This window comes from Cohnella endophytica (assembly GCF_003628305.1).
Taxonomy (GTDB): Bacteria; Bacillota; Bacilli; order Paenibacillales; family Paenibacillaceae; genus Cohnella; species Cohnella endophytica.
Window position 1 is genome coordinate 1 of the sequence record NZ_RBZM01000008.1, and the last position, 115,343, is coordinate 115,343.

The 115,343-nt window shown below is 51.4% G+C and carries 93 protein-coding genes, 7 tRNA genes, 1 rRNA gene, 1 other RNA gene and 1 pseudogene; 81 read left to right on the top strand and 22 right to left on the bottom strand.

The features are described 5' to 3' along the window. The 33 genes from D7Z26_RS18215 to D7Z26_RS18375 form a co-directional block, all read left to right on the top strand. A 23S ribosomal RNA gene (locus D7Z26_RS18215) occupies nucleotides 1-126 on the top strand; the annotation flags it as partial. A gap of 98 nt (nucleotides 127-224) precedes the next feature. Further along, nucleotides 225-301, top strand: a tRNA-Met gene (locus D7Z26_RS18220). A 19-nt stretch (nucleotides 302-320) separates the two neighbouring features. Next, nucleotides 321-396 (top strand) — tRNA-Val (locus D7Z26_RS18225). A gap of 9 nt (nucleotides 397-405) precedes the next feature. Further along, nucleotides 406-482, top strand: a tRNA-Asp gene (locus D7Z26_RS18230). 20 nt (nucleotides 483-502) lie between these two features. Further along, nucleotides 503-578 (top strand) — tRNA-Phe (locus D7Z26_RS18235). A 36-nt stretch (nucleotides 579-614) separates the two neighbouring features. Continuing rightward, nucleotides 615-698, top strand: a tRNA-Tyr gene (locus D7Z26_RS18240). A gap of 72 nt (nucleotides 699-770) precedes the next feature. Then, a tRNA-Lys gene (locus D7Z26_RS18245) sits at nucleotides 771-846 on the top strand. Between the two features lie 740 nt (nucleotides 847-1,586). After that, nucleotides 1,587-2,534, top strand: coding sequence for an MraY family glycosyltransferase (locus D7Z26_RS18250; protein ID WP_120978470.1), 948 nt, complete (start codon nucleotides 1,587-1,589; stop codon nucleotides 2,532-2,534). Between the two features lie 93 nt (nucleotides 2,535-2,627). After that, nucleotides 2,628-3,719, top strand: a complete 1,092-nt coding sequence (locus tag D7Z26_RS18255; RefSeq protein ID WP_120978471.1) for a PucR family transcriptional regulator — start codon at nucleotides 2,628-2,630, stop codon at nucleotides 3,717-3,719. Nucleotides 3,720-3,809: 90 nt separating this feature from the next. Beyond that, complete coding sequence (locus D7Z26_RS18260) at nucleotides 3,810-4,931, top strand: ABC transporter ATP-binding protein (RefSeq protein WP_120978472.1); 1,122 nt, start codon at nucleotides 3,810-3,812, stop codon at nucleotides 4,929-4,931. 292 nt (nucleotides 4,932-5,223) lie between these two features. After that, entirely contained in the window at nucleotides 5,224-6,156 is a 933-nt protein-coding gene (gene hprK / locus D7Z26_RS18265) for an HPr(Ser) kinase/phosphatase (protein ID WP_120978473.1), read from the top strand. Between the two features lie 25 nt (nucleotides 6,157-6,181). Continuing rightward, on the top strand, nucleotides 6,182-7,201 hold the full coding sequence (lgt, locus tag D7Z26_RS18270; RefSeq protein WP_120978474.1) for a prolipoprotein diacylglyceryl transferase: 1,020 nt from the start codon (nucleotides 6,182-6,184) through the stop codon (nucleotides 7,199-7,201). Continuing rightward, entirely contained in the window at nucleotides 7,164-7,832 is a 669-nt protein-coding gene (gene ppaX / locus D7Z26_RS18275; protein WP_120978475.1) for a pyrophosphatase PpaX, read from the top strand. The genes lgt and ppaX overlap by 38 nt, the downstream gene beginning before the upstream one ends. Nucleotides 7,833-7,879: 47 nt before the next feature. After that, nucleotides 7,880-8,311, top strand: a complete 432-nt coding sequence (locus D7Z26_RS18280; RefSeq protein ID WP_407643536.1) for an acyltransferase — start codon at nucleotides 7,880-7,882, stop codon at nucleotides 8,309-8,311. 35 nt (nucleotides 8,312-8,346) lie between these two features. Continuing rightward, nucleotides 8,347-10,239 (top strand): FAD-dependent oxidoreductase, encoded by a 1,893-nt coding sequence (locus D7Z26_RS18285; protein ID WP_120978477.1) that lies wholly within the window; start codon nucleotides 8,347-8,349, stop codon nucleotides 10,237-10,239. A gap of 252 nt (nucleotides 10,240-10,491) precedes the next feature. Further along, complete coding sequence (locus tag D7Z26_RS18290; protein WP_120978478.1) at nucleotides 10,492-11,718, top strand: ATP phosphoribosyltransferase regulatory subunit; 1,227 nt, start codon at nucleotides 10,492-10,494, stop codon at nucleotides 11,716-11,718. A 26-nt stretch (nucleotides 11,719-11,744) separates the two neighbouring features. Then, entirely contained in the window at nucleotides 11,745-12,353 is a 609-nt protein-coding gene (gene hisG / locus D7Z26_RS18295) for an ATP phosphoribosyltransferase (RefSeq protein WP_120978824.1), read from the top strand. Nucleotides 12,354-12,429: 76 nt separating this feature from the next. Then, nucleotides 12,430-13,719, top strand: a complete 1,290-nt coding sequence (hisD, locus tag D7Z26_RS18300; RefSeq protein WP_120978479.1) for a histidinol dehydrogenase — start codon at nucleotides 12,430-12,432, stop codon at nucleotides 13,717-13,719. After that, the gene (hisB, locus tag D7Z26_RS18305; RefSeq protein WP_120978480.1) at nucleotides 13,716-14,321 is read left to right on the top strand and encodes an imidazoleglycerol-phosphate dehydratase HisB; all 606 of its coding nucleotides are present in this window, start codon (nucleotides 13,716-13,718) and stop codon (nucleotides 14,319-14,321) included. Before hisD ends, hisB begins: the two co-directional genes overlap by 4 nt. Next, nucleotides 14,322-14,933: an imidazole glycerol phosphate synthase subunit HisH gene (gene hisH, locus D7Z26_RS18310; protein WP_120978481.1), complete on the top strand. Its 612-nt coding sequence runs from the start codon at nucleotides 14,322-14,324 to the stop codon at nucleotides 14,931-14,933. Between the two features lie 210 nt (nucleotides 14,934-15,143). Further along, complete coding sequence (gene hisA, locus D7Z26_RS18315) at nucleotides 15,144-15,911, top strand: phosphoribosylformimino-5-aminoimidazole carboxamide ribotide isomerase (RefSeq protein WP_120978482.1); 768 nt, start codon at nucleotides 15,144-15,146, stop codon at nucleotides 15,909-15,911. A gap of 15 nt (nucleotides 15,912-15,926) precedes the next feature. Continuing rightward, nucleotides 15,927-16,685, top strand: a complete 759-nt coding sequence (gene hisF / locus D7Z26_RS18320; RefSeq protein WP_120978483.1) for an imidazole glycerol phosphate synthase subunit HisF — start codon at nucleotides 15,927-15,929, stop codon at nucleotides 16,683-16,685. Next, on the top strand, nucleotides 16,682-17,362 hold the full coding sequence (gene hisIE / locus D7Z26_RS18325; RefSeq protein ID WP_120978484.1) for a bifunctional phosphoribosyl-AMP cyclohydrolase/phosphoribosyl-ATP diphosphatase HisIE: 681 nt from the start codon (nucleotides 16,682-16,684) through the stop codon (nucleotides 17,360-17,362). The genes hisF and hisIE overlap by 4 nt, the downstream gene beginning before the upstream one ends. Nucleotides 17,363-17,425: 63 nt before the next feature. Next, complete coding sequence (gene hisJ, locus D7Z26_RS18330; RefSeq protein ID WP_120978825.1) at nucleotides 17,426-18,232, top strand: histidinol-phosphatase HisJ; 807 nt, start codon at nucleotides 17,426-17,428, stop codon at nucleotides 18,230-18,232. Between the two features lie 104 nt (nucleotides 18,233-18,336). Next, entirely contained in the window at nucleotides 18,337-19,287 is a 951-nt protein-coding gene (locus D7Z26_RS18335; protein ID WP_120978485.1) for a ribose-phosphate diphosphokinase, read from the top strand. 604 nt (nucleotides 19,288-19,891) lie between these two features. Next, nucleotides 19,892-21,622: a tetratricopeptide repeat protein gene (locus D7Z26_RS18340; protein ID WP_120978486.1), complete on the top strand. Its 1,731-nt coding sequence runs from the start codon at nucleotides 19,892-19,894 to the stop codon at nucleotides 21,620-21,622. A 43-nt stretch (nucleotides 21,623-21,665) separates the two neighbouring features. After that, the gene (gene trxB / locus D7Z26_RS18345; RefSeq protein ID WP_120978487.1) at nucleotides 21,666-22,613 is read left to right on the top strand and encodes a thioredoxin-disulfide reductase; all 948 of its coding nucleotides are present in this window, start codon (nucleotides 21,666-21,668) and stop codon (nucleotides 22,611-22,613) included. Nucleotides 22,614-22,660: 47 nt separating this feature from the next. Further along, on the top strand, nucleotides 22,661-23,614 hold the full coding sequence (locus D7Z26_RS18350) for an ROK family glucokinase (RefSeq protein ID WP_120978488.1): 954 nt from the start codon (nucleotides 22,661-22,663) through the stop codon (nucleotides 23,612-23,614). A gap of 82 nt (nucleotides 23,615-23,696) precedes the next feature. Continuing rightward, a complete protein-coding gene (gene rapZ / locus D7Z26_RS18355) occupies nucleotides 23,697-24,587 on the top strand; it encodes an RNase adapter RapZ (protein ID WP_120978489.1) in 891 nt (296 codons plus the stop codon). 9 nt (nucleotides 24,588-24,596) lie between these two features. Further along, nucleotides 24,597-25,583 carry a gluconeogenesis factor YvcK family protein gene (locus D7Z26_RS18360; RefSeq protein ID WP_120978490.1) on the top strand — a complete coding sequence of 329 codons (987 nt, stop codon included), beginning with the start codon at nucleotides 24,597-24,599 and terminating at the stop codon, nucleotides 25,581-25,583. Nucleotides 25,584-25,590: 7 nt separating this feature from the next. Continuing rightward, nucleotides 25,591-26,526, top strand: coding sequence for a DNA-binding protein WhiA (gene whiA / locus D7Z26_RS18365; RefSeq protein WP_120978491.1), 936 nt, complete (start codon nucleotides 25,591-25,593; stop codon nucleotides 26,524-26,526). Between the two features lie 102 nt (nucleotides 26,527-26,628). Beyond that, nucleotides 26,629-26,898 (top strand): HPr family phosphocarrier protein, encoded by a 270-nt coding sequence (locus D7Z26_RS18370; protein WP_027086334.1) that lies wholly within the window; start codon nucleotides 26,629-26,631, stop codon nucleotides 26,896-26,898. Nucleotides 26,899-27,015: 117 nt separating this feature from the next. Continuing rightward, nucleotides 27,016-27,780, top strand: a complete 765-nt coding sequence (locus D7Z26_RS18375) for an SIMPL domain-containing protein (RefSeq protein WP_120978492.1) — start codon at nucleotides 27,016-27,018, stop codon at nucleotides 27,778-27,780. 97 nt (nucleotides 27,781-27,877) lie between these two features. Here the strand turns inward: D7Z26_RS18375 and D7Z26_RS18380 are convergent, their stop codons facing one another. The 8 genes from D7Z26_RS18380 to D7Z26_RS18415 all read right to left on the bottom strand — a co-directional run bounded on the left by D7Z26_RS18380 (nucleotide 27,878) and on the right by D7Z26_RS18415 (nucleotide 36,506). Next, entirely contained in the window at nucleotides 27,878-29,455 is a 1,578-nt protein-coding gene (locus D7Z26_RS18380) for an ABC transporter substrate-binding protein (RefSeq protein ID WP_120978493.1), read from the bottom strand. A 96-nt stretch (nucleotides 29,456-29,551) separates the two neighbouring features. Continuing rightward, on the bottom strand, nucleotides 29,552-30,490 hold the full coding sequence (locus D7Z26_RS18385) for a carbohydrate ABC transporter permease (RefSeq protein ID WP_325050462.1): 939 nt from the start codon (nucleotides 30,488-30,490) through the stop codon (nucleotides 29,552-29,554). 10 nt (nucleotides 30,491-30,500) lie between these two features. Then, nucleotides 30,501-31,487 carry an ABC transporter permease gene (locus D7Z26_RS18390; RefSeq protein ID WP_120978494.1) on the bottom strand — a complete coding sequence of 329 codons (987 nt, stop codon included), beginning with the start codon at nucleotides 31,485-31,487 and terminating at the stop codon, nucleotides 30,501-30,503. A gap of 170 nt (nucleotides 31,488-31,657) precedes the next feature. After that, nucleotides 31,658-33,280 carry a response regulator gene (locus tag D7Z26_RS18395; RefSeq protein WP_158602368.1) on the bottom strand — a complete coding sequence of 541 codons (1,623 nt, stop codon included), beginning with the start codon at nucleotides 33,278-33,280 and terminating at the stop codon, nucleotides 31,658-31,660. Continuing rightward, entirely contained in the window at nucleotides 33,261-35,054 is a 1,794-nt protein-coding gene (locus D7Z26_RS18400) for a sensor histidine kinase (protein ID WP_120978496.1), read from the bottom strand. The genes D7Z26_RS18395 and D7Z26_RS18400 overlap by 20 nt, the downstream gene beginning before the upstream one ends. A gap of 149 nt (nucleotides 35,055-35,203) precedes the next feature. Further along, nucleotides 35,204-35,461 (bottom strand): sporulation histidine kinase inhibitor Sda, encoded by a 258-nt coding sequence (gene sda, locus D7Z26_RS18405; RefSeq protein WP_233567034.1) that lies wholly within the window; start codon nucleotides 35,459-35,461, stop codon nucleotides 35,204-35,206. A 231-nt stretch (nucleotides 35,462-35,692) separates the two neighbouring features. Next, nucleotides 35,693-36,295 carry an ATP-dependent Clp endopeptidase proteolytic subunit ClpP gene (clpP, locus tag D7Z26_RS18410; protein ID WP_120978497.1) on the bottom strand — a complete coding sequence of 201 codons (603 nt, stop codon included), beginning with the start codon at nucleotides 36,293-36,295 and terminating at the stop codon, nucleotides 35,693-35,695. A 136-nt stretch (nucleotides 36,296-36,431) separates the two neighbouring features. Continuing rightward, a tRNA-Arg gene (locus D7Z26_RS18415) sits at nucleotides 36,432-36,506 on the bottom strand. A gap of 232 nt (nucleotides 36,507-36,738) precedes the next feature. On the opposite strand from D7Z26_RS18415, the gene D7Z26_RS18420 reads away from it, so the two are divergent. The 6 genes from D7Z26_RS18420 to eno all read left to right on the top strand — a co-directional run bounded on the left by D7Z26_RS18420 (nucleotide 36,739) and on the right by eno (nucleotide 43,860). Continuing rightward, on the top strand, nucleotides 36,739-37,761 hold the full coding sequence (locus tag D7Z26_RS18420; protein WP_120978498.1) for a sugar-binding transcriptional regulator: 1,023 nt from the start codon (nucleotides 36,739-36,741) through the stop codon (nucleotides 37,759-37,761). Nucleotides 37,762-37,873: 112 nt separating this feature from the next. Beyond that, nucleotides 37,874-38,884, top strand: a complete 1,011-nt coding sequence (gene gap / locus D7Z26_RS18425) for a type I glyceraldehyde-3-phosphate dehydrogenase (RefSeq protein ID WP_120978499.1) — start codon at nucleotides 37,874-37,876, stop codon at nucleotides 38,882-38,884. A 161-nt stretch (nucleotides 38,885-39,045) separates the two neighbouring features. Beyond that, the gene (locus tag D7Z26_RS18430; RefSeq protein ID WP_120978500.1) at nucleotides 39,046-40,227 is read left to right on the top strand and encodes a phosphoglycerate kinase; all 1,182 of its coding nucleotides are present in this window, start codon (nucleotides 39,046-39,048) and stop codon (nucleotides 40,225-40,227) included. Between the two features lie 10 nt (nucleotides 40,228-40,237). Beyond that, entirely contained in the window at nucleotides 40,238-40,993 is a 756-nt protein-coding gene (gene tpiA / locus D7Z26_RS18435; RefSeq protein WP_120978501.1) for a triose-phosphate isomerase, read from the top strand. Between the two features lies 1 nt (nucleotide 40,994). Then, on the top strand, nucleotides 40,995-42,530 hold the full coding sequence (gene gpmI, locus D7Z26_RS18440) for a 2,3-bisphosphoglycerate-independent phosphoglycerate mutase (RefSeq protein WP_120978502.1): 1,536 nt from the start codon (nucleotides 40,995-40,997) through the stop codon (nucleotides 42,528-42,530). Between the two features lie 37 nt (nucleotides 42,531-42,567). Beyond that, nucleotides 42,568-43,860, top strand: coding sequence for a phosphopyruvate hydratase (gene eno / locus D7Z26_RS18445; RefSeq protein WP_120978503.1), 1,293 nt, complete (start codon nucleotides 42,568-42,570; stop codon nucleotides 43,858-43,860). 98 nt (nucleotides 43,861-43,958) lie between these two features. Here eno and D7Z26_RS18450 read toward each other — a convergent pair whose 3' ends face one another. Together D7Z26_RS18450 and D7Z26_RS18455 are read right to left on the bottom strand one after the other, a co-directional pair. Further along, nucleotides 43,959-45,068, bottom strand: coding sequence for an LCP family protein (locus D7Z26_RS18450; RefSeq protein WP_120978504.1), 1,110 nt, complete (start codon nucleotides 45,066-45,068; stop codon nucleotides 43,959-43,961). A gap of 145 nt (nucleotides 45,069-45,213) precedes the next feature. After that, nucleotides 45,214-45,954, bottom strand: a complete 741-nt coding sequence (locus tag D7Z26_RS18455; protein WP_120978505.1) for a Bax inhibitor-1/YccA family protein — start codon at nucleotides 45,952-45,954, stop codon at nucleotides 45,214-45,216. A 193-nt stretch (nucleotides 45,955-46,147) separates the two neighbouring features. Between D7Z26_RS18455 and D7Z26_RS18460 the strand changes: the two genes are divergently transcribed. The 8 genes from D7Z26_RS18460 to D7Z26_RS18495 all read left to right on the top strand — a co-directional run bounded on the left by D7Z26_RS18460 (nucleotide 46,148) and on the right by D7Z26_RS18495 (nucleotide 55,574). Beyond that, a complete protein-coding gene (locus tag D7Z26_RS18460; RefSeq protein WP_233567038.1) occupies nucleotides 46,148-46,942 on the top strand; it encodes a sugar phosphate isomerase/epimerase family protein in 795 nt (264 codons plus the stop codon). A gap of 201 nt (nucleotides 46,943-47,143) precedes the next feature. Then, complete coding sequence (locus D7Z26_RS18465; RefSeq protein ID WP_120978506.1) at nucleotides 47,144-48,343, top strand: GNAT family N-acetyltransferase; 1,200 nt, start codon at nucleotides 47,144-47,146, stop codon at nucleotides 48,341-48,343. A 113-nt stretch (nucleotides 48,344-48,456) separates the two neighbouring features. Then, complete coding sequence (secG, locus tag D7Z26_RS18470; RefSeq protein WP_120978507.1) at nucleotides 48,457-48,693, top strand: preprotein translocase subunit SecG; 237 nt, start codon at nucleotides 48,457-48,459, stop codon at nucleotides 48,691-48,693. Nucleotides 48,694-48,864: 171 nt separating this feature from the next. Continuing rightward, a complete protein-coding gene (gene rnr / locus D7Z26_RS18475; RefSeq protein WP_120978829.1) occupies nucleotides 48,865-51,762 on the top strand; it encodes a ribonuclease R in 2,898 nt (965 codons plus the stop codon). Nucleotides 51,763-51,913: 151 nt separating this feature from the next. Further along, entirely contained in the window at nucleotides 51,914-52,849 is a 936-nt protein-coding gene (gene pyrB / locus D7Z26_RS18480) for an aspartate carbamoyltransferase (RefSeq protein WP_120978508.1), read from the top strand. A 139-nt stretch (nucleotides 52,850-52,988) separates the two neighbouring features. Next, complete coding sequence (smpB, locus tag D7Z26_RS18485) at nucleotides 52,989-53,477, top strand: SsrA-binding protein SmpB (RefSeq protein ID WP_120978509.1); 489 nt, start codon at nucleotides 52,989-52,991, stop codon at nucleotides 53,475-53,477. A gap of 146 nt (nucleotides 53,478-53,623) precedes the next feature. Continuing rightward, nucleotides 53,624-53,985: a transfer-messenger RNA gene (gene ssrA / locus D7Z26_RS18490) on the top strand. 1,058 nt (nucleotides 53,986-55,043) lie between these two features. After that, entirely contained in the window at nucleotides 55,044-55,574 is a 531-nt protein-coding gene (locus D7Z26_RS18495) for a hypothetical protein (protein WP_120978510.1), read from the top strand. A gap of 604 nt (nucleotides 55,575-56,178) precedes the next feature. Here the strand turns inward: D7Z26_RS18495 and D7Z26_RS27965 are convergent. The 3 genes from D7Z26_RS27965 to D7Z26_RS28125 form a co-directional block, all read right to left on the bottom strand. Next, nucleotides 56,179-56,301 (bottom strand): hypothetical protein, encoded by a 123-nt coding sequence (locus D7Z26_RS27965; protein ID WP_267901013.1) that lies wholly within the window; start codon nucleotides 56,299-56,301, stop codon nucleotides 56,179-56,181. Further along, entirely contained in the window at nucleotides 56,298-57,254 is a 957-nt protein-coding gene (locus tag D7Z26_RS18500) for a hypothetical protein (RefSeq protein WP_120978511.1), read from the bottom strand. The genes D7Z26_RS27965 and D7Z26_RS18500 overlap by 4 nt, the downstream gene beginning before the upstream one ends. 79 nt (nucleotides 57,255-57,333) lie before the next feature. Next, nucleotides 57,334-57,426: a hypothetical protein gene (locus D7Z26_RS28125; RefSeq protein ID WP_120978830.1), complete on the bottom strand. Its 93-nt coding sequence runs from the start codon at nucleotides 57,424-57,426 to the stop codon at nucleotides 57,334-57,336. Between the two features lie 316 nt (nucleotides 57,427-57,742). Between D7Z26_RS28125 and D7Z26_RS18510 the strand changes: the two genes are divergently transcribed. From D7Z26_RS18510 to D7Z26_RS18545, 7 genes are all read left to right on the top strand, one after another. Beyond that, nucleotides 57,743-58,825 (top strand): DUF5677 domain-containing protein, encoded by a 1,083-nt coding sequence (locus D7Z26_RS18510; RefSeq protein WP_120978512.1) that lies wholly within the window; start codon nucleotides 57,743-57,745, stop codon nucleotides 58,823-58,825. 27 nt (nucleotides 58,826-58,852) lie between these two features. Further along, a complete protein-coding gene (locus D7Z26_RS18515) occupies nucleotides 58,853-59,524 on the top strand; it encodes a vWA domain-containing protein (protein ID WP_120978513.1) in 672 nt (223 codons plus the stop codon). Further along, nucleotides 59,525-60,325, top strand: coding sequence for a PP2C family serine/threonine-protein phosphatase (locus D7Z26_RS18520; protein WP_120978514.1), 801 nt, complete (start codon nucleotides 59,525-59,527; stop codon nucleotides 60,323-60,325). It begins immediately after the preceding gene. Beyond that, complete coding sequence (locus tag D7Z26_RS18525; protein WP_120978515.1) at nucleotides 60,322-62,265, top strand: helix-hairpin-helix domain-containing protein; 1,944 nt, start codon at nucleotides 60,322-60,324, stop codon at nucleotides 62,263-62,265. The genes D7Z26_RS18520 and D7Z26_RS18525 overlap by 4 nt, the downstream gene beginning before the upstream one ends. Nucleotides 62,266-63,049: 784 nt before the next feature. Next, nucleotides 63,050-63,628, top strand: coding sequence for a hypothetical protein (locus tag D7Z26_RS18530; RefSeq protein ID WP_120978516.1), 579 nt, complete (start codon nucleotides 63,050-63,052; stop codon nucleotides 63,626-63,628). 49 nt (nucleotides 63,629-63,677) lie between these two features. After that, nucleotides 63,678-64,289, top strand: coding sequence for a hypothetical protein (locus tag D7Z26_RS18535; RefSeq protein ID WP_120978517.1), 612 nt, complete (start codon nucleotides 63,678-63,680; stop codon nucleotides 64,287-64,289). Nucleotides 64,290-66,865: 2,576 nt separating this feature from the next. Continuing rightward, nucleotides 66,866-69,742 carry a DUF3427 domain-containing protein gene (locus D7Z26_RS18545; RefSeq protein ID WP_120978831.1) on the top strand — a complete coding sequence of 959 codons (2,877 nt, stop codon included), beginning with the start codon at nucleotides 66,866-66,868 and terminating at the stop codon, nucleotides 69,740-69,742. Between the two features lie 39 nt (nucleotides 69,743-69,781). Here D7Z26_RS18545 and mutT read toward each other — a convergent pair whose 3' ends face one another. Together mutT and D7Z26_RS18555 are read right to left on the bottom strand one after the other, a co-directional pair. Next, nucleotides 69,782-70,180, bottom strand: a complete 399-nt coding sequence (gene mutT, locus D7Z26_RS18550) for an 8-oxo-dGTP diphosphatase MutT (RefSeq protein ID WP_120978518.1) — start codon at nucleotides 70,178-70,180, stop codon at nucleotides 69,782-69,784. Between the two features lie 144 nt (nucleotides 70,181-70,324). Beyond that, entirely contained in the window at nucleotides 70,325-70,657 is a 333-nt protein-coding gene (locus D7Z26_RS18555) for a helix-turn-helix domain-containing protein (protein WP_158602369.1), read from the bottom strand. Between the two features lie 529 nt (nucleotides 70,658-71,186). Between D7Z26_RS18555 and D7Z26_RS18565 the strand changes: the two genes are divergently transcribed. The 12 genes from D7Z26_RS18565 (at nucleotide 71,187) to D7Z26_RS18620 (ending at nucleotide 85,247) form a co-directional block, all read left to right on the top strand. Next, on the top strand, nucleotides 71,187-71,816 hold the full coding sequence (locus tag D7Z26_RS18565; RefSeq protein WP_120978521.1) for a hypothetical protein: 630 nt from the start codon (nucleotides 71,187-71,189) through the stop codon (nucleotides 71,814-71,816). Then, nucleotides 71,810-72,337 (top strand): accessory gene regulator ArgB-like protein, encoded by a 528-nt coding sequence (locus tag D7Z26_RS18570; RefSeq protein ID WP_120978522.1) that lies wholly within the window; start codon nucleotides 71,810-71,812, stop codon nucleotides 72,335-72,337. Before D7Z26_RS18565 ends, D7Z26_RS18570 begins: the two co-directional genes overlap by 7 nt. Then, nucleotides 72,334-72,456 (top strand): AgrD family cyclic lactone autoinducer peptide, encoded by a 123-nt coding sequence (locus D7Z26_RS18575; RefSeq protein WP_120978523.1) that lies wholly within the window; start codon nucleotides 72,334-72,336, stop codon nucleotides 72,454-72,456. Before D7Z26_RS18570 ends, D7Z26_RS18575 begins: the two co-directional genes overlap by 4 nt. Before the next feature lie 18 nt (nucleotides 72,457-72,474). Further along, nucleotides 72,475-72,849, top strand: a complete 375-nt coding sequence (locus D7Z26_RS18580) for a LytTR family transcriptional regulator DNA-binding domain-containing protein (protein WP_120978524.1) — start codon at nucleotides 72,475-72,477, stop codon at nucleotides 72,847-72,849. Nucleotides 72,850-73,053: 204 nt separating this feature from the next. Next, the gene (locus tag D7Z26_RS18585; RefSeq protein ID WP_120978525.1) at nucleotides 73,054-74,046 is read left to right on the top strand and encodes an HD-GYP domain-containing protein; all 993 of its coding nucleotides are present in this window, start codon (nucleotides 73,054-73,056) and stop codon (nucleotides 74,044-74,046) included. A 291-nt stretch (nucleotides 74,047-74,337) separates the two neighbouring features. After that, on the top strand, nucleotides 74,338-75,402 hold the full coding sequence (locus tag D7Z26_RS18590) for an AAA family ATPase (protein WP_120978526.1): 1,065 nt from the start codon (nucleotides 74,338-74,340) through the stop codon (nucleotides 75,400-75,402). Beyond that, complete coding sequence (locus tag D7Z26_RS18595; protein WP_120978527.1) at nucleotides 75,402-77,195, top strand: vWA domain-containing protein; 1,794 nt, start codon at nucleotides 75,402-75,404, stop codon at nucleotides 77,193-77,195. Before D7Z26_RS18590 ends, D7Z26_RS18595 begins: the two co-directional genes overlap by 1 nt. Before the next feature lie 63 nt (nucleotides 77,196-77,258). Next, entirely contained in the window at nucleotides 77,259-78,374 is a 1,116-nt protein-coding gene (locus tag D7Z26_RS18600; protein ID WP_158602370.1) for an acyltransferase family protein, read from the top strand. A gap of 65 nt (nucleotides 78,375-78,439) precedes the next feature. Continuing rightward, complete coding sequence (locus D7Z26_RS18605; RefSeq protein WP_120978529.1) at nucleotides 78,440-79,402, top strand: sigma-70 family RNA polymerase sigma factor; 963 nt, start codon at nucleotides 78,440-78,442, stop codon at nucleotides 79,400-79,402. Between the two features lie 82 nt (nucleotides 79,403-79,484). Then, complete coding sequence (locus tag D7Z26_RS18610; protein ID WP_199731736.1) at nucleotides 79,485-80,267, top strand: SDR family NAD(P)-dependent oxidoreductase; 783 nt, start codon at nucleotides 79,485-79,487, stop codon at nucleotides 80,265-80,267. Between the two features lie 108 nt (nucleotides 80,268-80,375). After that, complete coding sequence (locus D7Z26_RS18615; RefSeq protein WP_120978530.1) at nucleotides 80,376-80,771, top strand: VOC family protein; 396 nt, start codon at nucleotides 80,376-80,378, stop codon at nucleotides 80,769-80,771. A 258-nt stretch (nucleotides 80,772-81,029) separates the two neighbouring features. Next, a complete protein-coding gene (locus D7Z26_RS18620; protein ID WP_120978531.1) occupies nucleotides 81,030-85,247 on the top strand; it encodes a GGDEF domain-containing protein in 4,218 nt (1,405 codons plus the stop codon). A gap of 97 nt (nucleotides 85,248-85,344) precedes the next feature. Here the strand turns inward: D7Z26_RS18620 and D7Z26_RS18625 are convergent, their stop codons facing one another. From D7Z26_RS18625 to D7Z26_RS18645, 5 genes are all read right to left on the bottom strand, one after another. Beyond that, nucleotides 85,345-86,508 carry a trans-sulfuration enzyme family protein gene (locus tag D7Z26_RS18625; RefSeq protein ID WP_120978532.1) on the bottom strand — a complete coding sequence of 388 codons (1,164 nt, stop codon included), beginning with the start codon at nucleotides 86,506-86,508 and terminating at the stop codon, nucleotides 85,345-85,347. Nucleotides 86,509-86,560: 52 nt separating this feature from the next. Continuing rightward, the gene (locus tag D7Z26_RS18630) at nucleotides 86,561-87,397 is read right to left on the bottom strand and encodes a carbohydrate ABC transporter permease (RefSeq protein ID WP_120978533.1); all 837 of its coding nucleotides are present in this window, start codon (nucleotides 87,395-87,397) and stop codon (nucleotides 86,561-86,563) included. After that, nucleotides 87,397-88,317: a carbohydrate ABC transporter permease gene (locus D7Z26_RS18635; RefSeq protein WP_233567040.1), complete on the bottom strand. Its 921-nt coding sequence runs from the start codon at nucleotides 88,315-88,317 to the stop codon at nucleotides 87,397-87,399. Before D7Z26_RS18635 ends, D7Z26_RS18630 begins: the two co-directional genes overlap by 1 nt. A gap of 143 nt (nucleotides 88,318-88,460) precedes the next feature. Next, nucleotides 88,461-89,792: an ABC transporter substrate-binding protein gene (locus D7Z26_RS18640; protein WP_120978534.1), complete on the bottom strand. Its 1,332-nt coding sequence runs from the start codon at nucleotides 89,790-89,792 to the stop codon at nucleotides 88,461-88,463. Between the two features lie 188 nt (nucleotides 89,793-89,980). Further along, the gene (locus D7Z26_RS18645) at nucleotides 89,981-90,673 is read right to left on the bottom strand and encodes a FadR/GntR family transcriptional regulator (RefSeq protein WP_120978535.1); all 693 of its coding nucleotides are present in this window, start codon (nucleotides 90,671-90,673) and stop codon (nucleotides 89,981-89,983) included. 211 nt (nucleotides 90,674-90,884) lie between these two features. On the opposite strand from D7Z26_RS18645, the gene D7Z26_RS18650 reads away from it, so the two are divergent. The 10 genes from D7Z26_RS18650 to D7Z26_RS18695 all read left to right on the top strand — a co-directional run bounded on the left by D7Z26_RS18650 (nucleotide 90,885) and on the right by D7Z26_RS18695 (nucleotide 105,713). Next, nucleotides 90,885-91,283 carry a hypothetical protein gene (locus tag D7Z26_RS18650; RefSeq protein ID WP_120978536.1) on the top strand — a complete coding sequence of 133 codons (399 nt, stop codon included), beginning with the start codon at nucleotides 90,885-90,887 and terminating at the stop codon, nucleotides 91,281-91,283. Nucleotides 91,284-91,450: 167 nt separating this feature from the next. Then, nucleotides 91,451-92,839 (top strand): DJ-1/PfpI family protein, encoded by a 1,389-nt coding sequence (locus D7Z26_RS18655; RefSeq protein ID WP_120978537.1) that lies wholly within the window; start codon nucleotides 91,451-91,453, stop codon nucleotides 92,837-92,839. Nucleotides 92,840-93,012: 173 nt separating this feature from the next. Beyond that, nucleotides 93,013-93,705: an ABC transporter ATP-binding protein gene (locus tag D7Z26_RS18660; RefSeq protein WP_120978538.1), complete on the top strand. Its 693-nt coding sequence runs from the start codon at nucleotides 93,013-93,015 to the stop codon at nucleotides 93,703-93,705. After that, the gene (locus tag D7Z26_RS18665; RefSeq protein ID WP_120978539.1) at nucleotides 93,702-96,182 is read left to right on the top strand and encodes an FtsX-like permease family protein; all 2,481 of its coding nucleotides are present in this window, start codon (nucleotides 93,702-93,704) and stop codon (nucleotides 96,180-96,182) included. Before D7Z26_RS18660 ends, D7Z26_RS18665 begins: the two co-directional genes overlap by 4 nt. Beyond that, the gene (locus D7Z26_RS18670) at nucleotides 96,175-96,975 is read left to right on the top strand and encodes a hypothetical protein (RefSeq protein ID WP_120978540.1); all 801 of its coding nucleotides are present in this window, start codon (nucleotides 96,175-96,177) and stop codon (nucleotides 96,973-96,975) included. The genes D7Z26_RS18665 and D7Z26_RS18670 overlap by 8 nt, the downstream gene beginning before the upstream one ends. A 302-nt stretch (nucleotides 96,976-97,277) precedes the next feature. Beyond that, nucleotides 97,278-99,470: a sensor histidine kinase gene (locus D7Z26_RS18675; protein WP_120978541.1), complete on the top strand. Its 2,193-nt coding sequence runs from the start codon at nucleotides 97,278-97,280 to the stop codon at nucleotides 99,468-99,470. Between the two features lie 5 nt (nucleotides 99,471-99,475). After that, on the top strand, nucleotides 99,476-100,123 hold the full coding sequence (locus tag D7Z26_RS18680; RefSeq protein WP_120978542.1) for a response regulator: 648 nt from the start codon (nucleotides 99,476-99,478) through the stop codon (nucleotides 100,121-100,123). Nucleotides 100,124-100,296: 173 nt separating this feature from the next. Next, nucleotides 100,297-102,054, top strand: coding sequence for an ABC transporter ATP-binding protein (locus tag D7Z26_RS18685; protein ID WP_120978543.1), 1,758 nt, complete (start codon nucleotides 100,297-100,299; stop codon nucleotides 102,052-102,054). Nucleotides 102,055-102,249: 195 nt separating this feature from the next. Continuing rightward, nucleotides 102,250-103,350, top strand: coding sequence for a M14 family zinc carboxypeptidase (locus D7Z26_RS18690; RefSeq protein WP_120978544.1), 1,101 nt, complete (start codon nucleotides 102,250-102,252; stop codon nucleotides 103,348-103,350). A 53-nt stretch (nucleotides 103,351-103,403) separates the two neighbouring features. Continuing rightward, on the top strand, nucleotides 103,404-105,713 hold the full coding sequence (locus D7Z26_RS18695; protein ID WP_120978545.1) for an FAD-dependent oxidoreductase: 2,310 nt from the start codon (nucleotides 103,404-103,406) through the stop codon (nucleotides 105,711-105,713). Between the two features lie 88 nt (nucleotides 105,714-105,801). Here the strand turns inward: D7Z26_RS18695 and D7Z26_RS18700 are convergent, their stop codons facing one another. Together D7Z26_RS18700 and D7Z26_RS18705 are read right to left on the bottom strand one after the other, a co-directional pair. Further along, a complete protein-coding gene (locus tag D7Z26_RS18700) occupies nucleotides 105,802-107,400 on the bottom strand; it encodes a helix-turn-helix domain-containing protein (protein WP_120978546.1) in 1,599 nt (532 codons plus the stop codon). Continuing rightward, complete coding sequence (locus tag D7Z26_RS18705) at nucleotides 107,375-109,153, bottom strand: cache domain-containing sensor histidine kinase (protein WP_120978547.1); 1,779 nt, start codon at nucleotides 109,151-109,153, stop codon at nucleotides 107,375-107,377. Before D7Z26_RS18705 ends, D7Z26_RS18700 begins: the two co-directional genes overlap by 26 nt. 231 nt (nucleotides 109,154-109,384) lie before the next feature. Here D7Z26_RS18705 and D7Z26_RS18710 point away from each other — a divergent pair, with 231 nt between their 5' ends. From D7Z26_RS18710 to D7Z26_RS18730, 5 genes and pseudogenes are all read left to right on the top strand, one after another. Continuing rightward, entirely contained in the window at nucleotides 109,385-110,347 is a 963-nt protein-coding gene (locus tag D7Z26_RS18710) for an ABC transporter permease (RefSeq protein ID WP_233567042.1), read from the top strand. 14 nt (nucleotides 110,348-110,361) lie between these two features. Continuing rightward, entirely contained in the window at nucleotides 110,362-111,252 is an 891-nt protein-coding gene (locus D7Z26_RS18715) for a carbohydrate ABC transporter permease (RefSeq protein ID WP_120978548.1), read from the top strand. A 41-nt stretch (nucleotides 111,253-111,293) separates the two neighbouring features. Continuing rightward, on the top strand, nucleotides 111,294-112,940 hold the full coding sequence (locus D7Z26_RS18720; RefSeq protein WP_120978549.1) for an extracellular solute-binding protein: 1,647 nt from the start codon (nucleotides 111,294-111,296) through the stop codon (nucleotides 112,938-112,940). Nucleotides 112,941-112,955: 15 nt separating this feature from the next. After that, nucleotides 112,956-115,232, top strand: coding sequence for a glycoside hydrolase family 2 TIM barrel-domain containing protein (locus D7Z26_RS18725; RefSeq protein WP_120978550.1), 2,277 nt, complete (start codon nucleotides 112,956-112,958; stop codon nucleotides 115,230-115,232). A 36-nt stretch (nucleotides 115,233-115,268) separates the two neighbouring features. Further along, nucleotides 115,269-115,340 (top strand): annotated as a pseudogene (locus D7Z26_RS18730) (SEC-C metal-binding domain-containing protein); the annotation flags it as partial. Between the last annotated feature and the right edge of the window lie 3 nt (nucleotides 115,341-115,343).

A 115,343-nucleotide genomic window follows, 5' to 3' on the forward strand; every position in this document is an offset into this window, starting at 1 on the left:
GCCTGCCTCAAGATGAGATTTCCCAATTCGTAAGACCCCTTGAAGAACACGAGGTTGATAGGCTCGGGGTGGAAGCGCGGTAACGTGTGGAGCTGACGAGTACTAATCGGTCGAGGGCTTATCCTAACGAATGACAATAGTAAGACAATGATACATTCACCTTCTTCTAAGCTTTGTTTCGCATCCAGTTTTCAAGGCGCAAGTCGTCTTGACGTATTTAGTGTGGCGGTGTAGCTCAGCTGGCTAGAGCATTCGGTTCATACCCGGAGGGTCGGGGGTTCGAGTCCCTTCGCCGCTACCAAGAATTTCTTATATCCCATGGAGGCTTAGCTCAGCTGGGAGAGCATCTGCCTTACAAGCAGAGGGTCGGCGGTTCGATCCCGTCAGCCTCCACCATATAATCGCGGAGCTGTGGTGTAGTGGCCTAACATGCCTGCCTGTCACGCAGGAGACCGCGGGTTCGAATCCCGTCAGCTCCGCCATTATTTTTCCAAACAAGTCAGGCTCGATAGCTCAGCTGGTAGAGCAGAGGACTGAAAATCCTCGTGTCGGCGGTTCGATTCCGTCTCGAGCCACCATTTTTCATTCCGGTTCACCAGACCGGCTCATATTGTGGAGGATTAGCGAAGTGGCCAAACGCGGGAGACTGTAAATCTCTTCCTCACGGTTCGGTGGTTCGAATCCATCATCCTCCACCATTTTTTCACCCCAAAAAGTGAAGCAAAGCTTTGGAGCGTAATCCTGGTACTTTTCGGGGACCCCAGCAATGCGAGCCATTAGCTCAGTTGGTAGAGCACCTGACTTTTAATCAGGGTGTCGTAGGTTCGAGTCCTACATGGCTCACCATTATCCAACAACCAAGCAGACGCGCAAGCGTCTGTTTTTTTGCGTATTCAGAGTTTTGCGTATTCAAAGAAATGCTCTGGATATGTTCAGACAGTATGGAATTCGGAAATACCACCGTGAGGTGATAAATTAAGCGGAAAAAGTACAGTTGTTTTTCCTTATTCGCTCAATAGATCACAAGTAATTGGAAAATAAGTATGTAATTGTTCCGAAATGATCGACGGATGTATTTGAAAATGTAATTAGATGTACTTTCTCCAACTCTTGTTCGAATATTGACCTATTGTCCCCGATTAGCTGTGTTTTTTCCAACTAATTGGCTATAGCGCGAAGTCTATGCGAGCTGCCAACTGCACGCCTTGTCGAAACCCGTCTGAGGGACATTCATCGCCATATTTGTTGAAGCCGCTAGTTGCTTGGGACTTTATCAGAAGGCAAAAGTGTAAGGGGCGGTTGGGATAAGCATCAGAGAGCATCTTCGGTGGTGGAGTGTGCGGGATCTGAGAGGAATAAGCATCGGAGAGCATCTTCGGTGGGGGAGTGTGCGGGATCTGAGAGGAATAAGCATCAGAGAGCATCTTCGGTGGGGGGAGTGTGCGGAATCTAAAAGGAATAAGCATCAGAGAGCATCTTCGGTGGGTTTAAACCGCGTTCTAGCAGGCCGGAAGGAATATATAGGAATAGAAGCATTCCGGTCGGGGGAAAGTTAAGTACAAATCGCATCGCGGAGGACTTGAACGATGATTTATTTGTACGCGTTAGCATTCGCCTTTACGGTCGTCATCCTTCTTGTTCCCGTCGTGCGGAATATCGCGATCCGAATCGGGTTCGTAGACCGTCCATCCAAGCGCAAAATTCACGCCGAAGCGATCCCTCTATCTGGAGGAGTTGCCATCTTCGCCGGAGTGATGGTGACTTCGTTTCTATTCATGGGACATCCGCCCTTGTTTCGCGCTTTGCTTATCGGAGGAGCGATCCTTGTCATCGTCGGACTCGTGGACGACAGCTTCAAAGCCAAAGGCCGGGAATTCCCGGTATGGCCGCGGTTAATTGCCTATATCGGTACGGCGCTCGTACCGGTCTGGCAAGGAATAGCGATCCAGGGCGTTTCTTCGCCCGCTTCCTCCGCTATGATCTTGTTTTCTCCGCTCGTATCCGCCTTATTCACCCTTGTATGGGTGTTTTCCCTCATTAACATGCTTAATTTCATCGATGGAATCGACGGCTTAGCTTCGGGAGTTACCGCGATATCCTCCATGACGTTATTCGCCGCATCGCTAATCTTCTCCCATAAGGATACCGCTTTAGTTACGATTGCCCTTGCCGGCGCTTGCCTCGCGTTCCTTGCTTATAACTTTCACCCCGCGCGCATTTTCATGGGAGACGCCGGAGCGACCTTCCTCGGTTACGTTCTGGCGGTGACGGCCATTGACGGTACGTTGAAGGGGGCAACCCTTTTATCTTTGTCGGTTCCGATGCTGGCTCTAGGCGTACCGATCCTCGATACGGTCATCGTCTTTTCGCGAAGATTATGGGAAGGGAAGGGCCTGCATCGGGCTGACAATCTGCATACCCATCATAGCTTGATGAAATGGGGGCTTACCCAAGTCCAGACGGTGTCGTTCCTGTATCTCATCGCTGCCGTATTTTCCTTGCTCTCCATCGTGATCTTGCTCGCGCTGCGCTAACGTTACTTGTCCTCGATCCCCCAGGATGCGCCAAATATGTTACAATGACGCATATATCCTATCGCTTATTATCGCAGACAAGGGGCTTCCTGGATGAATAAAACCAAGCTGCAGCAATTGGAACAACTGTTGAATGCTCCGGTCGTGCCTAAAGTCATGTCGAATTCGGAATGGGAACGGGAAGGCGGCAAGAAGCACCCTGAAGCCGGCGACGCCATTCAATCGAAGAATGCTTATTTGATCGTCACGCGCGCGAACGGAGCCGAGCTACAGTGCTGGGAGATCGCCGCGACGTTAACTCCGCTCGAGAAGCAATTGATAGGTTGGGCAATACAGCAAGGCGGAGTCCGTTCCTCGTCCGGCGCTTCGGATCTGGAACGGCAGACGAGAAGGCTCGGAGAGTGGATTCAGCAATCTGTGACGAACGGAGAATGGCGGGCGGAAGTGCCCGACCGCATGGAACTCAGAAACCGGTTGTTCGACGGAATGGTACCGTTCCTGCTTCTATGCGAACAGCTTGAGGACAAGGAACCTTCTTATAGCGAATTGGAAAAAACGATCCGAACGTTCATCTCCGACGAGACGCTGCTTATTCCTCTAAGGGAACACGAATGGCTCATTCTCAGCAGCGATCGCCTGTTGACGGAAGCGGATACGGATGGCGACGAAGTGCTTGGACACGAGGAAACGAAGGAAATCCTGTCCACGCTAGCGGAAGGACTTCACCAGCTCGTGACGGGAGAATGGGGAGGAGAATGCCACATTGCGGTCGGAGAACCGATCGTGCCCGCGGAAAGCGTAATCCGAATCGTCGGTACGCTTAGGGAAACGATTTTTCTCGGTCGTAAGTTCCATGTAGGCATGCAAATCCATCTGCCGTGGCTCGTTCATCTGGAACGCTTGCTCAGCGGGATCCCCGAGCAGGTCAGATCGCGTTTCGTAGAAGAAATGATGGGTAGACCGGATTTGTTCACGGACTCGGAGACGGTGTCGACTCTCGATGCTTTTTTCTCCATGGACTGTAACGTGAGCGAGACGGCCAAAAAACTGTTCATCCACCGCAATACGCTCTTATACCGATTGGATAAAATAAAGAACGAGGCGGGCTTGGACGTTCGCTCCTTTAACGACGCCGTATTGGTACGGATATTATTGCTATTGTACAAAGTCACGAAAAGGAAATGAATTTTTTGTACGCTTTGTGCATAGTCATTTGGCCTAGGTGTGAGTTAAGATATTCCTGTACCTTCAAACGAAGTTTAGGGGGAAATGTACATGGCAGGCGTTCGTTTAGAAAAAGTGTTCAAAAAATATGCAGGTACCGATAAGGCTTCGGTAACCGACTTTAACCTGGACATCCAGGACAAAGAATTCCTAGTACTCGTTGGTCCTTCCGGTTGCGGTAAATCGACCACGCTGCGTATGATCGCAGGTCTTGAAGAAATTTCCGAAGGCAAACTGTACATCGGCGACCGCGTCGTTAATGACGTAGCACCGAAAGATCGCGACATCGCGATGGTGTTCCAATCGTACGCATTGTACCCACATATGAACGTATACCAAAACATGGCATTCGGTCTGAAATTGCGTAAATTCCGCAAAGACGAAATCGACCGCCGCGTACGCGAAGCAGCTCGCACGCTCGAAATCGAGCACTTGCTGGATCGCAAGCCTAAAGCTCTTTCCGGGGGCCAACGCCAACGTGTCGCCCTGGGTCGCGCAATCGTTCGCGAACCTCAAGTCTTCTTGATGGATGAGCCTCTTTCCAACTTGGATGCTAAACTGCGTACGCAAATGCGCGCTAACATCTCCAAATTGATGAAACGCCTTGAAACGACTTGCATCTACGTAACGCATGACCAAACGGAAGCCATGACGATGGGCGATCGCATCGTTGTCATGAAAGACGGCTTCATTCAACAAGCCGCTACTCCTGACGTTCTTTACAATCACCCGGTTAACCTGTTCGTTGCAGGCTTCATCGGAGCTCCTGCGATGAACTTCATCACGGGACAATTGGTTGAAGAAGGCGGAGCAGTTCGCTTCCGCGCTACCGGCTTCAACGTTGAAGTACCGGAAGGCAAAGCCAAAGCGCTTCGCGGTAAAGGCTATATCGGCCGCGAAATCATTCTCGGAATTCGTCCGGAAGATTTCCACGAAGAGCCTGTATTCATCGAAGCTTCTCCGAACAGCATCGTTAACGCAACGATCGAAGTTTCCGAGAACTTGGGTCACGAGATGTTCCTTTACCTGAACGGCCTGGGCAAAGAAAACGTCATCGCTCGCGTAGACGGACGTTCCGGCCTTCGCGAGAACCAAAACGTGAAGCTTGCCGTCGACATGAACAAAATTCATTGCTTCGACAAAGACACGGAACTTAACATTTTCGAAAACTAATATACGTACGAATAACCGCTTGGCCAGTGGCCGGGCGGTTTTTTATTATCCATTTCTTTTAGGTGCATTTCCAACTTGACCGGACGGATACGGACAACAGGAATTGATGTATTTTCCAGTTCGTAAGAATTATAATGGATAAGTCTAGATAAGATTTGCGACAGTTGTTCCTATATCGCCTAATTCGCATGCTTGTTTGCGTTTAGTCTGCTCCGTTCAAAGCTCTCATTGCTTTGTGGGTGTATTTTCGATACGATTACGAAATAGAGGGAATCAGGAAAGGAGCTGTACGATGGCTAAAAAAGTGAAAGTATCGGAGCTCGTGCAGCAATTTCACCTCGAAATTGTCGCAGGCGAAGAGGGATTGCGACGTACGATCATTACGGACGACTTGAATCGTCCGGGCTTGGAAATGGCGGGCTATTTCAATTACTATCCCGTAGAACGGGCCCAAATGTTGGGTCGCACGGAGTTGGCGTTCCTGGATACGTTAACGACGGAGGAGCGACGGGACCGCATGGAAAGGTTATGCCATGAGGAAACGCCTTGCATCATCGTCACCCGCGGATTGGAAGTGCCTGCGGAATTGATCGAGATCGCCGAAGAGCGTCATTTTCCCGTGCTAAGAAGCTCGGTAGCGACGACGATTCTTCTCAGCCGCATCACGAACTTCCTGGAGAAAAAACTCGCGCCTTCCGCGACGATTCATGGCGTACTCGTCGACGTGTACGGCGTAGGGATGCTGATTACGGGCGGTAGCGGTATCGGGAAAAGCGAAACCGCGCTGGAGTTAGTCAAGCGCGGGCATAGGCTGATCGCCGACGACGCGGTAGAGATTAGACAGACGTCCGACAACAACTTGTTCGGAACGGCGCCGGAATTGATTCGGCACCTTCTAGAAATACGCGGGTTAGGCATTCTGAACGTAATGACTTTGTTCGGTGCTGGCGCGGTGCGCAATCAAGTGAGCATCAGTCTAGTAGTGAAGCTCGAGAACTGGCAACAGGACAAGCAGTACGACCGGCTTGGACTGGATGAAGAGACGACGAAGATCATCGAGACCGAGGTTCCTCTCTTAACGGTTCCCGTGCGTCCGGGCCGGAACTTGGCGGTTATCCTGGAAGTCGCGGCCATGAACTTCCGCTTGAAGCGCATGGGATACAATGCGGCTCAGCAATTCACGAACAAATTGACCGAAGCGATATCAGAAGAAGATTACGAATAGAATAGACCATTATTGGAGGACGACCATGTTTACGATGCTCTTGGATCCGATCGCGTTTAAGCTCGGACCTCTAACGGTACATTGGTATGGCATCATCTTGGGACTGGCGGCGCTCTCGGGCTTGCTTATCGCCGTTCAGGAAGGCAAACGCTTCGGACTAAGCCCGGATTTCTTCCTGGATCTCATGCTCTACGGCGTGCCTTCCTCGATTATCGTGGCCCGTTTGTACTACGTGGCCTTTAAGTGGGGGTACTATAAGAATCATCCCGGCGAGATCGTTCAGATCTGGGGCGGAGGCATCGCCATCTACGGCGCGCTGATCGGAGCGTTGCTGTGCGGATTTTTCTATATTCGTCATAAAGGCTTCAGCTTCTGGAGAATCGTCGATATTTGCGCGCCGTCTTTGTTGATCGGGCAAATGTTCGGACGTTGGGGCAACTACGTCAACCAAGAAGCTTACGGCGGAGAGGTCAGCAAGTCCTTCCTTAGCGATACCTTGCACATTCCGTCATTCATCGTTAACCAGATGAACGTTCAAGGGGTGTACCATCATCCGACATTCCTGTACGAATCGATCTGGAGCTTAGTCGGATTAATTATTTTGTTCATCATCCGCCGTCGGAATTTCCTGCGGGCCGGAGAATTGTTCTTCTCTTACTTCATCTGGTATTCGATCGGGCGCTTCTTTATCGAGGTTCTTCGTACGGATAGCTTGTTGTTCAAAGGACCGGCTTGGCTGGAATCTTTCCTTAACGCCCTGTGGACGCCGATGACCGCAATATTCGGCCAAGATCAAGGGTACATGAATCCGGAGGAAGGCAACATTCGCATATCCCAGTTGCTTGCCTTGCTGATTATCGTCGCGGGCATCGTCTTGATCGTCACTCGCCGCCAGTTGGGCTTAGCGAAAGAGCGTTACAATGATCCGCTGATTAATCTTAAAACGGGTAAGCCCGCGAATGAAACCACACAAGAAACGGCACCGAAGGAAACGGAGATCAACGAGAATGACGCAAAAGACGAAGATCACAACCGTTCTATTTGATCTGGACGGAACGATTATCGATACGAACGAGTTAATTATTCAATCCTTCTTCCACGCTCTTAAGGGCGTTGTTCCGGAAGGGTTCAGCCGAGAACATATTATCCCTAGCATGGGTCAGCCGCTGAGCATGCAATTGCAGCAATTCTCGGGGCGTGAAGACGTGGCTTCCCTGACAGAGGCCTATCGGGAGTACAATCATCTTCGTCATGACGAGATGGTCGCCCTGTTCCCGGGAGTCGCCGAGGTCGTAGCCCGATTGCACGATGCGGGATTCAAGCTCGGAATCGTCACGACGAAAATGCGCGCGACGACGATTCGCGCGCTCGAACTGCTTGGATTGATGAAGTACATGGGAACAATCGTTTCCCTGGATGACGTGGAGCATGCGAAGCCGCATCCGGAACCGGTCGCCAAGGCGATCCAAGCACTGGGGGCAGAGCCTGCGGAAACTCTGATGGTCGGAGACAGCTCCGTCGACATCAAGTCGGCCATCGCCGCCGGGGCCGTTCCCGTAGGCGTGGCCTGGTCGCTTAAAGGAGCGGACAATCTATTCGAAGCCGGGGCCGAGCATATGTTGCATGAGATGAGCGATCTGCTGGCCCTGTGCGGAATCGAGGGTGTCGACGGTTGAGAAACGTGGAGCGGTATCCGGTTGAAGGACCGAACGCGCTGTGGCAAATGTACCGGACCGTCTCGAGGTTCAAGGCGGTTCGCAATTTCGTGTTCATCCAGATCTCGCGGTACTGTCCAAGCCTGCCGGTGAAAAATTGGATTTATAGGCGCGTCCTCGGCATGAAGGTAGGACGCCATACGGCGTTCGCGCTTATGGTGATGGTGGATGTCTTCTTCCCCGAGCGCATCTCGGTCGGGGAAAATTCGATCATCGGATATAACACGACGATGCTCACGCACGAGTATTTAATCAAGGAGTACCGACTGGGAGATATTCGCATCGGCTCGAACGTTATGATAGGTGCGAACGTTACGATTCTTCCCGGAGTCGCGATCGGGGACGGCGCCGTCGTGGCTGCCGGTTCCGTCGTGCACAAAGACGTCGCTCCGGGGGCTCGCGTAGGAGGGAATCCCCTGAGGGAACTGAATTCCAACTAGAGTCGCCGGATGCGTTTGGAGGGAAGCCGCGTCGGATGTTCAGACGAATTCGCAAAACGATTTTATGCCTGTGCCTCATTCCTATTTTTCTAAGCATGACCTTTTCTTATCGGATTACCGAATCCTTGTATCGAACGATTCCCGAGAAGCTTGTTTTGCCCGTGGAGACCGGAATTACGCAAGCATCTTACGATGTTATCGTAGCCGGAACCGATCCGGAGGGAATCATGGCGGCCATATCGGCAGCTCGCAACGGACTTAAAGTGCTCCTCGTAGACGGCAGAAACCGTACGATTCTTGGCGGCTTGATGACGTTAGGGTGGTTAAATTCCTTAGACCTCAACAAAGCCCCGGTCAACTATCGCTTATGGGACAAAGCGGTGTTCTTGGACAAAGGACTGTTCCAAGAATGGTATGAAGGAATAAGAGGCACTTCCTTCGACGTGAACCATGCCGCGAATCTGTTCCACCGGATGGTCGCCGCGGAACCGAATATCGATCTCGTGATGAACACGAGAGAGATGGCGCCCATTATGGAGGGTCATAACGCCGTTGGGATGCGTATCGTCAAAGCCGATGGAACCGAGGAGCGAGTGAACTCGAAGGCGATTATCGACGCCACGCAGGATGCGGATATCGCGGCTGCGGCAGGAGCCGAGTATACGATGGGCAGGGAGGATCTCGGAGATCCGAACAGCGAAATGGCCGTGACGCTCGTCTTCAAATTAAGCGGGGTTACGAGCGAGGTATGGGATGAGCTAAAGCATCACAAGAATACGGGTTACGACGATAGAAGCATTTGGGGCTATCAAGAAGCTAGGGAGTACGTGTCTTCCAAACCGAAAAGGGTAAAAATCCGCAGCTTAAACATCGGCCGCCAGGACGGGGATACGATTCTGATCAACACGATGCAAATCTACGGTATACATCCGTTAGAGCCTGCATCGGTGCAAGAAGGGCTGCGAATCGGAGAAGAAGAAGCTCCGCTAATCGTCGATTATCTAAAGAAAAATTTCAAGGAGTTCAGCTCGCTTGAATTTGCCGGCACGGCTCCCGAGCTGTATGTTCGGGAAACGAGGCATATTCGGGGAGAATACCGGCTTACGATGGCGGATCTCATGCAGAATCGCGATCAATGGGACGCGATCGCTTACGGATCGTATCAAGTGGACATTCAAAGCCCGAACTCAAGCAATACGGGAGCCATTCTTATGTCTCCTAAGCAGTATGGCGTGCCTTTCCGTTGTCTGGTTCCGCTTAAAGTGGATGGCTTGCTCGTTGTCGGAAGGTCGGCGAGCTTCGATACGCTTCCGCACGGCAGCGCACGTGTCATCCCGTTGGGGATGGCGACCGGGCAAGCCGCGGGAGCGGCGGTGAAACTTGCTCTGGAGCGGGGGGTATCGCTGAGGGACATGTCCCGGTCGAAAGACGATATCTCCGAACTGCGCAAGCGTCTTATGCAGCAAGGCATGGACCTTCGCATGCGGCACTTCGCTACTCCCGAGTACGCGAAGCATAAGGATTATCCGGGTTTGCTCGCAGCGGTAAGCCTTGGGCTAACGATCGGCGGCTACGATAACAAAGGCTGGGCGCTGGACGAAGCCTCGGATCCGAAACGGTTTGCCTATCAGCTTCGGGTCGTGCAGAAAAAGTATCCCGAGTTTTTATCTCGCGAGTTAGAGCCCGCGGCGCTTGCCGCCGAATCCGTAAAAAGGCCGTTAACGTTAAAGCAAGCGGCTTCCATGCTCGCGATGGTTGCGAATGCGCAAGTAGTCGGTAAAAACGCGGAAGAGGCGCTTTTGGCAAAAGGATGGTTGAAGCAAGATACCCTCAACCTGATTAGCCGTAAAGATAAGCTCACGAACGGCGACACGTTCATGCTTATACGCGATGTTTTGCAGTATGGATTAGGCGTCACGTTCATCTGATAGGCGAGCCGCCTGATTGCCGATAATGGCAGTTAGGCGGCTTTAGCATACCTGGCGAATTGGTGGAGAGGGTTCGCGTGCAAACGGGATTGACTGAGCCTGTCGAGCGTGGTAATATACGACTAATCTCTTTATTTTGGCAGTATGGTAAATTGGTAGAACTTTAACGCATTAAAGCGATAAGTGAGCTACAATAAGTCGAGTTAATCATGAATCGCAAGATTCGTTAGATAGAGACGAGGGTGCGAAACGATGACGAAACCAAAAGTATTCGAGAAACCGACCGGCGTGAAGGATTATTTGCCGCACGCGGTCGCCAAGCTGCGCCGCATCGAGCGCGACGTGCTGGAATGCATGCGCCAGTGGGGTTATGAGCAGATTATGACGCCGACAATCGAATATTACGATACGGTCGGGGTGGCGAGCGCCACTTCGGACCAGAAGCTATTCAAGCTGTTGAACCAACGCGGGACGACGATCGTGCTGCGTTCGGACATGACGGCTCCGATCGCGCGGGTGGTCGGTTCGTTGCTTAAGGATGAACCTTTTCCGATTCGGCTGAGCTATCACGGCAACGTGTTCCGGGCTTTCGAAGAAGAAGGCGGACGCGAAGCGGAGTTCTACCAGACCGGAGTTGAGCTTGTCGGAGACGCGTCTCCCGAGGCGGATGCGGAGGTGATCGCTCTGGCGATCGCTTCGTTGCAGGCGGCCGGAGTGCCCTCGTTCAAGATCGCGATGGGGCACGTAGGGTTCCTGAACGGATTGTTCCAAGAAACGTTGCCGGGGCTCGAGAGCGAGCAAGAAGCTTTGAAGGCTTGTTTGCTGCAACGCGATCATGTCGGCTACCGCGATGTGATACGCAAGCTATCGATAGATCCGGCCTGGCAGCGGGAGCTTGAGGATATTTTGCGGCTGCGGGGCGGTCAAGAAGTATGCGCTCAGGCGCTCGAGCTTAGCGGCAACGCGGGAGCTCGGGCAGCGATCCGTCATCTGTGCGAGGTGTGGGACGTACTCGAGGCGTACGGACTGCAGGAGCACGTGCTCATCGATCTGACGATGATCGGGGATTTCTCCTATTATACGGGCATGACTTTCGAAGGGTATGCTTCCCAGCTCGGCTTCCCGGTGGTCAGCGGAGGCAGGTACGACAACCTGCTTGCGCAATTCGGCCGACCGGCGGCAGCTACGGGCTTTGGGCTTAAAACAACGCGGATTCTCGATGTGGTGGAGGATGAAGCGGAGGCCATGGGAGCGGCACTCGTCGTTTATGAGAGCTCGGAGAGGGCGGCGGCAATGGCCGCGGCAGCCGATATGAGGGCGCAAGGACGCGCCGTCGTGACAGCGCTCGTGGCCGCGGAAGACAAGGGGCAATTGCAGTCGAGAGCTCAAGCGGGCTTGATCGAGGACGGAAGCTTCATCTATAACGGACGGGAATATAAAGCGTTGAATGCGTTCTTCGGGAAGGGGGAGCAAGAGTGACGGATAACGGCGTACTTAAAGTCGCGATGCCCAAAGGGCGTATCTATAAGCAAGCCAGCAAGCTGTTCAGGCAAGCGGGACTCGAGATCCCCGAGGAATTCGACGATTCGCGGCGGTTGATCATTCCGGTTCCGGAAGCGAACATGGAATTCATCATGGCGAAGCCGGTCGACGTTCCGACCTATGTCGAGTACGGCGTCGCCGATATCGGAATCGTAGGCAAGGACGTGCTGATGGAGGAAAACAAAGACGTCTACGAGCTGCTCGACTTGGCGATCGCGAAGTGCAGGATGTCGGTCATCGGCCTGCCGGATTGGAAGCCGACGATTCATCCCAGGGTGGCGACTAAATATCCTCGCGTAGCTTCGCAATATTTCCGCGAGTTGGGTCAGCAGGTCGAAGTGATCAAGCTGAACGGTTCGATAGAACTGGCGCCGCTGATCGGCCTTGCGGACCGGATCGTCGACATGGTGGAAACAGGCCAGACGTTGAAGGAGAACGGACTCGTCGAACGGGAAACGTTGTTCCAAGTGACGAGCAGGCTGATCGCGAACCGCGTGAGCTACCGATTGAAAAACGTGGCGATCCAGGAGCTGTGCGACCGGTTGAGCGTGACGATCGCGGCTCGGGCGTAAGAGCGGAAAGCGGAACTGCTCGAAGTGGATGGTTTCGGACGAAGCGATGATAAATGCAAAGATTGGAGGGGTATGCATGTATAGAGGCAAAGCGGCCGATTTCCGGTTGGAGCGGGAAAGCGAATACGGCTCGCCGGAACAGAACGCGGCGGTGAAGGAAATCGTGGAAGCCGTTAGGCTCGAAGGAGACGCGGCGTTGCTGCGGTATACGGCGGCATTCGATAAGACGGAGCTGACGCCGGATCGCCTGCGGGTTACCGCGGAAGAGATCCAGGGCGCCTATTCGCACGTGGAGCCCGATTTTCTGGACGCGCTGCGCCAGGCGGCGGCGAACATCAAGGCGTTTCACGAGAAGCAGAAACGCGGAACGTGGGTCGACGTGCAGCCGGACGGCACGATGCTCGGCATGGTGCTGCGCCCGCTGAAACGGGTGGGGCTGTATGTTCCCGGCGGCAAGGCGGCGTATCCGTCGTCGGTGCTGATGAACGTGATTCCGGCCAAGGTGGCCGGGGTGCCGGAGATCGTCATGGTTACGCCGCCGTCTACCGGCGGGAAGGAAGGCATTGATCCGTACATCCTGGTCGCGGCCGCGGAAGCGGGAGTGACGGAGATGTACCGGGTCGGAGGAGCGCAGGCGGTAGCGGCGCTCGCTTACGGGACGGCGAGCATTCCCGCCGTCGATAAGATTTGCGGGCCTGGCAACATCTACGTGGCGCTCGCGAAACGCGCCGTGTACGGCGCGGTAGACATCGACAGCATCGCCGGGCCGAGCGAGATCGTCGTGCTGGCGGACGACAGCGCGGATCCGCGGTACATAGCCGCGGATATGCTGTCGCAAGCGGAGCACGACGAGATGGCGTCGGCGGTGCTCGTCACGCCGTCGCAGGCGCTTGCCGACGCGGTAGCGGCGGAGCTGGAGCGGCAGGTGGCGACGCTGCCGCGCGTAGAGATCGCGCGCAGCTCGCTGGAGCAGCATGGGGCGATCATCGTCGTGGATAGTCTCGATGAAGGACTCGACGTCGTGAACAAGCTGGCTCCCGAGCATCTGGAAGTGATGACGGAGGATCCGCTGGAGCTGCTCGGACGCATCGAGACGGCCGGCGCGATCTTCCTTGGGCCTTACAGCTCGGAGCCGGTAGGCGATTACTTCGCCGGACCGAACCACATCCTGCCGACGAACGGAACCGCAAGATTCTCGTCCCCGCTTAACGTGGACGATTTCCTGAAGAAATCCAGCTTGATCCGATACAGCAAGAACGCATTGTTCAGAGACGCCGCGGGAATCGCGACGCTCGCCCGCCACGAGGGGCTGGAAGCCCATGCCCGCGCGGTGGAAATCCGATTGGAAGGCAGGGAAACCCAATGACCGAACAAGTGAAAGCAGGCCGCAGCTCGGCCGTATCCCGCAAGACGAACGAAACGGACATTCAACTCGCCCTTGGCGTAGACGGAACGGGAGAGGTGTCGCTCGAGACCGACGTTCCTTTCTTGAACCACATGCTCGACCTTTTCGCCAAACACGGCCAGTTCGACCTGAAGGTCGAAGCCCGCGGGGACGTCGATATCGACGATCACCACACGGTCGAAGACATCGGAATTTGCCTCGGTCAAGTGCTGCGCGAAGCGCTCGGCGACAAAGCCGGTATCAAACGCTACGCCAGCGTGTTCGTGCCGATGGACGAAGCGCTCGCGCAAGTCGTCGTCGACATCAGCAACCGGCCGCATTTCGAGCTTCGAGCGGACTTCCCTTCGGCTAACGTGGGCAGCTTCTCCGTCGAACTCGTACATGAATTCCTGTGGAAGCTGGCGCTCGAAGCTCGCATTACGCTTCACGTCATCGTCCATTACGGACGCAATACGCACCACATGGTCGAAGCGGTGTTCAAGGCTCTCGGACGCGCGTTGGACGAAGCGACTTCGATCGACCCACGCGTGAAGGGCGTGCCTTCCACCAAAGGAGTGTTGTAAGTGATCGCCATTATCGACTACGGCATGGGGAACCTGCATAGCGTCAGCAAAGCCGTAGAGCGACTCGGTTGCGAGGTTGTCGTGACTTCGGATCCGGCAATGATCGCCGCGGCGGACGGAGCGATTCTGCCGGGTGTAGGCGCTTTCGGCGACGCGATGGCTAACTTGCGCGATACGGGACTAATAGACGTCGTGAAGCAGTATGCCGCATCCGGCAAGCCCTTATTAGGCATCTGCCTCGGCATGCAGCTGTTGTTCACCGAGAGCGAAGAGCACGGCGTTCACCAAGGCTTGGATCTGTTGCCGGGCCGCGTCGTGCGGTTCCAAGGCGATTACAAAGTGCCGCACATGGGCTGGAACGAGCTGACTTTCAAGCAGGAGAGTCCGCTGTTCGAAGGCGTGGAACCGGGGCACGTTTACTTCGTGCACTCTTATCATGTCTTGCCGGAACAAAGCTCGGACTTGCTCGCCGTCACGGACTATCATCAGCCGGTGACCGCGATCGTGGGCAGAGGTTCGGTATACGGCATGCAGTTTCACCCGGAGAAAAGCAGCGCGCTCGGCATGGCGTTGCTTCGCAGGTTCGTTGACTTGACCGGACGACAGAATTAAGAAGTTAAAACTAAAATGAGAGTTCAAAAATTCGGTTTTCAGCACTGAGAAGGTTGGATGAAGCTAGGGAGTGAGGATCGGAGCGTAGGCAAACCTACGTGAGAACCGGAAGTCCCGGCTGAATTCAAGATTCGATTTCGAATTAGCATCCTGAAAATCATCGTGATCAAAAGCGAATTATTGAATTTACTCTAGAAGGACTGAGATGCGGTGCGGTTCAGACCTTGTATCGATATCCACCAAGGCAAAGTAAAGCAGATCGTCGGGGAGACGCTGCAAGCGGACGCCTCGAAGGTCGTGGAAAATTTCGTCTCCGAACGGGGGGCGGACTATTATGCTTCGATGTACCGCGAGGACGGCTTAACCGGCGGCCATATTATCATGCTCGGCGGAGGTAACCGCGAAGCGGCGATGTCCGCGCTTCGGGCGTATCCCGGCGGCATGCAGATCGGGGGCGGCATCACGGCGGACAACGCGGCGGAGTATTTGAACGCCGGGGCATCCCACGTGATCGTCACTTCGTACGTTTTCCGCGACGGGCGACTGCAGATGGACAATTTGCGGAAAATCGTATCGGAGGTCGGCCGGGATAAGCTCGTGCTCGACCTCAGCTGCAAGGAGCGGGACGGCAAGTGGTACGTGGTGACCAACCAGTGGACGACGTTCAGCGACCTGGAAGTGAACGAGGCGAACGTCCGGGAGCTGGAAAGCTATTGTGACGAGTTCCTGATCCATGCGGTCGACGTGGAAGGGAAGCGGGAAGGCGTTCAGGAGAAGCTGGCGAACAGGCTGGCCGAATGGGCGACGATTCCGTCCACGTACGCGGGAGGAGCCCGATCGCTAGAAGATTTGGCGCGGTTCCGCGAAATTACCGGGGGCAAGCTGGACATTACGATCGGCAGCGCTTTGGATATTTTCGGAGGAACGCTGCCTTATAGGGAAGTCGTCGATTATTGCGATTCGTCGCGGTCGCGATAGAAGGAGGAACGCAGCATGTTAGCCAAAAGAATCATCCCCTGCCTCGATGTGAAAGACGGCCGGGTCGTTAAGGGCGTTAACTTCGTCAATCTGCGCGATGCCGGAGATCCGGTGGAGCTGGCGGCCATCTACGACCGCGAAGGCGCCGACGAACTCGTATTCCTCGACATCTCCGCATCGGTTGAAGGAAGGGCCACGATGGTCGACGTCGTGCGCCGGACCGCCGGCGAAATTACGATTCCCTTCACCGTCGGCGGAGGGATTTCCGCGGTCGAGGACATGAAACGCCTGCTTCGCGCGGGCGCGGACAAGATCGGCATCAACACGGCGGCGATTCGTAATCCGGATCTCATTACGGACGGTTCGAGAACGTTCGGCGCGCAATGTATCGTCGTCGCGATCGACGCGAAGTTCAACGCGGAGTGGGGCGATTGGGAAGTGTTCACCCACGGAGGACGTAACGCGACGGGCATCCGCGCGGTCGCTTGGGCTCAAGAGGCGGAGCAACGCGGAGCGGGAGAATTGCTGCTGACGAGCATGGACGCGGACGGGACGAAGGACGGGTTCGACGTCGCGCTGACGAAGGCGGTATCGGGAAGCGTAGGCATTCCGGTTATCGCGTCGGGCGGTGCAGGAACGGCGAAGCATTTCGCCGACGTGTTCGAGCAAGGGCTCGCGGACGCGGCGCTTGCGGCCAGTATTTTCCACTATAAAGAATTATCCGTGCAAGAGGTCAAGGATGCTTTGCGCGGCAAAGGAGTGAACGTACGATGACCCAGGATCAACAACTGCCAATACTCGAGCAGATCGCTTGGAATGCCGACGGACTCGTTCCCGCGATCGTCCAGGACGCCCTCAGCAAAGAGGTGCTCATGATGGCCTATATGAACGAAGAGTCTCTGAAGCTCTCGCTGGAAAGCGGTCAGACGTGGTTCTGGAGCCGCTCGCGCAACGAACTGTGGAACAAAGGGGCGACTAGCGGCAATACGCAGCAGATCGTTTCCCTTCACTATGATTGCGACGGAGATACGTTGCTCGTAAAGGTTCGCCAGAACGGCCCCGCGTGCCATACCGGCGCCTACAGCTGCTTCTATCGCGAAGGCTCCGTGTCCGGAGAAGCGACCGGTTCCTCGGCATCCGCCGCGGAAGACCGCTTCGCCCCGCTAAGCCGCTTAGAGGCAACGATTGCCCAGCGAGACGCGGAACGCACGGAAGGCGCGTACACGACCTATTTGTTCGAGAAGGGCGTCGAGAAAATCGTCAAGAAGATCGGGGAAGAATCCGCCGAGGTGATCATCGCCGCGATGAAGCGGGACACGGTCGAGCTTCGCAGTGAGTCAGCGGATCTTATTTTCCACCTGATGGTGTTGTTACGGGAGCAAGGGGTTCCGTTCGACGACGTGCTGCAAGAGCTCGAATTCCGGCATCGGAAGCCGGTCAAGAAGGACTAGGTGAAGGCCATGACTACGAATTCGCTAACGAACTCGCAATTGCAGCAATCCGATCCGCAGGGAATGCCGATCGACTATCATACTCATAACTACCGTTGCGGCCATGCGGTCGGCGAATTGGAAGAGTACGTTCTCAGCGCGATCGGCAAGGGCATGGTCCAGATCGGTTTGTCCGACCACATGCCTCTCGTCAACCTCACGCAGGAGGAGCACCCCGATATCGCCATGCCGATGGAGGAGCTTCCCCGCTACGTGGAAGAATGCTTCAGACTCAAGGAGAAGTACAAGGGCACGATCGACGTCCGAGTAGGGCTCGAGGGAGATTATATCGAGGGCTACGAGGAACAGATCGAGCGGATCGCGAACGGGTTCCCTTGGGATTACGTGATCGGTTCGGTTCATTTTCTCGGGACGTGGGACGTAACGGATTTCCGTCAAGCGGGCAAATGGGAAGGCCGAAGCGTCGTCGGAGCCTACGAGCAATATTTCGACGCGATTCAGAAAGCTGCCGCGACGGGATTGTATGATTTCATCGGCCATATCGACGCGATCAAGCGATTCGCTCCCAAGCCTCCGGAGGAAGACGTCACCCCGCTCGAGGAAGCCGCGTTGCAAGCCGTCAAGAAGCACGATATCGCGTTCGAGCTGAACGCCGCGGGCTTCTACGCCCCTTGTAAGGAAATGTATCCGTCGGAACGAATTCTTACGCGCGCCAAGGAACTGGAAATCCCCGTCACTTACGGCTCGGATGCCCATCATCCCGACAAAGTCGGGCAAAAAGGGGCAGACGCGCGAACGATGCTGAAAAATGTCGGATTTACGCACTTGGCGACGTTTGATGGGCGCAAACGAGCGTTGAAACCTTTTTGAATTCTAGCCGTACTCATGTATAATGAAGCTTGACTATGTAGGAATGCAGGTTGACTGACGGTATTCGACACTAGGAAGTGTTGAAGCTGAATTTGGAGGGGCACATGTACAGCAGCAAGCTTCGTATTTTTTCGGGATCATCCAATCCGTTATTGGCTAACAAAATCGCCGACCATCTCGGATTGCCGCTAGGGAAGATTAAGCTTTCCCGGTTTAAGAGCGGCGAAGTGTACGTTCACTACGAGGAGACGATCCGCAACTGCGACGTATTCCTGGTTCAATCGTTATCTCATCCGATCAACGACTATTTCGTCGAATTGCTAGTCATGATCGATGCCGCCAAGCGGGCATCCGCCCGTACCATTAATGTCGTGTTGCCTTACTACGGCTACGCTCGGCAAGAACGGAAAGCCGCTCCGCGCGAACCGATCTCCGCGAAGATGGTCGCCGACGTCCTAACGACGGTGGGCGCGCACCGGATCGTAACGATTGATCTGCATGCACCGGCTATCCAAGGCTTCTTCAATATTCCAGTGGATCACTTGACCGCGCTGGATTTGATCAGCGACTATCTCAAATCCAAGAACATTCGCAACCCGGTCGTCGTGTCTCCGGACGCTGGACGAGCTTCGACCGCGGAGAAACTCGCGAATCAATTGGATTGCTCTTTCGCGATCATGATCAAGAAACGCCCGGCGCACAACGAATCGGTCATCACTCACGTTATCGGGGATGTCCAAGGCTGCACGCCGATTATTATCGAAGATATGATCGATACCGGAACGACGATCGTGAACGTCGTGGAAGGTTTGAAGGAACGCGGCGCCGAAGACGGCTTCGTCTGCGCGACGCATCCGTTGTTCTCCGGACCTGCCCTGCAACGGCTCGATCACCCGAACATCAGGGAGGTCGTCGTCACGGACTCCATCCTGCTGCCGGAAGAGCGCTCGGATCGCTTCAAGGTCATTAGCGTCGCTCCGATGCTGGCCGAAGCGACCCGCATCATCATGGAAGGCGGCTCGATCAGCACGCTGTTCAAGAACGCCGGCATTTAATCGTAATATTTTCCAATTCAACGCAAAGCGGCCGCTCGGGATTATCTCTCCCGTCCGGCCGCTTTCTCGTTAAAATTCGTGAGGGGGCCGCGAATTTTCAAGGCTAAACGGCGTCGCTGGGATGGCGGCCGACGTCCGAGCCGTATATGGGTTCTGGTTCCCCTACGGGCGGGGTGAGGCGAAGCGAGATTCGTTTTGTAAAGGTCAAATTGGCTGTTAAAATGCTTGAGGGCTCTCACAAGCGGCCTTTAACGGTCAATATGGCCTTTAAAGTGCCTCAAGGCCCCTTTGCAAGCTTGAAATTTGGTTATTAAAGGTCAAAAGGGCAGTTAATGCTTGACAGTAAGGTGCCACAATTACGAGTTAACGGTCTGAATGGCTCTTAATTGATTTCTTAATTGATTTCTTAATTGATCAATATGACCTCAATGGACTTGAAACCGCATGAGAAACAAGAGAATGACCTGTTTGAGTTGCATCCACTTTATTCCAATTACGCGAGTTACTCCTCTTACCTATAGGGCGTTTTTATTTTATGGAACGCTCAGGCTGTGTTATAATCGTGGTTGATGGAAATCCAGAGCAATTAGGAGGTGCCTTGCCGATGAGTCAGCGGAAACGTGCGGCCCCGAGCCGACGTCCCAAAGTAATCCCGATGCGTCTGGACGCGACCTTCTTCTTCGAACGCGCCGTGCAGTCGTTGGATCGGTATCATTACGACAAGGCACTGAAGTATTTCCGCCGGGCGGTGGAGTACGAACCGGAAAACCCGGTGAACCATTGCAACATGGCAGGCATCCTGTCGGAAATGGGACGTTACGAGGAATCGAACGTGATCTTGCGCTCCGTGCTCGACCGGATCGATCCGGCGATGACGGAATGTTATTATTACTTAGCCAATAACTACGCCAACATGGAGCTATTCGAAGCCGCCGAGGATGCGCTCGTCCGCTATCTGGAGAACGACGCGGAAGGGCAATTCCTGGACGAGTCGGACGAGTTGCTTGATCTCTTGAATTACGAGCTCAACCGGCCGACCAAGCTAGCTACGATCAAGGCGAAAGAAAATATATACGCGCACGACAAAGCCCGCGAGCTGTTGGAAGCGGGACGCTTCGCGGAAGCGGTCAAAATGCTGGAAGAAATTATCGGACGCGAGCCCGATTTTCTCGCGGCGAGGAATAACCTGGGGTTGGCATACTACTATATGGGACTGTTCGAGAAATCGGTCGCGACCATTGCCGAGGTGCTGGACGCGGAGCCGGGGAATTTGCACGCATTGTGCAACTTGGCGATTTTCTATCAGCATTCCAATCAAGACGGGCCGCTTAAGGCGCTCATCGAGAAGCTGAACAAGACCGTTCCGTTTCACCCCGAACATGTCTTCAAGATGGCGACGACGCTCGGCATCGTCGGCGAACATCGCGAAGCCTATGCTCACTTCCGCAGGTTGCTGAAGACGAGCGAATTATCTTCGGAGCCGAGCCTGCACCATTTCGCGGCGGTCGCGGCGACGAACTTGCGACGTTACGAGGACGCGGAGAAGCATTGGAAACAAGCCGAGAAGCTGGATTCGGAATCTCCCGTTCCTTCGTTCTACCTTCGCAGGCTGGAGAAGGTACGTACCGGCGAGGAAAGCCCGCCGACGCATTACCATTACCATCTGCCGTTCGAGGAGCAATTCCGTCAGTGGGAGCATAGCCCCGGTCAAGTCACGGAGGCGCTCAAACGCGATCCTCTCATCCGCTCGTCTTTTTTCTGGGCGCTTCGCCATGGGGATCGACGCACGAAGGTACAGGTCATCCAGGCGCTCGGCCTCGTCGCGGACGAAGAAGTGATCGAGGCGCTGAAGGCGTTCCTGATCGATACTGAGGAAGACGACGAGTTGAAACGCGTCGCCGTTCTCGTGCTTCGTTCCATCGGCGTCCAGGATTCGCTGGTCGTCACGTTCAGCGGCAGAACGCTTACGCTGGAAGCGCGAAGGAAGTCGGCGAAGCTGCCCGTATGGGACAGCGCGTGGCAGACGGTTCTGGAGCATGCGCTCGAAGGGATGTCCGGCCGATACGACGTCGTCCAGCAGCACGATATGATGACGCTGTGGGTCGATTATTTGTCCCGGGTCTATCCGGAGGTGCCGAAGCTTCACAAGTCGACGGGGTGGGCGGCCGCGCTGGAATATTGGACGGCTAAGATGCACCGCAGGACCGTTACTTATGCGGATTTGGTCAATCGTTACGGCGTTTCCCAGGCTAGCATTAGCCGTTACGCGAATCGGATCGACGAAGCGTGCGGCATTCGGGAGAAACTGGATTTAACGACTCCTTCCTTTCACTAACTTTTCTATCCTGCAGACGGTTTGCACACTAGGAGGAACAAAGATGCACAAAACAATCGTAATCGGCACGGGCCCGGCGGGATTGACGGCGGCGATCTATCTGGCGCGCGCGAATCTGTCCCCGCTCGTAATCGAAGGTCCCGAGCCCGGCGGACAATTAACGACGACGACGGAAGTCGAGAACTTCCCGGGTTTCCCCGAGGGCATCATGGGACCGGATTTGATGGCCAACATGCGCAAGCAGGCGGAGCGGTTCGGCGCGGAATTCCGCACGGGCTGGATCAACAACGTCGATATGTCCAAGCGTCCGTTCACGTTGTCCCTGGAAGGCGGGGAAACGCTGCAAGCCGAAACCTTGATTATTTCCACGGGTGCTTCCGCTAAATATATGGGAATTCCGGGAGAACGGGATAACGTAGGACGCGGCGTAAGCACCTGCGCGACTTGCGACGGCTTCTTCTTCCGCGGCAAGAAAATCATCGTCGTCGGCGGCGGGGACTCCGCGATGGAGGAAGCCAACTTCCTCACGAGGTTCGCTTCCGAAGTCACGTTGGTACATCGTCGCGACGAGATGAGAGCGTCCAAGATTATGCAGGATCGCGCCCGCGAGAACAACAAAATTCTGTGGGGCCTGAACAAAACGCCGATCGAGGTCGTAGCGGGCGATAACGGCGTTACCGGACTTAAGGTTCGTAACAACGTTACCGGCGAAGAGGAAATTCTCGATACGCAAGGGTTGTTCGTGGCGATCGGCCATACGCCGAACACGAAATTCCTCGACAATCAGATCGAAACGGACGAACTCGGCTACATCAAGGTGAAGCCGGGCACGACGGAGACGAACGTTCCGGGCGTGTTCGCTTGCGGAGACGTGCAGGATCACAAATATCGTCAAGCGATTACGGCGGCCGGAAGCGGCTGCATGGCCGCGCTCGACTGCGAGAAATTCCTGGAAGGCTCGGCCACGCATGATTGGAGCCAATCTCTTTAATTCTTTTTTACATCATTAACCATTATTTTTTATGAGGTGTCGACTAAATGTCAGAATCGTTGTTCGTAGGCGTAGATTTGGGTGGAACCGCTATTAAAGTCGGCTTGTGCAACGCAACGGGGGATTTGCTCCGTACGTACGAAGGGCCAACGCAGGCTGTTGACGGGGCGGATGCCGTATTGACCAATATTGCAGCCTATGTCAAAGAACTCGTACCTCCGGGAACGCCGGAATGGGATGCCGTAGAAGGAGTCGGAATCGGTATCGCCGGATTCTTGAATATACCGGAGGGGATCATCGATTTCTCGCCGAACCTTCCTTTCAAGAACGTGCCAGTTAAGCAAATCATGGAAGAGAAGATCGGTAAGCCGGTCAAGATCAATAACGACGCCAACGTAGCCGCGCTCGGGGAAGCATGGGGCGGCGCGGGCAAAAACGTTCAACACTGCGTATGCTATACGCTAGGGACGGGAGTCGGCGGCGGCATTATTTTGCACAATCGGCTGATCGAAGGATCAACGGGTATGGCAGGCGAACTTGGCCACATGTCGATCGTGGCCGACCTTGAAGCGATTCAATGCGGCTGCGGCAAGATGGGTTGCTTGGAGACCGTTTCGTCCGCGACCGGAATTATCCGCATGGCGAAGGATGCGGTCGCTCGCGGCGACCGGACGTCTCTGAGCTTCGTCGAAGGCGAGCTAACGGCGAAGGACGTGTTCGATGCGGCTAAGGGCGGGGACGAAGTCGCTCAACGCATCGTCAGTCGCGCGGCGTTCTATCTGGGCAAATCGATGGCGGCCGTCGCCGTCGTCGTGAACCCGCAACGCTTCATCATCGGCGGCGGAGTGAGCAAAGCAGGGGATTTCCTCTTCGCGCAAATTCGCGAAGTGTTCCATAAGCTGACGCCGGACAACGCCCAAGCAGGCGTCGAGATCGTGTCCGCCGAGCTGGGCAACAATGCCGGAGTCGTCGGCGCGGCCGGATTGTTCTTACGAGCATAATTGAAGCAGGCGCCCGGCTCCGCTAGCTAACGATGCGAGTCGGGCGTTGTTACGTTCATCTTTACCGGGGGGAGGGAATAGGATGGATACGATATCGTCGCAATCGACGCTAGTCATTATTACGGGGATGTCCGGCGCGGGCAAGACGATCGCGGTTCAGAGTTTGGAAGACTTGGGCTTTTTCTGCGTCGATAATCTGCCGCCGGTGCTTATTCCCAAGTTCGCGGATCTGATCGAACAGTCGCAAGGGCGCATTGCCAAAGTGGCTTTGGTTATCGATTTGCGCGGACGGGAATTTTTCACGGCGTTATCCGAATCGCTTAACCATATTCGGGAGCACTATACGATTCACTACGAGATTCTATTCTTGGACGCGACGGATTCGGTGCTCGTGCAGCGGTACAAGGAAAGCCGGCGCAGGCATCCGCTTGCCCCGGACGGCTTGCCGTTGGACGGAATCCATCTGGAGCGCAAGCTGCTGGAGGATTTGAAGGGCTGGGCGACTCAGGTGATCGATACGAGCAGCCTGAAGCCGGCGGCGCTTAAGGAGAAGATCATCGGCCGTTTTACCGATATGGACCGGAACAACATCAACATCAATATCACCTCTTTCGGATTTAAGTACGGAGTTCCGATAGACGCCGATCTGATCTTCGATGTACGGTTCCTGCCGAATCCGCACTATGTCGATCAATTGCGCCCGAAGACGGGCGTGGACCCCGAAGTGTACGATTACGTAATGAAGTGGCCCGAAACCCAGACGTTCCTGACGAAGCTTCTGGATATGCTTCAGTATTTGATTCCCCTTTACCACAAAGAAGGCAAGAGCCAAGTCGTTATCGGGATCGGCTGTACCGGCGGAAAACACCGTTCGGTTGCTCTGGCGGAATATCTGGGTCGCAGGCTGGGTTCCGGCGATACGGAACTAGTACGAGTGAGCCATCGGGATTCCGATCGCGATCGGCAGAGCTGAGGTGAGGGAATGAAGGGTCAACCGACGCTCTCCCGTAAACCGCGGATCGTCGTCATTGGCGGCGGGACGGGGTTGTCCGTCATGCTGCGCGGCCTTAAGCAGAAGCCGTTGGACATTACGGCAATCGTAACGGTCGCCGACGATGGCGGGAGCTCCGGAATTCTGCGCGAGGAGCTGCAGATTCCGCCTCCGGGAGATATTCGCAACGTATTGTCCGCGCTTGCGGACATCGAGCCTCTGATGGCCGAGGTAATGAAGTACCGTTTCAATAACGGTACCGGATTGGCGGGCCACAGTTTGGGCAATCTGATTCTGGCGGCGATGACCGATATAACCGGGGATTTCGTTACGGGAATATCGGAGCTTAGCCGTATTTTCGCGGTACGGGGTCGCGTGTTGCCGGCGGCAAATCAGGCGATCGTGCTCAAGGCCGAGATGGAAGACGGCTCGATCGTCGTAGGGGAATCGACGATTCCGAAATCCGGGCTCGCCATTCGCAGGGTCTTCTTGGAGCCGGCCGATGTCGAAGCTCTGCCCGAGGCCGTTCAAGCGCTTAAGGACGCGGATGCGATCTTAATCGGACCGGGGAGCCTCTATACGAGTATCATACCGAATCTGATCGTGCCGAAGCTGGCCGAAGCGATCGTTCAGTCCGACGCGGTCAAGCTGTTCGTCTGCAACGTAATGACCCAGCCCGGGGAGACGGACAATTATTCGGTCAGCGACCATTTGACGGCCGTGCAAGAGCATATCGGACAACAGTTGTTCGATTACGTCATCGTGAACGACGGGGAGATTCCGCCGCAGGTACAAGATTTATATGCCGAACAAGGCTCTACGGCCGTCCATCTGGATTTGGACGAAGTCACGCGACAAGGTTACAAGGTCATTGCGGATACGCTCGTGCTTTTCCGAACCTATCTGCGCCATGACGCGGCGAAGCTTAGCGATCACATTTATCATCTGGTCGAAGATTGGATGTTGCGAAAGGAGTGAATAGGGCATGTCGTTCGCGGCGTTAACGAAAAAAGAACTGACATTGCTAGAATCCGACGGTTGTTGCGAAAAAGCGGAGTTGTCGGCGCTTATCCGGATGAACGGTACGATCTCGCTGTCCAATAAGCGGGTCATACTGGACATCGCGACGGAAAACGCAGCAATCTCGCGCCGGATGTATACACTCTTGAAGCGGCATTTCACGGTCGTGACCGAACTGCTCGTGCGCAAGAAAATGCGGCTGAAGAAAAACAACGTGTACGTCGTGCGCGTGCCGGCGGGCGCGGAAGCGATTCTGAACGATCTGTCGATCGTCTCCGAAGGTTTCTTGTTCCATCCGTCCATCGATAAAGATTTGGTTCGCAAGCCGTGCTGTAAGAAAGCTTATTTGCGCGGGGCGTTCCTGGCCGGGGGTTCGGTCAACAATCCGGAAGGTTCTTCCTACCATCTGGAAATCTCTTCGATGTACGAAGAGCATTGCCAGGCGCTGGTGGAGCTTGCGAACAAGTTTCATCTGAACGCCAGATTCATCGAACGCAAAAAAGGCTTCATCCTCTACATCAAAGAGGGCGAGAAGATCATCGAGTTCCTAAGCATTATCGGCGCGCATCAAGCGCTGTTCAAATTCGAAGACGTTCGCATCATGCGGGATATGCGCAACTCCGTCAACCGGATCGTCAATTGCGAGACGGCCAACCTGAACAAAACGATCGGAGCCGCGGTCAGGCAAATCGACAACATAAAGCTGCTGGTGAAAGAGGTCGGATTGCACAATTTGCCGGATAAACTGCGGGAAGTCGCGGAGATCAGATTGCAACATCCGGACATTAACCTGAAGGAAGTCGGGGATTTGCTGAAGGGGCAAGTAAGCAAATCGGGCGTGAACCACCGTCTCCGGAAGTTGGATGAATTGGCGGAAAAAATCCGGAATGGCGGCGCATAAACCGTATGGCGCATTTGCTGAAATCAATGTTATAATAGGTAAGAAACTGTAGCACGGGGGTCCCGACTAGCGGGACAAACAAAGATAGGGGGTATCCGGTCCATGACGAGACAGCCGGTTGTCGTTCGGCTTAAAACGGGACTTCACGCCAGACCGGCGGCACTATTCGTGCAAGAAGCCAATAAATTCTCTTCGGATGTCTTCGTGGAGAAGGATGACAAGAAAGTAAACGCGAAGAGCATCATGGGTATTATGAGCTTGGCGATCAGCTCGGGTACGGAAGTCGCGATCAGCGCGGAGGGTTCCGACGCAGAGCAAGCTGTAACCGCTTTAGTCCAGCTTGTAAGCAAAGAAGAGCTCGAGAACCAATAATACGAATACCGCAGAAGTCCCTTAGGGGACTTTTTGCTTTTTTATGGGCACGATGAAACATTTAGGTAATGCAGCGCGTCATTAAGTCAGATCGAACAATCGAAAGGGGATTGGTTCATGAATAAGCGCGTATTGTTGCAAGGGGCTCTGGTTGCTTTAACGGTGACGGCGGTCGCATGGATAGGGTATGGGAGAGGGGCGGGGAATGTAGTGGCAGCCGAAGCAGCGCAAACGACGGCCTCGTCGGCGAATACGGTGACGGTCGGGGCTAGCGGTTCGATCAAAGTAGATCCGGACGTGGCCTATCTGAGCTTGGCGGTCGAAACGCGCGGAGCGAAGGCGGCGGACGCGCAGCAAGCGAACGCGGACAAATTCGCGGGCGTGGAGAAGACGTTGTACGAGAAGTTCGCGATCGATAAGAAGGACGTGAAGACAACCGGATTTAACGTGCAGCCGGAATACAATTATACGGAGAAGGATGGGCAGGTATTGAAGGGATACGTCGCCGTTCATTCTATCCAAGTCTCGTACCGTAAGTTGGATGGGATCGGCAAGCTGTTCGACGCGTTGACCGCGTCCGGCGCGAACCGTCTGGACGGGGTGCAATTTTCCACGGAGAAGAGCGAGCAGTACGAACTTGAAGCTTTGAAAAAGGCGATGGCGAACGCGGATGCCAAAGCCGGCGTTCTCGCCGTGTCCGCAAAACGGCAGCTCGGAGCCGTGTTGAACATCGTTCAGGGGGATGCGCAAAGCATTCCGGTCGTCATGAACCAGATGGCTAAGGTTGCGATGGATTCCGCCGCGAGCTTCGCTTCGAGCTCGGTGCAGTCCGGGCAAATCGAGATTTCGGCGAACGTAACGGTCCAATACGCAATGAAGTAATAGGAAAGTCGGCAAAGTCACGCGCGACGGGGCTGTCTCCGAGGGACTTAACCTCGGAGATCGGCCCCGTTTCGCGTTCAAGTATGTCTTTTTTTCGTTATTTCTTGCTTGCGAGGAACTTGTCGAACTGCTCTTGCTTCTCTTTGATGATCTTATCGACTCCCGCGTCTTTAAGCGCGGCGAGGTATTTCGGAATGACCGCTTCCGGATCGACGGAACCGGAGGAAAGAGCCGTGAAGTATTGCGTCGATACCGTCGTTACCGCCCCGATCTCGTTGAGTACATTCGTATTGTCGAACGTAAAGCCGAGGCCGGGCGATTTAATGCCGGCGGCATTAAACTCTTGGAACTTTTTCCACTTGTCCGGATCTTCCGTCTTGTACAGATAGTTCAAATATTGGTTGCCGAGTTCCCATTGGGCGCCGGGCTTGTAACCGATTTTCGCCGGATCCGCTCCGGGCGGCAAGTCGATAATGTTCTCTTTGTCCGTTTTCACGTAATGAGTGCCCTCGATGCCGTAATTAATCAAGTTGTTGAAATATTTATCGGAATGGAGCAGGTTGATGATCTGCATGGCGAGTTCCGGATGTTTGGATGTCTTGGAAATCGCGAGCATGGCTCCCGAAGCGTCGCCCGTCGTGATCGTCGGCTTGGTGAACTCGATTTGCGCGAGCGGAAATCCGACTTGTATGGCTTCCTCTTCGGCTTTGCCCGGCTTCAGGCCGTCCGTCCATAGGAACACTTTGCCCGTCTTCGCTTTCTCGTTCGGCTTCACGTTGGTCGTCGCCGCGTCGCTGTTGATCAAGCCCATCTTAAAGAACTTGCGGACTAATTTGGCCGCATCCATAAACTCGGGAGTTTCTACCGCGTTCAATATTTTCGTGTCGGTACCGATTTTCTTGATGACCCCCGGAACGGAGGCATCGCCAAGATAATCCCAATCCAGGTTGTCGAGAATGCCGTTGCTGCCGCCGTTGCCTTGGTTCGAGATGTACCAAGGGGTAATACCCGGCTCCTTCTCCTTGATCGTCTTCAGGATCGGTTCAAGGTCCGCCCATGTTTTGACGCCGCTAATATCGATGTTATACTTCTCGACCAAATCCTTGCGGAATAGGACGCCGCGGGTGGCGGCCAGCTCCTTGTTCGTCGGAACGCCGTAATTTTTGCCGTTGATCTGCGAGCCTTCCCAGAATGCCGGCTCCAGGTTAATGTCCTTGCCGTATTCGGCCACGAGATCGTTAAGGGGAATGAAAGCGCCTTTGCCTACGTTAACTGCGTATTTCTGCCAAGCCGCCGTAAAAACGATATCCATTTCTTTGCCGGCGGAGATGCTCAGGTTGAGCTTATTGTCCCAATCCCCGAAATCGATGGCGACGATTTTCAAGTGAGCGTTCAGCTTTTCTTCCAAATATTTGTTGGCTTCTTTCTCGACCAAGCCGACATCCTTCTGCGGCGTGCCTGGATAGTAGAGCGATATTTCGACGGGATCGCCTTTCGGCTCCGCGGGGGGAGCGGAATCCGAGGCGCTCGGGGATGCGTTGTTGCCGTCGGTGCTCGGCGAGCTCTCGGCATTGCTTTTGTTGTTGTTTCCCGAACATCCGGCAAGGGCCAAGCTTGCGGCCAATGTCAGAACAAGCGAAACGATCAGCCATTTGTTCTTTTTTCTCGTGAGCATTTCATGCCCTCCTTTTTGATGAAACCTTGCACTAACCTTATGAGAACCGGTGCGCACCGGGGCTAGCCGATAGACGGGATGAGAGCCATGCTCTTCTTAGCCTTTGACTGCGCCGAGAGTCAGCCCTTTGACGAAGAACTTCTGGAAGAACGGATAGGCGAAGATGATCGGACCGATACCGACGACGGCCATCGCCATCTGCAACGTTTTCGAGGGGAGATCGAGAGAGCCTCCACCTTGCGAAATCCCATTGGCGACCGCCGAGTTGGATAGGATGTACTGAATGCTGTTCAGAGTCCGATACATGAGATACTGGACGCTTACGTTCTTGCTTTCGTCGATGTAGAGCAAGCTGAGAAACCAATCGTTCCAATAGTTCAGCGTATTGAATAATCCGATGGTAGCGAGTACGGGGAGCGAGAGCGGAAGTACGATACGCATAAAGGTGTACCATTCGCCCGAACCGTCGATCTTGGCCGATTCCAGCAGTTCGCTTGGAATCGTGGTGGAGAAGAATGTTCGCATGATGATGACATAGAACGGCGTTAGCAGGAGCGGCAGGATCAGTGCCCAGATCGAATCCATGAGGTGCAAGTAGTTGACGTACACCAAGTACCAGGGGACGAGTCCTCCGTTGAAAAGCATTGTGAAGAAGATCAAGAAGGCGAAGAAGCCGCGATATTTAAGATCGCTTCTCGACAACGGATAAGCGAATAACGACACTAGAATGAGGCTGATAATCGTGCCTACGACGGTCACGAAGAGGGAGACCCCGTACGAGCGTATGATTTGCATGTAATCCAGGAATACCAGATCATATGCCCGAAGGCTGAACTTTTCCGGCCAGAATTTGAATCCGTTCGCGATCACGGTCGTCTCGTCGGAAAAGGAGACGGCGACTACGAGAACGAGAGGCAGGATACAGGCCGCGCTTAAGAGCAGGAATAGAACGTGGAGGAGCGACTGGCCTAGCTTAGAAGAGTCGTAATGGAGTTGGGACTTCGAGCGCGATTGCGATTGTGCGATGGAGATCACCTCTTTTGCTCTAGAATAGGGCGTTTTCTTTGCTGATCCGGCGAACGATCGTATTCGTGACGAGCACGAGAACGAAGCCAACGAGTCCTTGGTAGAGTCCGGCGGCTGACGACATGCCGATACTGCCGTTGATCAGGAACGTTCGGTACACGTACGTGTCGATGACGTCGGTAGTCGGAAGCAGCGGACCGGCGTTGAGCGGTACTTGGTAGAACAAGCCGAAGTCCGCGTAGAAGATCCGGCCGATGGCGAGCAGCGTCGTGATGATCATGACCGGGAATAGCAGCGGGATCGTGATATGGACGATTTGTTTCCATTTTGAAGCTCCGTCCAGCTTGGCGGCTTCGTACAGCTCGGGATCGAAACCCGCGAGAGCCGCTAAATAAATGACGGAAGTATAACCGACGTACTTCCAGGCGTTAACGATCGGCAGGATGAATATCCAGTAGGACGGCTCGGCGTACCAGTCGATCCGTTCGAGGCCAAGGGGCTCTAGAATCGACTTGTTGACGAAGCCGGAGTCCATTCCGAGGAACCCGAGCACGATATATCCGACGACGACCATGGACAAGAAGTACGGCAGGAACACGGCCGATTGGTAGAAACGGGACAAAAGCTTGTGGCGGACTTCGTTAAGCAGGATCGCGATCGTAACGCCGGCCGCGAGATTGAACAGGATGAATACCGAGTTATAAGCAAGCGTATTTCGAGTAATGACCCAAGCGTGATTCGTCAGGAATAAGTACTTGAAATTGTAGAACCCGACCCAGGGACTTCCGAAGATGCCGTCCGTGTAGTTGACGTTCTTGAAGGCGATGACGACGCCAAACATCGGAATATAGTTATTGACGATCAAGTAGAGCACCCCGGGCATGAACATAAGATACAGCGCCTTGTGCCGCCATATATAGCTTAAGAAAGATGGCCTTGGAGCGGGCGGCGAAGTTCGGGACGGGACCGAAGCCGGGAGCGCGACATCGGCATGAGTCGCTTTCATGCTAGGCAAACCTCCTTTCCGCATCGTTCTGGATTGGTTTCATTATAGACTCGGAGGAATAACGGCCTCTATCGACGGGGGTGACTTGCTTTCTGTCACTCTGGTGACTTTCGATCGGCTCCGCAACAGGAAAACCGCCCCATCAAGAGGCGGTTTAATTGACGATAGAATTAGCGAGCGGACTGGAGTTTGCGATACTCTTGGGGCGTGACGCCCGTCATTCGTTTGAATTTTCTGCTGAAATACGGGATGTTGTCATAGCCGACCGCCGCCGCGATGTCGCTGATTTTCATCCGGGTGGATTCCAGAAGCATCTTCGATCGGTCGATCCGCGCGGAAAGAATGTAGTCGGTGAGCGATACCCCGGCCTCCTTCTTGAACAAGCGGGACAAATAGGCGGGATTAAAATGGACATGGGCCGCGATTTGTTCCCGGGTAACGTCTTCGTTAAGGCGGTCGTTGATATAATCGGTAATGGCTTGCATGACCGGAGACGCTTCTTTGCCATGTCCGAGCAGACGGTCCATGCCGATCCGGACGACGCGGTAACACCACGATTTGAATTGCGGCAATGAACGGGTGACTGCCCCGCCGTCCGCGAAATCGTACTTGTCGAACGCGTCGTGAAGCGTCAGTCCCCGCCTGTGAAAGGCTTGGAATAGAGTATGGACGAGGGCGTGGAAAAAGGCGAGTAGCGTCTCAACCGACAAGGACGGCTCGGCGTCCAGCGCTCCGAAAATATCGTCAAGCCGTTGTTCGACGCCGGTACGGCTCCCGAGATCGAATAGAACTGCGATTTCGGCGACCCATGGAACGGCGAACTGCTGTCCGGCGAACTCCTTTAACGAACCGTAAGGCAACACCGAGTTCGTTCGCGAGACATTCAAACGTTCTTCCTCCAGCAGGTTGACGCAGGTTTTAAGCAGATCGGAAAATTCCGCGTCTAACCCGACGTAACAGCTGACGTGGCATCTCAAATATTGATTGCACATGGCGATGAAATGAGAGCAAACCCCGAGTAACTCTTCCTGCGAGGGGAGGCTTGCGGACTCCCCGTAGAATAACGTCCAATTGTTGCCGTCCCGGTCTTGCAGAACCGTTCCCGGTCGATTCCCGAGAATGAGCTCGGAAGCTACGTTACGCAGCGCGTACTCCATGATGTCTTCGTCCTTGGCGCCGATGTCCTGCTGCCAGAGCTCGACCGACAGGAGAACCGGAATCACCTGGCACGTCGGATGAAACCCAAGCTCGTAAGAAGCGATCAGCTTCCCGATCGTCTCGGGAGAAGGGGAAATCCGGCGCGACAGCAGGTCATGCCAGAAGCGCTCCTCCAATAGCGGCTTATGCGTTTGGAATAGCTTGTAATAATGTCCGTGCACCTGGTTGAACCGCGCGCTCTCCCGCCGTTCCGCGATCTTGGCGAGCACCTTAACAACGACTTTCGTCAGATCCGCGAAATCGACCGGCTTTAACAAGTAGTCGAAAGATCCGAGCTGAAGAGCGGTACGGGCATAGGAGAAATCCGCATGACCGGTCAAGAAGACGGTTTCGGCTTCCGGAGCGTTCGTTTTCACCCATTGCAACAATTGCAGACCGCTTGTCTTCGGCATCTCTATGTCGCATAGGATCAAGTCGATCGGTTGATGCCGCAAGCAGTCTTTCGCTTCCGCGGCGTCAAGAGCTTCGAATACGCCCTCTACGCCGAGAGCGGGCCAGTCGATCCCGTAGCGGATTCCGTCCAAAGCATATTGTTCATCGTCCACGATCAGGACGTTATACGGCTTCGTGCTCATTTTCATCCTCCTCTATCCTTCGTTCGAGAGGTATCGTGATGATCAAAGCGGCGCCTTGGGGCGCTGCATTTGCGAACTTGACGCCGGCCTTTCCGTCGTAGCGGATGCTTAGCCGTTGAAGCACGTTGCGAATGCCGAGATGACCGGCTTGAGGCCCTTCGTCCGGGAAATCTTGAGCCATCAACCGGGCCAGCACCTCCTCCGGAAATCCTTCGCCGTTGTCTTGGATGCATACCGTCAGCCACTCCTTGACTCGATCTTCGTTCGGAGGCGAGGAAGAATCGGAATTCCCTTGCGCGACAATGTCGATAGTAAGCAGGAAATGTCTGTTCCGGTTCACGAAGCCATGGATAATGGCGTTCTCGACGAACGTTTGAATGGAGAGGGGGAGCACGAGAGCATCGGATAAAGAGGCGTCGATTCCGATTCGGTATTCCAGCTTGTTCGGAAATCGCAGCATCTGGATCTCGAGGTAGTTGCGAATGTGGCGAAGTTCCTCCCCGAGCGTGACGTCCCTGCGTCCGGTGTAAATATTAAACCGGAAATATTCCGCAAGATGCCGGGCCATTCGTTGAATGAGCTCGAATTGTTTCGTAACGGCCAAACTATGGATGATGTTCAGCGAGTTGAGATAGAAGTGCGGCTTGATTTGCGCTTGCAAATGCTTGAATTCGGCCTCTTTCGTACGCAGCTTTTCCTCGTAGACATCGATTTTCAGGCTGCTGATCTGATCGATCATTTGGTTGAACGTCCGATTTACGAACGTAAATTCCGTTGTTTTGGCTTGCCCGAGCCGTGCGCTGAGATCGCCTCGAATGATTTGGTTCATCGCCCGAATCAGCCGCTTCATCGGTTTCATCAGCACCGTCTGGAAAAACAAGAAGTAGAGTAGCAACACGAGCACCCCGGCGATCGGGACGAAATAGAGGGCGATCTGGAAGAAGGGTAGCTTTTGAAATATTACGGACTCCGGGATGAGGACGGCGTAACGAATTCCCGCGGAGTGCGAGCTGCTCGACAGCAGCGTATATCGGGTTCGATCGTCCGTAACCTGTTGGACGTCCGGTTCGTTATCCTCCGTATGCAGACGGATGAGCCGTTGCTGCGATTGGGTCAGATTCGTGCCTAGGATGAGCGCGCCGTTTAGGTCGGTGACCCCGATGCCGCCGCCTTTTTCCATTTCAAAAAAGTGAAGCGGTTCCAAAATAAGCCTTGCATCTATCGTTGCTCCGATGACGGTCAGATTGCTAAACGCAACGACTCGAAGCAGGGAGGGCGAGCCATTGAGCTGAATCGTCCGCCAGCCGGACAAGGAAAACGTTTTACGATTCGCCGATGCTTCTCCCAAGATTTGCTTGAGTTGCGTCGTTTTCGCTTCGTAGTTCGTCCGGGAGTTGATGATAAGATCATCGTCGCGAACGTTATAGACGAAGAGGGTATCCAAAGAACTGAAAAATCCGATGTCGGTTTGCAATTGCTCGAATATGCGGAGCTTCGTCAGCACGTAATCGTCGGAAGCGTATTCGTATCTTTCGAGTTTGCTTAGATCCGGCTCCCGGTTGTTGAACAGCGACAAGTAATTGCCGGTCTCTTCCATGAGCTGATCGATCCTGTTCACGTGCTCGTTAAGCCGATAACTGTTCGTGCCGGTCACTTGTTGTTTGACGATTTCCGTGGCGTACCTATTGTGGAAGTATAGAAAGAGAATGAGAGGGGAGACGATGATGGCAAATCCGACGACGAAACGGAACTTCAGCGTTCGGGTCCAGTCCATGTTGCCCGTTGCTCCCTTCGGAACGGAATTGCCTTTATATTAAATTTTATTTACAGGTTTTGGCAAGATAAAAATGTACTGGAAACAAAAAAGCCGTCACCCGGGAGCGGGGACGGCAATTATTCGGCAGGGTGGAATTCCCGAAGGGTCTAAGCCTCGCGGCGATGTTCCAAATGACGAATGGAAATCGCTTCTTCGAGCAATTCGATGAATTCGTTGGATAGGTTCATTTTCTTCGCTTCCCTGTAAACTTCAAGCAAGTGTTCGTCTTTAAGCGGGCGAAGCAGGGATGCTTTATCGCTAAGCCTACGTGCTGCCACCATATCGATGGAGCTTTCGTTGGCGCTTCGGGAAGGCTTTGCGACTTCCGGTTTGTTGACAAGATATGGATAGGACCGTTCGAGCATGGAGATCCCCCCTCTTCCAGAGTTCCTAGGTGCTGACTAGAATTGGAGGTAAATTACATTACCTCATGCTTCAGCATATCATGGATTGTTTGGCTAGCAGAGAGGGCATTCAAAGTTTTGAATTTTTCTTGACTTATTGAATTGGGTGTGGTATTAGAAAGACCTCCAACAGCGCCGTATTGGCGATGAGGAGGTCTTTTTCGTGAATCGGGGTGAAAGTAGTCGAGAGGATTAGATGACTTTATCGATGACTTTGTCGATCAATCCGTATTCCTTGGCGACTTCCGCTTCCATGAAGTTATCGCGGTCGGTATCTTTCTCGATGCGCTCGAGCGGTTGGCCCGTGCGTTCGGAGAGAATGCCGTTCAGCTTATCGCGCAGCTTGAGGATGCGACGAGCGCGAATCTCGATATCGCTTGCCTGTCCTTCCGCGCCGCCGAGCGGCTGATGGATCATGACTTCGCTGTTCGGCAGGGCGAAGCGCTTGCCTTTGGCGCCGGCCGCGAGCAGGAAAGCTCCCATCGAAGCGGCCATCCCTACGCAGATCGTGGATACGTCGGGTTTGATGAATTGCATCGTATCGTAAATGGCCATGCCGGATGTAATGGAGCCGCCGGGGCTATTAATGTAAAGGTGAATGTCTTTTTCCGGATCTTCGGCCGCCAAGAACAGCAACTGAGCGATGATAGAGTTGGCAACCACGTCATTGACTTGAGTGCCTAGAAATACGATTCGATCTTTGAGCAGACGGGAATAAATGTCGTAGGCCCGTTCTCCTCGATTGGTTTGCTCGACAACCATAGGTACGAAACTCATGCTGGCGTCCCTCCTCATGATTTGGTTTTCTAATCATAGCGAATCCGGAGGCAAAAGTCAAAGAACGTCAAACGCGCGGAAAAGAGTTCATATCAACAAAAAAACCGACCGTATGGATCGGTCGGTTGTGCTGAATGATATAAGGTGGTAGGGTTGGCGCGCCCGTGAGGAATCGAACCTCAATCTCAGCCTTCGGAGGGCTGCGTCATATCCGTTGGACCACGGGCGCTCATTAATTGCAGCAAGAGTTATTATAGGCGATGGAATAGCAAAAAGCAAGTAACAAACGCGCAGTTAAATTTGTAATTTTCGTGTACGACAAGTATTGCAACAAGGAGTAAATTTGGTTAAAATAGAGGTGGGACTTAAAACGTAGTGGTGGGACGTAATACGTCCAACTAACTCATCATTCGCCTCGTAACCGACGAGGGCCATCCGGTCTCAGGAGGTAAGCGGGAAGAATGCGGAAAATCGTAGACATTCAGAAGAAGTTGCTTCCCGATCTATTGCAGGTAATGGAGAAACGTTACGACATCCTGCACCGCATCTATTTGGCGGGAACGATCGGACGCAGAACCTTGGCAACCGCCGTCGACATGACGGAGCGCGTGCTTCGTTCGGAACTGGAAGTGCTTCGAGCGCAAGGGTTGTTGGACACGGCGGTGTCAGGCATGACGCTCAGTCCTAGCGGACGGCAGCTGGTCGAAGAGATGGAGCCGATCATCAAGGAACTGTTCGGTCTGTCGGACTTGGAAGAAGCGGTGCGTGAAGCGTTCGGATTGAAACGCGTCGTGATCGTGCCGGGGGATTCGGATACTTCCGAACATATTAAGGTGGAACTCGGCAGGGCGGGCAGCCGCGTGTTGGGGAACAGCCTGTCGTCGGGCGACGTCGTTGCGGTAATGGGCGGATCGACGATGGCGAGAATGGCCTCGCACTTTACCACTTCGAATCAAATGAAAGACAACTGGTTCGTGCCGGCCCGAGGCGGGTTGGGAGAAAGCGTCGATTATCAAGCCAACACGATCGCGTCTGAGCTGGCCAAACGCGCCGGAGCGAGATATCGCATGCTTCACGTGCCGGATCATCTCAGCGAAGAAGCGTACCAGACCATCATGCAGGAACCCAATGTCAGAGAAGTCGTGGATATGATTCGGGGAGCGCGCATCGTCGTTCACGGAATCGGAGACGCGGCGACCATGGCCAGACGCCGGAAGCTCAAGGAAGAGACGATGGAAGAACTGGTCAAAGACGGAGCTTTGGCGGAAGCCTTCGGATATTATTTCGACCGTGACGGCAAAGTCGTGCATCGCATGGCGACGGTGGGGTTACGCTTGGAGGATATCGAGGCGGCAGGCCTCGTAATCGGTATCGCCGGGGGAAGCAGCAAGGGCGAGGCGATCGCTTCGGTTATGCGGTTCGGTCACGACGACGTGCTGGTAACGGACGAAGCGGCGGCTATCGAGGCATTGAAGCACATCTAAGCTTTTGGTTGCCCGATTATAGGGTAATGATAGTTATCGTGGTCTCGGCGCTTACGGCGCCTGACATATAGATCAAAAAAATCTCATCGTATTTCCAAGGAGGAAACCAATCATGGCAGTAGTAAAAGTGGGTATTAACGGATTTGGTCGTATCGGACGTAACGTATTCCGCGCATCCCTGAACAACCCGAACGTAGAAATCGTAGCGATCAACGACCTTACGGACGTTAACACGCTTGCTCACCTTCTGAGATATGACACGACTCACGGCAAATTGAACGGAACCGTAGAAGTTGGCGAAGGCGCGTTGATCGTTAACGGCAAAACGGTAAAAGTATTCGCGGAACGCGATCCTGGCAACTTGCCTTGGGGCTCCGTAGGCGCTGAAATCGTCGTTGAATCGACGGGTATTTTCACGGCGAAAGAAAAAGCCGAGCTTCACCTTAAAGGCGGCGCTAAAAAAGTAATCATCTCCGCTCCTGCAACGAACGAAGACATCACGATCGTTATGGGCGTTAACAACGATAAATACGATCCATCCGCACATACAATCATCTCCAACGCTTCTTGCACGACGAACTGCTTGGCTCCGTTCGCGAAAGTATTGAACGACCAATTCGGAATCGTTAAAGGCATGATGAACACGATCCACTCTTACACGAACGACCAAAGCGTATTGGATCTTCCGCATAAAGACCTGCGTCGCGCTCGCGCTGCAGCAGAAAACATCATTCCTTCTTCTACTGGCGCAGCGAAAGCCGTTTCCCTCGTATTGCCTGAGCTGAAAGGCAAATTGAACGGTATGTCCATGCGCGTTCCGACTCCAAACGTATCCGTAACGGATCTCGTTGCCGAGTTGAAAGTCAACGTAACGGTCGAAGAAGTTAACGCTGCTCTGAAAGCCGCTTCCGAAGGCCCTCTGAAAGGCATCTTGAACTACTCCGAAGAGCCGCTCGTATCGAGCGACTACAACGGCGACCCTGCTTCCTCCACGATCGACGCGCTGTCCACGATGGTCGTTGAAGGCAACATGGTTAAAGTTATCTCTTGGTACGACAACGAGTGGGGCTATTCCAACCGCGTTGTTGACTTGGCTGCTTTCATCGCAAGCAAAGGCCTGTAAGTTACAATTTCATGTTCATATCGCATTCGTCCCGGATTTGCTCTGCAAACCGGGACACGCTTTTGCAATGAGCTAGATACTTATGACCGACACAGGGCAGGCTCCTCAAGGAGCCTAGCTTTGCGCCCGGAGATATACAGCCACCCGAGGAGGTTTGACTCTTGAACAAGAAAAGCGTAAGAGACGTCGATGTTGCAGGGAAGAAAGTATTTGTTCGGGTTGATTTCAACGTACCGTTGGAGAACGGCGCGATTACGGACGACACGCGGATCCGCGAAACGTTGCCGACGATCAAGTTCTTGATCGAGAAAGGCGCGAAAGTCATTCTGGCGAGCCATCTTGGCCGTCCGAAGGGCGAAGTCGTCGACAGTTTGCGTCTGACGCCGGTAGCGGCGCGTTTGTCCGAGCTTCTCGGCAAACCTGTCGTTAAATCGGATGAAGTCGTCGGAGCAAGCGTGCAAGCGCAAGTCGATGCGCTGAAAGACGGCGATGTATTGTTGCTCGAGAACGTGCGCTTCCATGCGGGCGAAGAAAGCAACGATGTTGAATTGGCGAAAGCTTTCGCATCGTTGGCCGACCTGTTCGTGAACGACGCGTTCGGCGCAGCTCACCGCGCTCACGCTTCGACGGAAGGCATCGCTCACCACATTCCGGCCGTATCCGGCTTGCTGATGGAGAAAGAGCTGGACGTGCTCGGCAAAGCGTTGAACAACCCGGCTCGTCCTTTCACGGCGATCGTAGGCGGTTCGAAGGTGAAAGACAAGATCGACGTTATCAATAAAATGATCGAAATCGCGGACAACATTATTATCGGCGGCGGTCTTTCCTATACGTTCTTCAAGGCGCAAGGCCATGAAATCGGCTTGTCGCTATGCGACAACTCCAAGCTTGACCTCGTTCTCGAGTTCATGGAGAAGGCGAAGAAGCTTGGCAAAACGTTCCTTCTTCCGGTCGATATCGTTGTGTCCGAGGATTTCAAATCGGCCGTTAACATGGATATCGTCGGCATCGACGGCATCCCGGCGAACAAAGAAGGCGTCGACATCGGACCGAAAACGCGCGAAATCTACGCGGATGTCATTAAGAACTCCAAGTTGGTCGTATGGAACGGGCCTATGGGCGTATTCGAGGTCGACGATTTCTCCAAAGGCACGCTCGCTGTCGCGCAAGCATGCGCGACTACGGAGGCTTACACCGTAATCGGCGGAGGAGACTCCGCGGCTGCAGCAGAGAAGTTCCGCTTGGCCGATAAAATGGACCATATTTCCACAGGCGGCGGCGCGTCGCTCGAATTCATGGAAGGCAAAATCCTTCCCGGCGTCGTTGCGCTGAACGATAAATAGAGGTGAAACCATGAGCAGAACACCGATTATTGCGGGTAACTGGAAAATGTTCAAGACGGCTGGCGAAGCGACTGCATTCGTCTCCGAGGTTAAAGGTAAAGCCGAAGTTGCTGGCGTGGAGAGCGTAATCTGCGCTCCGTTCACGGCGCTTCCGGCGTTGATCGAAGCGGTTAAAGGCACGACGATCAAAGTCGGCGCGCAGAACCTTCACTTCGAAGACAGCGGCGCGTTTACGGGCGAGATCAGCGGCGCGTTCCTGAAAGATCTTGGCGTTCACTACGTCATCATCGGTCACTCGGAACGTCGTCAATATTTTGGCGAGACGGACGAGATCGTGAACAAGAAAGCCCATGCGGCTTTCCGCAACAATCTTGTACCGATCGTATGCGTAGGCGAGAAGCTCGAAGAGCGCGAAGCCGGCACGACGAACGAAGTCGTTCGCGTACAGACGGAAGGCGGACTTGCGGGCCTTACGGCGGAGCAAGTAGCGGCCACCGTTATCGCATACGAGCCGATCTGGGCAATCGGTACGGGCAAATCCTCGACATCCGCGGAAGCGAACGAGACGATCGCCTATATCCGCGGCGTAGTCGCATCGCAATTCGGCGCCGAAGTCGCGGCTAAAGTTCGCATTCAATATGGCGGAAGCGTAAAACCGAATACGGTAGCCGAGTACTTGGGCCAATCCGATATCGACGGCGCCCTCGTAGGCGGCGCGAGCTTGGAACCGGCTTCGTACGTGGCACTAGTCGAAGGGGCGAAGTAAGATGACGGCACCTAAACCTGTAGCGCTCATTATCCTCGACGGGTTCGGCCTTCGGGCTAGCACGCACGGCAATGCAGTAGCTCAAGCGAAGAAGCCGAACTTCGATAAGTTCTGGAGCACTTTTCCTCATACGACGTTAACGGCTAGCGGGGAAGCGGTCGGACTTCCGGAAGGCCAGATGGGCAATTCCGAGGTCGGCCACTTGAACATCGGAGCAGGCCGGATCGTTTATCAGGATTTGACCCGTATCTCCAAGTCGATTCGCGACGAAGATTTCTTCGACAACTCGACGCTTGTCGGAGCGGTAAGGCACGCGAAGGACAATAACAAGAAGCTTCACCTGTACGGTCTTCTGTCCGATGGCGGCGTACATAGCCACATCGCTCATTTGTTCGCTTTGTTGGATCTGGCTAAGAAGGAAGGCTTGGAAGAAGTCTATATTCATGCGTTCCTCGACGGCCGCGATGTCTCTCCGGACAGCGCAGTCGGATACTTGACCCAGTTGCAAGCGAAGATCGAAGAAGTCGGCGTAGGCAAGGTTGCGACGATTCAAGGCCGTTACTACGCGATGGACCGCGACAAGCGTTGGGAGCGTACGGAGAAATCCTACCGCGCCATGGTATACGGAGACGCTCCGTCCGCGGTCGATCCGATTCAAGCGGTCAAGGAATCGTACGAGAAATCGGTATTCGACGAGTTCGTCATGCCGACGGTCATCGTAGGAGCGGACGGCAAACCTGTCGGCTTGGTCGAGTCGGAGGATGCGGTTATTTTCTTCAACTTCCGTCCCGATCGCGCGATTCAACTTTCCAACGTGTTCACGAACGAAGATTTTCGCGGTTTCGACCGCGGCCCCGGCTTCCCGAAAAACCTGTACTTCGTGTGCATGACGTTGTTCGCGGAAACCGTTGGCGGATTCGTTGCGTATAAGCCTAAGGAGTTGGACAATACGTTCGGCGAGGTGCTCGTCCAGCAAGGCAAGAAGCAGCTGCGGATCGCCGAGACGGAGAAGTACCCGCACGTTACGTTCTTCTTCAGCGGCGGACGCGATCACGTGCTGGAAGGCGAGACGCGGATTCTTATCAATTCGCCGAAGGTCGCGACTTACGATCTTCAGCCGGAGATGAGCATCTACGAGGTGACGGACGCGCTAGTGAAGGAGATCGAGGCGGATCATCACGACGCCATCATCCTGAACTTCGCGAACGCGGACATGGTCGGTCACTCCGGCATGCTGGAGCCGACGATCAAAGCGGTCGAAGCAACGGACGAATGCCTTGGAAGAGTCGTCGATGCGGTAACGGCCAAAGGCGGCGTCTGCGTCATTATCGCCGACCACGGCAACGCGGATATGGTCATCGACGATAACGAGCGTCCGTTCACGGCGCATACGACGAATCCGGTACCATGCATCGTAACGCAAGCCGGACACGCGCTGCGCGAAGGCGGTATCCTTGCCGACGTTGCCCCTACCCTGCTCACGTTGATGCAATTGCCTCAACCGGCGGAGATGACGGGCAAGACGTTAATTGTTTAATCCAACTAAATCTAAACCCTATTAAGGAGTGTTTCTCATGACGATGATTACTGACGTTTACGCGCGCGAGGTTCTTGACTCCCGCGGTAACCCGACCGTAGAAGTAGAAGTTCGTTTGGAATCCGGCGCACTGGGCACATCGATCGTTCCATCCGGTGCTTCCACAGGCGCATACGAAGCAGTCGAGCTTCGCGACGGCGACAAAAGCCGTTACCTCGGCAAAGGCGTTCTGAAAGCAGTAGAAAACGTAAACTCGATCATCGCTCCGGAAATCATCGGATACGATGCGCTTGACCAAGTCGAAATCGACAACAAAATGATCGAACTCGACGGAACTCCGAACAAAGCGAAGCTGGGCGCTAACGCGATCCTGGCCGTTTCCATCGCCGTAGCTCGCGCGGCTGCAGAAGCTCTCGACGTTCCATTGTACACTTACCTGGGCGGATTCAACGCCAAGAAGCTTCCGGTTCCGATGATGAACATCATCAACGGCGGCGCTCACGCGGACAACAACGTTGACGTGCAAGAGTTCATGGTTCTTCCGGTTGGAGCTCCTACATTCGCTGAAGCACTTCGCACGGGCGCGGAAATTTTCCACTCCCTGAAAGGCGTTCTGCAAGCTAAAGGCCTGAACACGGCTGTAGGCGATGAAGGCGGATTCGCTCCTAACTTCACTTCCAACGAAGAAGCGATCACTACGATCCTTGAAGCTATCGAAAAAGCAGGCTTCAAACCGGGCGTTGACGTATTCTTGGGTATGGACGTTGCTTCCACAGAGTTCTTCAAAGACGGCAAATACCACCTCGAAGGCGAAGGCAAATCCTTTACGCCTGCCGAGTTCGTTGACCTGCTTGCTAGCTGGGCGGACAAATATCCGATCATCACGATCGAAGACGGCTGCTCCGAAGACGACTGGGAAGGTTGGAAGCTGCTTACCGAGAAATTGGGCGGCAAAATCCAACTGGTCGGAGACGATCTGTTCGTAACGAACACAGAGCGTCTTGCTGACGGTATCGAAAAAGGCGTAGGTAACTCCATCCTCGTTAAAGTCAACCAAATTGGTTCCTTGACCGAGACGTTCGACGCGATCGAGATGGCGCAACGCGCTGGATACACTGCGGTTATTTCCCACCGTTCCGGCGAATCCGAAGACAGCACGATCGCCGACATCGCTGTGGCTACGAACGCGGGTCAGATCAAAACGGGCGCACCTTCCCGTTCCGACCGCGTCGCGAAATACAACCAATTGCTTCGCATCGAAGATCGTCTGGGCTCCACTGCGATCTACGCGGGCAAAAAAGCGTTCAACAACTTGAAAAACTTCAAGTAAGAATCCGCGCTTAACCGCGCATCCCATACACCTCGGTCAGACAGCACGACAACCAAAAAGGACGGACCCTTGCGCTTCGAGCGCGGTCCGTCCTTTTTCTATGGCGTTGTCGTTGTCGTCGGCGGTTGAAGCTGCTCCTGAACATAGCTCTTGATCTGTTCGACGTTAGGAACGAGAACTTCCATTTTATCGATCGTCTCTTCTTTGAACGCGCCGTTCTGGGGAACTTGGATGCCCGCAAGGCGGCTCGTATCAAGCTTCATGCCTAGCCGCGCCAACTTGATGAGATCGCTTGGCGGAATGTTCGTCTCGATGTAAGGCGCGATGCCGTTCAGAAGCGACGGGAGTCTAAGCAGCGAGGTCGTGCGCTGCATTTTGTCGGCGATGGCGGTCAGGAATTTGCGCTGACGCTCCGAACGGGCGAAATCAGATAGGGCATCGCTGCGGTAACGTACGTATTGCAGCGCGGTGATACCGTCGAGATGCTGCATCCCCTTCTCCAGGTTAATGTTGTAGCGCGGGTCGTCTTGGTTGTCGGTCCGTTTCATAGTTTTGTCGACCTCGAAGTCAATGCCTCCGAGCTCGTCGATGAGCGAGATGAAGCCTTCGAAATCGGTATACACGTAATAGTGGATCGGTAAACCGACGAGGTTGCCTACGGTTTCCATCGAGAGCAGCGGACCGCCCATCGTAATGGCGGCATTCAGCCGGTTGGAGCCGTGCCTAGGGATCTCGACGTATGTATCGCGCAATAAGGAAAACATATGGGTGCTCTTGTCCACGGGATCGATGGAGACGAGCATCATCGTGTCGGAGCGCGGCTTGGCCTTGCTCTTGACGCCGCGGGAGTCTCCTCCCAGCAGCAGGATGTTGATCCGTTCGTCGCCGCTCCATTCGGGCGGGGCAACGACTTCGGCAGGGACTGGGGAGCCGTCGTCCCCGGTGGCGATCGGAGAAGACGAAGCTTCCGGAGCGACGTAAATCTTGTTCGCGAAGGAGTAGAACGAGTAAACGTAATACGCCGCGACGGAGCCGAGAATAAGGACGATGCCGAGCGCGGAGATCAACCAAATCCGGCGACGGATTAGCTTCTTGAATCTTAGAAGTTTAGATGTGGATGCAGATGTAGATGCTGATGCAGATGTAGGTGCTGATGATGATGCAGGTACGGGTGTGGGGAGAGCGGGCGTTGCGGATTGTTGTTCCATTCGGCCGTCCATCCTTTTTCGAAATTATGAATATCATTAATACGACGATTAAGTCAGGAAAGTTGTTCCAGAAAATGCGAAAATCGCAAAAAAAGGGGAGTAGGGCCCGTGGCCCTACTCCCTCTTTGCATGTTGACGTAGCCGTTTAATCCCGGCTCATGATTTTGGCGAGGAGACGAAGCATCTCCAGATACAGCCAGACAAGCGTGACCATCAAGCCGAATGCGCCGTACCATTCCATGTGCTTGGGTGCCCCTTGCTGCGAGCCCCGTTCGATGAAATCGAAGTCGAGGACGAGATTCAGAGCCGCGACAACGACGATCACGAGCGAGATGCCGATACCGATCAGACTGTTGTCGTGCAGATACGGAATGGAGATGCCGAACATGCCGAGGATGAAGCTTAGCAAATACATAAGGCAGATTCCCGCGGTGGCCGCGAACACTCCGAGCCTGAAGTTTTCCGTCGCCTTGATGATTCTCGCCTTGTAGGCGAGCAGTAAAGCGATGAACACGCACATCGTCAGCAAAGCGGCTTGCAGCGTGATGCCGTTGTAAGCCGATTCGTAGTTCGCGGACACGGCTCCGAGGAACACGCCTTCGAGAACGGCATAGATCGGAACGAGGAACGGCGCGGTAGACGACTTAAAGCTGATGATCAGCGCGAGGATGAATCCGCCGATCAAACCGCCGATCGCGAGCGGGAGTACGTTACGGCCATCGAAGTACATGGACCAAGAAACGAAGGCTCCGCCTAGCAGAATGGCAAGGGTAATGAACGCTTTATTCACGGTACCATCGATCGTCATTCTTTCGGACCCGCCGTAATGCCCCGTCTTCTCGAAAGATTTTTCGTTTAATGTGGGGTTGCCGCTGCGGCCTATCATTCGTGAACCACCTCTTTAGTTATATTATTCCAATTATATCATAGCGGGTTAATTTTTAGACAAGTTAAACGTTATTGTACCTTATTTGAATTTGCGGCCGATGCGCGCCTTTTTTCAAAATCCCATATAAAGAGGACAAAAAACCTCATCGTGGGAATCCGTTCCTAAGCCTATAATAAAGAGGAGAATTCAAATGAATGATCATAGGGATGGTGTCCATACGATGAGTAAACCGCAAGTAGGCATTCAGTTATATTCCGTGCGCGACCGCAGCGAAAAAGATTTCCTGGCAACGATCAAAGAGATCGGAGCAATCGGCTACCGCAACGTCGAGTTGGCCGGCTATTACGGACATTCGGCGAAGGAAGTTCGCCAAGCTCTGGACGACGCGGGTTTGAACGCGCCTTCCGCGCATATCGGCTTGTCCGTCGGCGACGACGCGATCTGGGACAACCTGAAGCAGCAAATCGAGTACGCGAACGAACTTGGCTTGAAACGGTTTATCGTTCCTTATTATCCGCTCGGCGACGACCCGACGCTTGATGCCGTTAACAAGATGGCGGATACGCTGGAGCAAGCGGCTAAGATCGTCACGGCCGCGGGACTGCAATTCGGCTACCACAACCATGCGTTCGAGTTCAAGCCGGTTGAGGGCAAGCTTGTAATCGATCATATTTTCGACCGGATTCCTTCCGACCTGCTGTTCGCCGAATTCGACCTCGGATGGGTGAAGGTAGCCGGACAGGATCCTGCCGCCTACATTAAGAAATACGCCGGTCGCTTGCCTGTCGTGCATGCGAAGGACTTCAAAGAAGACGGCACCGACACCGAGATCGGCAAAGGCTCCGTGGACTGGGATTCCGCGTTGGCGGCTTGCGAAGAAGTCGGCGTGGAATACGTCATCATCGAGCAAGAGCGTTACGACGTGAACTCGCTCGAGAGCGCGAAGCTGAACTTCGAATGGTTCAAAGCTCGCGGTTGGATCTAAGCTTAATAACAGACATGCAAGGATAAGGGGAGCTCGGCTGATGCCGGGCTTCTTTGCGCGTATGTGCAAGCTTCGATGGGGAGCCGGCGGGGGTGACGGATATTCCGATTGTTCTGCACCTTACTTCGGGAGACGGTTTTTGATAGTATGGTGTGGTGAAGGTTGGAATAGGAGAGTACTAAGGACTAGGATGGTGCGGATATGGAGATCAGGCAGCTGACGATGGACGATTTCGAGGAAAGAATGGCGTTGTCCCAATTCGCTTTTCAATTTCAATTGACGCCCGAGAGCTTGGAATCCAGACGGAAAAAATACTTGCCCGAGCAGGACTGGGGAGCCTTCGACGAGAACGGGGAAATGTTATCGGCATTAATGCTCATTCCGCTCGAGACTTGGATTCAAGGAAAACTGTTCGCGATGGGCGGCATCGCGGGCGTCGCCACGTGGCCGGAGGCCAGAAGGCAGGGCTGCGTTAGCAAACTGCTCGTGCGTACGCTGGAGACGATGAAGAACAACGGGCAAACGATCAGCATGCTTCATCCGTTCGCTTTCGGCTTTTACCGCAAGTTCGGCTATGAATTCACGATCGAACGCAAGAAATATACGATCGAGACCCGCAAGTTGCCTCCTCGTTTGGAGACGCCCGGACAGGTCAAACGCATGCCGAAGCCCGATATCGAGCTGCTGAACGCCGTCTACACCGCCTATGCATCGCTCTATAGCGGGACCCTAGTGAGAACGTGGGACTGGTGGGAGAACCGAATTTTGACCAAAACCGGCAGCTTTGCCGTGTATTATAACGAAGACGATAAGCCGGAGGGTTACGTCTTCTACCAGATCGAGAGCGGGAAAATGACGATCCACGACTGGGCCAGCACGACCGAGACGTCGCGCGTGGCGCTGTGGACGTTCGTCGGGAATCACGATTCCATGATTACCGAGACGAGCCTCGTTGCGGCGATCGACGATCCGCTTCCGTTCCTGCTCGCCGATCCGAGAGTCAAACAAGAAGTCATTCCTTACTTCATGTCGCGCATCGTAGATGCAGAAGCGTTCGTAGGGCAGTACCCTTGGGCGTCGGGGGCGCGGGAAGAAGCCGTCTCGCTGCGGTTGTCCGATGCGCATGCGCCATGGAACGACGGTTTGTTCCGGCTGGTGTGGAGCGCGGACGGGGAAGGGCGGTTAATGCGGGTCGAGGACGAAGGGGCTTTGAGCGCGGGCTGGGGAACTCCGGAGGAAGCGGTCGCATGCGATATCCAGGCGCTGACCGCGATGTTGGCCGGCAATCGGAAGCCGTCCTTGCTGCGGGAAGTCGGGCGGATCAGCGGGCCGGAAGCCGGTATAGCGTTGCTTGAACGGCGCATTCCGGAGCGGACGACCCATCTGATGGACTTCTTTTAAAGGCGATACGAAGTTCCAGGTTCTCGCAAAAGGAATAGAGGTTGTCAACTTGCCGAGCAATGTGATAAACTGAGAATACTGTTTTTGTATCGGTCAACTAGGAGGTGTAAGCGATGGACGTCGTTCTTAAAGTCATTTTGGTGATTTTCTCGCTAGGACTCATTGCCGTCGTTCTGCTGCAACGCGGGAAGAGCGCAGGTTTGTCGGGCGCGATCTCCGGTGGGGCTGAACACTTGTTCGGTAAACAGAAAGCTCGCGGTATCGACCTGTTCTTGCAGCGTCTGACTATCGGGCTGGCGGTTGGATTTTTCATCCTATCTTTGGTAGTCGCTTATTTCGTCAAGAACTAATTAAGCGAAGAACAGGCAGGGAGCGCGAGCTTCCTGCCTTTTTTTATGAACAGCGAAGAAGACGGCGTAGCCGTCAGACTTTGGGATCGCGCATGAGATGACGGGGTTCATCCGGTTGCCGAGGACACAAAGTGTGTATACTATACATAGGACGAGGTGATACGGATGCCGATGTGCACGGAGCAGGAGCTGCTCGATTTCATGCGGGAAACCGCCTATAAACCGATGACTTACAAAGAACTCGAGAAACATTTTGGCATAGAGGATGCATTCGAATTCAAGGCATTCCTGAAATTGTTGACCGAAATGGAGCAAGACGGCAAAATTCTGTTGACCCGTACGGACCGCTACGGCGTGCCGGAACGGATGAACTTGCTAAGGGGACGCATCCAGTCCCATCCGAAGGGTTTCGCATTTTTGATTCCCGACGACAAGGAGCACCCGGATCTGTACATTCATGCCAACGACATGAAGGGAACGATGAACGGGGATATCGTGCTGGCGCGGGTGTCCGCGAAGAACGAGAACGGCAAGCTGGAAGGCGAGATCGTGCGCATCGTCAAAAGGGCGGTCACGCAGGTCGTTGGCTTGTTCACCAATCACGAAAGCTATGGCTTCGTGGTGCCGGACGACAAACGGATTAATAAGGATATTTTTATCCGCAGCGAAGGCTTCAAAGGCGCGGTGACGGGTCAGAAGGTCGTCGTCAACATCCTCACATACCCGGAAGGCCGATCTGCCGCCGAGGGCGAGATCGTCGAAGTACTCGGTCATAAGGATGACCCGGGCGTCGATATTCTGAGCATTATCCGTAAGCACGGTTTGCCGGAAAGCTTCCCGGGCGACGTGCTGGCCGAGGCCGAAGCGGCTCCGGACACGATTACGGAAGACGAGATCTTGAAGCAAGGTCGCCGCGACCTGCGGAACAAGACGATCGTGACGATCGACGGCGAAGACGCCAAGGATCTGGACGACGCGGTGAACGTGGAGAGATTGCCGAACGGCAACCTCGTGCTTGGCGTACACATCGCGGACGTCAGCTATTACGTGCGGGAGAAGTCCAAGCTGGACGAGGAAGCGTACAATCGCGGATGCAGCGTCTACTTGGTCGACCGCGTGATTCCGATGCTGCCTCACCGGTTGTCCAACGGCATCTGCTCGCTCAATCCGCAAGTGGATCGGCTGACGATGTCTTGCGAGATGGAATTCGAGCCGGACACGATGAAGCGGGTACGCCATGAGGTATTCACGAGTGTTATTCGCACGACGGAGAGAATGACGTACACGAACGTTCGCAAAATCCTGAACGAAGAGGATCCCGAGGTTACGGAGCGTTACGCGGAGCTGGTGGATACATTCAAGTTAATGAAGGACCTCGCGATGGGCTTGCGCGGAATGCGCATGCGCCGCGGCGCGATCGACTTCGAATTCCAGGAATCGAAGGTCATCGTGGACGCGCAAGGCAAGCCGGTCGAGATCGTGAAGCGGGAGCGTTCGATCGCCGAGCAGATCATCGAGGAATTCATGCTGGCGGCGAACGAGACGGTAGCGGAGCATTTCCACTGGCTGAAGGTGCCGTTCCTGTACCGAATTCACGAAGAGCCGTCGAACGAGAAGCTGATGACGTTCATGCAGTTCGCGGGCAACTTCGGCTACGCGGTGCGGGGCAAAGGCAATACGGTTCATCCGCGCGCCTTGCAGACGTTATTGGAAGAGATCCAAGGGACGAAGGAAGAAACCGTGCTCAGCACGATGATGCTTCGTTCGATGAAGCAAGCGAAATACGACGCGGAATCGCTCGGGCACTTCGGCCTGGCGGCGGAATATTATACGCACTTCACTTCCCCGATTCGTCGTTATCCGGACTTGGTCGTCCATCGCGTCATGCGCGAGGTGCTCGAGAACGGCGGTACGTTGCCGGACAACCGGTTCGATTCGCTGAATGCCCGGATGCCGGACATCGCTTCGCAGTCCTCGGACCGCGAGCGCGTTGCGGTCGACGCGGAGCGCGACACGGAGAAGCTGAAAAAAGCGGAGTTCATGCTGGATAAGATCGGCGAGGAATTCGTCGGCATGATCAGCGGCGTCACGAGCTTCGGTATGTTCATCGAGCTGGAAAATACGGTAGAAGGCCTCATACGTCTTAGCGATCTGACGGACGACTATTACCATTTCCACGAGCTTCACATGGCTCTGATCGGAGAACGGACGTCGAAGATTTACCGGATCGGCGACGAGGTGAAGATTCGCGTAGCCCGGGTGAACATGAGCGATCATACGATCGATTTCGAGATGGTCGACATGAAATCGCGCAGCGGCAGCCGCGTGAACTTCATCGACGCTCGCGGACCTGGCGGCGGCGGACGAGGCGGATTCGACCGCAAGCGGAAAAAGATGAACGCGGCGGGTCGGTTCGTCGGCGTTGGCGGCGGAGATGGCGGCAGCAGCGGCGGTAGTGGACGTGGTGGTCGCGGAGGCCGAGGCGGACGCGGTGGCGATGGTGCGTCCGCTCAAGGCGCGGGCGGTCGCGGCGAGCGGGGAGCGCGTCCTAAGGGCGGCGACTTTGCGGCGGGCGGTCAGGGTGGCCAAGCGAATGATCAAGTTAAAGGTCAGAACATTCCGGGTACCGGCAAGCGCAAGAAGAAGTCCGGCGCAGCCAAAGCCGGAGGCGCCCATGTAGAGGTTACGCAGGAAGCACGCCCTAACAACGAGAACGCTCCGAGCAATCGCAGCAACGGCGGAAGCCATCGCGGCGAGTCGCAGAGAAGCTCAAGCTCGGGATCGGCGGTCGTCGCGGATCGTCCGGCGCCGGCCAGACGCGGCAAAGTCGACATGTGGGGACTTCCGCGCTCGGGCAACTACAAGAGCACGGATGACGGTACGGACGGGGATTCCTCGTACGGCAAACGCAAAGGCCGCGGCGGTAATGGTGGCGGCGGTGGCGGACGTGGAGGAGCGCCGGGCGGCGTGTCCAGACGCGCTCCGAAGCCTTTTACGAAGGCGGAAGCTTCCGTGCCGAATCCGAGCGGCGAGAAGAAGCCGGCCAAACGCAGGAAGCCGAAAGAGTAAGCTAGCAAGAGCCTTCAGGCCCTAGGGGTCGGAAGGCTCTTTCTTTACGCGGACAAGCGTCTCGGAAGGCGTACGATTCCATTTTACAAAGTTCGCCGTATCTTATAGGATAGTACTTGGTGTGAACGGATGTCGGGGAGGCTGACAAATCATGAAACAATTGTATCACGTGCTTGGAGCCAAACAGTTCGGAAGAGAAGAGCTGGAGCAGTTGTTCGATGCCGCGCGGGAGATGGAAGGCGTCGTGGCTCACGGCGGGGACAGACGGCATGAAGGCAGGATCATGACCTCGCTATTCTTCGAGGCGAGCACGCGGACGCGGCTGTCGTTCGAATCGGCGATGCAGCGGATGGGCGGCAACGTCATCGGCACGGAGAACGCGTCGCAATTCTCGTCCGCGATCAAGGGCGAGACGCTGGAGGACACGATCCGGATCATTAGCGGCTACAGCGACGTCATCGTCATGCGGCACACGGAGATCGGCGCTGCGAAGCGCGCGGCGGCGGTAGCGGACATTCCGGTCATCAACGCCGGCGACGGAGCGGGAGAGCATCCTACGCAAGCCTTGCTGGACGCGTACACGATCCGCAAGGAATTCGGCAAGATCGACGGACTGAAGATCGCCATGGTCGGGGATCTCGCGTATGGACGGACGGTCCACTCTCTGAGCTATATTTTGGCCAATTATCAGGACGTAATGGTGTACTATATCTCCCCGGACAACGTGCGGATTCCGGAAGACGTCAAGAAGTACATGGATAAGATGGGCATTCGCTATCAGGAAACGACCGATCTGGACTCCGTCGCGGGCTCGATCGACGTGCTGTACCAGACGCGGATCCAGAAGGAGCGCTTCCCGTCCGTCGAGGAGTACGAGAAAGCATCCGGCCAGTATATCGTGGATGCCGAGCTTCTGTCCCGCATGCGTCCGGACGCCATCGTCCTTCATCCGTTGCCAAGAGCAGGCGAGATCTCGGAGGAAGTCGATTCCGACCCTCGCGCGGCGTATTTCCGCCAAGCCGTCAACGGCGTGTACATCCGAATGGCTCTTCTCGACAAGGCTCTGACCGAGTCGAAAAAGGCATAATAAACGCGGTAGCGTAGGTTTGTTGATGGGGCGGGTGGGCGCGTGCTATAATGAATGTCCGGGCGCAATGGATAGGTCATTATTGGCAGCGGTCCAATCGCTCCATCGGCGACACAATAGGCGAGGCAGGTGAAGGAAAGTGAGCAAGAAAGACGGGTTCGACAAGCCGTTAGCGCAGAATAAGAAGGCCTCTCACGATTACTTCATCGAGGAAGCCATTGAAGCCGGCATGGTTCTGACCGGTACGGAGATCAAATCCCTTCGTAACGGCCGTGCTCAGCTAGGCGATGCTTTCGCGACGATTCGTAACGGCGAGATGTTCCTTCACAACATGCACATCAGCCCTTTCGAGCAAGGCAATCGTCACAATCCGGTCGATCCGACCCGGGCTCGCAAGTTATTGCTACACAAGGCTCAAACTCACAAGATGCTCGGCCAAGTTAAGCGCGACGGATACACTTTGGTTCCTCTTCGCGTCTACATCAAGAATGGCTATGCCAAATGCTTGATCGGGATTGGTAAAGGGAAGAAGCAATTCGATAAGCGCCAAGCCGATGCCAAGCGGGATTCCCAACGGGACATCCAGCGCATCCTTCGTGAGAAACAGAAGGTCAGCAGCTACAAGTAATGAAGTGGCAGCATTGGCAGTAACATTTTCGCATAGGGTAATACGCACGTGTTATAATAGATCTTGTAAGTTCGTTTGTTCGACTCTTCCTCAGGGGAGAGCTTTCCTGGCATTCCATCCGCTTCGGCGGTGGCGACCAGCTTTTCGGGGGCGTTTATGGATTCGACGGGGATAGAACGAGCGTGGGTAGCGGGTAGTAGGGCTGCGACTGCTTCACTAACGCGGAAAGCCTATTAAACGGCAAACAACAACCAACTTTAGCAGCAGCCTAAGAAACTGACTGTTAAGCTTCTACCCTCCATCGCCCATGTGGCGGGATAGGGGCCAACTTTAGTGGGATACGCCGTCTAGTCTCCGCCTGGGGCTAGCGGAAGAAGACAATCAGGCTGACCCGAAGGGAATCCGGTGACAGGGAGTCTCTAGGGTGACATCAAATCTGTCACTACACCCGTAGAAGCACATGTGGCGTTGTCTTCGGACAGGGGTTCGACTCCCCTCGCCTCCACCACGAGAAACCCGACCGCATGAGGTCGGGTTTTTGTGTGGAAAGAAACGGGGAGTCGCCCCAGTCTGAAGGAGGACAATGGGGTACGTTCCGCGCGCAGGGAGCGCAGCGGACGAGCACGGCATCTCATTCTACCGCTAAGAACGTCATCCGCGAATCATCTTCGTCAGCTAATTAAATCAAGAATGGGATACCCCCTCGCCGCCCGCCGAAAACCGACACGCAGTGAGTCGGTTTGTAAGGCGAAGTACCATCGGGTCGATTACCTGAATCCGAAGGAGGACAATGGGGTTCGATCGCGCGGAAGGTAGCGGGGCGGACTGAGCACGCAATTCAATTCTACCGCTAAGATTGTCATCGTCGAGTCAGCTACTTTAGCAACTTTATTCAGGGATTGGATACTCTCCTCGCCTCCACCAACCTTTGAGGGAGTACCGTGCTAGGTGTTTATGTTTTGGGCTTTTTTGAATGTTCACGGTGGCTGGAATGCGTTGCTATGACTGGGATTTCGGTTACCTCTGTTGTTGAAAAGCATGACAGTCTCTCACAGGGTACATAGACAAGTGCGATACATATTAGAGCATATTGTTGTGGTAGATTATGGAATGATTTCGTGTTAATCTAGTCAGTCAAGATATAATTGGGGTGGGATTTAGAAGTGGGTAATAAGAAAAAGTTGATAACACCACTACAATCATCAGTAGCATTTCAGTCTGTGTTTAAACAAAAGGGATTAGCGAATTCCCTTATTTCCAAAGATCTTTTATCCTCATTTAACTCAATTAGTAACATAACTAAAACGAATAGATTTAATATTGCAACTGCTTCAGTATCTTTGCCGACTGAGTTCCTAAGATCACAATTAGCTCTACAGGATCAAATGAAAAGTTTATCAGGGATATTATCTATTACTAAAGACATGTAAAAGATATACCCCATGATTGATGCAGCTCCATTTAGGCATTTGAAGCAGATTATGCAAATGGAAAGTGTGGTAAAGAATAACTTTTCTGGTTTCGCAGAAGCTATGAGGTTACCTTCGTTTATCTTGAAAGGTAGCAATGATAAAGACTTACGAACACAGACCTAGTATAGCTTTAGAAGTAGCAAAGCTTCCTCAGGCTTATGCAAGTTATTCTGAAAGACAGATAAATAGGCTAGTAAGTATTGAAGATAAAAGACATCCTCTTATTGATGTTATAGAAGATACAATAGAATCCGCTAGTACGATAATTGAGGAAAGTACGATGTTAGTTGAGAGTATTGCATGGGGGAATATTTCTGATGCCAATGATGATAATGATGCAAACTATTCAACGGTTAATCTATTTCCGTCATTAAACAGTCATTTGGCACCTTTGTATGCAGGCAGGATTAGCGCTTCTGATTTTGAAATAAATAATACACTGCCTGTTGTTATACACACACTGGGTTGTAGGTTGATTAGACTCATCTGTGATATTAATGAAATTCATCAAGCGGCTCATGGAGTAGCTTTGTTTACATTGACACAAAAAATGATGTTGGGTTTCCTGAAGATTCCAAATACAATTTCTGCGAATGAAATGCTCTTTGCTGATATAGTAGACTAACTTTACTTTATGTTATATGAAGGTTCAGGCGATGCAAAGAGATTAGTGGGGATAGCAAATAATGATGATGAATTGCTATCCCCGCTTTGGAAATTGAAGCATCTCAGATTGAACTTCAGGCATGATGTAGAGCATGGGAAAGATATATCAAAAAAGTTAATGCAAGGTGGAGCGGCATTCAAGAATCTTATTGGTCATGCTCGACCTAGAAATACTAGTGATTGGAAACAAGCGCAGCTAAAAACATACGAGCATCTGGGGAGTATGCTAAGTAATGTCCTATTGCGAATGATCTAAAGAGAGGGGGGAGGCATCACTCCCCTCCAATTTCTATTTATTCATTTCCCAGTCAGCATTTATGTTCTTTTGATACAACACAATACCATGTTGGTTGAGTGTATCCGCGCTCATGACAATATAGCTGGATAGATTTAACTTGAACAGGGATGAATAGTTCCTTCTCAGCTTGACGATCAGACGAAAAACGGGTATAGATGGCCACTTTCATGGATGAACAGCTCCTTGTATTGTTATTTTTGGGTATAAAAAAACAGGCATACCATGTAGGCATACCTGCGGTCATTCTTATAAATTAGATTCCGTCTTACTTGCTGCTCTTGTAGATAGTGTTTAATCCGATTAATGCCAATCCAAGGATGAATCCTACAACTATGGTAGGCAATCCCAATGCTTCTCCCCCACCTAATGCGATGCCAACTTTACTCATTGTGCTTCACCTCCTTTCATGACTTCAGATAATTGCAGTAGCTGCATGCAAATTTCCTTACGCATTTCTTGAGCGATTTCAGACTGTAAAAACTCCTGTATCTGTGTGTGTTGTCGTAACGTTAATAAGACGAATAAGACGTAGCACTTATAATGAATATTTCCATCCCTTGTGCTATTTGGGTTGTAACTATTGAGCTTGTCCATAAATGTTTTAACGAAAGGGAGCTCTAATGGATTAAATATTTTCTTAAGTTCTGACCAGTGTTCTTGTAAATGCTTGATGGTCTTATACATCTCAACAAAATCTTCTTCTTCGGCTAGAGATACAAATGGTGAGAGCCTTTTAAGGTTCATCCACTCTGTTGCAGGAGAAATGATTGTTTCTGAATCATTAGGTAGTGGTCCAAAAAAGTTAAAGAATTTTAGCAGAGTCTGAGGAGATACGGAATTAGGTGTGTTGAGGTCTTGAATAATACCAAACACAGTGTGCATAAAAGAGATTTCTTTTGTGCGTTGTTTTTCCAGTTCAGCCTCATCCTCTATTGAGGGTCTTCCAGGTTTTTTTGTAGGTAAAGCATCCTCAGCCATTATGGTAGCGGCGTATTCTGCATTAGCAGGATCTATTGTCAGCTTGGCAGTAGTCATAAAAGTAGAATCCATATTCATGACGTATTCCTGTAATGCATCCTTGAGCTTATGCCATGCGACAGGGTATCCCTTCCAATAGAGTGTGAAGATTAGATATTGCTGTTTGATCCCTGGAAGTCTAGCTATCTCCCTAAGTGTTTGTAGAGATTGCTCGTGATATGAAGCTGGAGCGGCGCCTTTTGCTCGTCCATTTCCTTTACGAATTGTAACGATCCAACCATATTCGACATATCGTCTAAGTTTACTTGGTGTGAGTGATATATTTTCGGACTCTGCCATTTTCAGAAGTTCTTCGCGCTTCATTGTTTGTGCCTCCTTTTGTTATGATTTTATATGGTAGGTAATGGGTAAACAACATATGTTTCATGCGCAAATGTAATACCTACCTTTTCAATTTACGTAATTCTAATTTGCTTTGAGCGACATTCCATAGGTCCACATCAATAATTGCTGGATGACTTCCTTTGCTGATGATCCATTCAAATGACTTATGCGTCGGACTTTAATTAATGATAAAAAACAGTAGTAGGACTTGGCGCTCAAGTGAGCGCTTTTTATTTTATCCATATGCAGGAAAATGATCGCATGTAGTCGAAGATTAGCAGATGGTAATTTTGTGTAATTAAGGGAGATCTGGATTAACACGAGTAAAGGCAATCTAGGCTATTAGATTGTTCAACGCAAGCGCTAGTTGCAGTTGTTGGAATAACCCTTTCGCGGAATATGACTATTTGTACCTTGGCGATATTCTATATATCAATTTGGTATATACAGAAGGGGGGAATAGCATAGTGAAGCGAGATTCTTGGTTGCGGAAATTAATAGAACAACTTATAACGGATAAACCTGAAATTCTTCATGATGAAGAAAAGCTTTCAAATGTAATTACAGATGCTATAAATAAAAGCCTACCTGAAGCCTCGGAGTTAATTTACAATAATTTGAAAACCAACTCTGGGGATATGCTTGAGGATCATAGGTTACTTCGTCAGGAATTCGAAGCTCGATTGCAGAGAAGATGGTCAAAAGCCTTAAATTTGCTTGAGACACTTATCGTACTATCCCGTGAAAGTGGGGAGGAGTTTTGTGAGGATGTTTTTGATGAAGATGCTGAAATAGATAATCTACAAGTTAGCTCAGTGATAGTTAGACTTCATGCTAGAGCTTGTAGAGTAGCACATGAGGTGCTTACCTTGTTGCGGGCCGGCTATGCAGATGGGGCGCTTGCAAGATGGAGGACTCTTCACGAAGTGTCAACAACGGCTTTTTTTATCGCGCATCATGGAAAGGATCTTGCAATTCGTTATGTTGAGTATGAGGACATTGAGAGATACAACGAAATGTTAGAGTATCAAAGAAGTTATGAGAAGCTCGGATATGAGAAGCTTGAAGACGAAGCAGTTCAGGAAATTATTGAGAGAAAAGAAGAACTTGTCAAAAGTTATGGAGAGGATTTTAGAAAAGAATATGGATGGACATTAGGAATACTTCCAAAGGGAAAACGGACATTTAAGCATATAGAAGAAAGCATGGACTTTAGTCATTGGAGAACCTATTTTAAGTTGGCTAATAATTATGTGCATTCGGGTCCACTTGGAACCATTTTCCCACTTGGTAGTATGAAACACGTCGATCATTTACTTCCTGGTGCTTCTAATTACGGATTAGCGACTCCAGGTCAAAATACAGGAATATCTCTTGTACAAATAACAACATGCTTGTTAACTATCGAGCCTACATATCAAAGGTTACTGGCAGCAAAGGTACTTCAACTTTTTCTTTATGAGTTATGTAGCGAATTTGTAGATACGCAAGAGGATATTGAGAATGAAGAAAAGGAACTCAGGAAACGAGAGGAAGCTATTGTCGAGTAACAACTTGAATAAGGAGATGCTTTACAAATGTCAAACTTTGACCAAATCCCATTTGCTGCAGAATTTGCTGAGAATCCTGAGCCCAGATGTCCATGCATTTTATTGCTGGATACTTCATATTCGATGAATGGCAATCCGATTAATGAGCTTAACAACGGTCTTGTGACTTTCAAAGAAGAGCTAACTTCCGATGCCATGGCATCCAAAAGAGTAGAATTGGCAATTGTAAGTTTTGGGCCTGTGCAAGTTGTAGCTGACTTTCAGACTCCAGATATGTTCTATCCTCCGACGTTGATCGCAAATAATGATACACCGATGGGAAGCGCAATTGAGCAAGGGCTCGAGATGCTGAAATATCGTAAGGAAGTTTATAAACAAAATGGAATCTCCTATTATAGGCCCTGGATTTTCTTAATTACAGACGGTGCGCCAACTGACAACTGGCATCGAGCTGCGACATTAGTAAAAGAAGGCGAAACATCCAAGTCATTTATGTTCTTTGCTGTGGGCGTGGAGGGCGCGGATATGACTACACTTAGACAAATTTCAGCCAGAGATCCCTTGAAATTAAAAGGACTCAAGTTTAGAGAACTATTCTCCTGGTTGTCTAATTCGCTTAGCTCAGTCTCTCATTCTACTCCTGGAGACCAGATTAAGCTTGAAAACCCTGCGACTCCTGATGGGTGGGGCGTGATTTAAGTGTGGAAATACGCAAGTGCTTCAGTGCGAGGCACTTCCCATGAAAAAAGTGAAAAGCCCTGTCAGGACTTCTCTGTATGCCAAATAATTAATACGCATAACGGCAACGAAGTATTAATTGCCGTTGTATCAGACGGAGCAGGTAGCGCAACGCATTCCGAAGTCGGTTCGGAACTCGCCTGCTCTTTGTTTGTTGATGAGATAACCGCTTATCTTGAAACTGGTAATCGAATTCAAGGACTCGACCGTGAGTTTTATGTGGAATGGATTTTGCGTTTTCAGCACGAAGTAAAGGTACGGGCAGACGCAATGTCGTTATCTTCTAGAGAATTTGCCTGTACTTTCCTGTCTATAGTGATTGATGATTCATGCGCTGTTTTTGCCCAGGTTGGAGATGGGGCGATTGTAACGAATAGTCCTGAAGAAGAAGATATCTATAGCTGGCAATTCTGGCCCCAACAAGGTGAGTATGAAAATACAACTTTCTTTGCTACTCAGACGAATGCCAGTGAGAAGCTTGAGTTTAGCTTGCGGACTGGAAGAGTTTGCTCAGAGGTTGCTCTTTTTACCGACGGTCTACAGAGGTTAGCTCTTCACTATCAATCCCAAAGCGCTCATAGTCCGTTTTTTCGTCCCTTTTTTCAAGCGCTCAGAGATCAACCAGAGGCAAAATCCATCAAGTTTACGAGTTCGCTTAAGTCCTTTCTGGAGTCTGAACAAGTAAACAACAGGACAGACGATGACAAAAGCCTAATTTTGGCCACGAGAAGGCAAGATACGCCTTCTGATAACTCTAGATGATGAAAGTCATTACAAGTGCGATCGATGGTGCGGGTAAAGTCGTTTATTTGGATGGCGAGCTCGGTAGGGGCGGAGAGGGAAGTGTTTTTGCGGTCAAGGCGAATGCTAATGCCGTGGCTAAAATATATCATCAGTCGATATCCAGTGAGAAGCAAGAAAAGATCAGAAAGATGGTAAACCTGAAGTCTAATTCGTTGCTGAAGTTTACGACTTGGCCTACTGATACATTAAAAGATGCTAAAGGTCAAATTATTGGATTTCTTATGCCTAGACTTACAGGTAAGGAAATCCACAAGCTTTATGGCCCAAAGACGAGACTGCTTGAATTCCCAAATGCGTCATACTCTTTTCTTGTTCATACAGCTGCGAATATGGCGCGGGCTTTTGCAACAGTACATGAAAACGGGCACGTAATTGGTGATATAAACCATGGAAACTTTTATGTATCAGATCAAGCAACAGTTACGATGTTGGATTGCGATAGTTTTCAAATTGGTACACCTAACAGGCTTTTCAAATGTGAAGTTGGTATTCCGATGTATCAGCCTCCTGAATTACAAGAAATCACTTCATTCAGGGACATAACAAGGATCCCGAACCATGATAACTTTGGGTTGGCTTTATTCATATTTCTTCTGTTGTTCATGGGGAGGCATCCATTTGCTGGGCGCTACCTAGGTCCTGGAGAAATGCCAATTGAAAAGGCGATTAAGGAGTATCGATTTGCTTACAGTAGCTCAGCTCAAGGTAAGATGATACAACCGCCACCCGGAACACTCCATATGGGGACAGTTCCCTTCCAGCTAGCGGGGCTGTTTGAGAGGGCGTTTTCTACTGAGGGCCGCAGAGATAATGCACGTCCTAAGCCTGAAGAGTGGATACAAGCGCTCGAAGGACTCTCAGGAAGTTTGCAGAAATGTAGTCACAAAGAAGGGCATGTATTTTCCAGGGTAAATAAGAGTTGCCCTTGGTGCGAGCTTGAGCAGAAGACAGGGGTTGTCCTTTTTCATGCTGCGGTCTTTACGATATCGCAAGCGATAAGTTCTTTTGATCTGAATAGGTTTTGGCAACAAATATTGAGTGTACCTTCGCCAGGTAGGCCATCTATTTTGCCTATACCGGCCTCTATTCCTACACAGCCTAATGCTATTGTTGTTGAAAGGGCTAGACGGATGAAGAGGCGAAAGTTAATAGCGTGCTTTCCAGTATTAATTGGCATATGTGTAGGGATAGCTTTTCCTAATGCATTGTTTTTCATTATAGTTGTTACCGCTATTGTTACTTCGGTTATGTATAAATCCGAGAATAACAATCTTAAGCAGGAGTACTTAAAGAAAAAGAATGAAGCCCAACAACGATGGGATAATATTTCGAGTAGGTGGAATAAAGAGGCTGGGGAAGATTTGTTTGTGCAAAAGATGAAGCAGCTTGAAAAAGCTAAACAAGAATACATAGGATTATCGAAACAAAGAGCCGAAAAGTTAAAACAGCTTGAATTAAACCAACATAAAAGTCAGCTTCGGGCCTACCTCGAACGTTATCGAATAGAGGATGCTAGAATTGATGGGATTGGTCCGAGTCGGAAAGCAACACTTGAGGCATTTGGGGTAGAGACAGCATCAGATATTACGACACATGCCATTAGACAAGTCCCTGGATTCGGCCCCACGTATACAAGAAAGCTTATAGATTGGCGATATAGCATTGAAAAGCGTTTTGTATTTAATCCTCATAAGGGTATCCCTCAAGCCGACATTGTAAGTCTTGATCGTGATATTCTTTCTCAGAAAAAGAGGCTCGAACAAGAAATACAATTAGGGGCGAATCAGTTGATGCAAAAAGCCAACCAAATTAAAGTTAGACGTAACACCTTATGGCCAGAGCTTGAGCTTGCGGCTAAGGAGTTAGCTCAAGCTAATACTGATTATAATGCTTTATAGAGAATTTCAAACAGGTTACGGATGAATACTGGGAATTATAGCTATACAATTTCGGAGATTTGCTACGGAGGGCAAGCATGTTATTTATCTTAAGGCGTTTCAAATAGTCAAACTTATAGAATTAAGGCGAGCCAATGATTGGGGTGGTTAATATTGTGTAAACAACACTCATAGCGAGCTAATAATCAATGAAACTTGATTCGGTGTTAACTATAGAAGTAGGAGGGAAATATGGATAAGAAGAGACATGTTAATTATATAGTTGGAACAAGTTGTTCCGTACCTTGGTGCCAACATGAAGCAGAATTCGAAACATATCTTTATGACTACTATGACTTTGCTAGTCCCCTTGAGCATCGACTTTCATTGAGGGACTACAACGATTTGAAAACTTGGTTGGAGGAATACAGAGTGTGACAGGGGGGTCTCTAGAGTGACATCAATTTGTCACTACACCCGTAGAAGCACATGTGACGTTGTCATCGGACAGGGGTTCGACTCCCCTCGTCTCCACCATACTAAAAGCGAACATGCATGATTTTGTCTTAAGACAGGGATGTGTTTTTGTTTTATCAAATTTAAGCCCTGAGGGTGTGTTTATGGATATGGCTGCTATTGGTAGTCGGATCAAATCAATAAGAGCTTACAATAAAAACGAATAAGCCCCACATATATTACGCCGTATGCTTTTATAATTGAAAGAACGCATCCATCCGCCGGTATTGAACGTGATGGGACAGCTGATCGGATTTCGATCCAATAACATCTAGGGGCGTGAAGATTCGTGGAAAAGGTTAGAATCCTTCGATTTTCAAATGATGGCTTTAAGACGTATGACTATACTTCTTCGCACTACAATATCTATCTTGATCAGTACCAAAGGGATGTAAAGTATTTTGAAGAAGCGAACTTCATTGGATTAAAATGTTGCTATGCGTTTTATTACGTCTTTGATGAACAAGACGTACAGCCTGGTTCGAAACTATCATTACGTAATGGTAATCAGGTGAATACAGCCTATCTGCCGCTTGATCATGTCGTATACGTCCGGAATATGCGTCCGGACGGTACACGTATTGTTCGAGGCTACAAGAAGGTACTGAACCCGACCGATAATAACTTACATGAATTCGAAGATGATTCCATTTATGACTATCTTAAATGGGTACGCATGAGCCTGAGACTTGCGCTTCAGCGCTCCAGGGAATACATGACGTTAACCGGTAAAACGACGGTTCCGGAAATATTAAGCGAAATGCTCCTAACCCAAATTGATGTTGATCGTTTGGAACAGGTTGTACATTATCCGTTCAGTCCCCTCTTTTCTCGAAAGAAGTGGTGGAATACTCCGGCAACAATATGAATATAACATGAAACTACTATTTCGAAATTTACTTAAGGGAGTGTGTTGAATGAGCGAGCAGGTTGTTTATCGTGCGGTTGATATTAGTTTACATTCTAAGGTCACATTTTCCAGTGGCCTTACCGGACAGGCATTTACTTTTGGTGATGACGGTTTAATTGTTATAGGTAGAGCCGTTAATGCGCCAGGAAGCATTGTATGTGCTATCGGATGGAATGGCGTTCAGAAGATCTTCGACATTAAGTGTGAAGGCCCGATTCTGGCAGAATACCTTGATCAATTTTCGGGATTTCCATCGGATGTAAGAACATACATTCAACTCGCCATAAATTCGGAGCATAGTCCGAGTTATGACTTTTTCAAAACGTTCAGTGAAGTCTTGAAAGGGCGTGTAAAAAGGTTCGACAAAATGCAGACTTTTGCATCCTGTACCCATGCTGAAGTTGTAATTCAGGCGAATCGACTAATCTTTGGTGCTGTAACCGGCCCATCTTCAGGTCAAAGCGAAGGAACTGTCGTCGCTGCGGAAGAAAAGGGAAATGTATTCCTGACACTTTGGTCTACATGGTCAGTAAAAAAGGAGATCGGAACTCAACTCGGAGAGAGGCTTTCACCTGAAACAACGAAATTAGTCGATGAATTTATTATGAATCTATTTTAGTTGGGATGGAGTAGCTGAAATTGCTTGTCGACGGCTTTAACGATTAGAACGCTTCATTCTTCTTGGTGGAAGGGGCAGAAGGGTTCTTTTCTTTGTGTTCCTGTTCATCCTTATTACTGCTGCATTCGTTTTAGTCTAAGTTGCACATTATTTACTGGAAAATGATTCCATCCCTTGGTGTTAACTTCGCGATACATTCGTCCGGAAATGTAATAAGAGCGTGATTACGTAAGCAAATTAAAGTACAAAGTGTCTTTTGTTTAGGAATTCGAGGAAATTGGGCCTATAGGTATAGAATTCGAGGAATTATGAAGAATGCTACAACTTTAGTTTCACAATATGTTGAAATATAATTATGCTATACAGGTCGTCCGGATCCGCCTTCCTAACTCTTTGGAAGGGGGGATGCGGATGGACGCGGACATTGTAATCGCAATCGGCAATTTAACGATAAACTTCGGTTTACTGCTCGTTAGTTGTGTTGCCCTTGTCGTAACCATGACCAAGAAAAAGTAAATGACCTCTCGGTAGCCAGGCAGCTCCGCGGAAAGGTCATTTACCGGTGGTTATTCGCTTTGCCGCAGGGAGGCCCCGGACAAAACTTGTATTCAAGAAAGGGAAGTGTATCGAGCACTTCTCTTTTTTGATTTATGGGAAATTATGGATTTCTCATTTTACTAAGTTTTGCAGTATAATTTGTGCTTATTTAAATGATTTAGTAAGCAGAAATTGTTGAGTTTTTAATAGTAATTTAACGAAAAAGTGTCAAGAATCTTCTGCATTTCATCATATAAAAACGACTAAGATGTAAGGGTGTTTAAGGACTAATAATTATTCCGAAATTGCTCTAGAATTGTTCCGAAATTGTTCTGGAATATTATGTTGCGTATCATCGAGTAACGTTACATGTTTATTGTAATGTTGTTCAGTCAGACTGACAATATTTTTATCGCATTTTTATCGTCTAAAATCGTACAAAATTGATTAATATCCTATTTCGATTACTATCTCCCTCTTTTTTATGCTGTTTTACGCTGTTTTCGATCGTTTTTCTTCGTCTCTTTTCATATGCGTGATTGTCTATTCAATAATGCCATGTAAAACAGGATGTCGCATTGCTCCACTTGCATAATGTCCAAGGTGTTTAATTATCACGCAATCTTCATTCTAGAACGGCATCCAATTGCATGTATTTCCGATCGATCGTGCTTAAAATCGAATAACTTTGGCTTAAATTTTGATGAGATATATTTTACGATTTCTGGTTCTCTATTTGGTTGTTCTATGCACAGTAGAAAAGGACTCGTTTGAGAAGATAATATTCGAACGGATGTATACGTATAGTGTTTGACCTTAATCTAATTTTTCGATTCGTTTATTTTCTATATAGATTGAATTCGCTAACTTCGATACCGTACCTTCGTGGCCTAGTCTTTTCATTGCTTCATTGAGTCTATCGCCGTCTGAATGGGTGGAGCAGATCCCGAAAGGTTCCGGAAGTTGGATTTCATTTAGAATTCGAAGTCATTCTTCCAGTGGACTGTTTTGTCAGCAGTTTTCCATTCAGGTAGAGGATGTCAAAAGCGATAAATTGAGCAGTAATTTCTTGTCACCTTTCTCCTTTAGTCATTAATTTCTTCATTATTAATTCGAAGTCACATTGTCCATTAATTAATGATACTGCCTCGCCGTTTAAGATTATGACTTGAACAGGAAGATCGATTCTGAATTCAGGAAAATGGAATTCGTTCATATGACGAGTAAATGTTTTTACGCCTTTTACTTTACTATATGACAAAGTTGTCATTATACCATCGAGTCAAACTGGTGTAAAAATTTTCCATAATGAGGTTTGTCACTCTTTTCTAATAGCATGGGCAAAAATGGATTGTGTAATTCAATCATAGTGAGGTCATCTTCTTAATCGTAGCACTTCAAGGATTTCGGGCATACAAGCAGTTTATGGCATTCGCCACGAAACCCCACTACCCGTTAAAGCCCGAGCGACCAAACAAACGGTAGCGTGTTTCTTTTTTCTCAACTAACGGACAGATTTCCTTAGTAAATGGAAGCCAAATATTGAAACGGGTCTAAGCCCTTTCATTCCTTCGTTACATCTAACTAAGGGGGTAGGTCGGTTTTTCTAACGGAACGGGTCGAGCCCGTTTGCGTAACGTCTCCCGAAACTCCGTACTTCTAATCTATCCTGCGAATGCATGAGCTGGTGAGATGATGCTGTTTATGCTGCTTGTGAAAATGCTTTAACTGCGATGCAATCCTAACTACACTTCGCCAGACCTACGAGCATTCGTGCCACTTTACCGCATAGCTTCATAATGGACTTTTCTTCAGCCTTTTCGCGTCCACTTTAAAATGATGAAGAGCCCTCATCTCGGGATTAGTCATTACCATACACATCGTCATGAGATAAAGGGTTGTGGATATTCGCATCTTAGAATTTATTCGAGCGAAAATAGTTCTACTAATATAAAATAATAATCAGATTTGCTTTTAGTTATCTGCCTATCTCAGACGGTCCAAGAGGAGTCATGAGTATGATCTCAGACAGAAGAGCAATGGATTTGAGCTCAAAGGATACGTCATATGAAGTGTGGGGAGACGAATACAGGAAGTATTCGCCACAATTGCTGATTAACAACCCCGCGACCAAAGAAACCGTTCTTTCGACGGTTACGGAAGAATTGCTGCATTGTCAGACCTTTATGTTTATCGTTGCTTTTGTCACGGAAAGCGGACTGGCGACTTTGAAATCCTATCTGTTGGATCTTAAAAGGAAAGGGATCGGGGGCAGACTCCTTACGTCTACGTATCTCAACTTTAATAATCCGAAAGTGTTCAAAGAACTGTTGAAGATTGAAAACCTGGAAGTTCGACTCACCGATCTCGAAGGTTTTCATTCCAAAGGATACATATTTAGGGATGATGGCAAGCAGGTCTTGATCGTAGGCAGTGCGAATCTCACAGCCCAGGCGTTAAAAGTGAACTACGAATGGAACGTAAAGCTAACCGTCAATAACGACGCGGACATCATTCACCAAGTCAACAATCAATTCAATGAAGTATGGGAAGCGGCGCAGCCCTTATCCAATGTATGGATAGCCAATTATGAGATCCATTACATCAAACATAACGCTCAGAAGATCATTGATGAAGAATGGGCTAAGATCGTCACCGAAAATACGATAAAAGGAATTGCCGCGCCTAAAATCGTACCGAACAAAATGCAACAGCTCGCGCTTCGGCAAATTGAAGAGATGCGACTATTAGGCAGCCGTCGTTCACTAATCATTTCGGCTACCGGGACGGGCAAGACGTTCCTTTCCGCATTCGACGTGCAAAAGTGCAACCCAAGAAGAATGTTGTTCATCGTCCACCGCGAACAGATTTTATCGAAGGCGAAAGATGATTATTATCAAATTCTCGGTGGCAATCCGGACGATTTCGGAATATACTCTGGCACGCAGAAACATTCAAATGCCAGATATCTTTTCGCGACGATTCAATCGATTTCCAGAGTCGACGTATTAAACGAGTTTGGAAAAGAGGACTTCGACTACATTCTGATCGACGAAGTACATAAGGCCGGAGCTCAATCGTATAGACGAGTCATAGACTATTTTAAACCTAAATTTCTGATGGGAATGACGGCAACGCCTGAAAGAACGGATGATTTTAATATTTATGAATTGTTTGATCACAACGTGGCATTCGAAATTCGATTACAGCAAGCGCTGGAAGAAGACATGCTCTGCCCTTTTCACTATTTCGGCGTGACTGATCTTGAATTAGACGGGCAAGTCATCGATGATTTTACGTTAATCGACCAGTTAGTAACGGATGAACGTGTCCAACACCTTATCGAGAAAATCGAGTATTATGGTTTTTCCGGAGAACGGGTCAGAGGACTGATTTTTTGTAGTAGGAAAGAAGAGGCTAGACAGCTCTCCTACATGCTCAATCAATGCGGATACAATACGGTAGCTCTGACCGGAGATGACTCAATCGAAGAGCGCGAGAAGCAAACGTCTGCGCTTGAGCAAGGATTATTGGATTACATCCTGACAGTAGATATCTTTAATGAAGGGATCGATATTCCTAGCGTAAATCAAGTTGTCATGCTTAGGCAGACGCAATCGAGCATCATTTTCATTCAACAGCTTGGACGAGGACTTCGTAAACACGATACGAAAGAGTATGTGACCATTATCGACTTTATCGGGAACTACAAGAATAACTATTTGATTCCGATCGCATTATCCGGAGATCGTTCGTTAAACAAGGACTCGATCCGAAGGAAGATGAAGGACACGAGTTATATTTCCGGAGTATCTTCTATTAATTTCGAGGAAGTCGCGAAAGAGCGGATATTCAAAGCCATTAATGCTGTCAATTTAACGGAATTTAAAAAGTTGAAAGATGCTTATAAGGAGCTTAAAAACAGGCTGGGAAGAATTCCGAAATTGATCGACTTCATTCAACAAGGCTCACTCGACCCGGTCGTTATCGTGAATGAGTGTAAAACTTTATATCACTTCTTGTTAAGAATGAAGGAAGAGGTTAAGCCGCTTTCTATTGCCGAAGAAAGAGTGCTCATTATGCTCTCGGAAGAATTGATGCCGGGAAAAAGAAGACACGAGATCATTCTCCTCGAATTGTTGTTATCGAATGGGGAAGTAACCCACGAGCAATATATCGAGGAGTTGGAACGATGTGGTTGTCGGACAGAAGAGGAGGCCTTAATCTCGGTTAAGAGGGTCATGGACTTATCCTTCTTTACGCAACCAACGCAAGAGAAGTATGGTAATCGACCGATTTGCGAGCTAGGGGCGGATCATGTGTACCGCTGGAGCGAGTTTATGTATAACCTTATTTCCAAACAGGCAGAGTTTACGGAAATGCTTAGGGATATCGTGGATACAGCCAAGGAAAAAGCCAAGGATTATTTACCGCATGAATTATTAAGCGTATTTAGAAAGTACAGCAGAAAAGACGTCTGTCGATTGTTGAACTGGGTGAATGATGAAAGTTCTACGGTGTACGGTTATAAAACCAAACATCAAACTTGTCCTATTTTTATCACGTACCACAAGCATGACGAAGTTGAATCTAGCATTAATTATGGTGACGAGTTGTTGTCCCCTAAGATACTCAAATGGTTTACTAGAAGCAATCGCACATTGCAGTCTGAGGAAGTTAAAAAAATTATCGAAGCGCGTAATAATAATATTGACGTACACATCTTCATAAAGAAGGATGATGATGAAGGTAGCGACTTTTACTATTTGGGCAAAGCATTGCCGGACACAGATACGGTAAGTCAAACGGTTATGAGTGGCAAGGAAGATAAAGAAATCCCCGTCGTCACGATGCACATGGTTCTTGATCATGCCGTCGAGCCCAAGCTTTATCGGTACTTGGTCACTGATTTGTAGAATAAAAAGTCCCCCGGAAAATGTTTCCGAGGGGACTTTTTACTTAAGGCTTTGCTTCTCGAGTTCATTAATCGTGGGCAAATCGGCTGGTGCCCAATCTAATGAACGCAATTTCTCTAATGGAAGCCATTCCAGACGCTCATGCTCAGTTGGTACGGGAATGCCTTCGATGATTTTAGATTTATAAGTCATTAAACGGACAATGACATTCGGATATTCGTGAGTCGTATCCGCGATAAAGTCATGCACTTCGATCTTGCAACCAAGTTCTTCTTGAATTTCTCGCACTAGTGTTTCTTCAGGAGACTCTCCGGGTTCGATTTTTCCACCTGGAAACTCCCATAAACCGCCTAGGGACATATTCATAGCACGTAACGCGCATAAAATCTCATTATTCTCGTTATAAATTACGGCCCCAACGACATCGACTTTTTTCATGGTTTCGCTCCTAAGTTTTCGATATATGAATTATAGCGTAATTAGCGGTCAGATAGTGGGGAAGTCCCAATATGGATTGTGGAAGTTTCCCCAGCCCGGCGAGTCACCGGAGGCGTGCTTGGTTCGGAGTCATAATCCAGCAATCTATTTGAACAAAGCATTCAAAACATTAAACGCCTTTTCAATATCCGCATCCTCTTTATCCATAAGCAACTCGATAATCTTCCGGATTGTCGAGTTTTTCTTTTCTACTTCCGGAAATTCCCCGTAGTTAAACAACTCGAAAAAGTTGACTCCAAGAGCCTCGGAAACTTTCTCAAGACTTTGAAGCGTAACATTTCTCTCGCCGCGTTCAAGATCGCCTATGTAGGAATGAGATGTGCTGGCCAATTCGGCTAGTTGCTCTTGGGTTAGTCCTTTGGACTTCCGAATGCTACGCACCCGTGCGCCGATCAATTGAGAAACGGAATCGTTCATAACTTTGTCCACACTCCTAATAAGAAGTTTAGACAAATACATGCGATTGGATAACCTTACTATAAGATCAATTTTATGATATAATTAATCTTATAAGATTAATTAATGATTTTGATTAACCTTATATACCCTAATGGTGATGTCAGGGATAATAATTCTCCAAGTTATAAGGAAGGGGAGATGGAGATTGTGTTCATTGAATTTATTCAGAGAAACGCAGATAAAGTATATTATTTTCTCATCTTCTTTATCGTCTGGATGGCGGTAGTAGCAATTGTTGAAACCATACATAAAAAACGGAGAAAGAAATAAAATGATCTGCCGTTTTGGCTTTATCGATAAGTTCTAAAAAGGCTTGATGTATCAGTGTTTCTTGAGTGTTATTCGATGATTATTACATAAACAAAATATGTATAAAATAAATATAATATTTATTTTATACATAGTATTGGGTTGATATTGAGAAACAGTGGCTATTGACGTATATTAAACTATATACCTGTATTGTGACAGATCAGAGGAGATACAAATGGGCACATTTCTAGGGTATATGAGTTTTTCTATGATTGAAGGTCTAGCAGTATACGCATTGATTCTTTACATATTCAGAATTCAACTCATGAATTTCATTTGGCCAGTTGTTCTTATGATTACGGTGACGAACCTTCAAAGCTTCTTCATCCGCGATGAGCTTGAGTTAACTGCAATTTCACCAATCATTAACATAATCTTCACGATCTTATTCTTGGCTATATTCATACGAATTCCGATTATTTGGTCGATGGTTATGACGATTACAGGTTATATCGCGTATGCATTGCTTCAAACCTTGATCATTTTACTATCAAATGGCTATTTATCTTTGGGTCAGGCACAGGAATATGTTTGGAAGGGTTATCTGATTCAATTGATTGCAGGAGTATTGGGTACTGCAATTGGCTGGCTTCTATACAAATTTGGTTATGGATTCTCTTTTGAATTTGAAAAGCTTCGGCTTAAATGGGAGCGAATTCTAGTTATACTGTTGTTGATTGGCTTTTTAGTCGGTCTTGTCGTCATGATATACTTCAAAGCAATTTTCGCAAATTTTGTAGTTCTTGTAGTTGCTTTGTTAATATTTCTTTCATACTCCCTTCGTAAGGATCAATCCGAATGGTAAATACACTTGCCAAGAAACTCGCAATGGGAATAAAGAAAGTCGTTCCTGAATCGCCTCAAAGCGTTGAGGTTCTAAAGTATTCGATTTCTTATATTCTTAATGCGTTTTTTATTATTGGATCTTCTCTGTTAATTTCCCTATTTACTGGAAAAGTCATCGAGGTTATTATTATATTAATTGGGTATGCACTTCTAAGACAAGTATCCGGCGGTGTACATCTGAAGTCTGGAACGTTATGTATTGTTGTTTCGACCGCTGGTGCCACAGCATTGTCTTTTGTTAGCTTTGACTCAAATATCTTGATTCTGTTTACAGCCATCTCGATGCTGCTTGCACTTGTGTTTGCGCCTTCCAGAATAGAAAAGCAGACCCGAATACCATCAAAGTATTATCCACTATTGAAGCTCCTATCACTAATTATTATTTCAAGTAATCTCGTTATACACTCTGCTGTTCTTGCCTCAGCGTTTCTTCTCCAGGCTTTAACATTGGTTGGGAGAAGGGGGGTGAAAAACGGATGAAAAAGAAATTGTTCTTAGCGTTATCTTCTTTGCTTGGCGGATTGGCTGTCGTTATCGTAAGCACGGCGAGTTGGGTTTATATTCATCAAGAAGAAACTCCGGCAGAATTATTGAAGTAAAATCGGAGATGGTGAATCATGCAATTAACTGTCACGCTGGACATCGAAGGGAAAAGCGGAATATCGAATCTTCCTGTTAGAGATATCCTTTTTCTTCAATTTGACTTTATTTCGAGATGGATAACTGTCCATACACTTGACGGCCAGTTCTTTATTCCTGGAACCTTGATCTATTGGACAGAAGCACTAAAAAAGGGCGGTTATCAATTCGAGAAAGTGGATCGGAATATCGTAGTCCACGTACCGAAGATCTGCAAAATGGATCGGTTCTTTGCAAAAGCGTATTTCGAAATAGAAACAACCAGCCGATCAAAGAGCATTACTTTGTCCCAAAAATATTTTAAACTTCTAGCCAGTCAATTAAGAGGAGTTCAGGGATTCGTATATATTTAATTGATCTTCTGAGGGTGTGTACATACGTGAAGTTCAAAAGGAAGCTTTCGCAGATTAATAATATTGCGAAAGCTTCTTTGTATTTCTCAAGAGGGCTGCTTTTTATCATTATGCGAGCATTGACAACCAGTCCAATAAGTGGGAAGTTAATCTTATTATCAGCTCAGCAGGATGAATTAACTACCGTGGAGGGAGAGCTGTCAAATGAGAAATGAATGGGACAGATGTAAAGAGGGGAAGGCCTTCTGTCCGGGTGCCTTAGATAAATACGCCATGTTATTATGGCCAGTCTTTATCCTGTCTGCTGTCGCTGCGACTTTAATAAATTGGTATTCCGATTCTGCTCTGTTGCTCTCATTATATGCGACTCCGGTCGTTTTATTGGCGTTACTTCACCTTACTAATGGACGATTTGTACTGGTTGCTATATGTCTGCTGGGGTCCATCTATTTTATCAAACCGATTGATCCCGCGCTGATTGCGGTTACCGTATCCTATGTCGTTCTCATGCTGATCGTTAGGAGAGTCGTATCGATTTCCGAGCGACACTACTCCGGTAAAAATGCGCAAGAAGACATGCTAATGAACACGGTATATTCACTGGCGAAGACGATTGACGCCCGCGACCCTTACACGGCGGTTCATTCCAGCAATGTGGCGAATTACGCGCGCAGCATCGCTAAGGAAATGGGGCTTTCCCAGAAAGAAACGGATTCGATTTATTTGGCCGGTTTGATCCACGATATCGGAAAAATTGGCACTCCAGATCATATTTTGCAAAAAGAAAGCCGGCTGACCGAAGAAGAATACGAGATCATGAAAGAGCATTCGGAAAACGGCTACGAGATCATTAAGAACATGGAACGGCTGCAGGAGTTAGGTATAGCGGCCATGGTACGTCATCATCACGAACGGCCCGACGGCAAGGGATATCCCGCAGGCCTGCAAGGTGAGGCTATTCCACTTGGTGCGCGTATTCTAGGCGTTGCGGATGCTTATGATGCGATGACGACCAATCGTTCCTACAGACAGAAGCTGGCTATTGAAACGGCGGCCGGGGAATTACGCAAACATAGCGGAACGCAATTCGATCCAGCAGCAACGAGCGCATTGCTGACGGTTCTGATCCGCGAGGACAAGTTGCAGCCAGAGAAGCGGGGGATATTTACTCCCCAGGCTTCGTTCGTTAACGCTTAGGCGTGTGGAGAATGGATTGACTTTTTGCCGGTTCGTTAAGTATGATGTTAATAATTGGTTACACTATGAGAGGGGGCGTTCGACGTGTTAAGTGCATTTACTGCAAAATTCAACGAAAGCATGAACCGTTTGATTCGGCCTTCAATCATAAGAAAGGTTTCTCTTCTACTTGCTGTTGGCGACTAGCGTCATCTGTTCGTAGAAGGAGGGCTTATTCATGATTGTTATCTACACAGGCCGATTGCCTGTGTTTTTTTGTTTTTTTTAATCGAATATAGAAAGGACTGTTGTATGAATATATCAACAACCGTTACTAATAAACAATTAATAGATTTACTCTTGAATGTAGCTGTCGTTCGACCCGTATTTGTTTGGGGGGCGCCGGGGATCGGCAAGTCCTCGCTTGTACAGCAATTCGCTGAGATGGTCGGCTTACCGTGTGTATCTTTGCTAGGAAGCCAGTTAGCTCCAGAAGATTTAATTGGCGTACCTCAGATTGTGAACGGAAGAAGCCAATTCTGTCCACCGAGCATGATCGCTAGAGAAGAGCCTTATTGTCTGTTTCTCGACGAGCTTAATGCTTGCAACCATGAGGTTCAAAAGGCTTTTTACAGCTTGATTCTGGAGAAAAGAATCGGGGATTATGTATTACCGGCAGGATCGATTGTCATTGGTGCGGGAAATCGAGCTCAAGACAACGCAATCGTAAAGCCAATGTCGTCGGCACTAGTGAATCGGATGTTCCATGTTCAGTTGAAAGTCTCCTATCGAGAATGGCTAGAGTGGGCCTATCAGAACAATATCCATCCGTTGATTACGGATTATATTCAGACCAGACCGGATCATCTATGGGTTCAGCCGCCCAAGCACGAAGAACCTTTTTCTACTCCTCGCTCTTGGCATATGTTGAGTGATGCATTGAAGGAATATGGCGATGATCTTCAGGCCACAACCATTGAGATATTGGCTAATGGCTGTTTGTCTCCTCACCATGCGGTTCAGTTCAAAGCTTTCCATAAACAACTCGCGAATAAGTATCAACTAGCTTCCATCTTGGAAGGAGATGCGAATTGGCCATATCAGCCAGAAGACAGGGATGTGCTCTATTTCCTTGCCCAATCCTTCAGGTCCCAATTGATTAAAGAACTGCCTTCAGGCAAGGACATGGTGTCGGATCATCATAGGAAGCTGGCCCATCGCTCCAAAGCACTGATCAAAGAACTAAGCACGATCAGTCTGGAAATCGCTCAATTGGTAGTCGCCAAAAACGATGAAGACGAAGGATTGCCGGATTGGTTCTTGGTTGAAATCGTCCGTGACCTCCCTAGGCTTGTTCAGAAGAAGGAAAACGGCTGATGGCTAGAAAGAATATTGAAATGGATCCGGCGACCAAGCAGTTTAATGAAGGACTTGAATTTATTAACCGACATCCCATGTTTGCTCCACTCGCATCTCATGCCCAGTTTGTTCGTAAAGAAGGGAATCTGTGCCCTGATCAAGGGTGGGCCGTGGTTACGAAGAATGGTCAAATTCACATTCATCCTAAGAAAAGGGCGACATCACAGGAATGGATTTACATCTTGGCCCACTGCTTGCTTCACTTGGGTTTCGGCCATTTTCAGGAAAAGGAACGACAGGATCTATGGAATACAGCTTGTGATTCCTTCGTCGCCAAATTTCTATGGGATATGAAGTTGGGGAAGCCGCCAGCCGAGATGGATAGTGGTATTGATTATTCGGTTAAGTCAGAAGAGGAATTGTATCGCATTTTTCTAGAAAACGGCGTACCTAGCGGGTTAACTATTTTGGGAACTGCGGGACAAGGCTACTCGGACATGCACTTAAGATCACCTCAATCACACTGGGATCGAAAGGTGGATTGGCCGGATTGTTTCGGTAAAGGACTTGCGATGGCGGTTAGCAGCGCAGTAAAAGTAACAGCCGGCTATGAAGCATTCTTGGGTGCGGAAAAAGAAGCGCTAACGCAGGCACAAAAAGCGAAAAATTGGTTCATGAACAGCTATCCTCTTCTCGGAGCACTAGCAGCGGATTTTAAGATTATCGAAGATCCGCTCCTCTGCCAAAGGTTGTCCATCTCCATTGCTGCGGTTGATGTTGAAATGAAAGAAATCTATATGAACCCTGCTGCAGGCTTGGACGAACAGGAGAATCGTTTTGTTATGGCTCATGAGATTCTTCATGTTGGTCTTAGACATCATGCGAGAGCCGAGGGCCGCGATCCCTATCTGTGGAATGTCGCTTGCGATTATGTCATTAACCATTGGTTGATGGAAATGGGGTTGGGAGCATTTCCTCGTGTAGGAGGTCTGTTCGATCCTGAGTTGAAGGGATTGTCTGCAGAGACAATCTATGATCGTATCGTGACCGATATTAGACTTTATCGTAAATTGGCAACTTTTCGAGGAGTGGGACTTGGAGATATTATGGAGCCTCAAACCCCGGATTGGTGGAACCGCAAGGATGGGGCGTCACTCGACGAATTTTATCGTAGTGCTCTAAGCCAGGGGCTTGTGTATCATGAAGAGCAGAACCGGGGATTGTTGCCCGCCGGGCTAGTTGAAGAAATAAAAGCCTTGGCACAGCCGCCTATTGCTTGGGATGTCGAGCTAGCCAAATGGTTTGATCATTACTTTTCGCCGATTGAGAAGATTCGTACTTACGCAAGGGTCAGCCGCAGACAATCCTCTACGCCCGACATTCCAAGACCAAGATGGATTCCGAACGCGGGGGATGAAGAGGGGAGAACCTTCGGTGTTGTACTTGATACTTCAGGATCGATGGATAGCAAGCTGTTGGCCAAGGCATTAGGTGCTATCGCAAGCTACAGCATCTCCCGTGACGTTCCCTTGGTTCGGGTCCTGTTCTGCGATGCTGCGGTTTATGATCAAGGCTATATGGCTCCAGAAGACATCGCGGATCGAGTGGCTGTTAAGGGCAGAGGCGGCACGGTTATTCAGCCTGCCATCGATTTGTTGGAGACGGCGGAAGATTTTCCTCGAAAAGGACCATTGCTCATCATTACAGACGGCTACTGTGACAGGTTAACGATTCGGCGAGAGCATGCGTATATTTTACCTAAGGGTCAGCATTTGCCTTTTGTTCCGCGAGGGAAGGTTTTTCGGATCTAGAAATAAGGAGTTTGGGGATTTATAATATGGTATGATGTGGAAAAATATAAAGGGGATTATAAATTGAATCAGCGTCTATTTTTCCTAGATAACATACGAGTTTTCCTTACCATCCTGCTCGTAATATTCCATACCTCGATTGCTTACGGAGCGGCTGGGTCTTGGATCCTTGAAGACGTAGATAAAAGCGATGTGAATGCAACCGTCGCGCTGTTAACGATCTTTACCGCAGTATGTCAGTCTTTTTTCATGGGACTCTTCTTCTTTATTTCTTCTTATTTCTTCCCGACATCGTATGAGAAAAAAGGAGCTTTCCGGTTTCTTAGTGGGCGTCTTGTACGTCTAGGGATTCCTCTGCTCACTTATTATTTTGTGATAGGTCCAATGACGGTATGGTTTGCAAAATTTCGAGATCAACAGACATTAGTTCAGTTTTATAAGGATAACGTTTGGAGCTTTCGTTGGACTTTTTTTGGTCCTACTTGGTTTCTGGAAGCCTCTATTTACTTCACATTGTTGTATGTTCTGTTTCGATTCGTAATAAGAGATAGGTTTAAAATGAGATCGATGTTATTTCCAAACGGTAAGACATTAGTTGTAGTGGCGATTGTTCTTGGATTAATTGCATTTGTAGTACGTCTGATTTACCCGACTGGCACGGGGCCCTTGGAATTGCAGTTGGGTTACTTTCCATCCTATATTTTGCTATTCATTGCAGGTATCATCGCTCAAAAACAAAGATGGTTGGAACAAATTCCGGAGAAGTTACAACGGATTTGGAAGTGGGTCGCGATTGGTATGATTCCCGTTTTACCTCTCGGACTCATCTTAACCGGAGGATTAGAGGGAGACGTCCATTTCGAGGGCGGGTTTAACATTCAGGCATTGTTCTACGCGATGTGGGAGCCATTCATCTGTTTAGGAATTATTATATCCATGCTTTCTTTTTTCATAAGAAGATTCAATAAGACGAACGTATTATCTAAATGGTTATCTGAAAATGCTTATACGGTCTATTTGATTCACCCGCCGATTATTGTCGGATGGACACTCGCTTTTCATGGAATCGACTTACCAGCGATCATCAAATGGATCATAGTCTCAGCTCTTTCTATCGCCGTTTGTTTTATAGGTGCCAGCGTCATTCGAATGCTACCCTACGCAAGACGAGTGCTTTAGTAGGACGCATAACCACATCCGCATGAGGATGTGGTTTTTGATTTTGAGCAAGGGCGGGAGACAAAATGGAATATGAAAGACTTGTAGAACCGTATCGGAAGGAAATATTGGCTCATTGTTACCGAATGCTCGGGTCGGGAGAAGATGCGGAAGATGCCTTACAGGAAAGCATGCTCCGTGCTTGGAGAGGATTGGCCGATTTTGCAGGGCGCAGCTCCATTCGGACGTGGTTGTACAAGATTGCTACGAATACTTGCTTGGATAAGTTAGCAAAACGGACCCGGAGATTCATTGCCGTCGAGTACGGTCCGCCCGCAATTCCGGAAGATCCTTTAATGGCCCCGTTGCCCGAAACGGTGTGGATTGAGCCCTATCCGGACCGATTGCTCTTCGCGCAAGACATTAATACTTCGCCCGATGCCCGATACGAGCAGCGAGAGAGCGTCGAGCTCGCCTTCATCGCTGCCTACCAGTTGTTGTCGCCGCAGCAACGGGCAGTTCTTATCCTTCGGGAGGTGCTTGGCTTCTCCACGCAAGAAATCGCAGAGACGTTGGAGAAGAGCGTCGCATCCGTCAACAGTTTGCTTCAACGTGCAAGAGCAACGCTTGAACAGCGCCGTCCCGAGCTCAGTCAACAATCAATTATGCGATCGCTCGGCGAAGACAAGCTTCAAACAATCGTTAATGACTATATCGATGCTATGGAACGCGCAGACATTAAGGCGATTCTCGCGATGCTTACCGAAGACGCGACATGGTCGATGCCGCCGATCCCGAATTGGTATCACGGTCAGGAAGCGATCTCCCGTTTCCTGACGCTCAGGCCGTTCACCCTTCGATGGCGGCATATCCCTACCCGGGCTAATGGGCAACTCGCAGTCGGTTGTTATATGTGGAACACCCAAGAGAAAACGTACATCCCTTTTTGTTTAGATGTCCTTTCTTTGCGCGGGTCGCAAATCACCTCAGTAACAGGTTTCCTGAACGGTGCGCTGCTGGAGCGATTCGGGCTTCCCGAGCGATTATAGAGGTCCCGCGATGATTTTTAGTAAATTGGACGGTCTACATAAATATATCGGTTTTACTCTAATCGTTGAGGTGGTTAATTTGTTGTTAGAAAACAAAACGGCTGTTATTTACGGTGCAGGAGGCGCGGTTGGCGGAGCGGTAGCCCGCGCTTTTGCCAAGGAAGGCGCGAAAGTTTTTTTGACGGGGCACACGCTTGAAAAAGTAAATGTCATTAAGGAGGAGATTATTGCAGCCGGAGGTGAAGCATATGCCGCGCAAGTGGACGCGTTAAACAAAGAAGAAGTAGAAAATCATCTTGATCAAATCATCAGCCAATTCGGTCAAATCGATATTTCGTTCAATTTAATCGGATATCGTATTTGGATGGGAACGCCGCTTCTCGAGATGACGCAAGAGAAATTCCTCTCTCCGATCGAAACGGCGATGAGAACCCATTTTATCACAGCCACAGCTGCCGGTCGGCATATGGCTATCAAGGGTTCAGGCGTTATTTTGGCTCTGACTGCGCAATCATCCCGAATACCGGTCAACAAGCAAGGCGGATTTGGCGTAACAGAAGCGGCGATCGAAGCTTTGTGTCGCCAGTTGTCCGTCGAGCTGGGCCCACAAGGGGTACGCGTGGTCTGTTTGCGATCGGCGGGTTCGCCCGATACTCCCGGTGTGATGGCAGCGATGAAAAGACTTGCGGAAAAGGCCGGAATAACCTACGAGCAGATGTTGGAGAAAAACGCCGAGAGCACCATGCTTAAACGGATGCCGAGTTTGGCCGAAGTCGCGGATGTGGCCGTTCTCATGGCATCAGATCGCTCCAGAAGCATTACCGCTGCAGCTGTGAATGTGACTTGCGGCGCGTACGTGGATTAAACAAGGGTTGATAATAATGGGGTAACGATTGCAACCAATCCCTCAGCACGCGAATTTCTTGATAGTGAAAACCGTTTGCTTCTGAATGATAAGTTAGGGGAGGATCATATGAAGAATTTGGGCTCGATGAATGTGGATGTCATTACGTTGTTTGTAGAGGATTTGCAAGAAGCAATGGCGTTCTATGAAGGAGTTTTTGGATTTTCTTCCGTATATCAAGACGATGTTTCTGCTGTCTACAACTTCGGAAATATGAGCATTAATCTTCTGAATATATCCGAGGCACATGGACTGATTGGTCCTGGAAAAGTCGCAAGTCGAGAATCCGGATCTCGATTCCAATTCACGATTCGGGTGGATGATGTGAATGCCGTATGTAACGAGCTGCATACACGTGGCATTCCCCTTCTTAACGGTCCACTGGACCGGCCATGGGGAGTACGCACGGCTGCTTTCGCAGACCCGGCAGGACATGTCTGGGAGATCGCGCAGCAACTAAACTAATATAGAGAACCTTTAATAGTCAAACAATATTCATCACACTCCGGCAAATTGTGGTTTTACACAGCCACGGTTCGCCTCCACCATGTAAATCCACAACCGCATGAAAGGACCTCATCCCCAAACATCGGGTAATGAGGTCTTTTTACTTTCTATTTTGATTTCGAATACCGGACTTGGCGCAGTTACGTTATGTGTCACATAGGGTGCACACCTGCTATAATGGATAAAAGATAAGCCGCGCGTTGAAAGGGGTTTCAGATGCAATTGACAGACGGATTATTAAAGGTCAACGCCAAAAATCCCCCTTACGGCGATGTGTCTATAAGTTTCGGCCCGCAAACGTGGAACTACTTCGAACGGAGTCAAATCATCGGCCGATTGAAGCAATGGCAATCGATCGCCGATGCAGATTCCCGGCTGAGAGGAATCGAGGAGTGGAGCGAAACCGATAATCGGCTGGACGTCAGGCTGTCCCCGCTGCCGGACGGCTTCGTTTCGCTCGCCGACTTCGGCAGGGACGATTCGTTCTCCGACGCGGATAAAGCGAAGGCGTTCGCGTCGTTACTGGATACGCTCGGCTATTTGCACGCCAACCGTTTTTACATGGGATTTCTTCCGTCCGATATCGTATTCGTCCACCCCGAGTCGCTTCGGATCGTCTTAAGCGTGCAGCCGTTCACATCCGTTTACCCCTTTTTGAACTATTCTTTGCCCGACTATTCTTACGAATTGTTTTCTCCGTTCGGCCGGACCTATGCGATCCATCGGATTTCCGATTTTTACGCGGCGGGTAGCGTTATGCCGGAATTGTTCGGAGAACGGGTCCGGAACGAGGGTTTGCAAACGTTATATAAGCGATTGACGGACAAGCCCGACTATTTGTTCATCGAAGAAGCGGCTAACGACATTCGCGGCCTGTTCGAGTTGGATCGGACCGAGCGTTTGCCCGATCTGGGATCGGATCCGCACGCATGGCTGTACCCCGCGGAGCCGCCGATAACCGCGGAAAGCCAGTGGGTACTCCGGCGTTTTTTGCAAGCCGAGGGCGGTCAGCGAATTTCGATCTTTCACGAAGACGAGTCGCTCGTGGCGGAAACGTTGCGTTTCCATATGAACGAAGCGTTGGAGACGCAAATCTTCATTACGGTCAAATGCACGGACGTCCCTTTTTCCACGATTCAAGAAATGTTAAACCGTACGATCTACGGATTTATTAGAGCGCATGCCCCGGAGTACGAAATGCCGTTTTCGGGTTTGGCCAATCGGCTGCAGTTTTTGATTCAGCAATATTATTTCGGAAAAGCCGTTTTCGGGCTGTTCGTGGAATGGCTGCTGCATTTTTACGAGGAATTCATGGCCGTCGTCGGGGACAGAAACGTCTACATCGTTTTTGACGAATGCTCCGGCACGGATAAGGAATCTTTGGTCTTGTTCGACCGCGCATGGAATCGGAACAAGGAAAAAATGCCGCGATTGTTCATTATTTTTAGCGGAGCGGTGCCCGAGAACGATTATCTTTTCGCCGAAGATACTTATCGCGTGAAATTTCTCGGCAAAGAGGCGTCTTCCTATGCGGAGCTTATGCTCAGACAACTGCGCCGGGCCGACTCGCGCGCGCTGGCGCCTCTAGCCGAATGGCTGTCCGACAAAGAGACCGATCCGAAGCATACCCCGCCGATGCTGAAAGCTTTTATCGATCAGGGCTTGCTTTCCCTTTCCCGGGAAGGATGGACGACGGGAACGCTCACCGCTCCATTGGAAGGGACGAATCCGTATTCCATCTGCGCGGCGAAATTAAAGGCGCTAGACGACGAGGAGATGCGGATTCTCGCTTTGTTCTGCTGCTTGCCGACTCCGATTCGGGCATGGAACCTATTCAAAGCCAACGGCCTTCCTCTTGAAAGGCTGCTTTCGCTCATGCAACTCTTGGCGGAGCGCGGGCTTATTTTGCTATTCCATCAGAACAGCATCTTCGTGCCGAAGGAAATCAAAGAAATGATGGATCGCCTTCCGTACGTCGATTTGATGAACCAGGCCTATATGGACGCCTTTACCTATATGTCGGCGATTGAAAGCCCTTCCTCCCTTCGAATGCTGCGGCTCGCCCAAAAATCCGGTAATGACGAATGGGAATATACCGTCCTAATGCTTTACTTCAGGCGGCACCGCAAATCGCTCTCGTCCGAACAAATGAGAATGGCGTTGGAATGGCTGATCAATTTGAACTCGAAGTTGGGCCGGCGGGTCATGCCTAGTCTGTACAGGTTGATTTTGCCTGTGTACGACGGCTTTCGCGAATTGAAAAGGTGCGAGGAAACGTGCGAGGAGCTCGTTCGGCTCGGCATCCGGGACGGAGACCGCTTTAAGCTCATGTTTTATAAAATGATGCAGGACGAGCTGGATCTATCCGAGCACAAAGCGGAACTGCTCGATTACCTAAGGAGTCCCCGCCATAAGCTGAGCGATAAGCTCGACGCGATGTGCATTCTCGTGACGAACCGGAGCTTCTTGGAGCTAGAACCGCAAGATAAACAGTTCATTAAGGATTTTTACACGGAGCACATCTATCCAAACCGTCATCTGATCCAGCGTCGGGACTTTATTTACGTGTCCTACTACTTCATCGGCTTTATTTTCGATTATTACCCGGACCTTAACGATTGGAACATCGCGCTACTCAACAAACTGGAGTCCCTGCTGCATTACTTTCCGTATCCGGATTTGATCTTGCGCGTCTACAATATGTACATTCATCAGAAAAACTACAGCAAGGCGCGCCCGTATTTGGAAAAGGTTATCCACGGAGCAATCCAACTCGGAAATCCTTACTTTCTTGAAGTCGGACACATTAACGCCATGGAAATTTCCCTCCTGCTGGGAGAGATGACGGCGTTCCACTATCATCGGAACCGCGTCGGAGAAGTAAAGCGGAAAGATCTTCTCGAAGTGTATCGCGACGTCACCCGAATGTACGCGTGCGAGTGGAGAAACTGGGAGTTGGACGAGGAACTGGGCCGGGTTCCGGAGACGAGCGATTATGCCAAGACGAGGCTCGAGCTGAATCGGAGCTACGCCGCCTATCTCAAAGGAAGTCCGATACCCGATCCGGCTCACGTCGTGCAAGAGCCGCAAATCGCGATGTTCATCGAAGCGCTCAGATGCGTGGAAGACGGTCAAATAACGAAGGCTTGCACCCTGTTCCGGCAATGCAGCGGCGTTCGTTATTCCATGCTGGAAGGCTGGGCATATCGGGAAATGCTTCTCGTTATGCTGAGAGGGAATTCCGAATCCGCCGATATCAAAGTGGCTTTGCTTCGGTTTAAACGGTTCATCGAGACCGATGCCTTCCATATTTTTTGGCCGGATTATTACTACATTTCAGGAATCCATGCCCTTCGCGCGGGCGACCGAACGGAAGGGTTGCTTCTACTTCGCAGAGCGATCAACGGCTATTACATGATCCAAAAAGACGGTCGCTTCGAAGAAACGAAACAAGAGCTGGAAGCCTATCTCGTTCCGGAAGGTTTGCCGGCTTCTTGGGAACTGGCCGATGATCCGCACGTACGGCGGATTCTCGAGGAACGAAGAGACTATATCGAACGATCCTTGAATTATTTGACGACGATCCGGCTGTTCGATTACTTGCCCAATTCGTTAGACTTAACCAAAACGATGGACCGCGTGAATTTCGCCATCTTCGAATACTATCCTATCGTTTACGTAACGATCTCGTTCGACCTGTCTTTCAAAAAGTCGCGGGAATATTATTCGGCTTTCGGTCCCATTCACGGTCAAATGCTGGAACCTTACCGGCTTCAAGAGGGGCAATTGCAGAAGTTCAGCTTCACCTTGTTTTCCGAGAAAACCCAGTCCATTCGAATGGACGTCTTCATGAATCATCCGAAGGAAAACGATCAACTGGAGCAATTGCTTCAAATGATCAAGCCGCACATCGCGAATGCCGTGCTGAACGAGCAAATGATGATCGACGGCTTGACCGGGCTTTACACGCGGAAGAGTTTTATGGAGATGCTGGAGCAGGAAGTCGCGATCTTCAAAACCTACGGTCACGACCTTTCGCTCTTGATGATCGATTTGGACGATTTCCGCAAGGTAAACGAATTCGGTCACCACGTCGGAGACGCGGTTCTTCGGCAAGTCGCCGACTCGATCCGGTCGATGCTGGGGCAGCATGATATTGCCGGCCGATACGGTGGGGAAGAACTAGTCGTCATTTTGCCGAAAACGGACGGTAGGCATGCGCTTCTGATGGCTTCGGACATCCGCAAACAGATCGAATTGGAATTCGGCGGTCCGAGCAAGCCGTATCAAGTGACCGCAAGCATCGGAGTCGCCTCCATGGAGCTGTGCCATGCCGATTCGGCCGACGAGTTGATTCGTTGCGCGGACGCCGCGGAAATCCAAGCCAAGAAAACGGGCAAGAACAAGGTTGTCGCCGTTTGGGCGAATGCCTGACCATGTCAAACCGAGCTTATTGTACTCGCTGAAAAGGCCGCATCCCTGTGGAAGAGGGATGCGGCCTTTTGTGTCGGTGAAGAAAAAATCGATCGCCCTATGCTTCGATCCCCTCGAACGCCTGAACGAGATCTTGGATGAGCTCATCCGTGCTCTCTAGACCGATGTACAGCCGAACGAGCGTCCTTGCCGAACCCGGCCGGTTCGTCGGAACCGGATGCACCGTAACGAGACTCTCGTAGCCGCCCCAACTGACCCCGATCCGGAAGTAGCGGAGCCTCTCCGCCCAGCGGCGCATCGTCTCGAGCGGAATGTCCGTCTCGAATGAGAACAAGCTGCCGCTACCCGACATTTGCTTCGTCGCCAGCTCGTGCTGCGGATGCGAAGGCAAGCCCGGGTGGTTCATCTTCGCCACCAGCGGGTGCTTCTCCAGCCAAGCGGCGACTTCAAGCCCTTGCCGGTGATACTTCTCCATCCGCAGCGGAAGCGTGCGGAGGCCGCGCATGATGAGATTCGCGTTCGCCGGCGTCATTATGCCTCCGAGCAACATGAATTCGCCTTTGATGAGCGGTTTCATCAGCTCGGACCGGCCGATGACGGTGCCGCCTATCGCATCGCTGTGCCCGCTGACATATTTGGTTAGCGAATGCACGACGAGGTCGACCCCCATCTCAAGCGGGCGCTGATAACAGGGGGTCGCCCACGTGTTGTCGATAATCGTCCTCGCGTTGGCGCGCTTTGCGATTCCGACGATGGCCGGGATATCGAGGATGCTGAAGAACAAGCTCGTCGGGCTTTCCAGGTAGATCAGTCTCGTATTCTCGCGCATCGCCGCTTCAACCGCGCCGAGATCTTTGCCGTCGACGAAGGTCGTCTCGATATCGAATTTGGTCAAGTAGTTTCCCATAAACTGAACCGCGGGACCGTAGGCCTCGTTGATGCAGACGATATGATCGCCCGCGCGTACCACCGAAAGAATGGCCGCCGAGATCGAAGCCATGCCGGAGGCAAAGCAGCGCGCCTGTTCTCCGCCTTCAAGCTTTGCAAGCCGATGTTCCAGTTCCGTTACTGTCGGATTCGTTCCCCGGCTGTAGACGCTTGTCCCGATCTCGTCCTGCAGCGCTTCAAGAAAGCGATCGTAAGAATCGAAGGTGAACAAGCTGTTCTGGTAGATCGGCTTCGTAACCGCTCCGTGATGCTGTTCGTCATGAGGATCGTGCGCCACAATCGTCTGCGCTCCGGTTAAGCGATTAAGTGTCATACTTCCAATCCTTCTCTCATTTCCGATTTGAGTTGCATATCGCGTGTTCGGCTCAGCCCTTCTCGGCGCCTTGCGTCAAGCCTTGGACGATGAGTTTCTGACACAGTGCGAACAGAATCAGCGTCGGAACGACCGACAGCACCGTCGCGGCGGACATCGAGCCCCAGTCGACGTCGAATTTCGTGATGAAGCTGTTCATCGCGACCGGAATCGTCTTCAGCTTCTCGCTGTCGATCACCATGACGGAGAAGAACAACTCGTTCCAGTTTTGGACAAAGGAGAAGATGAAGGTGGCCGAGAGCCCCGGAAGCATCACCGGCATGATAACCCGGACCAGCGCCCCGAGCCGGGAGCATCCGTCGATCTGCGCCGCTTCCTCAAGGCTGGACGGTACCCTTTGGAAGAAGCCCTTCAGCATAATGGTGCTGAAAGGAATCGCCATCACCGTGTAGACGAGGGCAAGACCCGACAGGCTGTTGACCAGATTCAGCTTGGACATCATCAGGTACAGCGGTGCGAAGCCGATAAACGCCGGGATGACTTGCGTCAGGAAGAAGAAGAACATTACCTGACTGCTGCCCCGGAATTTGAATCTTGCCAGCACGTAACTGCTCAGCGTCGAGATGGTGAGCACGACCAGCGCCGCCCCGAGCGAGACGACCAAACTGTTGATAATGTAAATATGAAACTTCGTAATTTTGAAAATATTCTCGTAGTTCTCGAACGTTAACGTCTTCGGCCAATAATGAATCGGTAGGCTGAAAATGTCTTTCTTCGGCTTCAGCGAAGTAATGAGCATCCAGTACAACGGGAAGATAACGACGATAAGGAAAGCCGCCATGACGAGAATCCGGACGATTCTCTCTCCGGCCGATCGTTTGTCGGTCATCAGAAATCACCTGCCTTCTCATGCTTGGAGGCGGAGAAGTAGAAGAACATGAACAGGACGAGAAGAACCATCATGATGATGCCTACCGCGGCCGCTTGGCCGTACTCGCCGCCGTACAGAATCTTGTCCATCATAAATGTAGCGAGAATGTGCGTGCTTCCCGCGGGTCCTCCGTTCGTCATCGAATAGATGAGATCGGGGAAATTCGTGATCCAGATGACCCGCAGCATGACGGTGGTTAAGATCGTCGGCATAATATACGGAACCGTAATCAGGAACAGCTTCTGTAGCCGGTTCGTGCCGTCGACTGCAGCCGCCTCGTAGATTTCTTCTGGAACGGACTGTAGCGCCGCCAACAGCATGATCGCGAAGAAGGCGATGCCATACCAGACGTTCGCGACGATGACGGCGAACATGCCCCATGAAGGCGAGGACAAGAAGGCGATCGGCATGTCGATGATGCCGATCTTGATGAGCAGGTCGTTAATGACGCCGATCTGGCCATTAAACAGCCAGCGCCAGATGAGACCGATCAGGAAGCCGGACATCGCCCAAGGGAAGAAGATCATGCCCTGGTAAACGCCTCTGCCGAAGAACTGCTTCCGTAGCAGAAGCGCAATGCCGAAGCCGATCACGAATTGCAACACCAACGAGACAACGACCCAATAGAAGCTGTTCTTCAAGGCGAGCAAGAAGTTGTCGCTCTTCAGCACCTCTTTGAAATTGTCGAAGCCGATAAAATGCACGTTCGTCAAATCGAACAACGTATAATTCTGGAAGGCCATGACGATGCCGCGAAGCATCGGATAATACGTGAATCCAAGAACCAGCACGATGGCCGGCGCCAGACAGCCCAAGATGAACCATAGGGCGGATGCCGACTTGCGGGACGACTTGCTCGTTGTGGCTTGCGTAGACACCGGCGCACACCTCCAATTGTATCGGGGGATAAAAGGGCGGATGAGCAGCGCAAAGCTCTGCTCATCCGCGTCAAGTTATGGCCGACTCGGGGTCGGGTTAAGTCGATTGGCACATTAGCGGTCTTGCGGTCATTGGCGATGGATTAGCCTTTGTCGTTTGCCTTTTCCTTCTTCCAGAACTCATCGAATTCCTTGGCGAAGTCGGCAGCGCCGGTGCGTCCCATGATGAAGGCTTGTCCCTTCTCGGTGCCGTTCTTCTTATAGAGAGCATAGCCTTGATAGTTAGTGAACGGCTTAACGCCGACGTACTTCTCCGGCTGTTTGCCCATCTCGATGTACGGAGCATAAGCACCGGTCTTGAAAAATTCGTCGCTGCCAGCCGTCGTATGAATCGGAATAACACCCGACGTCTTCGCGAACTTCAGGTTCTGCTCCGGCGAGGACAGGAAGGAGATCAACTTCCAAGCTTCTTCTTTATGCTCGGAGTAATTCGTCATGCCCCATCCGGCTGCGCCGAGCACGAAATGGGAGACGCCGCTCGGACCGGTCGGCAGCGGTGCCGTGCCCCATTGGCTTGCATCCAGGCTGGTGGCGACCGTATCGATCGTGTCGGGATCTTGGATCAGCATGGCCGTTGTACCGCTCGTGAAGCCTTGAACCTGCTCGGCGAATGCCCAGTTCGCGGAGTCCGGCGGAGAGACTTCCTTATAGATCTTCTTGAGCATTTCGAGCGCATCCACCGCGCCTGGCGTCGAGAAGATGCTCGAGCCGTCATTGTTAAAGACCGAATCCTTCGGATTGACGTTGCTGCCGTTATAGTCCTGCACGATCTGCGTGATGTATTGTTCGCCGCCGGCGCCGCCGCGGTAGGAGTAGCCATATTTATTCTTCGCAGGGTCGGTCAACTTCTTGCCGACTTCATAAAGCTCCTCCCACGTTTTCGGCACTTCCAGCCCCTTCTCGGCGAAGAGATCCTTCCGGTAGAACAGCTGGCGTTGATAGATGCCGTACGGGATGTAGTAAGCCTTATTGTCAACGTCCTTCGCCATCGTCAGCGCGCCCGGCGTCAGCGTTCCGTAGTCCGGCCACTGCGACGCGTAAGAGTCCAGGTTCTCCAGGTAGCCGTTATTGACGAACTGCTTGACCGTAATGTCGCGAACCTCGAGGATGTCGAGCGTCTGCTTCGCGCTGAGCATCGTGTTGATCTTGTTGTCAGCGCTTTCAAGCGGCGGAGTAATCAACTCAACCGTAATGTTCGGGTTCTGCGCTTCGAATTCCTTGATCGACTGCTGCAGGAACTCGGTACGCTTCGGGCTGGACAAGCTCTCGATCATCGTCAGCTTGACCTTCTGAACTCCTTTGGATGCGCTTTCTTTCGCGCCGTTACTGCTACTGTCGTTGCTGCCGCAAGCGGCGAGCATGGAGATGAGAACCGGGACCGCTACAAAACCTGCTGCTTTCTTCATGTTCAACATGAATGATGCCCCCTTAAAATAATGGTGTGTGCAGTATCTCTCTAGCCATCAGCCTATCTACCTATCTGATAGGATGATACTAGCATAGATATAAAAAATCTGTCAAGAAAGGTTGTGACCTTTGCCGACAGATTTTATATTGTGCATTGCACTCTATTAAATGGGGAGGAGGGTTGAAAGGAATCCCTTTACTTGATTTGCGCGGTCGCGTTCTGAATCCCTTGCTCGACCAAGTCCATAATGATATTGAATTCGGCGCGCGCCTTCGCGGGATCCTTGCTCTTAATCGCTTCCCCCAGCGTGAAGTGATATTCGTACGTGTCTTCGAAGATGTCGGCTTTGCCGAACGGGTACTGCCAGAAATGCTCCATCATCTCCCACATCGAGCCGATCACGCTCTCCAGAACCGGATTGCCGGAGGCCTTGTAGATCGCCTGGTGAAATCTCATGTCGATTTGCGACTTGTCGGCATTGATGGCTTTCAGCCGCTTCATCTCGCCTAGGCAATAATCCATCTCCGCGATATCCTCGGGGGTCGCCCGGAACGCCGCCAGCTCTACGCACTGGCCTTCGACCGCGCGTCGCACCTCGCTCACGTGCAACAACATCGTCTTGAAGTCCTCCACCTTGACCTTGGCGAAGAGCCGATAGGTTTCGACGTCGCGTACGTAGATGCCTTTGCCGTTGACGATCTCGATCATCTCCAGCGCTTCCAGATAGCGAAGCGCTTCCCGCATGGACGATCGGCCGACCTGCATCATCTCGCATAGCTCCTCGAGAGGCGGAAGTTTGTCTCCTTCCTTCAGGCCGGCATTCTCGATGTAAGACTGAAGCTCCTTAGCCGCAAGCTCATGCACGAGCACTCTCTTAACCGGTTTCATCCCAGACCTCGTCCTCTCCTACACAGCTATCAGATAGGTTAAATAATAGAGGATCAATCCTTGCACTGTCAATTGATTTCCAACTCCGTGTTTTTTGAAATTTGCGGGGGATTGCAATTTTTTGCGCGTTTCAGGTTCGCGTTCAGAGGTATGATCGATACATGTTAGCGCGAGGCATTTTGACATTTTGACAACAAGGAGGCAACAGCGATTGTTAGAAGTACTTGTCGGTATATTACTTGGGGTCGCGTCGATCTTACTAACGCGCAAAGTTAATAGATTAAGTTGGCTCTACTCGGCCGTTGTCATTTCACTTCCCCTCATCTACGTAACCTTCGCTCTCGTCGCTGCGGACTACGCCGCGGTTGCAATGGAGTTACTATGGGGAGCGCCTTTTATTATCGGAGGAGCGGCGTGCCTGTTATTCCGCGTGGAGATGCCAGCTAGAATCGTCGGGATTCTTTGGTTAGCTCATGCGGTGTTCGATGTCGTGCACGATAGATTATTCGTCAATCCCGGCGTTCCACAATGGTATCCGTTGTTTTGCGCTGCAGTTGACGTTGTGATCGGAGGGTATTTAATGCGGTTTGCATCACGCCTTCACCATTAAAAACCACAACCACACGAGGTTGTGGTTTTTTTTGAACAACGTTAGTTGCTGCCGGCTTTTGCGCGGAGTACGCAATTATTTGCGGGGAGGCGTTCATCGTTTGCGCGTTGCGAGTTCCCATGCCCTTGTATGATCGATACATCAGAATTCGAGGAGGAAATAAGAAAATGAAGAAGGTATTGCTGCGTATAGCTGTTTATTTATTGACTTTCGTCGTAATTGTGGGGGGAGTCGGGTTTTACGGCTTTACTAGCCATAAGAAAGATTTTTACTATAACGTCCGCCATGAACCGGTTCCTTCGCTGCAAGGCGATCTGCCTATCCCCAAATACGACCCTAATAAACCTACGGTGGCGGTCGTGTTAGCGGATTTGCCGACTGCAACCGAAGACTTTGACTTTCTTATTCCTTACGCGCTGCTTTCTATGACGGATGCTTATAATGTCTATGCCGTAGCGCCGGATAAAAACGCGAAGACTTTATCGGGCGGACTGGATGTCATCCCGCATTACTCTTATGACGAGCTGGATAACCTGTTGCAAAAAAGCCCTGATATTATCGCGGTCCCTTATATGCCTCTAGTTAGCGAACAGAAATATAAACCGACCCGCGAATGGATTCAGAAGCATTCCGGCAATAAGACCACTACGATCTTAAGCATTTGCGGCGGGTCGGTCAATCTTGCCGAAGCAGGCGTGTTAAAAGGGAAATCGGCCACCTCGCACTGGCAATGGTTACCGATCTTAACGGACCAATATAAGGATACGCAATGGAAAGATGACGTGCGATACGTTCAAGACGGAAATACCTTGACTTCAGCCGGCCAAAGCGCAGGCATCGATGCCGTGCTTCACTTGATTTCTCAGCAATTGGGCGAACCGATGGCAGCGAAAATAGCCAAGGAGATGAGTTATCCTTCGTACCAGTTCGTTCAAAATCCCAAGGTGGATCGTCCTTTTCACACGGATATCAAATTGGCGACCTATTGGCTAAATATTGGTTTCCATTGGAATAAGAAACAGACGGGCGTACTTCTATACGAAGGAATGGAAGAACTGGCTTTATCTTCGGTATTCGATTCCTACGGGGACACCGGAACGACGCAACTCTTGACCGTTTCGAGTTCGGATACGCCGATTACGACGAAACATCATCTTAATTTATTGGCAAGGCATCAAATTGCGAAGGCTCCAAAGTTGGACAAAATGATCGTCCCGGGCGGAGACGCCAAAACTCTTGCAGCAACAGAGCTAGAGCTTTGGAATGAAAAAGGAAAAGCGAAAGAGACCCTCCTTATTCACAGCGATGCACCGAACAGATACGTTTTCGAAGCGCCGTTGGAAGATCTAGCGAAACAGGAAGACCTTTTAACCGCCAAGCACGCGATTAAACGATTTGAATATCGTGCCGACGGCATTCATCTTGAGGGCAGACAATTGCCGCTTGGAACATATATTCATTTGCTGTTAACCGTTTTACTGGCTTTGCTCGTAGCTTTCGCAATCGATAGACGATTCATTATGAAGAAAAAAAGTTTACAAAGTCCAGCAAAATAGATAAAGAGTTGCAAATCCACAGCCGCCCTAGGTTGTGGATTTGCATTTTGCGCGGCGTACGCAATAATTTGCGGGGAAGCGTTCATCGTTTGCGCGTTCGCCCGTGACGTTCCGTCTTATGATGATCTCATAAGGAACAGGAATAGAATTTCCAACAACGGAGGACGGATAAAATGATTAAGCTTGAAAAAGTAACCAAAGAATTCGCTTCGGAGGCGGGGAAATTCACGGCGTTGAAACCAAACGACATTCACATCCGAAAAGGAGAGTTTATTGCCATCATGGGGCCAAGCGGATCGGGGAAAAGCACCTTGTTGCAATTGATCGGAGGTCTCGACCTTCCAAGCTCCGGCAGCATTACCGTAGACGGCGTAAAGCTGAACGATCTTAACGAAAAAGAAAGAACGCTGTTTCGCCGGACGAAAGTGGGTTTCGTGTTTCAAAACTATCAGTTGCTGCCCATGATGACCGTTGCGGAAAACGTCGCACTCTCGCTCGCGGCCAACAAGACGCCCAAAGCCGAAATGAATTCGAGAGTAATAAGCTTACTGCAGGACGTTAATCTGGAGGACAAACAAAGAAACTTCCCCTCCCAATTAAGCGGAGGACAGCAGCAGCGCGTGGCCATCGCAAGAGCGCTGGCGATGAAACCCCGGCTCATTCTTGCCGATGAGCCCACCGGGAATCTCGATCGGAAAAACGGCGAGGACGTTCTCCAGCTCTTATCCCGACTGAACAAAGAGGAGCAAATGACCATCGTCATGGTCACGCATGATCGGCAAGCCGCGAAGAAGGCGGATCGGATCATCCTGATTCGAGACGGAGAAGTGGTACAGGGCGGCGTGGAAGGCGAGGACCTTTTATGAGCCTTTGGCAGAACGCATGGCGTAATTTAATGCGCCGCAAGCTCCGTACGCTGTTAACCTTCGTTTCCATCGTCATCGGGGTAAGCGCCACGTTTGGAGTTATCGCTTCCGTGGATACGGCCAAGCGGGCGTTTCCCCTCTATTTGAAGGAAGCGTTTGGCAAAGCGGACTTTACCGTTTCCGGTACGGAAGCTTATTTCCCGGAAGAAGTGCATAAAGAGATTCTGAACCTGCCGAATGTGGATGCTGTCGCGGTTCTTAAACAAAGCGCCAGATTACGGTGGGAACAAAAAGGAATTTCTGCGATCGAGAAAAGAGTCGACCTAAGCGGGTACAGCAATCTGGATACCCCGCTTACCGCATTTAAGGTAACCGAAGGAAATCTAACGTCGGGCGGCGCCGTAATTACGGACAGAACGGCAGCCGTCTGGAAGGTCTCCGTAGGCGATACTCTTTCCATCGACACGGATAGCGGAACCAAAGAGATAAAAGTTTCCGCGATCGTCAAATATACTTCGGACCTGATGGGGCCATCCAGTTGGATGATGGCCAAATACCATCCCTGGTCGATAGCGGTACCCCTGAAGCTGGTCCAGGATTGGTTCGGTTTACCCGGCAAAATCGAAACCGTGCAAATCAAGTCCCAAACCAGCCCCGAGGCCGTGCAACAGCAAGCGGACGAACGGATCAAACGTTACGGAAATATTTATCTCCAGCCGGTCGTCATCGATTTCGATACCGAAGCCGGCGGAATAAACACTTTTTACCTCGCGCTCTATATTGCCGGATTTCTGGGAATCGCCTTAAGCGCTTTTGTAATCTTCAACTCCCTGTTCGTAAGCATTAAAGAGCGGAAGAACGAATTTGCCGCCCTTAAGACGATCGGATATACGACTATGCAGCTGCAGGCGTTAGTCTTGTCCGAGGTCATTCTGCTCGCTGTAGTCGGAACCGCTGCGGGATTAGCTGTAGGTTACGGGTTTGCTTACCTGCTTAAAGCCGTCATCTTCATGTTGTTCGGTCTGTTGAACGGGGGGAGCATGCTGCTGGGCAAAGGGTTTGCGGTATCGGCTCTTGCCGGCATTCTGGTGCCGATTGCCGCCGCCCTCTACCCGATCCGTCAAGCCGGAAAGGTTAGCGTTATTCAGGCTTTGAAAGAAGACGCGTCCGTATCTTCCTCTTTTAAGAAGTGGCAAGGCATCGCGGGCGTGGTCCTGATCGCGTCGGCTTTTTTCATCAAGCATCTGCTTCTGGTTGTTCCGATATTGATCGGCGTGGCCATGGTGTATCCCTATTTGTTTCAAATGTTCGTTGCGATGCTTAGGCCGATCTATGGATCGACGTTCGGTTTCAGCGGTAAAGTGGCGGCAAGCAATCTGGGCCGAAACTTAGGCCGTACCTCGATGACTTCCGTCATCCTGTGTCTGGGAATCGCCATGATCGTTTTGATGAGCTCTTTGAACTCCGCGCTGGTCCAGTCGTACGAGAAAGTCATTTACTCTTCCTATGGCGGTAACCTGGACGTCATGCTGCACCATATTGAGAAAACGGATTTGGAGGACCTAAAGCGCATAAAAGGCGTAAAGGATGCCCAGACGTATCGCGTGCATGACGCGATTTGGACGCTGGACGGGCAAAAACGCAAGCTCCCCGTGTACGGAGTAGGGGCAGAGTGGATAGACCGCTTTCCTCTATACGCGGTAACAGGCAAAAAGCGAAGCGAGTTAATCGAAGATTTGGGTCCTAACGAAATCTTGATGTCCAAGATCGCTTACGGAATTTGGGGCGGTAAAGTCGGAGACCAGATTGAACTGGGGACGCTGCATGGTACGCAATCCTTCAAAGTGGCTGCCATTGTTCAGTCCATGAAAAACGGCGGGTACGGCATTTATATGAAGGAAGACGCCTTTATCGCCAGCTTCGGGCCGAAATACGAGAAAAATGCCTTAGTTCTGAAAGAGGAAGGCACAAGCCCGCTGGAATTGAGGGAACGGATTTTCGATCAATTCGGCGTCCGAATTATGAAAATGTTCGGCCCGGAGGACTGGGTATCCATTGTCGGATCCGCCTATACAGGTTCTTTCGCCATTATCGATTTGCTGATCATTCTTTCGGTCATCATCTCGGGAATCGGAATTACGAACACGCTGCTTATGAATATTATGGAGCGCGTTCGCGAGCTCGGCATGATGCGCGCGGTCGGCGTGACTCGCGGCCAATTGATACGGATGGTGATGCTGGAAGGGTTCGGAATCGGATTGGCGGCAACCGTGGTCGGTTGCGTGTTCGGAATTCTATTAATTTATTTGACGTCAACGTTCCTGGAGGTTAACTCCTTAACCTATCAATTCGGGATACCGATCGGAATCATGCTGATTATTGTTTCGTTCGGAATACTGATCAGCTTAGTATCCAGCTTTACGCCGGCTTCCAGAGCCGCAAAAACACGATTGAGCGAGGCGCTTCGTTATGAATAAATCCATTATGCTCGTCATTTTGATGTCCGTATTTTTGTCCGCTTGCGGATCGAATTCATCCTGGGAAAAAGAGGAGGTGTCCGTCGTCAGCGATCGGATCATGGCCGACAACGTAGAGGCGGTATGGACGCTTGAGCAAGATCAAGCGTCCGCGGCAAGCACATTCATCCGGCTCAAGATCAACAAAGAAGATGGTAAACCGATCGAAGAGTTCGATGTTAATCATGAGAAGCTGCTGCACTTGATCGTAATCAGTAAAGATCTAGCTTATTTTCATCACATTCACCCGGAATACAAAGGCAATGGCGTTTTCGAAATCTCCAATGACTTTCCGTCCGGCGGCGAATACAAGCTGATTGCTGATTTTAAGCCGACCGGAGGGGACGCGATGACGAAGATGGAATGGGTTCGCGTCGAGGGGAGTCCTGCGGAGCCGGTTCCGGTTGTTCCGGATGCCGATTTGGACAAAGTTTTCGAAGGTAAACGGGTTAAGCTTACGATCGATAATCTCGAGGCAAAGAAGGATACGACTCTTACTTTCGCTTTCAAGGACGAGAAAACGGGCGAGCCGATTACGGATTTGGAACCGTATTTGGGGGCCATCGGGCATGTCGTGGTTTTATCGGAGGATGGAAACCGGTATATCCATGTTCATGCCGATGATGACCAGGGCTCCGGTCCCGAGGCCAGCTTCGAGACGGAATTTCCCAAGAGCGGGATCTACAAGATATGGGGACAATTCCAGAAAGACAATAAAGTATTTACGGTGTCCTACGTGGTGAATGTAAAGTGAAAATAGGAAGGGAAAAAGAAAATGAATTTGAATCCTTATGTTGCAGAGAAGTTGATGGAATATAGGCAAGCCGAAATGAATGCGGCATCGAGAATAGCTTGGACGTGGACCGATATAAATAAGAAAGATTTACATGTAGTCGGCAAGCGAAGCTTCAAGCAGATTTCCAAGTAAATGGCCGGCATCACTCTCCTCAAGCCCTGCATTTTTTGCGGGGCTCTTCATTTTTTTGCGTGATTGAAATCCAGGATTTTCGCTATAATCGAGTTAGAAGTCGGGATGATTGAAGAGGAGATAAGCCTATGATTGAAAATCGAACGGATATCCGGGCATACGACAGAGAAGAAATGTATCGGATCGTGGCGGAGAACACCATGGACACGATTGTTCTGGTCGACAGTGAAGCTATTGTTCGCTATGTCTCCCCTTCCATTCATGCCTTGACCGGATACAGCGTAGAAGAGTATGAGGGGATGGATGCTTTCGGTCTGATCGTGCCGGAAGATCGGGGTCGAATACGCGAGTGGCTGATGAAAGCCATTGAAACCAAAACTCCCGTCGACGTGGATTACCGGATTCTTCATACCGATGGAGGATTGGTTTATGTAGAGACGAGAGTAAAGCCTGTTCTGGATGCCGACAACCTCGTCAAATACGTTGTCGCGGTTGTCCGTGACGTAACCAGGCGCAAACAAACCGAACAGTTGCTGGAGAACATTCTTGAGAACGTGAATGCCCTCGTTTGGTCAACGGACAAGGATTTTTCGCGCCATCATTACTTCGCGGGGAATACGGAGAAGATCTGCAGCATTCCCAAGGAGGAAATCGTCGAGAGGCCGATTCGGATCCATGACTCTATCCATCCGGAGGATAACGACTCGCTTATGGGCGAAGTCAAGCAGATGCTAGACAAGGGAGTGCCGGTCCGGAAGGAATTTCGCTGGGTTCATATTCCCGAAGAAATCAAATGGGGGCAGTTGATCGTTCACCCCCATCAGGACGGATTGGGCAACGTGGAGAGACTGGACGGCATCATTCTGGACATCAACGAGAAAAAACGAGCGGAGTTGGCGCTCGAAGAGAGCGAGCAGCGGTATAAATCGCTGTTCGAGCACAATTTGGACGGGGTCTTCTCGATCGAGTTGAAGAACCTGCATTTTGTCAATGCAAATGAGGCGTTCGAACGGACCACCGGAATCGAGATGAGCAAGCTGACGGACCGGTGCTTCATCGGTCTGATCCATGATGAGGACCATCCGTCCGTTTTTAGGACGCTTTTGGAGGTCATGCAGCAAGGAGAACCGAGGGACATCGAATGCAGGCTTGCGAGGATGGATCGCGGCGAGCGGATCGTCAGTATCACCTTCGTTCCCATTTTTCTGTCCGACAAACTTAACGGCGTTCACGGCATACTCAAAGATATCACCAAGCGGAAGCAGGAGGAGCGGGACCTGGTCCGCAGCGAAGAGCGCTCCAAATTCCTGCAGATGAGCTTGAACCGGCTGTCGAGCGATCTGGGGAACGTCATGAAGGTGGCGGAACTGGAAAAGCGGCTAAGCGATGAAGTGCGAAGCGTGCTTCCGATGGCGATTGTCAGGATAGAAGAAGGCTTGGATGCGCAGACACTCGGTGACCGTCACGTTGCGGATCGCATTCGGATCCGCATCGGCGAGAAGCCGCAGCCTGTCTATCTGTGCATCGAGATTAGCGAGCCGCTTGCCAAGATCGAAGCGGAATGGCTGGATACCGCCGTTCATTACGTGAAAATTCTGTACGATAACCTTCATCGGACGGAAGATCTGATGAAACGGCTCGAATACTTGGTTGGAACCAACGAGACGCCGAAATGGATGCTGCGGCTTCTGTTCAGATTGTCGGAGAAGGAACGGGCCGCCCTCTCCAGCGACCTGCACGACTCGGTGCTGCAGGACCTTATCATCTGGTATAGGAAGCTGGAGTCGCTTCGCTCGGCCAACAAGTTCGGCAACAATGCGCAGGCGGAACTGGTTCAGATCGAGAATGGCCTGCTCGATGCCATTCATCAAATTCGAATTACGTGCAACGAGCTTCGTCCTCCTTTTCTGCTGAAAATGGGGTTGGTCGAATCGCTCAAAAGCTTGTTCGAATATGCCCGCATGTTCTCCAATTACGAGATCGAGTTTGTTGCCGGAGAGCTGGACGCGCCGTTGCATGAAGATCAAATTCTTGGGGTATACCGGATCGTGCAGGAGCTGCTGAACAATGCCTCCAAGCATTCGCGGGCAAACCGAGTGGCCATGTCGCTAGAGGACGGCGGAGATCACATTCGCTTCCGATATGCGGATGACGGTGTCGGGATCGACTTGGCGGGACTCGAAAGCTCTTATCAACATATGGGGATCGCGGGAATCGAGAAGCGGGTTTTGAGCTTGGAAGGGGAAGTGGACGTTCAATCCGCTCCGGGCCAGGGGTTTCATGTGACCGTAACATTTCCCAAACAAACGTCGGAAAGGTGAGAAAAATGAACATTTTATTGGTCGACGACCATCGCTCGGTCGTCGAGGGAACCAAAATGCTGATCGAATCGGAACCGGATATCCATGTCACGATCGAGACGGACGTCTACTGCGTACCGGATCTGGTTAGGCTCAAGAAATTCGACGTTATTCTTCTGGATTTGTACATGCCGAATATCAACGGCGCGGACCTCGCGCGCAAATTGCTCGATTACGTTCCGGATGCGATCATTCTCATCTATTCGGGGTTCGAGATTGCCCCGCATTTCAATCTGCTGATGGAGTCGGGCGTCTCCGGGTTTATCTCCAAAACCTCGGCCCGCGACGAGTTGATTCAGGCCATTCGCTGTGCGGCGAGGAAGCAGGCGATTATCCCGATGCAGCTGCTTCGGCAGCTAAGGCGCCAAGAAATCACGGTGCAGGGCGAATCGGATCATGAACCGACGACGATCAGTCAAGAGGAGGATCGACTCCTTCGCGAATTGGCGAAAGGAAAGAGCAACAAGGAAATTTCCCAAACCCTCATGGTCAGCCAACGCTCTCTGGAATATAATCTGACGGAATTGTTCCAGAAGCTGCATGTCAACTCTCGGGTGGACGTTATCAAGAAGGCGAAAAGCCTGGGGATTCTCCCCACCGAGGATTTATATTGATCAGACAGAGGCCGGTGCGAACCGGCCTCTTTTTTATTGTCGGGACGAATGCGCGGAAGCCGCAAAATATTGCGGGAACGGCCGCGAGATTTGCGCGTCGGCAGGGACTGCGCCGCTCTAAGATAAAGGCATATCAGTTGAAGGTGCCGAAAAAGAGATGAGGAGCGTAACTTATGGGAGTCCTGCCACCGTTCAAACCGTATGTCAAGAAACAGAAGGGGCTTTATTTGCTGGGCTTTGCCGGCAGCGTCTTTCGATTTTTGATTCCCCTTTCCGTGCCGGTCGTCATCAAATACGTTTTTGACGAGCTGCTGCAGAATGCCTCCGTTCCGAATGGGGATAAAGTGCGGCAGCTGCTGTTCATCACGGCGATCGTGCTTGCGGTTTTTTTCTTGGTCCGGGGACCTATGGAGTATGTCAGGCAGTACTTCCTGCACAGGGCGAATAACAATATCATCAAAGAGCTTCGCACGGACGCGTTCCGCAAGATCTATACATTGGATGCAAAATATTTAACGGACAACAAAAGCGGGGAAATCGGCACGCGGTTTTTCGACGACATCGAGAAAATCAGAGGTTACATGACCGCGGTTTTCTCGAACATTTGGATTGAGCTGACCGTGCTCGCCTTTGTCGTCGGGATCATGTTCTCGTTACATTTCGAGCTCAGTCTGCTCGCGGTCATGCTAGTAAGCATGCAGTTCGTTTTGGCGCATTTCTTTTCGAAACGGTTGAAAAGCACGACTCAGCAAATGATGAACTACCGCTCCGTTCTGAACGGGTTTATTTTCGAGAAGATCCAAGGTGCCTTTCTGGCCAAATTATTTGCTTCCGAGAAAAAAGACAAGGAGGAGCTGAACGGGCATCTGGCTCGGTATGAGCATTTTACCGACCGCCAAGCCCGAATCAATGCTCTATCCCTGTCGGCGGTTAATGTGCTGAGCGACGCCATTCCCTTCGTGGTTGTGTTGGCCGGCAGCCTTTTCGTCATCGACGGCAACCTAACGTTAGGCGCCTTAATTGCTTTCTTTGCCTACGTGGACCGGATGAGAAGCCCCGTGTCCGCGCTCGTTCAAGCCTTCCCGGCGATAACGGAAGGGAACGTTGCGCTTCGGAGAGTGTTCGACTTTATGGATACGCCCGTCTCGATAAAAGAAACGGAGTTTCCGCGTACGATCAACGAGGTTGCCGACTCGATTACGTTTCGGAAGGTGTCCTTTTCCTATCGGCCCGACCGGGAACTCATTAAGGACTTGTCGTTTACTTTGCGGAAAGGGAAAACCTATGCCTTCGTAGGAGAAAGCGGGGGCGGGAAGAGTACGATCCTGCAGCTTCTGACTCGTATGTATGATCCGGATGGCGGCGAAATTCTCATAGACGGCGTAAATATGAAGGAGCTTTCCATATCCGGTATGCGAGAGCAAATCGGCATCGTGACGCAGGACAGCTTTCTCTACAGCTCTTCGGTCATAGACAATATTCGAATGGGATCGCTTGAAGCGGAGGATGCGGAAGTGTTCGCGGCAGCTCGGAAAGCTTATGCGCATGATTTTATTTGCGCTTTGCCCAATGGGTATGAAACCGAGCTCGGCGAGAGAGGCGTCAAGCTGTCCGGAGGACAAAAGCAGCGAATTGCCTTGGCTCGCGTTTTTCTAAAAAATCCTTCGGTAATTCTTCTGGACGAGGCGACTAGCGCCTTGGATAACGAAAGCGAAAAGCTGGTCCACCAGTCGATTCAGGAGGTAAGCCGGGACAAAACCGTGATTATGGTCGCGCATAGGCTCTCGACGGTTATCCATGCGGATAGGATATTCGTAATGAGGCAAGGAAGGATCATCGAGAGCGGATGCCATAATGATTTGTTGACAGCGGACAAATACTACAAAGCTCTTTATACGGAACAGAATTCGACGGATATGTCGGTTGCCTAGCAACCGCGCCCCAAATGAAGGCATCAAATCAAAAACGAAGCTATTTTATTCCCTTTCCCTGCGCGGTAAAGTGGGTGATGCAAGCGAGAAACCGCTATCATCTCCTACTGGAGATCTGCGAGCGGAAGGGGAATTTTATTTGGCTAATGGGATAGGTCAAGTGCCGGGCGCAAACGGTCTTAAGGAGGGCTACGCGTGATCCAAATTCGCTCGGACTATGCAGGCGGCAATATTAAGGTAATTTCCCAGGATGAAGTCGTGAGACTGGAGCAGGACATCCGCGATTCCGTCAATTGGTGGTTTTACTGGAATTTCTGCGTCCGTTGCGAAGAAGAAAGAGAAATCGTCTTCGAATTCACGAATGGCGAAGTGCTAGGACCGTGGGGACCAGCTTACAGTACGGATGGAGTGAACTGGGTATGGCTCGGAGAACAAAGTTTACTAAATTCCAAATCATTTGTTTACCGATTCGTTTCGACTCACCCCGAAGTTTATTTCGCATTTTCGCTGCCTTATCAATTGCACCACTTCGAAAAGTTTTATGACAAATTCAAGGATTGTTCCTTTGTGCGCGTTGACACCCTCTGTCAATCCAAAGAAGAGAGAGAAGTTCCTCTCTTAATGATCGGCAACGCGGATGCGCCGGAACATATCTTCTTCTCCAGTCGTCACCATGCCTGCGAATCGACGGTGAACTACGTATTGGAAGGTTTGCTGGAACAATTGATAGAGGATCATACCGAATCCGGGTTTCTCGATAAATTTTGCATACATCTCGTACCGTTCGTTGACATAGACGGGGTCGAAAATGGCGATCAAGGCAAAGGAAGAGCACCGCACGACCATAATCGGGATTACATAGATCAACCGATTTATGTAGTGACGCAAGCGATTATGCGATATGTGCGTGCTTTGCGGCCCGAGGTCGGCATTGATTTCCATTGCCCGCACAAATGGGGCGAACGCAATGATCATGTCTTTTTCGTTAAGACAGGTACCGAGGCAGACCGCCGGATCGAACGATTCGGGCGAGCGCTAAGCGATCTGACGCAGGGGTTAGACCGTAACCGGGACATTCCGTATGATCCGATCTACGATATCGAGATGGGTGATGATTGGAACCAGCCGTATCCCACTTGTTCCTCGTTTATGATTCAGGAAAACGTACCGATGGCTTTTTCGATGGAGATTCCCTATTTCGGTCTCGTCAATATGCAGTACACGGCCGATTCGCTTCGGCGGTTAGGCAGGCGTATGGCACAGGCGCTAAAGATCTATTTGGGCGAAAAGGATTGAGGAATACCAAGGCAAAAAGCGATAGGACAATTATGGAGTAGGGGGCAGGGAGCATGGATAGAACGAATCGGACGGAGCGATATGAAGTCGTTGTTTGCGGCGGCGGTTTGGCGGGATTTTGCGCTGCGGTGGCTGCCGCTAGACAAGGCGCGCGAACCTGTCTCGTGCAGGATCGGCCGGTATTCGGAGGCAACAGTTCGTCCGAAGTCCGGGTAACTCCGCACGGTGCGGCGGCTTTTCACGCTTACGCGAAAGAAACCGGAATTATTTCGGAGCTAATGATAGAAGAACGGGCGGCCAACCACGAAACGATATTCGAGAACGGCTGGACGAACAGCGTATGGGACATGACGATGTACGACTTGGCCATGCGTACGCCGAATCTGACCTTCCATCTGAACACGTCGATCCTGGATGTCCGAATGAACGGCACGAGGCGAATCGGGTCGGTCGTCTGTCTCGTCGCGAACGCGGAAGTCGAGCTCGAGCTGTTCGCGGAAGTGTTCGTCGACTGCACGGGAGACGGCATCGTCGCGGATCGCGCGGGATGCGAATGGCGCATGGGCTCGGAAGCGCGGGAGGAATTCGACGAGCCGCATGCTCCTGCTCAGGCGAGCGGGGACGTGATGGGGAGTTCGATTCATTTCAAGACGAAGGACACGGGGGCTCCCGCGCCGTTCGTCGCGCCGGACTGGGCGGCCAAGCTGGACGATCCGGACTTCTTCTATAAGCAGGGGCGCAATCCCAACGACGTGCGCGGCGGTTATTGGTGGATCGAGATCGGCGTGCCTTGGCACACGATCAACGGGAACGAGGATATTCGCCATGAGCTGACGAAGTACGCGCTTGGCGTCTGGGATTGGATCAAGAACAAAGATCCGAATACGATGGAACTGGCCAAGAACCACGCGCTGGATTGGATCGGCCAAGTGCCCGGCAAGCGGGAAAGCCGCCGCATCATGGGACAATATCTCATGACCGAGCACGATCCACTGAACAAGACCGTATTCGAGGACGAGATCGCCTACGGCGGATGGTTCCTTGACTTGCATACGCCGGGCGGTCTGCTTGCGCCTACCAGCGAGCCGGCGAGCGCCGAAGGCTATGTGGAGACGACTTCGTATATGGTTAAAAGCTATTGCGGCCCTTACGGCATCCCTCTGCGTTCGACGATTTCCAAGGACGTCGACAATCTGATGATGGCCGGCCGCAACATTAGCGTCACGCACGCGGCGCTCGGCACCGTGCGCGTCATGGGAACGACGGCGATCGTCGGACAAGCGGTCGGCACGTCGGCGGCGATCGCGTTGCGGCGGGGCATTCCGATCGCGGACGTACCAAGCCGCGCGATTCGCGAAGTGAAACAGACGCTGCTCCGGGACGGCTGCTTCCTGCCGAACAGCGCGAACGAGGACGAGGCGGACTTGGCGCGCGGCGCTCTCGTTACGGCAAGCAGCCAGGAAGCTTGCACGGGTTCCGGGGTGCAAATCGGCGATACTGCGGAACGGAAGCTGTTTCCCGAGGACGAACATCTTCGTCAACGCAAGGGACAGTGGCTCGCCATCGCGGAAGAAGCGACGTTAAACCGGGTTTCCGTATGCTTGTCGAACTTATCCGACATCGCGCAGACGGTGGAAGCGGTCATCCTTCCGATGCAGCATATTTGGGATTATCGGACGGAGCTGGGCGAGCCGCCGCTGGCGACGACCGTTCTGACGATCGCTCCCGGCGCGCATCAGTGGATCGATTGGGACGTCGGATTGAATCGGGAAACCGGCTTGAAGCCGACCAGTTACGTCCGCCTGGATTTGCTGGCCAATCCGCATGTGGCGTGGCACTTGGGAGAAATCGTCGTTCCCGGACACGCCTGCGCCTACGAGATGGGCGAAGGGAAAATGCGACGGGATTGGAACGGTCCGACGAGAAGCTTCCGGGTCGATCCTCCGCAACGTAGCTTCGGGCCGGAGCAAGTTCTTAGCGGCGTGACGCGCCCGCATCGCTATACGAATCTATGGCGTTCGGATAGCGGCGAGAAGCTACCGCAATGGCTAGAGCTATCGTGGAGCGATCGGCAAGAGATCGGTCACGTGGAATTAACCTTCCCCGGCCATTTGTTATGGGAGTATCGCGGATATGCGCCGTTCTACCGCGACCCGCAGTGTCCGAAGGACTACCGGATCGAAGCTTGGACGGAGGACAGTTGGGTGCAAGTATTGGCGGTCGCAGGGAATTATCACCGCCACCGTCGCCACCGGTTGGAGAAGAGCGTTCTCACGGAGAAGCTGAGAGTCGTGATCGAGGCAACGAACGGAGATCCGTCCGCGGCGATCTACGAGGTGCGCTGTTATAGGCCTTCAAAGTAAAGGGACATACGGGACGCAAAGAGAGAGGAACGGGCGAATTCGCCCGTTCCTCTCTCTTCTGCGTTAGACGAGTGTCGCCGCCTCTCGCTTACATCGTCTTCCGGTACTCCTTGGGAGAGACGCCGTAGTAATTCTTGAACGCCCTGGAAAAGTGGTACAGATTGCCGTAGCCGACCTTCTCCGAGATCTCGTTGATCCTCGCGGCGGGGTTCTTGAGCAGCTTATGGGCTTCCTCCATGCGAACCTTGATCAAATAGGCGGTGAAGGTGAGGCCGGTCCGTTCCTTGAACAGCTTGCTGAAATAAGAGTAGTTCATGGAGACGCGATTGGCGACTTCCGCGAGCTGAAGGTCCCTTCCGAAATGCTCGCGCACGATCGCTTCGGCGACGGAGATGACGGTTCCGTCGAGGTTCGACCGCTCGTTCGCGATTTGTTTCACCTGGAAGGCGTAGCCCTTCGCGTATTGTCGCAGCTCGCTTAGCGAACGGAAAGAAGAGAACGCATGGATGGGCTGACCGCTTTCCTCGGGAAGGAGACGGCCGTTGATATGGCGATGAACCTCGGTTATCATCAGCTCGTACATCGCCTTGAACGATTCGAAAGGGATTCGCGCCCGCATGGTATCGTCGAACCACTTGTCGATCCATTCTCCTAGGAGCTCCAACTGAAGCGTCTCGGCCGCATGGCGTAGCTCTTCGATATCTTTCTTGGCGGGAAGAAATTCATCCTCGCGATCTTTAGCGTCGAAAACGGAAGACTCCTCGTAACGCAATACAGGGCAAGACTCCTGCAGAATCCGATAGGACATCGTCTTTAACGCTTGCTTATATAGCTTGGCCAGTTCGTCCGGCCCGCCCGGTCCGCTGATCGATGCAATCGGCGCCGGAGCTCTTTCATCTATCGGCATAAGCGAGGCTAGGGTCGTCTTGAGCAATTCCGCGACTTCATCCATCGTCACGGAATCCGCGAAATTAAACACGACGCAAGGCTGGCCTTGCGCGTCATGGAACGCGAGGAACTTAAGCTCCGTTCCCAATCGGTTCCGGTCGATGAGTCCGCGCAACGCCGAGCCGGCCCGCTCGACGTCTCTGGCGTCGAACGAAGAGGTGCCGAGGGACAAAAGAGCGATCGCGAATCGCGGGTGAACGAACGGACCTTCGAGCGGTTGCTCGCGATGAGGCGTCTCCTCCAAGCCGGAGCCGGAGTCGTCCTCGCTGTACACGAGCCGAGCAAGTCTTGCGGCGAGCAATTCCCGCTCGTCCGAGTCCGTTCGATCGCGCCGTCGGACGGTCGCCCCCTCTTTGGCGCCTTGCCCGATCGCCGCGATCGCCGCCCGTACTTGGGCCGCCAATTCAGCGGAGCTCGCGGGCTTTAGCAAGTAATCCTGTGAACCGTATTTGAACGCTTCGCGAACGTATTCGTATTCCCCGTAACCGCTCAGCATGATGAACCGGGTGTCCGGAAGTTGCCCGCGAAGCCGCTTGATGAGCTCGATTCCGTCCAACTCGGGCATGCGGATGTCCGTAATGATGATATGAGGCCGGATCTCGGTTGCCGTTCGCAACCCTTCAAGTCCGCCGTAAGCGACGTGAATCTCGGCAACCCCCGGCACTTGGGCGCGTTCCAGCTTCGCCTTCACGCCGTCGCAGAGCAACGCTTCGTCATCGATGATCAACACGGTATACATGGTTAATCTCCTCTAGGGACTCCATGTTGCATGGAATCGTAATCTCGGTCTCCGCGAATCGCCCTTCCACGCCGTTCATGCGCAGAGGGTATTCCGTTCCGTAGAACAGCTTTAATCTTTCGTTAATATTGCCGAGCCCGATGCTTTCCCGATCGCTTCCGGCTATCGGCGCGTATTGGGAAGCGCGGAATCGCTCATTAAGCAGGGTCAGCCTTTGTTCGGCGATGCCGATTCCGTCGTCGCGCACGACGATCTTCAGCCGGCCGGCCGCATCCAGCGATCCGACGACCTCTACCGTCAGCGAATCCCGTTGAAAGAAGCCGTGTTTGATGCTGTTCTCGACGATCGGCTGCAAAATGAATTTAATGACCCGAATCGGGAGAAGGGATGCGGGAACGTCGATCCGCACGCGGAGCCTGTCCCCGTATTTCACCCGCTGCAGGCTGACGTATTGTTCCAAGTGTCTGAGCTCCGCTTCCAGCGTCGTAAACTTCGATTGGCCGTCCATGTTGTAGCGCATCATTTTGCCGAAATCGGTCATCGCCTCGGAGACGTCGAACTGCCCGGCCAGCTCCATCTTGGCGCTGAAGATGTCTAACGTGTTGTAGATGAAATGAGGGTTGATCTGCGACTGAAGCGCGATCAGTTGGGCGTCCTTGTGGATCGTCTCCTTCCGGATCGCGTCGGCCATGAGCCCGGTAACCTTCCCGAGGAGCAGATTGAACCTTTCCGAGATGACCCCGAATTCGTCGTTCCTCTCGATCGGTATCGGACGGAAACCGGATTCGATTGCCTGATCCATCTGCTCGATGCTCCTCTTCATCTTGCGAAGCATCATCTTCAGCATGGAGTAGAAGGCATACAAGAGGACAAGCAACGTCGCGATGAACGCCCAGTTCGTCGCGACCTGCAACGACATGAGGACGGGCGGCATCTCGGTGGCGAGAATAAGGGAGAGGCGCACGCCGTTTAAGCTCTCCGCGACGAATAGATGGCCCCCGCTTCGAACGTAGCTTTCATCGGCCGGCCAACCGCCAGTCCCGAGCAAGGGCCAATCTCCGTCTTCGATCGGGCGGCCTTGCAGGGCGAGGACGGTTCTTCGTTCGTCTTCGATCCGAATGGACTGCTTGCCGTCGATGGCGATCGCGGGTCCGAGCAGTTCCCGGGCATTCACGTCGACGACGGTCACGCCGAGCTCCTTGCCGTCGATGGCGATCATTTTCTGCGCGAAGCTATAGAGATCGTCGCTTGGCGCGGCACCCGGCCGGAACAACCAACGCGACTTCGACTCCGAGCGGATGAACGCGTCGTACCAGGGCTCTTTCCGAAGCTTCTCCTCGTAATAGAACGCGCCGAACCCTTCGGGAATCGTCTTGTTGGTCATGTAAACCGATATTTTCTGAATGTTCACTTTCTGGAAAAGCATGGCGTAATTCAGCAACGGGGACGCGTAATTGAAATAATTGTCGAGGGAAATGTCGTCCGCGGAGTACGGGTCGCCCAGGAACGACTGAAGGCGATAGTTGTAGGTGATGTTGTTGCTAACGCTTTCAATAAGGTCGATCTTATTCTCGATCGCGTATTTGATTTGCTTCGCGGTCGTTTGCGAGTTCGAGATTGCCTGCGCTCTCATGTAGCGTTGCGACTGATCGTAGCTGTACATGCCGAGAATTCCGAACGGGAGCAAAATGAAGCAGACGAAAGCGAGCGTGATTTTGCTCTTCAGGCTCATGGTGTTCATATATCGTCTCAAGCGGCGGCCTCCAAACGGGCGGATGTGGGAATGTCTGAATTATTGGGTCTTTCACGTATTCGACAAAGGCAAGATCATCCCTTCCGTCGTTGCGCGGCATCCAAAATGAAGGTATCAAATCAGAAACGGAGATATTTTTCTAAGCGCTTTCACGCCGTATAGTTAGTGTCAAGCTGCAGGGAAAGGTGCACATTCCCGCGGCGGTATCAGAGTTTTGGGGAGGCACGAACATTGAATGAGGCTTTAAGAACGGAACGACGCTTCCGGCCGGCGGAGGCAAAGCTTACGGCCAAGAGCTCGCGCTGGCGCAATCAATTGTCGCTGCAAAGCATGGTCTGGCCCGGCTTGGCGTTCCTGCTCGTCTTCTCTTACGTGCCGATGTACGGAGTGTTGATCGCATTCAAGGAGTACGATTTGTTCGAGGGAGTCATAGGGTCGCCTTGGGTCGGTTTCGTTCACTTCCGGGAGTTCTTTAACGATCCGAACTTCCTGAACGTGCTGCGGAATACGCTGGCGATTAACTTGCTTGGTCTCGTTCTCGGATTTCCGGCGCCGATCCTGTTCGCCCTCTTCTTGAATGAGATTTCGAGCAAGCGCTTCAAAAGCTTCGTGCAGACGGTGTCTTACTTGCCGCATTTCGTCTCGTGGGTCATCTTCGGCGGCTTGATGCTGACGGTATTGTCCCCATCCAACGGAGCGCTTAACGGCTTGCTCTTGCAGCTCCATCTCATCGACGAGCCGATCAACTTCATGGCGAAGACGAACCTGTTCTGGTTCATCATGGTCGGCATGGAAATGCTGAAGGGGATCGGATGGGGCGCCATTATCTACATCGCGGCGATCGCCGGCGTAGATCAGGAGATGTACGAGGCGGCCAAGATCGACGGAGCGAACCGGTTTCAGAAAATCCGGTACGTGACGATGCCCGCGATCATGGGAACGGTCGTCATCATGCTGATCTTCGCGATCAGCTCGATTCTCAATACGGGCTTCGAGCAAGTCATGGTCATGCAGAACGCGCTTAACCTGGACGTGAGCGAGACGATCGATACTTACGTGTACAAAGTCGGGCTTAGCGAAATGAGGTACTCGTACTCAACGGCGGTCGGACTTGCCAAATCGGTCGTGGCCTTGGTCCTGCTGTTCGGAGCCAACTACGTATCCCGCAAAATCTCGGACAGCAGTTTGTTCTAAGGAGGAAACGTACGATGCGGATTAAATCCAGCGGAGACCGATGGTTCAACGCGTTTAACGCGGTTCTCATGGCGGCGATCGTCTTCGCTACGCTCGCGCCGTTCTGGTTCGCGCTCGTCGGCGCGTTCAACTCGGGTCTCGATTACATGCGGGGAAGCGTCTATTTCTGGCCGAGAGAAATCACGCTCGCCAATTTCCGGGCCGTATTCTCGGATAAGACGATCTATCATGCCTATTACGTGACGATAGCCAGAACGCTAGTCGGCGTGGTCCTCCACGTCGCGTTCACGTCGCTCGTCGCTTACGGCATGTCCCGCAAGGGTCTAGCCGGAAGAAAGATCTACCTCGTCATCATGATGTTCACGATGTTCTTCTACGGGGGGATCGTACCGACTTACTTGCTGTACAAGGAAATCGGGCTGCTTAATCATTTTCTCGTCTTTATCATTCCGTCGATGCTTAGCGTATGGGACATGATCATTATGATGTCGTTCTTCCGGACGATTCCCGAACCGATCGTCGAATCGGCCAAGATCGACGGAGCGGGGGAGTATCGCATTTTCGTCCAACTCGTGCTGCCGCTCAGCATGCCGGTACTGGCCGCCATCGCGCTGTTTAACGGGGTGTATCACTGGAACTCCTATATGGACGCGATGCTCTTCACGACGAAGTCGTCCCTCGAACCGGTGCAGTTATTTCTGATGCGGATCGTGACGAGTTCTTCCGCCGCGCTGTCTCTCAGCCAAGAAGCGGGAAGCAATATGCCGGAGGAAGCGAAGAAGCTTAGTCCGGAGACGCTGAAGCTCGCCATGATGATCGCGACGACGGCGCCGATTCTCGTCATCTATCCGTTCCTGCAAAAATATTTCGTAAAAGGCGTCCTGATCGGTTCCGTAAAAGGGTAAATCAAGTATTCTTATGACAATGACAAAGGGGAGGCAATTCAATGTTAGGCAAACGGATTTCCGGTCTCGTGCTCGTTCTCTCGCTATTCGGTTCCCTTCTGGCCGCTTGCTCTTCGAACAACAATAAAGAAAACGCTCCGTCCTCGGCCGCGGCTTCGCAATCGGCGTCGGAGTCGGCTCCGGATGCTTCCGCTTCGGCGTCTCCGGAAGACAAATCTCCGATTACGGTCGACTGGTTCGTTTCATTAGACTATTACAAGAAGAACTGGGATGCCGTGAATAACCTGCTCGACAAAATGATCACGGACAACACGGGCATCACGATCAACTTTACGTCCGGTAACGACGACAAGCTCAGCGCGCTGATCGCGGCCGGCGATCTCCCGGACATCGTCACGCTCGACAAAGGCGCGCCTCAGCGGGGCGTGCTGGAGAAATCGGGTTTGGTCGCGCCTCTTGACGAGCTGATCAAGCAATATGCGCCGGATTATCAAGTGCCGCAGTCGATTCAGGACTGGTTCCGCAACGCGGACGGACACTTCTACGGCTATCCGAGCTTTTTCTGGGCGAAGGAGAATATGAAGGACGGCGACCGGATTCGCAGCAACCAGGGCTTGTACGCCCGCAAAGACATCATGGATCAGCTCGGCATCAAGCCGGAGGACTTCGCGACCAAGGAAGGACTCGTTGCCGCTCTGAAGAAGGTGAAGGACGCCAAGCTGAAATATAACGGCTTCGACGTCACTCCGGCCTATTACGAAAGCTGGAACATCGAGAACTTCTTCGGCGCGCCGCGCGAGGACGAGCAGGGCAATCTGGTCGACCGCGAATATACGCCGCAAGCGCTCGAAGCGTACAAGTTCATGAACAGGCTGTACCGCGAAGGGCTGATTCCGCAAGATAGCCAGACGTTGACCAAGGATCAGGTGCAGGAGAAAGTCAACAACGGCGCCGTCTTCTCGACAACGAATAAGAATATCGACTGGAGCCCGTTGTTCCATACCGATCCGAACGCGCTTTTCGTCCATGTCGGTCCCGTGGCGGGCGATAGCGGCAATAAACCGTACGTAGATCCGGTGAATGCCTCCGGATGGACGTTGACGATGATCAATAGCAAAGCCGAGCATCAAGACCGGATCATCAAGTTATTCCAATACTTGTCGTCCGAAGAGATGAGCTTAAACGTGAATTACGGTCCGAAGGGCGAGGCTTGGGACTTCGACGAGAACGGCAAAGTCAAGCAATCGGAGGCGTTCTTGAAGCTGAACGCGGAAGACTCGAACCAAGCGAAGCTGAAGTACGGCAACGACACGTTGGGCTGGTTCATCAACTGGATCCCGATCCAACGGACGCAGCCGGCCACGGTGGAGCAAGACCAAGTGGCGAAGCTGGAGAACGGTCTCTTCTTCGGCAATTACACTTACAACATGCTGCCTTTCGAGAACATTACGCCGCTAGGCGGAACGGAAGAAGCCGGCATCAAGGCGAAGATCGAAGAGAACCGCATCAAGTGGAGAGCGAAAATGATTCTCGCGAAGTCGGAAGAAGCGGTAGCGAAAGCCTACAACGACGGCATCGAACAAGAGAAGAAGCTTGGATTCGACAAGCTATACGCTTACCAGAACCAGAAGTACCAAGAAGCGAAAAAGGCGCTCGGACTCGAGCACGCCGGACCGGCGCTTAAATAAGAGGAGCAAACGCGCATGAGGCAGATTCTGAATTTCAATACCGAGTGGTCCTTCTACGACCGCGACCTGCCGCAGTGCCGCGCGAAGCAAGATCCAAGCGAGTCGCATGAGGTTGTCCATCTACCTCATGCGAACAAGCTCGTTCCCCATCACTATTTCGGCGAGGCCGAGTATCAGTTCGTGTCCTGGTACCGCCGCCCGTTCGGCGTTCCGGCCGAATGGAGAGGGCGCAGGCTGATCGTGGAATTCGATGGCGTGATGTCGGTCGCCGAGGTGTTCGTTAACGGGATTCCCGTCGGCGGACACCTCGGCGGTTATACATCGTTTGCTATCGATATCACGGATGCCGCGGAGATCGGAGAACGAAACGTGCTTGCGGTCAGGGTCGATTCGACTCGCCAGGAGGACGTGCCGCCCGAAGGGCGCTTGGTCGATTACATGCTGTTCGGCGGAATTTACCGCGACGTTCGTATGATCGTGACCGGGCAGACGTATATCGATTGGGCGGATCATGCTTGGCCGGAGGCAGGGACGGAGCGGGCTACGCTGGCATCCGGATATCGGATCGTTCATTCCGGCGAAACCGCGGTCGCTGCCGAACTTACTCGGGAGGTCCTTGATCGCGAAGGCCGGGTCGTGAATACGTTCTCGACGATCTGCGAGCTCGAGCCCGGGGCTTCGGAGCTTCGGCTTCCTTCGGGCGACATGCGCGATCCTCGGCTATGGAGCTTGGACGATCCGTATTTATATGAAGTCGTCACGCGCTTGCGGGTCATCGACGGGGAACGGAAGGACGGAATACCGGATGAGGTACGGACGCGCGTCGGCATTCGCAGCGCGGAGTTCCGCAAGGACAGCGGATTTTATCTGAACGGCGAAAGGCTAAAGCTGCGCGGGCTGAACCGCCACCAAACGTACCCTTACGTAGGCGGCGCGATGTGCGATCGGGGACAACGCGCGGATGCCGATCTGCTGAAGTTCGAGCTCGGCCTGAACTTCGTTCGTTCCTCCCACTATCCCGCCGACCCGTCGTTCCTCGATCGCTGCGACGAAATCGGTTTGCTCGTGTTCGAAGAAATGCCGGGCTGGCAATTCATCGGCGACGAAGCTTGGCAAGAGGTTGCCTTGCGGCACGTAGAGGAGATGATCGTTCGCGATCGCAATCACCCTTCGATCTTCTTGTGGGGCGTTCGGATTAACGAATCCGGGGATAACGGCGGCTTCTACCGGCGGACGAACGAACTGGCGCGGAATCTGGATCCTTCGCGTCCGACGGGAGGCGTTCGAGCGTTTCGCGATAGCGAAATGCTGGAGGACGTGTTCACGTACAACGACTTCACGCGCAATCGGGAAGGCATCGTGCTGCCGCCGAACCAGACGCCGTATTTGATCACCGAATACATGGGCCATATGTACCCGACGAAAGCCTACGATAGCGTCGAACGGCTGATCAAGCATGCTCTCGGCCATGCGAAAATCCAGAATTCCCAATACGGCGATCCCGGCATCGCCGGCGCCGCGGGCTGGTGCGCCTTCGATTACAATACGCATCGGGACTTCGGTTCCGGCGATCGCATCTGCTACCACGGCGTGTGCGATCTATTCCGGTTGCCGAAGTTCGCCGCGCATTTCTACCGAAGCCAGCAGGCTCCGTCCTCCGGAGGCGCGTACGTCTTTATCGCCAGATATCTCGTGCCTTCGTTCAACGAGGATTACGGGGACGTCGTTCCCGTGTTCACCAACTGCGAGGAAGCGGAGCTGTTCGTGAACGGGGAAAAAGCCGCGACGGGGCGGCCCGATTACGTCGGTTATCCGAGTCTGCCTTTCCCGCCGATCGTGTTCCAAGGCTGCAATTGGTGGGAGTGGGGAGCGAGCATGGTATCGAGCCTGAAAGTCGTCGGCAAGATCGGGGGGGTTCCTTCGGCAGAACACGAGATTTTCCCATTCGGGCTCCCGTCCCGACTGTCTCTGCAAGCCGATGCCTCGGAATTGATCGCCGACGGTTCGGATTGCGCGCGGGTCATCGTTCGGCTTCAGGACGACCGGGGACAGACGCTTCATCTCTCTCGCCATGCGGTGAGCTTCCGAATAGAAGGTCCGGGCAGGCTTATCGGCGAGAATCCGTTCGTGCTGGAAGCGGGGCGTGGCGGGGTTTACGTACAGGCAAGCAGAGAGCCGGGAACGATTCGGCTGTTCGCGCGGGCGATCGGGTTGAACGGGCTTGCCGAAGCCGAGATAGAGATCGGCGTATCCCGGATGCGCGAGAGTATCGTTCCAGTGAGCGTTCGATAGCGGTTTGCGATTCCGGGACAACGCGTCATTGCCGCCAAGGTTGGGCGAAACGACCCTTGTCCGTGCGGAAGCGGGAAGAAATATAAGAAATGTTGCGGTGTACAATGAACT

Excerpts from the sequence above, each read along its gene's own strand:
- D7Z26_RS18595 (WP_120978527.1), top strand. The coding sequence starts at position 75,402 with ATGGCTAGAAAGAATATTGAAATGGATCCGGCGACCAAGCAGTTTAAT.
- D7Z26_RS18660 (WP_120978538.1), top strand. The coding sequence starts at position 93,013 with ATGATTAAGCTTGAAAAAGTAACCAAAGAATTCGCTTCGGAGGCGGGG.
- D7Z26_RS18455 (WP_120978505.1), bottom strand. The coding sequence starts at position 45,954 with ATGATAGGCCGCAGCGGCAACCCCACATTAAACGAAAAATCTTTCGAG.
- D7Z26_RS18655 (WP_120978537.1), top strand. The coding sequence starts at position 91,451 with ATGAAGAAGGTATTGCTGCGTATAGCTGTTTATTTATTGACTTTCGTC.
- D7Z26_RS18575 (WP_120978523.1), top strand. The coding sequence starts at position 72,334 with ATGAAAAAGAAATTGTTCTTAGCGTTATCTTCTTTGCTTGGCGGATTG.
- D7Z26_RS18720 (WP_120978549.1), top strand. The coding sequence starts at position 111,294 with ATGTTAGGCAAACGGATTTCCGGTCTCGTGCTCGTTCTCTCGCTATTC.
- gap (WP_120978499.1), top strand. The coding sequence starts at position 37,874 with ATGGCAGTAGTAAAAGTGGGTATTAACGGATTTGGTCGTATCGGACGT.
- D7Z26_RS18625 (WP_120978532.1), bottom strand. The coding sequence starts at position 86,508 with ATGACACTTAATCGCTTAACCGGAGCGCAGACGATTGTGGCGCACGAT.
- D7Z26_RS18535 (WP_120978517.1), top strand. The coding sequence starts at position 63,678 with ATGAGCGAGCAGGTTGTTTATCGTGCGGTTGATATTAGTTTACATTCT.
- D7Z26_RS18360 (WP_120978490.1), top strand. The coding sequence starts at position 24,597 with ATGAAGGGTCAACCGACGCTCTCCCGTAAACCGCGGATCGTCGTCATT.
- D7Z26_RS27965 (WP_267901013.1), bottom strand. The coding sequence starts at position 56,301 with ATGAGTAAAGTTGGCATCGCATTAGGTGGGGGAGAAGCATTGGGATTG.
- D7Z26_RS18280 (WP_407643536.1), top strand. The coding sequence starts at position 7,880 with ATGTACCGGACCGTCTCGAGGTTCAAGGCGGTTCGCAATTTCGTGTTC.
- D7Z26_RS18395 (WP_158602368.1), bottom strand. The coding sequence starts at position 33,280 with ATGAGCACGAAGCCGTATAACGTCCTGATCGTGGACGATGAACAATAT.
- D7Z26_RS18640 (WP_120978534.1), bottom strand. The coding sequence starts at position 89,792 with ATGTTGAACATGAAGAAAGCAGCAGGTTTTGTAGCGGTCCCGGTTCTC.
- D7Z26_RS18570 (WP_120978522.1), top strand. The coding sequence starts at position 71,810 with ATGGTAAATACACTTGCCAAGAAACTCGCAATGGGAATAAAGAAAGTC.
- D7Z26_RS18645 (WP_120978535.1), bottom strand. The coding sequence starts at position 90,673 with ATGAAACCGGTTAAGAGAGTGCTCGTGCATGAGCTTGCGGCTAAGGAG.
- hisG (WP_120978824.1), top strand. The coding sequence starts at position 11,745 with ATGCCCAAAGGGCGTATCTATAAGCAAGCCAGCAAGCTGTTCAGGCAA.
- D7Z26_RS18675 (WP_120978541.1), top strand. The coding sequence starts at position 97,278 with ATGATTGAAAATCGAACGGATATCCGGGCATACGACAGAGAAGAAATG.
- eno (WP_120978503.1), top strand. The coding sequence starts at position 42,568 with ATGACGATGATTACTGACGTTTACGCGCGCGAGGTTCTTGACTCCCGC.
- D7Z26_RS18350 (WP_120978488.1), top strand. The coding sequence starts at position 22,661 with ATGTCAGAATCGTTGTTCGTAGGCGTAGATTTGGGTGGAACCGCTATT.
- hisF (WP_120978483.1), top strand. The coding sequence starts at position 15,927 with ATGTTAGCCAAAAGAATCATCCCCTGCCTCGATGTGAAAGACGGCCGG.
- D7Z26_RS18580 (WP_120978524.1), top strand. The coding sequence starts at position 72,475 with ATGCAATTAACTGTCACGCTGGACATCGAAGGGAAAAGCGGAATATCG.
- D7Z26_RS18400 (WP_120978496.1), bottom strand. The coding sequence starts at position 35,054 with ATGGACTGGACCCGAACGCTGAAGTTCCGTTTCGTCGTCGGATTTGCC.
- D7Z26_RS18250 (WP_120978470.1), top strand. The coding sequence starts at position 1,587 with ATGATTTATTTGTACGCGTTAGCATTCGCCTTTACGGTCGTCATCCTT.
- D7Z26_RS18370 (WP_027086334.1), top strand. The coding sequence starts at position 26,629 with ATGACGAGACAGCCGGTTGTCGTTCGGCTTAAAACGGGACTTCACGCC.
- clpP (WP_120978497.1), bottom strand. The coding sequence starts at position 36,295 with ATGAGGAGGGACGCCAGCATGAGTTTCGTACCTATGGTTGTCGAGCAA.
- D7Z26_RS18555 (WP_158602369.1), bottom strand. The coding sequence starts at position 70,657 with ATGAACGATTCCGTTTCTCAATTGATCGGCGCACGGGTGCGTAGCATT.
- D7Z26_RS18495 (WP_120978510.1), top strand. The coding sequence starts at position 55,044 with ATGATAAAGACTTACGAACACAGACCTAGTATAGCTTTAGAAGTAGCA.
- D7Z26_RS18335 (WP_120978485.1), top strand. The coding sequence starts at position 18,337 with ATGTACAGCAGCAAGCTTCGTATTTTTTCGGGATCATCCAATCCGTTA.
- gpmI (WP_120978502.1), top strand. The coding sequence starts at position 40,995 with ATGACGGCACCTAAACCTGTAGCGCTCATTATCCTCGACGGGTTCGGC.
- sda (WP_233567034.1), bottom strand. The coding sequence starts at position 35,461 with ATGCTCGAACGGTCCTATCCATATCTTGTCAACAAACCGGAAGTCGCA.
- secG (WP_120978507.1), top strand. The coding sequence starts at position 48,457 with ATGGACGTCGTTCTTAAAGTCATTTTGGTGATTTTCTCGCTAGGACTC.
- D7Z26_RS18290 (WP_120978478.1), top strand. The coding sequence starts at position 10,492 with ATGACGAAACCAAAAGTATTCGAGAAACCGACCGGCGTGAAGGATTAT.
- D7Z26_RS18725 (WP_120978550.1), top strand. The coding sequence starts at position 112,956 with ATGAGGCAGATTCTGAATTTCAATACCGAGTGGTCCTTCTACGACCGC.
- tpiA (WP_120978501.1), top strand. The coding sequence starts at position 40,238 with ATGAGCAGAACACCGATTATTGCGGGTAACTGGAAAATGTTCAAGACG.
- whiA (WP_120978491.1), top strand. The coding sequence starts at position 25,591 with ATGTCGTTCGCGGCGTTAACGAAAAAAGAACTGACATTGCTAGAATCC.
- D7Z26_RS18525 (WP_120978515.1), top strand. The coding sequence starts at position 60,322 with ATGATGAAAGTCATTACAAGTGCGATCGATGGTGCGGGTAAAGTCGTT.
- mutT (WP_120978518.1), bottom strand. The coding sequence starts at position 70,180 with ATGAAAAAAGTCGATGTCGTTGGGGCCGTAATTTATAACGAGAATAAT.
- hisJ (WP_120978825.1), top strand. The coding sequence starts at position 17,426 with ATGCCGATCGACTATCATACTCATAACTACCGTTGCGGCCATGCGGTC.
- D7Z26_RS18390 (WP_120978494.1), bottom strand. The coding sequence starts at position 31,487 with ATGAAAGCGACTCATGCCGATGTCGCGCTCCCGGCTTCGGTCCCGTCC.
- D7Z26_RS18700 (WP_120978546.1), bottom strand. The coding sequence starts at position 107,400 with ATGTATACCGTGTTGATCATCGATGACGAAGCGTTGCTCTGCGACGGC.
- hisD (WP_120978479.1), top strand. The coding sequence starts at position 12,430 with ATGTATAGAGGCAAAGCGGCCGATTTCCGGTTGGAGCGGGAAAGCGAA.
- D7Z26_RS18585 (WP_120978525.1), top strand. The coding sequence starts at position 73,054 with ATGAGAAATGAATGGGACAGATGTAAAGAGGGGAAGGCCTTCTGTCCG.
- D7Z26_RS18590 (WP_120978526.1), top strand. The coding sequence starts at position 74,338 with ATGAATATATCAACAACCGTTACTAATAAACAATTAATAGATTTACTC.
- hprK (WP_120978473.1), top strand. The coding sequence starts at position 5,224 with ATGGCTAAAAAAGTGAAAGTATCGGAGCTCGTGCAGCAATTTCACCTC.
- rapZ (WP_120978489.1), top strand. The coding sequence starts at position 23,697 with ATGGATACGATATCGTCGCAATCGACGCTAGTCATTATTACGGGGATG.
- D7Z26_RS18670 (WP_120978540.1), top strand. The coding sequence starts at position 96,175 with ATGAATAAATCCATTATGCTCGTCATTTTGATGTCCGTATTTTTGTCC.
- D7Z26_RS18620 (WP_120978531.1), top strand. The coding sequence starts at position 81,030 with ATGCAATTGACAGACGGATTATTAAAGGTCAACGCCAAAAATCCCCCT.
- D7Z26_RS18715 (WP_120978548.1), top strand. The coding sequence starts at position 110,362 with ATGCGGATTAAATCCAGCGGAGACCGATGGTTCAACGCGTTTAACGCG.
- D7Z26_RS18450 (WP_120978504.1), bottom strand. The coding sequence starts at position 45,068 with ATGGAACAACAATCCGCAACGCCCGCTCTCCCCACACCCGTACCTGCA.
- D7Z26_RS18500 (WP_120978511.1), bottom strand. The coding sequence starts at position 57,254 with ATGAAGCGCGAAGAACTTCTGAAAATGGCAGAGTCCGAAAATATATCA.
- rnr (WP_120978829.1), top strand. The coding sequence starts at position 48,865 with ATGTGCACGGAGCAGGAGCTGCTCGATTTCATGCGGGAAACCGCCTAT.
- D7Z26_RS18285 (WP_120978477.1), top strand. The coding sequence starts at position 8,347 with ATGTTCAGACGAATTCGCAAAACGATTTTATGCCTGTGCCTCATTCCT.
- D7Z26_RS18420 (WP_120978498.1), top strand. The coding sequence starts at position 36,739 with ATGCGGAAAATCGTAGACATTCAGAAGAAGTTGCTTCCCGATCTATTG.
- lgt (WP_120978474.1), top strand. The coding sequence starts at position 6,182 with ATGTTTACGATGCTCTTGGATCCGATCGCGTTTAAGCTCGGACCTCTA.
- D7Z26_RS18605 (WP_120978529.1), top strand. The coding sequence starts at position 78,440 with ATGGAATATGAAAGACTTGTAGAACCGTATCGGAAGGAAATATTGGCT.
- D7Z26_RS18260 (WP_120978472.1), top strand. The coding sequence starts at position 3,810 with ATGGCAGGCGTTCGTTTAGAAAAAGTGTTCAAAAAATATGCAGGTACC.
- pyrB (WP_120978508.1), top strand. The coding sequence starts at position 51,914 with ATGAAACAATTGTATCACGTGCTTGGAGCCAAACAGTTCGGAAGAGAA.
- D7Z26_RS18565 (WP_120978521.1), top strand. The coding sequence starts at position 71,187 with ATGGGCACATTTCTAGGGTATATGAGTTTTTCTATGATTGAAGGTCTA.
- D7Z26_RS18375 (WP_120978492.1), top strand. The coding sequence starts at position 27,016 with ATGAATAAGCGCGTATTGTTGCAAGGGGCTCTGGTTGCTTTAACGGTG.
- ppaX (WP_120978475.1), top strand. The coding sequence starts at position 7,164 with ATGACGCAAAAGACGAAGATCACAACCGTTCTATTTGATCTGGACGGA.
- D7Z26_RS18465 (WP_120978506.1), top strand. The coding sequence starts at position 47,144 with ATGGAGATCAGGCAGCTGACGATGGACGATTTCGAGGAAAGAATGGCG.
- D7Z26_RS18695 (WP_120978545.1), top strand. The coding sequence starts at position 103,404 with ATGGATAGAACGAATCGGACGGAGCGATATGAAGTCGTTGTTTGCGGC.
- D7Z26_RS18685 (WP_120978543.1), top strand. The coding sequence starts at position 100,297 with ATGGGAGTCCTGCCACCGTTCAAACCGTATGTCAAGAAACAGAAGGGG.
- hisB (WP_120978480.1), top strand. The coding sequence starts at position 13,716 with ATGACCGAACAAGTGAAAGCAGGCCGCAGCTCGGCCGTATCCCGCAAG.
- D7Z26_RS18255 (WP_120978471.1), top strand. The coding sequence starts at position 2,628 with ATGAATAAAACCAAGCTGCAGCAATTGGAACAACTGTTGAATGCTCCG.
- D7Z26_RS18665 (WP_120978539.1), top strand. The coding sequence starts at position 93,702 with ATGAGCCTTTGGCAGAACGCATGGCGTAATTTAATGCGCCGCAAGCTC.
- D7Z26_RS18460 (WP_233567038.1), top strand. The coding sequence starts at position 46,148 with ATGAATGATCATAGGGATGGTGTCCATACGATGAGTAAACCGCAAGTA.
- D7Z26_RS18380 (WP_120978493.1), bottom strand. The coding sequence starts at position 29,455 with ATGCTCACGAGAAAAAAGAACAAATGGCTGATCGTTTCGCTTGTTCTG.
- hisIE (WP_120978484.1), top strand. The coding sequence starts at position 16,682 with ATGACCCAGGATCAACAACTGCCAATACTCGAGCAGATCGCTTGGAAT.
- D7Z26_RS18615 (WP_120978530.1), top strand. The coding sequence starts at position 80,376 with ATGAAGAATTTGGGCTCGATGAATGTGGATGTCATTACGTTGTTTGTA.
- D7Z26_RS18340 (WP_120978486.1), top strand. The coding sequence starts at position 19,892 with ATGAGTCAGCGGAAACGTGCGGCCCCGAGCCGACGTCCCAAAGTAATC.
- D7Z26_RS18630 (WP_120978533.1), bottom strand. The coding sequence starts at position 87,397 with ATGACCGACAAACGATCGGCCGGAGAGAGAATCGTCCGGATTCTCGTC.
- D7Z26_RS18515 (WP_120978513.1), top strand. The coding sequence starts at position 58,853 with ATGTCAAACTTTGACCAAATCCCATTTGCTGCAGAATTTGCTGAGAAT.
- D7Z26_RS18545 (WP_120978831.1), top strand. The coding sequence starts at position 66,866 with ATGGATTTGAGCTCAAAGGATACGTCATATGAAGTGTGGGGAGACGAA.
- D7Z26_RS18680 (WP_120978542.1), top strand. The coding sequence starts at position 99,476 with ATGAACATTTTATTGGTCGACGACCATCGCTCGGTCGTCGAGGGAACC.
- trxB (WP_120978487.1), top strand. The coding sequence starts at position 21,666 with ATGCACAAAACAATCGTAATCGGCACGGGCCCGGCGGGATTGACGGCG.